Origin of the sequence: Streptomyces sp. NRRL F-5135 (assembly GCF_000719775.1) — a bacterium.
GTDB classification, from domain to species: Bacteria; Actinomycetota; Actinomycetes; order Streptomycetales; family Streptomycetaceae; genus Streptomyces; species Streptomyces hebeiensis.
Map to the genome: position 1 here is coordinate 230,687 of NZ_JOHR01000012.1, position 98,274 is coordinate 328,960.

77 protein-coding genes, 2 tRNA genes and 3 pseudogenes (1 of these 82 running past the window's edge) are annotated in these 98,274 nt (G+C 69.7%); 48 read left to right on the forward strand and 34 right to left on the reverse strand.

Annotated elements, in window-relative coordinates; all coding sequences use genetic code 11:
- A protein-coding gene (locus IG02_RS0121975) for a class I adenylate-forming enzyme family protein (protein WP_030750754.1) crosses the window boundary here: on the reverse strand, positions 1-301 show its 5' portion. The gene continues 1,145 nt to the left of window position 1, outside the view; only the first 301 of its 1,446 coding nucleotides appear in the window; its start codon is at positions 299-301; its stop codon lies off the left edge, out of view.
- A 659-nt stretch (positions 302-960) separates the two neighbouring features.
- Between IG02_RS0121975 and fabG the strand changes: the two genes are divergently transcribed.
- Genes fabG through IG02_RS0122015 form a run of 8 tightly spaced genes read left to right on the forward strand, consistent with a single transcriptional unit; the run spans position 961 to position 9,102 of the window.
- Positions 961-1,668 carry a 3-oxoacyl-ACP reductase FabG gene (gene fabG / locus IG02_RS0121980; RefSeq protein ID WP_030750757.1) on the forward strand — a complete coding sequence of 236 codons (708 nt, stop codon included), beginning with the start codon at positions 961-963 and terminating at the stop codon, positions 1,666-1,668.
- Entirely contained in the window at positions 1,665-2,468 is an 804-nt protein-coding gene (gene fabI, locus IG02_RS0121985; RefSeq protein WP_030750961.1) for an enoyl-ACP reductase FabI, read from the forward strand. Before fabG ends, fabI begins: the two co-directional genes overlap by 4 nt.
- Positions 2,465-2,923, forward strand: coding sequence for a MaoC family dehydratase (locus IG02_RS0121990; RefSeq protein ID WP_030750759.1), 459 nt, complete (start codon positions 2,465-2,467; stop codon positions 2,921-2,923). The genes fabI and IG02_RS0121990 overlap by 4 nt, the downstream gene beginning before the upstream one ends.
- 54 nt (positions 2,924-2,977) lie before the next feature.
- Positions 2,978-4,300 (forward strand): MFS transporter, encoded by a 1,323-nt coding sequence (locus IG02_RS0121995; protein WP_158712364.1) that lies wholly within the window; start codon positions 2,978-2,980, stop codon positions 4,298-4,300.
- A 13-nt stretch (positions 4,301-4,313) separates the two neighbouring features.
- Positions 4,314-4,565 carry an acyl carrier protein gene (locus tag IG02_RS0122000; protein ID WP_030750764.1) on the forward strand — a complete coding sequence of 84 codons (252 nt, stop codon included), beginning with the start codon at positions 4,314-4,316 and terminating at the stop codon, positions 4,563-4,565.
- Between the two features lie 51 nt (positions 4,566-4,616).
- Entirely contained in the window at positions 4,617-5,987 is a 1,371-nt protein-coding gene (locus IG02_RS0122005) for a lysine N(6)-hydroxylase/L-ornithine N(5)-oxygenase family protein (RefSeq protein WP_051765489.1), read from the forward strand.
- The gene (locus IG02_RS0122010; RefSeq protein ID WP_037803803.1) at positions 5,984-7,999 is read left to right on the forward strand and encodes a class I tRNA ligase family protein; all 2,016 of its coding nucleotides are present in this window, start codon (positions 5,984-5,986) and stop codon (positions 7,997-7,999) included. Before IG02_RS0122005 ends, IG02_RS0122010 begins: the two co-directional genes overlap by 4 nt.
- The gene (locus IG02_RS0122015; protein WP_030750774.1) at positions 7,996-9,102 is read left to right on the forward strand and encodes an FAD-dependent oxidoreductase; all 1,107 of its coding nucleotides are present in this window, start codon (positions 7,996-7,998) and stop codon (positions 9,100-9,102) included. Before IG02_RS0122010 ends, IG02_RS0122015 begins: the two co-directional genes overlap by 4 nt.
- A gap of 115 nt (positions 9,103-9,217) precedes the next feature.
- On the opposite strand, the gene IG02_RS0122020 is transcribed toward IG02_RS0122015, so the two are convergent.
- Together IG02_RS0122020 and IG02_RS0122025 are read right to left on the reverse strand one after the other, a co-directional pair.
- Complete coding sequence (locus IG02_RS0122020; RefSeq protein ID WP_030750778.1) at positions 9,218-9,646, reverse strand: pyridoxamine 5'-phosphate oxidase family protein; 429 nt, start codon at positions 9,644-9,646, stop codon at positions 9,218-9,220.
- A 146-nt stretch (positions 9,647-9,792) separates the two neighbouring features.
- Entirely contained in the window at positions 9,793-10,632 is an 840-nt protein-coding gene (locus IG02_RS0122025) for an NAD(P)H-binding protein (protein WP_030750781.1), read from the reverse strand.
- 82 nt (positions 10,633-10,714) lie between these two features.
- Here IG02_RS0122025 and IG02_RS0122030 point away from each other — a divergent pair, with 82 nt between their 5' ends.
- The 4 genes from IG02_RS0122030 to IG02_RS0122045 all read left to right on the forward strand — a co-directional run bounded on the left by IG02_RS0122030 (position 10,715) and on the right by IG02_RS0122045 (position 13,204).
- Positions 10,715-11,578, forward strand: coding sequence for an AraC family transcriptional regulator (locus tag IG02_RS0122030; RefSeq protein WP_030750785.1), 864 nt, complete (start codon positions 10,715-10,717; stop codon positions 11,576-11,578).
- A gap of 83 nt (positions 11,579-11,661) precedes the next feature.
- Positions 11,662-12,222 (forward strand): DinB family protein, encoded by a 561-nt coding sequence (locus IG02_RS0122035; RefSeq protein WP_078854692.1) that lies wholly within the window; start codon positions 11,662-11,664, stop codon positions 12,220-12,222.
- 23 nt (positions 12,223-12,245) lie between these two features.
- Positions 12,246-12,665 (forward strand): MarR family winged helix-turn-helix transcriptional regulator, encoded by a 420-nt coding sequence (locus tag IG02_RS0122040; protein WP_030750789.1) that lies wholly within the window; start codon positions 12,246-12,248, stop codon positions 12,663-12,665.
- Between the two features lie 206 nt (positions 12,666-12,871).
- The gene (locus IG02_RS0122045; RefSeq protein ID WP_030750792.1) at positions 12,872-13,204 is read left to right on the forward strand and encodes a rhodanese-like domain-containing protein; all 333 of its coding nucleotides are present in this window, start codon (positions 12,872-12,874) and stop codon (positions 13,202-13,204) included.
- 213 nt (positions 13,205-13,417) lie between these two features.
- On the opposite strand, the gene IG02_RS36770 is transcribed toward IG02_RS0122045, so the two are convergent.
- Entirely contained in the window at positions 13,418-13,861 is a 444-nt protein-coding gene (locus IG02_RS36770) for a hypothetical protein (protein WP_051765491.1), read from the reverse strand.
- A gap of 236 nt (positions 13,862-14,097) precedes the next feature.
- On the opposite strand from IG02_RS36770, the gene IG02_RS0122055 reads away from it, so the two are divergent.
- On the forward strand, positions 14,098-15,138 hold the full coding sequence (locus IG02_RS0122055) for a LacI family DNA-binding transcriptional regulator (protein WP_030750796.1): 1,041 nt from the start codon (positions 14,098-14,100) through the stop codon (positions 15,136-15,138).
- A 148-nt stretch (positions 15,139-15,286) separates the two neighbouring features.
- A complete protein-coding gene (locus IG02_RS37925) occupies positions 15,287-18,133 on the forward strand; it encodes a protein kinase domain-containing protein (RefSeq protein WP_158712365.1) in 2,847 nt (948 codons plus the stop codon).
- 157 nt (positions 18,134-18,290) lie between these two features.
- Here IG02_RS37925 and IG02_RS0122065 read toward each other — a convergent pair whose 3' ends face one another.
- Positions 18,291-19,742 carry an ATP-binding protein gene (locus tag IG02_RS0122065; RefSeq protein WP_199814064.1) on the reverse strand — a complete coding sequence of 484 codons (1,452 nt, stop codon included), beginning with the start codon at positions 19,740-19,742 and terminating at the stop codon, positions 18,291-18,293.
- Between the two features lie 91 nt (positions 19,743-19,833).
- Here IG02_RS0122065 and IG02_RS0122070 point away from each other — a divergent pair.
- Positions 19,834-20,238: pseudogene (locus tag IG02_RS0122070) on the forward strand (GntR family transcriptional regulator); the annotation flags it as partial.
- Between the two features lie 451 nt (positions 20,239-20,689).
- On the opposite strand, the gene IG02_RS41695 reads toward IG02_RS0122070, so the two are convergent.
- The 5 genes from IG02_RS41695 to IG02_RS0122090 form a co-directional block, all read right to left on the reverse strand.
- On the reverse strand, positions 20,690-21,445 hold the full coding sequence (locus IG02_RS41695; protein WP_158712366.1) for an HNH endonuclease: 756 nt from the start codon (positions 21,443-21,445) through the stop codon (positions 20,690-20,692).
- A 92-nt stretch (positions 21,446-21,537) separates the two neighbouring features.
- Positions 21,538-23,085 carry an AAA family ATPase gene (locus tag IG02_RS38395; RefSeq protein WP_078854694.1) on the reverse strand — a complete coding sequence of 516 codons (1,548 nt, stop codon included), beginning with the start codon at positions 23,083-23,085 and terminating at the stop codon, positions 21,538-21,540.
- Between the two features lie 123 nt (positions 23,086-23,208).
- Positions 23,209-28,656: a DEAD/DEAH box helicase gene (locus tag IG02_RS0122080; protein WP_030750809.1), complete on the reverse strand. Its 5,448-nt coding sequence runs from the start codon at positions 28,654-28,656 to the stop codon at positions 23,209-23,211.
- A gap of 23 nt (positions 28,657-28,679) precedes the next feature.
- Positions 28,680-29,660 carry a hypothetical protein gene (locus IG02_RS0122085; protein WP_030750811.1) on the reverse strand — a complete coding sequence of 327 codons (981 nt, stop codon included), beginning with the start codon at positions 29,658-29,660 and terminating at the stop codon, positions 28,680-28,682.
- Entirely contained in the window at positions 29,661-31,733 is a 2,073-nt protein-coding gene (locus IG02_RS0122090) for a hypothetical protein (RefSeq protein ID WP_158712367.1), read from the reverse strand.
- A 226-nt stretch (positions 31,734-31,959) separates the two neighbouring features.
- On the opposite strand from IG02_RS0122090, the gene IG02_RS43960 reads away from it, so the two are divergent.
- Entirely contained in the window at positions 31,960-33,162 is a 1,203-nt protein-coding gene (locus IG02_RS43960; protein ID WP_078854695.1) for a DNA cytosine methyltransferase, read from the forward strand.
- 107 nt (positions 33,163-33,269) lie between these two features.
- On the opposite strand, the gene IG02_RS0122095 is transcribed toward IG02_RS43960, so the two are convergent.
- Positions 33,270-33,809, reverse strand: a complete 540-nt coding sequence (locus tag IG02_RS0122095; protein WP_030750815.1) for a GNAT family N-acetyltransferase — start codon at positions 33,807-33,809, stop codon at positions 33,270-33,272.
- Complete coding sequence (locus IG02_RS0122100; protein WP_078854696.1) at positions 33,806-35,086, reverse strand: Tat pathway signal sequence domain protein; 1,281 nt, start codon at positions 35,084-35,086, stop codon at positions 33,806-33,808. The genes IG02_RS0122095 and IG02_RS0122100 overlap by 4 nt, the downstream gene beginning before the upstream one ends.
- Positions 35,087-35,327: 241 nt before the next feature.
- Here IG02_RS0122100 and IG02_RS0122105 point away from each other — a divergent pair, with 241 nt between their 5' ends.
- The 7 genes and pseudogenes from IG02_RS0122105 (at position 35,328) to IG02_RS0122135 (ending at position 44,326) form a co-directional block, all read left to right on the forward strand.
- Positions 35,328-35,774 carry an ATP-binding protein gene (locus IG02_RS0122105; RefSeq protein WP_030750821.1) on the forward strand — a complete coding sequence of 149 codons (447 nt, stop codon included), beginning with the start codon at positions 35,328-35,330 and terminating at the stop codon, positions 35,772-35,774.
- Positions 35,775-36,001: 227 nt separating this feature from the next.
- A complete protein-coding gene (locus IG02_RS0122110) occupies positions 36,002-36,190 on the forward strand; it encodes a hypothetical protein (protein ID WP_019759144.1) in 189 nt (62 codons plus the stop codon).
- 187 nt (positions 36,191-36,377) lie between these two features.
- Positions 36,378-36,557, forward strand: a complete 180-nt coding sequence (locus tag IG02_RS0122115) for an FxLD family lanthipeptide (RefSeq protein ID WP_030750825.1) — start codon at positions 36,378-36,380, stop codon at positions 36,555-36,557.
- A 215-nt stretch (positions 36,558-36,772) separates the two neighbouring features.
- On the forward strand, positions 36,773-39,727 hold the full coding sequence (locus tag IG02_RS0122120; RefSeq protein ID WP_030750828.1) for a lantibiotic dehydratase: 2,955 nt from the start codon (positions 36,773-36,775) through the stop codon (positions 39,725-39,727).
- Positions 39,724-40,999: pseudogene (locus IG02_RS36775) on the forward strand (lanthionine synthetase C family protein). Before IG02_RS0122120 ends, IG02_RS36775 begins: the two are co-directional and overlap by 4 nt.
- Before the next feature lie 21 nt (positions 41,000-41,020).
- Positions 41,021-43,102, forward strand: coding sequence for a methyltransferase, FxLD system (fxlM, locus tag IG02_RS0122130; protein ID WP_030750831.1), 2,082 nt, complete (start codon positions 41,021-41,023; stop codon positions 43,100-43,102).
- 87 nt (positions 43,103-43,189) lie between these two features.
- Positions 43,190-44,326, forward strand: a complete 1,137-nt coding sequence (locus IG02_RS0122135) for a hypothetical protein (RefSeq protein ID WP_030750834.1) — start codon at positions 43,190-43,192, stop codon at positions 44,324-44,326.
- A gap of 72 nt (positions 44,327-44,398) precedes the next feature.
- Here IG02_RS0122135 and IG02_RS0122140 read toward each other — a convergent pair whose 3' ends face one another.
- From IG02_RS0122140 to IG02_RS0122160, 5 genes are all read right to left on the reverse strand, one after another.
- The gene (locus tag IG02_RS0122140) at positions 44,399-46,114 is read right to left on the reverse strand and encodes a relaxase/mobilization nuclease domain-containing protein (RefSeq protein ID WP_030750836.1); all 1,716 of its coding nucleotides are present in this window, start codon (positions 46,112-46,114) and stop codon (positions 44,399-44,401) included.
- Positions 46,111-46,758, reverse strand: coding sequence for a MobC family plasmid mobilization relaxosome protein (locus IG02_RS0122145; RefSeq protein WP_030750839.1), 648 nt, complete (start codon positions 46,756-46,758; stop codon positions 46,111-46,113). The genes IG02_RS0122140 and IG02_RS0122145 overlap by 4 nt, the downstream gene beginning before the upstream one ends.
- 195 nt (positions 46,759-46,953) lie before the next feature.
- Positions 46,954-47,763, reverse strand: a complete 810-nt coding sequence (locus IG02_RS37935; RefSeq protein WP_051765497.1) for a DUF2637 domain-containing protein — start codon at positions 47,761-47,763, stop codon at positions 46,954-46,956.
- Between the two features lie 523 nt (positions 47,764-48,286).
- Entirely contained in the window at positions 48,287-49,582 is a 1,296-nt protein-coding gene (locus IG02_RS0122155; protein WP_030750843.1) for a DUF3631 domain-containing protein, read from the reverse strand.
- Positions 49,583-49,809: 227 nt separating this feature from the next.
- Positions 49,810-50,040 (reverse strand): hypothetical protein, encoded by a 231-nt coding sequence (locus tag IG02_RS0122160; protein ID WP_030750845.1) that lies wholly within the window; start codon positions 50,038-50,040, stop codon positions 49,810-49,812.
- A gap of 95 nt (positions 50,041-50,135) precedes the next feature.
- On the opposite strand from IG02_RS0122160, the gene IG02_RS0122165 reads away from it, so the two are divergent.
- Together IG02_RS0122165 and IG02_RS0122170 are read left to right on the forward strand one after the other, a co-directional pair.
- Positions 50,136-50,816: a helix-turn-helix domain-containing protein gene (locus tag IG02_RS0122165; protein WP_030750847.1), complete on the forward strand. Its 681-nt coding sequence runs from the start codon at positions 50,136-50,138 to the stop codon at positions 50,814-50,816.
- On the forward strand, positions 50,813-52,474 hold the full coding sequence (locus IG02_RS0122170) for a site-specific integrase (RefSeq protein ID WP_030750851.1): 1,662 nt from the start codon (positions 50,813-50,815) through the stop codon (positions 52,472-52,474). Before IG02_RS0122165 ends, IG02_RS0122170 begins: the two co-directional genes overlap by 4 nt.
- Positions 52,475-52,591: 117 nt before the next feature.
- Here the strand turns inward: IG02_RS0122170 and IG02_RS41705 are convergent, their stop codons facing one another.
- Positions 52,592-54,553 (reverse strand): hypothetical protein, encoded by a 1,962-nt coding sequence (locus IG02_RS41705; RefSeq protein WP_158712368.1) that lies wholly within the window; start codon positions 54,551-54,553, stop codon positions 52,592-52,594.
- Positions 54,543-54,944 (reverse strand): hypothetical protein, encoded by a 402-nt coding sequence (locus IG02_RS41710; protein ID WP_158712369.1) that lies wholly within the window; start codon positions 54,942-54,944, stop codon positions 54,543-54,545. Before IG02_RS41710 ends, IG02_RS41705 begins: the two co-directional genes overlap by 11 nt.
- Before the next feature lie 664 nt (positions 54,945-55,608).
- Here IG02_RS41710 and IG02_RS0122180 point away from each other — a divergent pair.
- Positions 55,609-55,914: a hypothetical protein gene (locus IG02_RS0122180; protein ID WP_030750858.1), complete on the forward strand. Its 306-nt coding sequence runs from the start codon at positions 55,609-55,611 to the stop codon at positions 55,912-55,914.
- Positions 55,915-55,961: 47 nt separating this feature from the next.
- Here IG02_RS0122180 and IG02_RS0122185 read toward each other — a convergent pair.
- A tRNA-Arg gene (locus IG02_RS0122185) sits at positions 55,962-56,034 on the reverse strand.
- A gap of 460 nt (positions 56,035-56,494) precedes the next feature.
- Here IG02_RS0122185 and IG02_RS42220 point away from each other — a divergent pair.
- The 4 genes from IG02_RS42220 (at position 56,495) to IG02_RS0122205 (ending at position 60,628) form a co-directional block, all read left to right on the forward strand.
- Positions 56,495-58,180: a DNA-3-methyladenine glycosylase 2 family protein gene (locus IG02_RS42220; protein WP_030750861.1), complete on the forward strand. Its 1,686-nt coding sequence runs from the start codon at positions 56,495-56,497 to the stop codon at positions 58,178-58,180.
- Between the two features lie 108 nt (positions 58,181-58,288).
- Positions 58,289-58,825 carry a methylated-DNA--[protein]-cysteine S-methyltransferase gene (locus IG02_RS0122195; protein ID WP_051765499.1) on the forward strand — a complete coding sequence of 179 codons (537 nt, stop codon included), beginning with the start codon at positions 58,289-58,291 and terminating at the stop codon, positions 58,823-58,825.
- 158 nt (positions 58,826-58,983) lie between these two features.
- On the forward strand, positions 58,984-59,742 hold the full coding sequence (locus IG02_RS0122200) for a 2OG-Fe(II) oxygenase (protein WP_051765522.1): 759 nt from the start codon (positions 58,984-58,986) through the stop codon (positions 59,740-59,742).
- Between the two features lie 214 nt (positions 59,743-59,956).
- Positions 59,957-60,628, forward strand: coding sequence for an alpha-ketoglutarate-dependent dioxygenase AlkB family protein (locus IG02_RS0122205; protein ID WP_030750870.1), 672 nt, complete (start codon positions 59,957-59,959; stop codon positions 60,626-60,628).
- Between the two features lie 3 nt (positions 60,629-60,631).
- Here IG02_RS0122205 and IG02_RS37940 read toward each other — a convergent pair whose 3' ends face one another.
- Together IG02_RS37940 and IG02_RS0122215 are read right to left on the reverse strand one after the other, a co-directional pair.
- Positions 60,632-63,277: a SpoIIE family protein phosphatase gene (locus tag IG02_RS37940; protein ID WP_051765503.1), complete on the reverse strand. Its 2,646-nt coding sequence runs from the start codon at positions 63,275-63,277 to the stop codon at positions 60,632-60,634.
- A gap of 128 nt (positions 63,278-63,405) precedes the next feature.
- Positions 63,406-64,944: a M6 family metalloprotease domain-containing protein gene (locus IG02_RS0122215; protein ID WP_234314856.1), complete on the reverse strand. Its 1,539-nt coding sequence runs from the start codon at positions 64,942-64,944 to the stop codon at positions 63,406-63,408.
- A gap of 267 nt (positions 64,945-65,211) precedes the next feature.
- On the opposite strand from IG02_RS0122215, the gene IG02_RS0122220 reads away from it, so the two are divergent.
- Both IG02_RS0122220 and IG02_RS0122225 read left to right on the forward strand, forming a co-directional pair.
- Positions 65,212-65,865: a helix-turn-helix domain-containing protein gene (locus IG02_RS0122220; protein ID WP_037803918.1), complete on the forward strand. Its 654-nt coding sequence runs from the start codon at positions 65,212-65,214 to the stop codon at positions 65,863-65,865.
- A 420-nt stretch (positions 65,866-66,285) separates the two neighbouring features.
- Positions 66,286-67,896 (forward strand): MFS transporter, encoded by a 1,611-nt coding sequence (locus tag IG02_RS0122225; RefSeq protein ID WP_078854698.1) that lies wholly within the window; start codon positions 66,286-66,288, stop codon positions 67,894-67,896.
- A gap of 234 nt (positions 67,897-68,130) precedes the next feature.
- Here IG02_RS0122225 and IG02_RS0122230 read toward each other — a convergent pair whose 3' ends face one another.
- A complete protein-coding gene (locus tag IG02_RS0122230; protein ID WP_030750884.1) occupies positions 68,131-68,655 on the reverse strand; it encodes a MarR family winged helix-turn-helix transcriptional regulator in 525 nt (174 codons plus the stop codon).
- A gap of 150 nt (positions 68,656-68,805) precedes the next feature.
- On the opposite strand from IG02_RS0122230, the gene IG02_RS0122235 reads away from it, so the two are divergent.
- The 5 genes from IG02_RS0122235 (at position 68,806) to IG02_RS0122260 (ending at position 75,472) form a co-directional block, all read left to right on the forward strand.
- Positions 68,806-69,588: a dioxygenase gene (locus tag IG02_RS0122235; RefSeq protein WP_030750887.1), complete on the forward strand. Its 783-nt coding sequence runs from the start codon at positions 68,806-68,808 to the stop codon at positions 69,586-69,588.
- A 390-nt stretch (positions 69,589-69,978) separates the two neighbouring features.
- Entirely contained in the window at positions 69,979-70,995 is a 1,017-nt protein-coding gene (locus IG02_RS0122240; protein WP_030750890.1) for a sigma-70 family RNA polymerase sigma factor, read from the forward strand.
- 383 nt (positions 70,996-71,378) lie between these two features.
- Positions 71,379-72,140 (forward strand): DeoR/GlpR family DNA-binding transcription regulator, encoded by a 762-nt coding sequence (locus IG02_RS0122245; protein WP_030750893.1) that lies wholly within the window; start codon positions 71,379-71,381, stop codon positions 72,138-72,140.
- Positions 72,141-72,150: 10 nt separating this feature from the next.
- Complete coding sequence (pfkB, locus tag IG02_RS0122250; protein WP_030750896.1) at positions 72,151-73,098, forward strand: 1-phosphofructokinase; 948 nt, start codon at positions 72,151-72,153, stop codon at positions 73,096-73,098.
- A gap of 220 nt (positions 73,099-73,318) precedes the next feature.
- On the forward strand, positions 73,319-75,472 hold the full coding sequence (locus IG02_RS0122260; RefSeq protein ID WP_030750898.1) for a PTS fructose transporter subunit IIABC: 2,154 nt from the start codon (positions 73,319-73,321) through the stop codon (positions 75,470-75,472).
- Between the two features lie 93 nt (positions 75,473-75,565).
- Here the strand turns inward: IG02_RS0122260 and IG02_RS0122265 are convergent, their stop codons facing one another.
- On the reverse strand, positions 75,566-76,399 hold the full coding sequence (locus IG02_RS0122265) for a DUF6227 family protein (protein ID WP_030750901.1): 834 nt from the start codon (positions 76,397-76,399) through the stop codon (positions 75,566-75,568).
- A 146-nt stretch (positions 76,400-76,545) separates the two neighbouring features.
- On the reverse strand, positions 76,546-77,571 hold the full coding sequence (locus IG02_RS0122270; RefSeq protein WP_030750904.1) for a P1 family peptidase: 1,026 nt from the start codon (positions 77,569-77,571) through the stop codon (positions 76,546-76,548).
- Between the two features lie 202 nt (positions 77,572-77,773).
- On the opposite strand from IG02_RS0122270, the gene IG02_RS0122275 reads away from it, so the two are divergent.
- Positions 77,774-77,971: a hypothetical protein gene (locus IG02_RS0122275; protein ID WP_030750906.1), complete on the forward strand. Its 198-nt coding sequence runs from the start codon at positions 77,774-77,776 to the stop codon at positions 77,969-77,971.
- A gap of 121 nt (positions 77,972-78,092) precedes the next feature.
- Here IG02_RS0122275 and mscL read toward each other — a convergent pair whose 3' ends face one another.
- From mscL to IG02_RS0122305, 6 genes are all read right to left on the reverse strand, one after another.
- Complete coding sequence (gene mscL / locus IG02_RS0122280) at positions 78,093-78,614, reverse strand: large conductance mechanosensitive channel protein MscL (protein ID WP_030750907.1); 522 nt, start codon at positions 78,612-78,614, stop codon at positions 78,093-78,095.
- A 159-nt stretch (positions 78,615-78,773) separates the two neighbouring features.
- Entirely contained in the window at positions 78,774-79,412 is a 639-nt protein-coding gene (locus IG02_RS0122285; protein ID WP_107055666.1) for a hypothetical protein, read from the reverse strand.
- A gap of 357 nt (positions 79,413-79,769) precedes the next feature.
- On the reverse strand, positions 79,770-80,603 hold the full coding sequence (locus tag IG02_RS0122290) for an S-methyl-5'-thioadenosine phosphorylase (protein ID WP_030750913.1): 834 nt from the start codon (positions 80,601-80,603) through the stop codon (positions 79,770-79,772).
- Positions 80,604-80,709: 106 nt separating this feature from the next.
- The gene (locus IG02_RS0122295) at positions 80,710-81,057 is read right to left on the reverse strand and encodes an FmdB family zinc ribbon protein (protein ID WP_030750915.1); all 348 of its coding nucleotides are present in this window, start codon (positions 81,055-81,057) and stop codon (positions 80,710-80,712) included.
- 66 nt (positions 81,058-81,123) lie between these two features.
- Entirely contained in the window at positions 81,124-82,470 is a 1,347-nt protein-coding gene (locus IG02_RS0122300; protein ID WP_051765526.1) for an MFS transporter, read from the reverse strand.
- Between the two features lie 503 nt (positions 82,471-82,973).
- Positions 82,974-84,671 carry a potassium/proton antiporter gene (locus tag IG02_RS0122305; RefSeq protein WP_420707782.1) on the reverse strand — a complete coding sequence of 566 codons (1,698 nt, stop codon included), beginning with the start codon at positions 84,669-84,671 and terminating at the stop codon, positions 82,974-82,976.
- Between the two features lie 399 nt (positions 84,672-85,070).
- Here IG02_RS0122305 and IG02_RS0122310 point away from each other — a divergent pair, with 399 nt between their 5' ends.
- Positions 85,071-87,926, forward strand: a complete 2,856-nt coding sequence (locus IG02_RS0122310) for a penicillin acylase family protein (RefSeq protein WP_030750924.1) — start codon at positions 85,071-85,073, stop codon at positions 87,924-87,926.
- A 104-nt stretch (positions 87,927-88,030) separates the two neighbouring features.
- Here IG02_RS0122310 and IG02_RS0122315 read toward each other — a convergent pair whose 3' ends face one another.
- On the reverse strand, positions 88,031-88,627 hold the full coding sequence (locus IG02_RS0122315; RefSeq protein ID WP_030750927.1) for a 5-formyltetrahydrofolate cyclo-ligase: 597 nt from the start codon (positions 88,625-88,627) through the stop codon (positions 88,031-88,033).
- A gap of 94 nt (positions 88,628-88,721) precedes the next feature.
- Between IG02_RS0122315 and galU the strand changes: the two genes are divergently transcribed.
- The 7 genes from galU (at position 88,722) to IG02_RS0122350 (ending at position 94,780) form a co-directional block, all read left to right on the forward strand.
- A complete protein-coding gene (gene galU / locus IG02_RS0122320; RefSeq protein ID WP_030750930.1) occupies positions 88,722-89,624 on the forward strand; it encodes a UTP--glucose-1-phosphate uridylyltransferase GalU in 903 nt (300 codons plus the stop codon).
- Between the two features lie 330 nt (positions 89,625-89,954).
- On the forward strand, positions 89,955-91,238 hold the full coding sequence (gene glp / locus IG02_RS0122325) for a gephyrin-like molybdotransferase Glp (RefSeq protein WP_030750934.1): 1,284 nt from the start codon (positions 89,955-89,957) through the stop codon (positions 91,236-91,238).
- 70 nt (positions 91,239-91,308) lie between these two features.
- A complete protein-coding gene (moaC, locus tag IG02_RS36790) occupies positions 91,309-91,923 on the forward strand; it encodes a cyclic pyranopterin monophosphate synthase MoaC (protein ID WP_051765505.1) in 615 nt (204 codons plus the stop codon).
- Complete coding sequence (locus IG02_RS39660; RefSeq protein WP_078854702.1) at positions 91,920-92,690, forward strand: MogA/MoaB family molybdenum cofactor biosynthesis protein; 771 nt, start codon at positions 91,920-91,922, stop codon at positions 92,688-92,690. Before moaC ends, IG02_RS39660 begins: the two co-directional genes overlap by 4 nt.
- A 14-nt stretch (positions 92,691-92,704) precedes the next feature.
- Positions 92,705-93,310 (forward strand): GNAT family N-acetyltransferase, encoded by a 606-nt coding sequence (locus tag IG02_RS0122340; protein WP_037803927.1) that lies wholly within the window; start codon positions 92,705-92,707, stop codon positions 93,308-93,310.
- 142 nt (positions 93,311-93,452) lie between these two features.
- Positions 93,453-94,583, forward strand: coding sequence for a gephyrin-like molybdotransferase receptor GlpR (gene glpR / locus IG02_RS0122345; protein WP_030750947.1), 1,131 nt, complete (start codon positions 93,453-93,455; stop codon positions 94,581-94,583).
- 123 nt (positions 94,584-94,706) lie between these two features.
- Positions 94,707-94,780 (forward strand) — tRNA-Ala (locus IG02_RS0122350).
- A 97-nt stretch (positions 94,781-94,877) separates the two neighbouring features.
- Here IG02_RS0122350 and IG02_RS0122355 read toward each other — a convergent pair.
- Positions 94,878-95,729 carry a family 16 glycosylhydrolase gene (locus IG02_RS0122355; RefSeq protein ID WP_037803819.1) on the reverse strand — a complete coding sequence of 284 codons (852 nt, stop codon included), beginning with the start codon at positions 95,727-95,729 and terminating at the stop codon, positions 94,878-94,880.
- A gap of 161 nt (positions 95,730-95,890) precedes the next feature.
- Positions 95,891-97,231, reverse strand: coding sequence for a cytochrome P450 (locus IG02_RS0122360; protein ID WP_078854703.1), 1,341 nt, complete (start codon positions 97,229-97,231; stop codon positions 95,891-95,893).
- A 234-nt stretch (positions 97,232-97,465) separates the two neighbouring features.
- Here IG02_RS0122360 and IG02_RS0122365 point away from each other — a divergent pair, with 234 nt between their 5' ends.
- Both IG02_RS0122365 and IG02_RS0122370 read left to right on the forward strand, forming a co-directional pair.
- On the forward strand, positions 97,466-97,972 hold the full coding sequence (locus IG02_RS0122365; RefSeq protein ID WP_030750955.1) for a DUF5949 family protein: 507 nt from the start codon (positions 97,466-97,468) through the stop codon (positions 97,970-97,972).
- Positions 97,973-98,009: 37 nt separating this feature from the next.
- A pseudogene (locus IG02_RS0122370) lies at positions 98,010-98,274 on the forward strand (hypothetical protein); the annotation flags it as partial.

Sequence of the window (98,274 nt, forward strand, 5' to 3'; positions counted from 1 at the left end):
GGGGCGGACCGGGCACTTCGGGCGCGTCGTCGTCGACCACCGCGAGCCGGGCCCTGGCCTGAGCGGCGGCCCGGCCGCTCTCCTCCGCACGCTGCAACTGGTCGAGCAGGGCGACGGACGCCCCGATGTGCATCAGGCCGAGGAGGACCGCGACGAACCCCGCGGAGTTGCCGGCCTTGAGGACGACCCGGTCGCCGGCGGAAACCCCCCGCTCCCGCAGAACATCGGCGACGCGCAGTGCCGTGCCCTGTAACTGGGACCTGGTCTGCACGGAATCCATGGACAAGAACTTTGCTGGCATGTGCTTATTGCTGTTCCTTCCCGTGTGCGTGTGCATGTGCGTGTTGAGCAGGAGCCGGCACGGCAGGGAACGGAAGGATGGGCCCGTGGGTCGTTCTCCGACCTCGCGCAGCCCGCAAGCGAATCGGACATTTGACGTGAAAATGCACGCGATAGAACGAGTATTTCCACGCGCCCCGAAGGGACGACATGTCCTTGCCCCCGATTGAACCCCCGTTGGGCAGCCTGGGCGCCTCGTGACGAGGGCTCGAACGGCTGCTCCCGGTGAGCGTACGAAGTCCAATCCGGCCGCGTCAACACAATGCGTGCCGCGAAAATCCGGAGCGTTCCCATCCGAATAATCGGCTGATTGATCATCTCGCTGCCGTCGGGCGCCGGCGTCGCTTGACACTCGCGCGTACGTCTGCCTAGGTTCAACGCTTACATCGCGACGAGGTGAACGCCGCCACTGTGCCCGGCCGAATCATTCTCGTCGCAACGGGGGCTTTACGAAGTTGAGCGCACCAGGCATGTCCTATGAGCCCTGGTCCGCGACGGGGGAATTGCAGAACCGCTCGTGACGTGTCTGTCGCTGTCTGCCGGAAAACCAATCTTCTTGGTATGGACGCGGAAACAGGTGCATCCAAAGCGAGTCGGTGAAACGGGGAGGTAACGTCTTTCATGGCAGGACGCACAACTCTGATCAGCGGAGGGAACCGAGGAATCGGTCTCTCGACCGTGCGGGCGCTGTCCGAGGCCGGTGAGACGGTGGTGGCCACGTACCGGAAGGATCCCGCGCCCGACGGTTGCCGCGCGGTGCGGTGCGACATCACCGATCCCGAGCAGGTCGAGCGGGCCTTCAAGAAGGTCGAGGAGGAGTTCGGCCCGGTCGAGGTGCTGGTCGCCAACGCGGGGATCACCCGCGACGGCCTGCTGGTCACCATGTCGGACGAGGATCTCGGCGCCGTGGTGGAGACCAACCTGCTGGGCACGGCACGCGTGGTACGCCGCGCTCTGCGGGGCATGATCAGGCGCCGCCACGGGCGCGTCGTCCTGATCTCCTCCGTCTCCGGTCTCTCCGGTGCCGCGGGACAGGCCAACTACGCCGCGGCCAAGGCCGGCCTGATCGGTCTGGGGCGCTCGCTGGCCCGCGAAGTGGCCGGCCGGGACATCACGGTGAACATCGTCGCGCCGGGCTGGATCGACACGGACATGACCACGGCTCTCCCCGAACGGACACGGCGGGAGGCCGCCGGCCAGGTCCCGATGCGCCGCTTTGGCCGGCCGGAGGAGGTGGCGGCCGCCGTCCGCTTTCTGACCAGCCGCGAAGCCGGCTACATCACCGGCGCGGTCGTCCCGGTGGACGGCGGAATCGGAATGGGGCACTGATGGGACTGCTGACCGGAAAGACGCTGCTGATCACCGGCGTCATCACCGAGTCCTCGATCGCCTTCCAGGTCGCCCGCGCGGCCCAGGAACAGGGGGCGCGGGTCGTCCTCACCGGGTTCGGCCGGGTGTCCCTGGTCGAACGCATCGCCAAACGGCTGCCGGAGCCGGCCCCGGTCACCGAGCTCGACGTCACCGACGAGGAGCAACTGAGCACTCTTCCCGACCGGGTCCGCGAGCACACCGACCGGCTGGACGGGGTGCTGCACTCGGTCGCCTACGCCCCGCCCGGGGCACTGGACGGCAAATTTCTGGACACCACCTGGGAAGAGGCGGCCACCGCGCTCCATGTCTCCACTTACTCCCTCCAGGCGCTCACCACATCGCTCTTACCGTTGATGGACCGCGGCGGCTCGGTGGTGGGTCTGGACTTCGACGCGAGCCACACCTGGTCGGGCTACGACTGGATGGGCGTGGCCAAGGCCGGCCTGGAATCATGCGCCCGCTACCTGGCCTCGCACCTCGGAGCGCGGGGGATCAGGGTGAATCTCGTCGCGGCCGGACCGCTGAGCACCCTGGCGGCCCGCAACATCTCCGCGGGCGACGGTTCCGGCACGTTCGACGGCGGCTGGTCCGAGCGGGCGCCGCTGGGGTGGGACTCCCGGAACTTCCAACCGGTGGCCAACGCCTGTGTGGCTCTGTTCTCCGACCTCTTCCCGGCCACCACCGGGGAGATCGTCCACGTCGACGGCGGAGCCCACGCGGTCGGCGACCGCCCCGCGCACACCCCGGCCGTCCGGTGACCCCGCTGCGTCCCACGCTGGACCAGCTCGCCCGGCACATCGGTCCGCTGGGGTACAGCGGCTGGCGCCGGATCAGCCAGCAGCAGGTGAATCTCTTCGCCGACGCCACCGACGACCACCAGTGGATCCACGTCGATCCGGACCGGGCCGCCGAGGGCCCGTTCGGGGGGACCGTCGCGCACGGCTTCCTGACCCTGTCGCTGCTGCCCGCGCTCACCTCCGAGGTGCTGGACGTCAGCGGTGTCGTACAAGCGGTCAACCACCGGGTCGACCGGGTACGGTTCCGGGCCCCGGTGGCGGTCGGTGCCCGGCTCCGTGCCTCGGTGGAGCTGCTCTCGGTGCGGCCTCGGCCGCGCGGATTCACCGAGGTCGTCGTCGCGGTCGCCATGGAACTGGACGACCGGCGGATTGCGTGCACCGCCGAGCAGACCACCCTTTACCTGGACGGGGCGTAGCCGACCGTGGGGAACTGGGCAGCGGCCGGGCCGGCGAACCGAACCAGGACCACCGTGGGGTCTCTGGTGCTCCTCGAAGTGGCGGCCACGGCATCCACCTGCGCGAACGGTCTGGTGACCCTGGCCCTGCCCTGGCTGGTCCTGGAGCGGACCGGCAGTCCCGCCGACGCCGGCCTGGTCTCCGCGACGGTCACCCTGCCCCTGCTGGCGGGCGCCCTCTTCGCGGGGACCGTCGTCGACCTCTTCGGCCGGCGCCGTACGGCCGTCGGCTCCGATCTGATGTCCGCAATGTCCGTGGCAGCCGTACCACTGGCGGACGCGGCCCTTGGATTCTCACTGTGGTGGCTCGCCGCGCTGGCGGTCCTGGGGTCCGTTTTCGACCTGTCGGGGGTCACCGCGCGCAAGACCATGCTCCCGACCGCGGCCGCCCGGGCCGGCTGGTCGCTGGAAAAGGCGAACGGCGTCCACGAGTCGGCCAAGGCCTTCGCGTTGATGGCCGGCCCGGGAGTGGGCGGCCTGCTGATCGGGTTCGGGGGAGCGGTGGCGCCGCTGTGGGCCGCCGCGGTCCTCTCCCTGCTCGCCACCCTCGTGCAGGCCGGCATGCGGCTGCCGTCGCCGGAGCGCCACGGCGAACCGGCACAGGGCTCGCCCTGGCGCGCCGTCAGGCGTGGTGCGGCGGAGGGCCTGGTGATGGTGTGGAACGACAGGCTCCTGCGCGTGGTGGGTCTGCTGGGCAGCGTGCTCTTCATGATCTACCTGCCGATCTCGGGGATCGTCCTGCCCGCCTACTTCCACGAGCAGGGCACTCCCCAGCGGCTCGGCCTGCTCACGGTCGCCATGACCGTCGGAGGTGTCGTCGGCGCGCTGGTCTACGGATTCCACGGGCACCGGCTGCCGCGGCGGGGCCTGTTCACCGCCACCATGCTGACCGCCTCGGCCGGACTCTTCGCCATGTCCTGGCTCCCGCCGTACCCGCTGCTGCTGACCGCCGCCGTGGTCGTCGGCGTCGCCTACGGGCCCATCAGCCCTCTGATGAACCTGGCCACACAGCTGCGTTCCACGGAACGGACCAGAGGCCGGGTCATGGGAATCATGACCTCGTGCGGATACGTGGCGGGCCCCGCCGGGTTCCTGGCCGGTGGGCCGCTGGTCGAACGCCTCGGCCCCGGGACGTCGTTCGTGCTGCTCGCCTCGGTGCTCTGCGTCCTGGTCACGGGCGCGTCGCTGCTCCCCGCCCTGCGTGAGTTCAACCATCTCTCGGACGCGCACCTCTCCGGCGTACCGCCGCGAGCCGAAGGCTCCGGCCGCGCCGTCGACGGCCCGGCGCCCGGTGGCACGCCGTCCCGTCGGCCCGACGTAAGTCCTGAAACAGATTGAAAGGTGAACTGACATGGTCCTTCAGTACGAAGAGGTTCTCGCCGGCATCGCCGAGATCGTGCATGAGATCGCCGGCATCCCGACCGCGGACGTCGAACCGGCCAAGTCCTTCGTCGACGAGCTCGACGTGGACTCCCTGTCCATGGTCGAGGTCATCGTCGCGGCCGAGGAGCGCTTCGGCGTCACCATCCCGGATGACGACGCCAGGAACCTCAAGACGGTGGGCGACGCGGTGGATTTCATCGTGCTGGCCGGTGACGCCTGACCGAGCGGTCTCCGCCCTTCTCCCGCCGTCGACCGAAAGAGAGTCCGCACAATGGGGTCCGACAACGCCCGCCCCGGCCAGGCGCACTATCGGTGCGTCGGGGCCGGGGCGGGGCCCGCGAACCTGAGTCTGGCATCGCTCCTGTACAGCCACCCCGAGACGACCAACCTCTTCCTTGACCGGAAGGCCGCCTTCAGCTGGCACGACAGCCAGCAGATACCCGGTACGACCCTCCAGGTGTCCACGTTCAAGGACCTGGTCAGTCTCGCCGACCCGACGAACCCCTTCTCCTTCCTGTCCTATCTCCACGAGCAGGGGCGGGTGTACCACTTCCTCAACGCGCAGTTCGCCGAGGTGCCGCGCCAGGAGTTCCGCAACTACCTGGAATGGGCCGGCAGACGCAACGAGAACGTCGTCTTCGGGGAGGAGGTGCGGGAGGTCGACTTCGACAGCACCGGAGACGGTCGCTACGTGGTGCGGACCGACCGGCGCCGGGTGACCGCCGACAACGTGGTGGTCGGGGTCGGCACGCGGCCGTGGGTCCCGCCGCACGCGCGGGCCGGACTGGGCAGGAGCCACTTCCACGTCAGCGAGTTCCTGGAGAAGGCCGGCGACGTGGGCGGCAAGCGGGTCGCGGTGATCGGCGGCGGTCAGTCGGGCGCGGAGGCATTCCTCGACCTGATCTCGCGTCCCGCCGCCGAGCGCCCGGACCGGGTCTCCTGGTTCTCCCGGCGGCGCAACTACCTGCCGCTCGACGACTCGCCGTTCACCAACGACTTCTACATGCCGTGCCACTCGGAGCACCACTACAACCTGCCGGCCGAGGCCCGGTCCGCCTTCAACGTCGAGCAACTCCTCAGCAGCGACGGCATCTCCGAAGTGACGCTCCGACAGATCTATCAGCAGCTCTACCTCCTGTCCTTCGTGACCGGCGCACCCGGCCTGGCCAGCCTCTATCCCCACCGCGAGGTCACCGACGTGACCGGCGGCGACAGCGAACCGCGGCACCTCACGATCCGGCACAAGGACGAGCCGGGCGCCGTCGAGCACGAAAGGGCGGACGTCGTCATCTGGGCGACCGGCTTCCGCCCCGCCCCGATGGACTTCCTCGCCCCCGTCGCCGACCGCCTGGAGCGCGAGGGCGACGAGCTGCGCGTCGACCAGGACTACGCGGTGCACTGGGACGGTCCGCTGAACCGCAGGATCTTCGTGCAGAACGCCGTGCGCGAGCAGCGCGGTCTGGCCGACCCCAACCTCAGCCTCAACGCCTGGCGGAGCCGGCGCATCGCCGACCGGCTGCGCGGTGTCCGGACGGAAGAGCAGCTCCCGTCATTCGTCGCCTGGTCGTCGAAGGCGTCGGCCGAGCAGTACCGGACCTTGAGCGGGACGGGGACGACGATGAAGAAGAGGTATCGGACGTGATCATCAGTGTCTACGACGGCAACCCCCGGTACGAAGGGTTCGGCATCGGGCTGACCGGCGTCGAAGGGCTGGGCGTGGGCGCCGACTGGGGCAGGGTCGTCCCGGGCGGCAGGTCCCTCTCGCACCGGCATGACGAGACCGAGATGTTCGTGATCGTGCGAGGACGGGGCGAGCTGGTCGTCGACGGTGTGCGCCACCCGGTCGCGCCCGGCACGCTCGCGCTGTTCGAGCCCTTCGAGTCCCACGTACTGGAGAACACCGGCGACACCGACCTGGTCTTCCTGACCCAGTACTGGAGGGACGCGGACCGGGCGCTGGTCTCGGCCCGGTCCGCGGACCGACTGGGCTTCGGCGGCCGTCCGGTCTTCGTGTGCTCGCCGCCGCCGACGCCCAACGGCGACCTGCACCTCGGGCACCTGGCGGGACCGTATATCGGGGCCGACGCCTATGTGCGCTTCCAGCGCATGAACGGCGTCGAAGCCTGGCACGTCACCGGCAGCGACGACTTCCAGAGCTACGTAGGGGCCGCCGCGCGCGGCGAGAGCCGGGAGACGGCCCCGACGGCGGCCCATTACAGCGACGAGATCGCCGCCACCCTCGCCCTGATGGACATCCGCGTGGACCAGTACACGGTGCCCCACCGGGACGAGACGTACCGCCGCGGACTGCGGTCGTTCTTCACGCGTCTGGTCGACACCGGTGCGGTGGCTCCACGGGAGGGCGAGGCGCTCTTCGACTCGGAGACCGGCGAGTATCTTTACGAGGCCGACGTCACCGGACGCTGCCCGACGTGTGCTGGTGCCACCGGCGGCAACATGTGCGAGCAGTGCGGTGAGCCGAACACCGTCGTCGATCTGGCCGAGCCCGTTTCCCTGCGGTCGGCGGCCGAGCCGCGTCGCGGTCCGGTCACCCGGTACTCGCTGCCGCTGCACGAGTTCCGCGAGACCGTCAGGGAGCACCACCGCGTCGGCCGGGTGCCGGCCCGCCTGCGGGAACTCGCGGCCCGGGTCCTCGCCCGGCCGGTCCTGGACCTGCCCGTCAGCCACCCCTCCTCATGGGGCGTGACGCCCGCCGAGGGGAACGAGGACACGGAAGGCCAGGTGATCTGGGCGTGGCCTGAGCTGTCCTACGGCTTCCTGTACGGCATCCAGGCGCTCGGCAGCCGCCTGGGCAGGGACTGGCGCGCGTCCGAGCCGGACCAGGACTGGAAGATCGTCCACTTCCTGGGCTACGACAACGGCTTTTACCACTCGGTCCTCTCTCCCGTGCTCTACGGACTGGCCTTCCCTGAGTGGGCCCCCGACATCGACTACCACGTCAACGAGTTCTACCTGCTCGAGGGCAGCAAATTCTCCACGAGCCGCCGCCACGCCATCTGGGGCAAGGAGATCCTCGGCCCGGACAGCGTCGACGCTGTCCGCTACTTCCTGTCGAGCACCCGTCCGGAAGGGCTCAGGACCAACTTCGCGGGCGCGGAGTACGACACGCTGGTGCGTGACACGCTCATCGGAACGTGGCAGGAGTGGCTGGGCGACCTCGGCGAGCGCCTCGGCAAGGACTTCGACGGCGTGGCACCGGACGCCGGGAACTGGGCGCCGGAGCATTCGGCCTTCCTGGGCTCCCTGGGCGGTCGGCTGTCCGCGCTGACCGCGGCCCTGAGCCCGGACGGCTTCTCCCTGCGGCGGGCCGCCGCCGAGCTGAACGGCATCGTGACGGACGCCGTCGGGTTCTCCCGCCGGGAGAGCCCGCTGGCCGCCACCGAGTGGTCCGACGACCACCGGACCGTCATCGCCCTGGAGCTGGCCGCGGCCCGTCTGCTGGCCCACGGGTCGGCGCCGCTCATGCCCCGCTTCTCGGCACGCCTCGGCAGGGCACTGGGCCTGGGCGTTCCCTCCCACTGGCCCAGGACGGTCGGACTGCTGCCCCCCGGCACCCGGGTCGGCCTCGTCGGCGAGGTGTTCTTCGCACCGCCGGACCCGCTGCCCGACCCGTCGTCCCCGCTCCGGTCATGAGCCGTGTCGACGTCGATGTCGTGGTGGTCGGCGCGGGGCTGGCGGGGGCGGCCACCGCCTGGCAGCTGGCCGGGCGCGGGGTGGCGGTCGCGGTGGTGGAGGCGTACCGCGCCGGGCACCGTCACGGCAGCTCGCACGGCAGCTCACGGATCTTCCGGCGCACCTACGAGGACCCGTTCTACGTTGGTCTGACGGGGCGGGCCGCGGAGTACTGGCGAGAGCTGGAGTCCGATTCCGGTACGGTCCTGCGCCGCCGCACCGGTGGCCTGGACATGGGAGCCGGGAGCGCACCGGAGAAGCTGGCCGGGGCCCTGGCGGGGGCCGGGGTGCCGTACGAACTGCTGACGTCGCGGGAGGCGGGCCTGCGCTGGCGCGGCCTGCGTTTCGAGGGGCCCGTCCTCCACCACCCGGAAGCCGGCGTTCTGGACCCCGCCGCCACCGTCGCGGCCTGTCTGCGCCGTGCCGTGGAACGGGGGGCGGAGGTGCTCACCGGGACCCGGGTCGTCCGGGCCGAGTACCCGGTGTCGGGCGGGGTCCGCCTCCGTACGGACACCGGCACCGAACTGTCCGCCCGGCGGGCGGTGGTCGCCGCCGGGGCGTGGCTGCCGGTGCTGGCCGGGGTCTTCGACATCCCCGTGCCCCCGCTGGAGGTGACCCAGCAGCAGGTGTTCCACTTCCGTCAGGACGAGCCCGACGCGGACTGGCCGGTCTTCCTGCACAGGGGCGACGTGCAGGTGTTCGGGGTGCCCTCCGGCTCCGACGCCGGTCCGGCGCCCGCGGTCAAAGTGGCGGAACTCGGCAACGGCACCCCGACCACGGCCGACCTCCGCTCCGGGGTGCCCGACGCGGCCTCGCGCGCCGCCGTCACCGAGTTCGTCAGAACACGCCTCCCCGGACTGCGCGGTGAGCCGGTGGCGGAGAGTACCTGCCTCTACACCTCCACCGCGGACGGGGACTTCGTGCTGGACCGCCACGGCCCTGTCGTGGTGGTCTCGCCCTGCTCCGGCCACGGCGCCAAGTTCGCACCGCTGATCGGAGCGATGACCGCCGACCTGACCCTGGGCCGCACAGCCCCGCACCCCCGCTTCGCTCTGCGCCGCTGACGCCGGCAACCGGGAGCCGTCGGCGGCCTGCCCTCGGCCGGCGCCGTGGATGCCCCCTGGAGCACCGGTTCGGCGAGGGCGGAGAGCGTCCGCGCGACAGATCCAGACGCGGAGGTCAATGCGTGTAGCGGCGTACGGCCTCGGGGTGGATGACGAGACGGACCTGGTCCGCGGCCAGGATCCCGGCGAGGTCGTCGGCGCGGGCCGGGTCGCCGAGGTCCCAGTAGCGGGCGGCCAGGCGGGCGCACAGGTCGTGTGCTCCGTCGGGTTCCACCGTGGTGCGGCCGGCGACCGACAGCCAGCGTTCGCGTTCGCCCACCGGGGCGGCGACGACGATCGAGGCACGGGGGTCACGGCGCAGGTGGCGCACTTTGAGCGTGTCCGGGCCCGTGAACAACTGGATCGTGCCCTCGGCGGTGGCCTCGAACCACACCGGCCGGGGCTGTGGCGGGAGCGGCCCCCCGGCCATGGACAGGAACCCGTGCAGGGGGCGTCGGAGGAACTCGAGGTCCTCGGTGGTCAGCGAACTGGCGTCGGTGCTCATCACAGTCCTTCCGGTGCTTTCCGGTGCATGAGGGGACATGGTTTCGGGCGATCGGCGTCCCGAGGGCCGTAGCCGCCCGGCGGTTGTCCCGGCCGGACGGCTCCGGCTCGGAGGTTGTCCCCGGCCGGGCGGTTCCGGCTCGGCGGTCATCCTCGCCAGGCTCCCGCCGCCGCGGCCCGTACGACGTAGTCCTCGAAGGCCCGGGGCGCCCGTCCCAGTACGGTGGCGAGGTCGTCCGTCGTCGCGGCGATCAGCCCGCGTTCCATCAGCACGAACATCTCGGCGACGTGGTGGGCGTCGTCCTCGCTCAAGCCCTGCTCGACCAGCGCCGCGGCGTACTCGGCGGGGGAGATCCGCCGGTAGGTGATGGGCCGCCCGGACGCCCGGGAGATCAGCTCGACGGCCTCCCCGAAGGTGAGCGCACGTGGTCCGGTCAGCTCGTAGATCCGTCCGGCGTGCCGGCCGGCGGTCTCCGTCAACACCGCGGCCGCGGCGTCGGCGACGTCGTCCACGTCGATGAACGGTTCGGGCACCGCGTCGGCCGGGAGCGCCAGTTCGCCGGCGACCAGCGGGGCGTGGAAGACGTCCTCGTCGAAGTTCTGAGCGAAGTTGGACGCCCGCAGGACGGTCCACTCCAGCGCCGAGCCGCGCACGGCGTCCTCGGCCGAGCGCATGTCCAGGCCGAACGTGGAGTCGCCCCAGGTGTCGGCGCCGCGCCCGGAGAGCAGGACCAGCCGCCGCACTCCGGCGGCCTCGGCCCGGGCCACGAACTCGTGCACCGGCCCCGGCACGCCCGGGGCCACCACGTAGGCGACGGCGACACCCCGCAGGGCCTCGTCCCAGCTGCCGGGGTCGGTCCAGTCGAACCGGGTCCGGCTGGACCGGGAGGCAGCTCGTACGGGCGTGCCGCGCAGTCGTAGCCGGGCGACGACCCGCCGGCCGGTCTTGCCCGTCGCGCCGAGGACGAGAGTGTTGTCGTTGCTCATGACGCCGATTGAACAGGGCCGGCTCGGACAAACCCATAGGCGAGAAGCCGGATCGCCTGCGTATTCGTCTCACCTCGCCGGGGTGGACGTGTTCAGCGACCTGATCCGTGGGGCGCGGGCCCACGGCTCGTTGTTCGGCAGCTCGACCCTGTCCCCGCCCTGGGCGCCGCACTTCGTGGACGGCGCGCCGCTGACCCTGTGCACCGCCCTCACCGGGGCGGGCTGGATCGTGCCGGAGCACGGTCCGCCCGAGCCGCTTCGCGCCCGCGAGACGGTCGTCGTACGCGGCCCCGCCACGTTCACCTTCGTCGACGAGGTCGGCACCCGGGCCGAACCGGTCGCGTGCGGCGAGTACTGCGCGACGCCCGAGCGGGGCGGGACCCGGTACCGGCGCGGCTGGCACGACAGCGGCAGCGGCGACCGCGCCGGGGACACGGACGACCCCGTGCTGGACCACCTCGCCGCCGAGGTCGCCGTCGACGCGCCGGGCCAGCAGGTGGTACTCGACCGGCTGCTGGACTGGATGCTGGTCTGCACGCTGCGCGCGTGGTTCGACCGGCCGGGCGGTCAGGCCCCGGCCTGGTGGGCCGCCCAGCGGGACCCGGTGGTCGGTGACGCGCTGCGGCTGCCGCACGCCGAACCGGCGGCACCGTGGACGGTGGGCGCGCTGGCCGAGCGGACCGGGGTGTCGCGTTCGACGCTGGCCAAGCGGTTCGCCGAGCTGGTCGGCGCACCGCCGCTGACCTACCTCACCCGCTGGCGCATGACGCTCGCGGCGGATCTGCTGGTCGAGCGGGAGGCCGCGACCATCGCGGACATCGCCCGCGCGGTGGGCTACGCCGACCCGTTCGGGGTCAGCGCGGCCTTCAAACGGGTCCGAGGTGCCAACCCGAGCGAGTTCCGGCGTACCGCGACCACCGCCCCTGCCGCGACCGCCCCTGCCTGACCGGTGGCGTCGCGTACCCGACCGGTCGTCGGGACGCGATAACCCATGGCGGGCGCGGCCCCCCGCGGACGAACATGGCCCGCATGAGTGACCAATCGGCACGATGGAGCCGGGCAACCGTCTACCCCGACATGTGGGCCGACCCGGACGACGATCCCCGCGACAACGAAGGCCCCGGTCCGGACGGCGAGCTCGCGACGCTGCGGGACTACCTGACGAACTACCGCATGACCCTTCGGATGAAGTGCGAGGGCCTGGACCCGGAGCAGCTGGCCCGCCGGTCGGTCCCGCCGTCGACGATGTCCCTGCTCGGCCTGGTCCGGCACCTCGCCGAGGTGGAACGGGACTGGCGGAACTGGATCGGCGACGGTGATCCGCTGCCGAAGCTGTACGGCGAGCGCGACGCGGACTTCGACGGAGCGGTCGCCGAGCAGGCCGAGGTCGACGCCGCGTACGCCGATCTGGCGCGCGAGCAGGAAGCGACCGACGCGGCGCTGGCCGAGCATCCGGATCCGGGTGAGCGGCTGGGAAAGGACGGGATCGCCGTGCGGGAACTGCTGGTGCACAGGATCGAGGAGTACGCCCGTCACTGCGGGCACGCCGACCTGCTGCGCGAGTGCGTCGACGGAAGGGTGGGCCAGTGACGGGAGCCGGGTAACCTGCCCCCATGTCCGAGCCGCCTCCCTTCAGCCCCACCGTCACGCTGCTGACGGTGGGCCGGGTGTGGGAGGCCGCGTTCGCCGAGGGGCTGAAGCCGCTCGGGCTGACCACCCGCAAGTACGGGCTGCTGGGGCACGTCCGCGGAACCCCGGGCATTTCGTTCAGCGAACTCGCCCGGCGCTCGCGCATCACCGTGCAGAGCGCGCACACGGCGGTGGCGGCGTTCGTCGAGGCCGGGCTCGTCGACGACGGGACCGCGCACGCCGGGGCCGCGTCGAGCCTGCGGGTCACGGCCGAGGGCGAGTCGCTGCTGGCCCGGGCCGCCGAGGTGGTGGCCCGTCTCGACGCGGAGTTCGCCGTACGCCACCCGGAGTTGACCGAGGCGCTGCGCGCTCCTATGGCGCGGGCGGTGGCGGGAAGCGACTAACCTTCAGCTAGGCTGAAGGTTATGGAGCCCCTGTTGCCGGTCCGTCCATGTCGTGGCGGGCGTCCTCTTCGCCGGGTACCACGCCGTGACCACCAGTCCGTTTCCCCGGTACGCGCCATGGCCGTCGCCCCGTCGGGTGCGGAACGGGAACGGGTGGAGAGCGGCCCTCCGGCGGGGATCGACGTACGACGGAAGGCGTGGCGGGCATGAGCTTCCGGCACTACCTGCGCCGGCCGCCGGCGGTCACCGCGGCCGAAGCGGTCCGCCTCGTCGTGGACGGCGCGCTCGTCGTGGACGTCCGGCGCGAGTTCGAGTGGAACCGGGCGCACATCCCGGGCGCCGTGCACATGCCGCTCGAGGAACTGCCCGAACGCTGCCTGGAACTCCCCGACGACCGCCTGCTCATCACCTTCTGCACCGGCGGTATCCGCTCCGCCGGCGCGGCGAACCTGCTGGTGGAGAACGGCTTCGAAGCGGTCAACATGAGCCGCGGCCTCGTCGACTGGCGTGCCTCCGGCGGACCGCTCACCACCCGCTGAACGGTCGCCGCCCCGCGAAGGTGGGGGAGACGGAAAACGTCACTCGACGCACCGCGCCGGCGCGTGGTGCCGACGTCGCCGCGACATCGGTGCTCGCCACCGCGGCGTTCCATTCCCCCGCCGCCGCCCCGGGGCGGACACCGCGTGACAGCGCGTCGACTCCGAGCGCCGGTGCTGCCCGAGGAAACCGCTTCGGCGCCGGGCGGCAGACTTTCAAGCCTCGTCAGGCGCGGCGGCCGCGCGCCGCCGCCGGTGCGCGTGGACCGGTACCGCGACTGACGTCAGCAGGAAGAGCAGGGCCGCTCCGCCCAGCATCGCTGCCAGCACGGCCGCCCCGCCGCCCCCGAGATCCGCTTCACGGACGGCCACCTGTGCGTCGTCCGCGTGGTAGCGGACGGTCATCGGGGTTCCGGCGGAGGCCTTGCCGCCACTGCTGCCCACCGGCAGGTCCGCCAGCACGGTCCGGCCGTCGGCCTCGAACTCGACCCGGCATCCGCCCAGCATGCACGAACCCTTCGTGTGCAGCGTGGCGGAAACCTGCTCGCCGTCCTGAAAGGAACGCAGATGCCGGGCGGCCGGAAGCACCACCAGCGTCGCGAGCGCGCCCGCAAGCAGCGCGAGACCCCACAGCGTCAGCACGGCGGTAAGAGGCCGCACGCTTCCCGGAGCCGCCTTCTGATACCGCGCGTCGGCAGCGCCCCCGCCTTGTATGCCGTCCAAGTCCCTCGCCGTCCGTCTCGGTTCCTCCGGAAGTGATGACCCGAGGTTACCCATCAGGCAACTCGCCGTAGCCGAACCGTCGTAGCCGAACCCGTGAACCGCGTGCGTACCGAGGCCGGTTGTCATCGTGGGGAGAATGGGGGCGGTTCAAAACGACGAGGTGGGAGACGGGCATGGCGGGCGACGGCGGTCCGGTGACACTGCGCGGGATCGCGGAACGGCTCGGGCTGCACGTCTCGACGGTCTCCCGAGTCCTCAACGGCTCGACCGGGGAGCAGGGCCGCGCGGCCTCGGGCGAGACAGCGCGACGGATCCGCGAGCTGGCCGACGAACTCGGCTACCGCCCCAACCCGCACGCCACCAGCCTGCGCACCCGCCGCAGCAATCTGGTCGGAGTGCTCTTCCCCCGGCTGTCGGAGATCGTGGTGGCCACCATCTACGAGGGCGTGGAGGAGGAGGCGACCCGGCGGGGGCTCTCCACCTTCGTCACCAACACCCACGACGACCCCGCCACCCAGCGCGAGCGGATCGCGATGGTCCTGGGCCGCCGGGTGGACGGCCTCATCATCGGCGACGCACACCTGGACGGGGCCGCGGTGGCCGACCCGGCTCTGGACGGCACGCCCTTCGTGCTCGTCAACCGCCGTACGGACACCGGCCACCAGGCGGTCACCTGCGACGACCGCCGGGGCGGCCGGCTCGTGGCCGAGCACTTCCTGGCCCTGGGGCACCGCCAGGTGGCCGTCATCGCCGGTGAACCCTTCGCCAGCACCGGCACCGACCGCACCACCGGCTTCACCGACCGCTACCGCGAGGCCGGGCTGCCCGTGCCCGCCCACCGGGTGCGGCACTGCCGCTTCGACACGGCCGGCGGGCACCGGGCCGCCGCCGAGCTGCTGAGCGGGTCCGACCGGCCGACCGCGATCTTCGCCGTCAACGACCTCGCGGCGATCGGCACCATGGGCGCCGCCCGTGACCTGGGCCTGCGGCTGGGGGAGGACCTCGCGCTGGCCGGGTTCAACGACACCCCCCTCGCCGCGGAACTGCCCGTCCCGCTCACCAGCGTCCACTCCCCGATGGCCGAGCAGGGCAGACGCGCCGTCCGGCTGCTGCTCCGCCGAATCGCGGGCGAGTCCGTCGCCTCCGAGGCGCTCACGCCCGAGCTCGTGGTCCGGGCCTCCACCGGCACACCGGTCGGGCCGAGCCTGCGGTGAGCGGGAAGGCGTAACTCCGCCTGGCCATCCGTCAGTTCAGGCCCGGGGAACCTCAGGGGCAATGTTGCCCAAACGATTGGCCCAAACGTTTGGGTGGAGCATACTGGCCACTCTGTACGTGTCCGGGGGCGGCAGTGGGGGTGGCTTGATGAGGTGGCCGGGGAGACGACGCGAGACGACGGCGGTTCCCCGTGAGCAGTTCGTCGCGGCGCTGCGGGAGGGGCGGGGGGCGGCCGAAGTGATCGGCCGTCAGGGCGACGCGGCGCAGGCCGCCGAACGCTACGCGGAACTGGTCGCGCGAGCGGAAAGCGTTCTGGGGCCGCGAGACACCGACACCTTGGCGTTGCGCCATCAACTGCCCCACTGGACGGGTGAGTCGGGCCGGGCCGAAGCCGCGGTCCAGCTGTTCGTCCGTCTGTTGACCGACCGGGAGCTGACCCAGGGGCCACGCCACCCGGACACCGAACTGGCCCGGCACCAACTCGCCCACTGGCACGGCCGGTCGGGCCGGCCCGAGGAGGCCGTACGCCGCTACGAGGCGATGCGCCGGTCGGCCGAGCGGGAGAACCGTACGGAGAAGGCGCTCACCCTGCTGTGCGAGGTGGGTTACTGGCAGCAGAAGAGCGGCGACAACGCGGCCGCCCTCCGGGCGTTCTCCCAGATGCTGCAGACCGCCCAACAGGAACTCGGCCCCGGCCACCAGCTCGTCCACATCGCCCGTCAGCGCTACGCCGAGGTCGCCGGCGTGCTGCCGTTCGGCAACGAGGGCGGCCACGAAGGGCTGCGGGACCTCCTCGCGACGGCCGCCGCGGTCGAAGCCGCCGGAGACTTCCCGCGCGCCGGCCGGATGTACGGGGAGATGGCCGTACGGTCCGAGGAGCTCTACGGCGCGGGCAGCTCCCAGGTCCTCTCCGCGCGCGTCGCGCAGGCGAAGGCGGCCGTGGCGGCGGAGGACCACGCGACGGCTGTCGACTGTTTCGGCAGGGTGCTCGCGTGCATGGAGCTTCAGGGCCAACTGCCGGGCTCGCCGGCGTACGACGCCCTGTCCCGGCAGCGCGACGAGCTCGCCCGGATGGCCGCGCGCACGGTGCTGCGCGTCGCGGAACGGACCGCGACGCTGTTGGGGGAGACGGTGCAGGCCGCGCCGGAGACGGCGTGCGCGGTGCTGGCACGGGAGCCCGGCGCGTCCCACGCGACCTGCCTCGCGGTCGTGAACGACGGCGCGGACGACACGGCATGGCGCGCGTGGACGACGGAGCAGTGGACGGCTGTGCTGCGGGACGTGACGCGGCAGGGGTACGAGGCGACGGCCCTCTGCTTCGCCCGCGGCGGCGACCTGCGGCCGGCCCCCGAAGAAGCCTCTCTGTGCGATCAGTTGGGGCTGCCCGCCGTCTACGTGTCCCGCCTGAGTGACGCGAACGTACAGATCGAGGCGTACGTCTTCACGGAGGGCGGACCGCAGACGGCACGGATCGTCGTGGTGGAGGACGAGCACGGCCGGCGGACAGCGACGGGTGAACGGGACGCGTGGAAGGAGACGCCCGAGGGGGCCACGGGTGACGGCCGGATCGCGGTGCACCCCCGGGCCGCAGCCATCGGGACCTGGCGCGAGATGGAGCGAGCGCGGCCCGCGGCCGTGGCGGACGGGGCGGACCGGCCACCGGCCTTCGGCACGTACGAGGTGCTGGAGAGCGTCGGCGAGGGCGGCTTCGGCTGGGTCTACCTGTGCCAGGATCCCGACGGGCTGATGGTCGCGGTCAAGACGCTGCACGCGCACCTCGCCGCGGCTCCCCCGATCAAGCGGGGCTTCGCCCACGAGGTACGGGCGGCCCAGCGGGTCGACGGACGGTTCACCGTGCCGGTGATCGCGGCGGACACCGACGGGCCGACCCCGTGGATGGCGGTGCCGTACGTGGCCGCCCCCTCGTTGCGGGAACTCGTCGAGCGCTGCGGACGGCTGGACGTCGGCCTGGTGCGTACGCTGGGGGCGGGCATCGCCCTCGCCCTGAGCGCCATCCACGCCGAGGGCATCGTGCACCTCGACCTCAAACCGGCCAACGTGCTGCTGACCGAGGACGGCCCACGCGTCATCGACTTCGGTATCGCCCAGATCGAACGGCTCACCGAGCCACGGCGCGGCTTCGTCGGCACCTACGCGTACGCCTCTCCCGAGCAACTGCGCGAGCAGCGCACTTTCACACCTGCCAGCGATGTGTTCTCCCTGGGCACCGTCCTGGCCCGCCTTGCTCTGGGGCGCAGCCCCTGGGGCCAGGACACGCCGTCCGTGGTCGCGGGCATCCGGGCCGGCACTCCCGACCTCGCCGGACTGCCGCAGGACTTCGCGGAGGTGGTCCGGTGGTGCCTGCGCCCCGATCCGGACCGGCGGCCGACGGCCGGTGAGGTGGCCGAGGCCCTGGTTCCCGGAGCGGGTGAGGGCAGGATCGATCCGCCGCCGCTGCCGGAGCGGGCGCGGGCTCTCGTCGCGGAGCACGCCACCGTGCCCGCGACCCGCCATTACGAGACGCTCGCCCACACCCGGGTCCATGCCGCCGACGACACCACATGGGCCGTGCCGCAGGCTTCCGACGCCGTCGACGCCGTCGACGCCGTCGACACCGCGGTCACCACGCCCTCGCGGGAGTCCGACACGCACGCCGGTACCGCTGCCCTCACGGGGACGCTCGACGAAGCGGCCGACGAGCTGGCGGCCCGGGTCCATCGCTGGGAACGCGAACAGGAGGGCATGCCCATGGCGCAGGCGCGTCGAGGATGCGGCACCTTCCTCGACGAGGCCCAAGCCCGGCTGGGCGCGCGCCACCCCCTGACCCTGCGTCTGCGGGTGTCACACGCCATGCTCGGCTGCGACCGGCCCGGCGGAGTCTCCCACGCCGAGCAGGTCGTGAACGACGCCACTGTCCACCTCGGTGAGGGACACCCCACCGTGCGGGACGCCCGTACGCTGCTGGCGGTGCTGAAGTCGGTAGGCACGGCGTGACCCCGGGCACGGTTTCTACAGGTCAGCCGCCTGACTGGCGGCCGGCTCGTTCTTGCGACTCGGCGGGCGGCGAGAGGGCGGCTGCCGGACGACGGTTCCCGGCGCGCTCCCCTCCGGAGGCCATGGGCCCCGTACCGGGGAGGTGGCTGTGACCGGGTCAGTCGCCGTGGTAGAGGCGCACCGAATCGATCAGCTGGATGGCGGGGTCGTTCTCGGCGAGGCGGCGCAGTTCAGAGGTGAAGCCGGTGCCGCTGTAGCACTGCAGCCGGGTGGCGTCGGTGGCGGTGCCGCGCGCGGTGAGGAGGGCACGGATGTGCTGGAGGCGTTCGAGGTGGCCCATTCCCATGACGTCGTTCCATTTGGCTTCACCGATGGCGAGCAGGGTTTCGCGTCCGCCGTCGGTCTCGCCATGGACGGCGACGTCGACTTCGTGGCCGGCCTTCGCGGCAGGATCGTTGACGGTGCCGCTGGCCACCCTTGTGGTGTGCCCGCCGTGTGTCGTGGGGGACGCGTGCCAGCGGGCCCATTCGCGGCAGACCTGTTCGAAGTGCGGCCCGACGATCTTGCTACGGAAGGTGGACTGGGCGCGGCGCCAGACGGTGGCGGCGCGTCCGGGGCGCTCCAGATCGCCCCAGGCGGGGCGCATGACCGAGTGGTAGAAGGCGATGAGGGGTTCGGCGATGCGGTAGGCAGAGCGGTTGCGGCGGAACGCGTCGGCCTCGTGGGTGATCAGGCCGACGTCCTGAAGGACGGTGAGCGGGTGGGCGAGGTCGGTGGACTTGCGGCCGAGGTAGTCGGCGATGCCGCCGCGCGCGGCGTTTCCGGCGGCGATGGCGGCGAGGACGGAGTGGTAGAGCGCGGTGTCGTGGAGTTCGGGTTCCTCCGCGAGCAGGTAGCGGGCCTCGCGGAAGAGCGGACGGGCTGGGTTGAGGACGGCTCGGGTGACCCAGTCGTCGAAGTCGTCGGGCCCGGCGGGGGTGTCGCCTTGGGTGAACTCGCGGCGGTAGGCGGGGGTGCCGCCGACGATGGCGTGGGTGAGCAGCGCGGTGCGCGGGTCGGTGATCTCCCAGAACTCGGCGGCGAGGCGGAAGTCCAGGGTGGGGACGACGAGTTCCAGGCCGGCGCGGCCCCGCAGTGGGGCGTTGCCGGCGAGGAGTCCGCCCATGAAGGACAGGGCGGAGCCGCACAGCAGGAGCCGTACGGGGGTGTTGGTGTGCTGGGCGGCGGGGTCGAGGGCGCGCTGGATGATCGAGGGGAGGGCGGGGGAGGCCTTGGCGAGGAAGGGGAACTCGTCGATGACCGCGACGGTGGGGCCGCCCCTGTCGGCGATGCGCATGAGCTCGGTGACCGCCTCGTCCCAGTGGGTGAAGCGGAACGGGGTGGGTTGGTCGCGGTGGCGGGCGAGGGCTTCGCCGAACTGGCGCAGGGCATCGGCCTCGGTGGTCTCGGTGGCGGTGAACATGAAGCCGCCGCTTGCCCGTGTGACGGCGTCCAGGAGGAAGGTCTTGCCCTGGCGGCGGCGGCCGGAGACCACGCCGAGGGTGGCACGCGGGCCGGGCAGGGCGGCGAAGCGGGTCAGCTCGGCCCACTCGAAGTCGCGGTCGAACATCTCGGCGGGTTTGTCCACGGCGCACCTCTTCATAGGTAGGTGCACTTATTATATCTAGACCTATTCAATGCAGCGCCTTGTGATCTTGCCGGAAGAGCGGCCCACGCCTGACGTGTCCGCCCGGCTGGGTGCCCCTCGGAAGGTGCTGGCCCGGCGGCGCCGGTATCTGCTGGACGGCCGGCCTGTCGAGTTCGCGGTGTCGTACCTGCCGCTCGACCTGGCCCGTGACACCCCGATCGCCCAGCCGAACCCGGGCCCCGGCGGCATCTACGCCCGCCTCGAGGAACTCGGCCACCAGCTCGACCACTTCGACGAGGAGATCCGCGCCCGCATGCCCTCGCCCCAGGAGGTCAAGACGCTCCGGCTCGCCTCCGGCGTGCCCGTGATCCACCTCATCCGGACCGCGTTCGACACCAAGGGCCGCGCGGTGGAGGTGTGCGACACGGTCATGGCCGCCGACGCCTACGTCCTCAACTACCACCTCCCCGCACACTGAAGGGGCCTCGGACCATCCCGGAGCGGGCTCCGAGCGGAGGTAGTGGCAGGCATGTGGCGCGGCACCCAGAACGCCTGAGGGCCGGCCCAGGAGAAAACCCCTCCTGGGCCGGCCCTTCTTGCTGTGCCCCCGGCAGGATTCGAACCTGCGACACCCGCTTTAGGAGTGGGATTGAATCCTTGCCGGGGGGTGCACCGTGTTGCCTCGGAGTACTGTTTGACCTGATCAGCGCTCCGTGACGTTGTGTGGGATCCCACTTGGGATGTGCTGTGCTGAACCGTCCGCTCACGCATCGCTCACGCATCTGAATACAGGTGTCGGCGACCTAGCCGAATGAGCGCCAGGGCCCGGTCAGGTCCTGGGGGCCTTGATTTGCGACGCGGCTGGCCGTCCAGCACTGCCTTTAGCACCCCAGACCACTTCTATCAGGGCCCACACCGGATTGAAGCCGTCAATTCATCGGCGATGTGAGTAGCTGTCGATAGCCGCCGCTACAGAATTCTTCATTTCTAGATAGGGCGCGGTAAAGTGCTGCCTTCCAGTGATTTACGCTCTTTCTTTCGGCTCCCCGAGCCAAGGCGTTAAGGGTTGATTGCAGCCCTGAATCGCCGAGCGAAGTATATGTTTCATCGTATAGATCGATTTGATCGGTTAGCTCTGCTACGGCCTCCATCTGATAGAAATCGAAAAGGCCAAGTATCTTGAACTGCTTTTCAACTCTCCCGAAGGTGAGGTCGTCAATTTCGTCGGAGCGATGCAAAGTGTATCTGATCGAGACGGTGCTGTCGACGTCTATTTCTGCGAGTAGCATTTCAGTGTCCGGGAACTCGTCGAAGTATGCGTGGAACATGAGTAATCCGTCTACCCTGTCACACTCATCTCCCTTTAGTCGATTACATCTTTCACAAACGGGGACAAGGTTGTCGGCTAGGATTGAATATTCCGGGAAGTGATTCTTTGGAAGGAAGTGATCCAGGGCGCAGACCTGGGCTCTTTCGCATAGCGGGCACCGAGAGTTGCGGGACAGAGCTGTCCGGAAGATCGAGTTTCTGAGATCTTCCAGGGGGCGACCTCTGTCCAACAGCGCGTAATTTCCCAGAAGGGCTTTGGTGAGCACATCGGAACCGTGGGCGAGCGACGTAAACCGGCGAATATCTCGTAGCACGTCTTCGTAGTTGCCATAGGCGTCGATGATTCCCGTGCGCACTCCCATGAGCACACGTCGAGAGGACGGTCGTCTCCGGCTTACAGCGAGATCAAGATCGGCCAGGCGATCCCTGTCCGGACGGGGGAGCCGAATCATCTAGCAGGCCGATCACGACTGATGCTCGCCAGGTAAGAAATGGACTGCGCGCTCATCTCGCCGTCGAACAGTTCCATGATCTCATCCAGGTGCAGGCTCTCCTGCATCGACCGGAGGGTGGAGTGATAGTCGGTCGCGCTGCTATCCAAGTTGAATACGTGGCGCGTCAGCAGTCCTACATTTTCTGCGAAAGTCTCGATCTCCGGAGTGGCAACGAGTGTGAGATCTCCGAATCGCTGCAGAACCCTGACGTAACGTCTGGGGACTTCCTGGAGGAGGACCGGGGAGTGTGTCGCCATCACAGCGTAGGAGTTGAACTGATCCAGGGATATGTTGATGCTCTTGAGCAGGGCAGCCAAGAGCGGAGGGTGCAGGTGGGATTCGGGTTCGTCGATGAGGACCAGTGACCCGGGCTCCAAGTGGGCCACAAGCTGCACAACAATGTTGAGCACGAGTTTATGTCCGGTGCTGAGACCGGAAAAGGAATCCCGCCACGAATCACTGTCGAAGGCGAAGGTGTCGGACAGCTCGACCCGTTTGAACGACGGTTCGCGGCTCAGCGGAGAGAGGGCTGCTGCCAGCCTCTGTTTACGCTCGGGTGTGCTAGCCCTAACGAGGGCAGACATGATGTCACCCTGGATCTCCTCGGCACCTTTGAGTGACCCGGTGCGGGGCGCATCGGGACTAAGACTGCGATCGTACCTACGGAGGCCGCAATAGGTGTATCCGGAGACTTCGCCGCTTGATTGCAGCCGGTCTTCTTCTTGTCGGTTCTTCCCTGGCAGGTCGAACGTATCGAAAGCACTGTAAGAGATGGCTATGACCGAGGAGAATCGTGGAGCACTGGCTCCTTCGGGGAATTCTCCGTACCGCCGGATGAAGCTCTCGTCGGCTCGGTCGGTTAGGTCCGCATGTGCGGTGTTGGCTAGGTTGGCAAGGAGCTGCGTTTTTCCGCATCCGTTGTAACCCACGACAACGTTGATGCGGCCGGGCAGGGGGTGGCGGTCCGCGAAACCGAAGTGAATGGGGAAGGGTTCTCCCCCAACACTCGTTCTGAACGTGAACGCGAGCGCACTGTCCCGTGGGGCCATCGCTCCTCCGAACAGGGCTGTGGCATCTCTCAGTGCGAGTTCGGCGTTCCCGTAGCGCAGGAGTGATGCGGCCATCGCCGGCTCGTTGGCGAAAGATTCCCTGAGTGAGGGGTCGATAGCGATATCGCGGAGCCCGAACAGAATACTGTCGCGCAATTCACCTGGAAGTCCGTGCAGTGCTTCGTAGTAGGAAAATGCCTGCCCGAGTGAGCAGTAACTGTCGTCGAGCTGGATGAAACTGTCGGGCATCTCGGTGGCGCCGCCCTGCTGGCCTCTTTTGATGATCTTGACGGATCCCAAGTCGATGGACGCTTCTGTTCGAGACGGGTACAGATAGGCATCAAACATGGTTTCGAAGCCAAAATCATCCCAGAGGTCGCGCCGGAGAACGAGTGCCGGAAGACTGGACGGCACGGTGAAGCCCGTGCTGCGAGGCACTACAAGAAAATGCATCGGCGTACTCCAGACGTGTGTCCACCAGAACCGATATAAGCGAACTGCTAGGTGCGCGAGCCCGGGGAGAGCCGGTGGCAGCGGGCAGGGGTAGAAAGGTGCCCCTGCCCGCTGCCCGATCGGTCAGTCGAAAAGGCTCTGTAGTCTCGACTCGATCCAGCCGGGCCGTCGAAGCAGTTCAAACGTATCGACGGCGACGACCGCGCGCTGTGGTGGTTCGCTGCCCAGGACCGGGTTTTCGAACTCCTCGAACACCTCGAAGCCCTCTGCTTCCAGCGAGGCCAGCGCGCGGGCCACACGCTTCGAGCGGGCGGGTCCGGTCCAGGACTCAAGAGGATGGGTGATGAGGACAGCGAGATCATCGTGCTGGATGTCTTTCAGGACTGGAAGGCCGTGGGAGGAATCGGCCTTCCAGTGCGAGAAGCTTCTGGCGAACTGCTCTACGCGCTCGAACGCATAGACCTCCTCAGCAGTGAAGTCCGGGTTCTCCCCATCGAGCAGTTCGACCATCTGTGTGGCAAGGCGCCAATCGAGCAGCGGGTGATAGGCGCTGTTGCTGTAGTCCCGCAGGCAGTCGTAGCAGGACGAGTCGCAGGGTGCGGCCACCAAGCTGCCGGAGCGGTGATGGGTGAGATCGGCCGCGACCTCACGCGCGGCGAGCAGGAAATCGGCAGGGCGCTTCCCCAGCCAGGTCGAATATCCGGCACCGTTCTCCAAGGTGTCCGAGAGGAAGACTTGTGCCTGGACACTGCCCTCCTCTTCTCCCCGGACGGGGTACAGACCCGCCGAGAGTTCTCTTCCGTCGATGTCCAATAGCCTGACAGCAGCGAGTTTGAAAACCGTACCGAGTGAGAGCCAAGCAGCCCTTGCGGCCATGCGTCTAGGGTCGAGAGCTAGATCGGCGGGCTGCTCGCGGAGACCGACCAAGAGAACGTCGGTCAGTTTTGCCGAGGCCAGTGCCAGCTTCTCCTCATTGCTGACGGAAGGCTGGGTGGGCAGGCCCAGATCTCTCGCGCGGTCGGCATCGGCCAGGAGTTGCGTGTCCAGGAGACCGTCGTGTCCCTTGACCTTGCCGAACTGGTACCCCTCACCAGTTCCCGCGTTGACCACCACGATGCGTCCCTGGCCACTCTTGAATTCAGCGGCCTTAGTGCAGCGTGGGACGAGCGCTGATGTCGTGTCGAGGGTAAGGCGCGCGGAGAATGCGCGTGGCGTGAACTCGAAGGTGCCGTCGTAATCCTGAGCGGTGTAGCTGGTACGAAAACCGAGAGGCTGACACGACGGGAGCATCCGGTAGTCGCCGGCTTCTCCTGTGGTAGCCCCACACACAGGACACGAATGCTCGGATTCACGGAGATTGACGGAGAGGCACTTGGCGCAGATGCCCACCGTCAGACGATCACTGTCCGGGGCCTTGCCGGGAAGCCACTGCCCGCCCGCGGGCTCGTACGTCACGAGGCCGACTGCTGTGTGCAACGCCTTGTCCTTGACCACTTCACCGCCGGGCGCCCACTCCGAGATGGCGATGTCGATGTCCCGGTCGATGACGTCGGTGAGTTCCGGTCCGTGCGGCCTCTGATGATGCAGATTGCGGACCCGGGTGGGGAATCCGAACATGGGGAGCACTCCACGCTCCGCGAGCGATTGACTGAGCGGCCCCGCGTCCGGCGCGTTCGTCACCACTTCCTCGATCTCGGAGTAGAGGCGGAAAGTGGCCCAGGAGACCAGATCATCCAGCGAAGGCGCGCCAGGAGACGCCCCCTGCAGGAGAACCTGGCCCGCGTGTCTCTTAGCGATGTCGTTGCCGGCCAGCCAGGTACGGACGTCATCCCGCACCAATGGCCATCCGCTGACGGTCCCGAAGGGCCCGTGGACGTTGCGTCCCGGATCCCAGTCGGACGATCCCTCGACCGACCGGAAGGCGAGAGTCAGCAGGCTTGCGGCATAGCAGCGGCGCAGGATCTCCAGGCGATCGAGATCCACGTATGGGCTCGGCGAGGGGTCGCCGGTGATGCGATAGGGGTGCTGGAAGTAGTGGTCGTCATGGGTCCTGGTGCCACGGCAGAGCGTCAGGGCGATGGACAGGTGATCGAGTCGGCGGCCAGCCCGGCCCACGCGCTGCTGGTAGTTGAAGCGCTGTGGTGGCATGTTCGCCATTACCACCGCGCGGAGTGCGCCGATGTCGACGCCGGCTTCCATCGTGGTGGTGACGCTGAGTAGGTCGATCTCATCGACCAACTCGATGTCCTTCCCGCTCAGAAAGACCGATTGGAAGAGGGCTTGCCGGGCTTGCGCGTCGTCGTTGTCGGTCTGGCCCGTCAGCTCTTCGCAGTGGAGTCTGAAGGGGATCCCGGCCTCGCGGGCCAGGAAAGTGTAGTAGTCGTCCAGGGTGACGGAATTCGGGTCGAGGGGTTGGGCAACGAGATGTGAGCTAAGGCAGAAAGCACAGACGCCTGCCGAGCCGTGCAGGTGCCTTCTGGTACAGCGTTCACAGCGCCATTCTGTCCCGCTGGCCAGGACGATCCTGATCTTCTGCCCTTCGATCCGTGGCTCCGCGTCGCTCAGACCGAGTGCATTCTTCACCTCCTGGACCAGCGCGTCCGGGAATACATCGTGACGTTGTGCGACGGCGTTGATGTATTTTCTCGCTGCCGTGTGCAGATTCGCCGGCGGCTCAGGCCGCTGCTCCTGGAACTGGCGGCGCACACCCAGCAGCCTCAGCGTGGACAGGCACACCTGGCGGAAGACCTCGTCATCCAGCAGTCGGCTCTTGAAGGTGATGTCCTGAGCGGCATGGCCGATGCCGAGCGACTCCAGGTCGCGGCCGCCTCCCGCAAAGACCGCCTGCTGGACCTGTGCCTGCACTGTCCGGTGGATTTCGGAACTCAGGACACGCAGATCGTTGGTGAGGGAGGTATCGGGCCGTTGGACCGGGACGCCACTGTTCCAATCGTAGAGATTGGTCCAGCTCCGTGACTCGGTGCTTGCGCTCAGCGAAAACGAGGGTCCACCGGGATGCACGCCGTATGTGACTGCTTGCGTGCTGACTCCGTTACCGAGTTCGACAAGTGTCGGGCCCTTCTGCTGGGCTCGGTAGTCCGCTAGCACGCGTTCGTGCTCGGGGGTGAGGCTGTCATGGGCCAAGGCGACCACTGCTGCGACCAGTTCGGGTGAACCAGTCGCAGCGAGCTGGGCTAGCGCGGCCTGGCCTGCCTGATTCCCCTTGAAGGACTCTGCTGCTAGGGCCACGAGATCCTGCGGATGGTCGAGGGCGGCGATCACGAGCTGCCTGACCAAGTCCTGATAGTGCGATCGCTCCAGGCCGGCGGAGATGCGGGCGGCGTCCTGTCGGCTATCCGAGAAGACGACGATCTTCGTCTGCAGCTGCCTTTTGAGGGCGTCAGTCAGGACCTGGTTGGACTTCTCAAAACCTGTACCCATGGTGCGGATGGGGGACCGGGACCGTGACGGGTCTTCGAACTGGCGGACGTTCTTGAAGATCTCTTTGTCTTCCCCGCAGCAGGGACAGACTGTGGGAAAGGCGCGGACCTTCCCGAGGTGGCCCTGCGGTTGGCTCTGTGCCACCAGCAGGTATCCGTTGTTCTCCTCGTTCGGGTAGCTGCCAACCTTGCCGCTCACGGGATCCAGCACGGCCGGAACAAAGGTGAACGTGTATTCCGGCCGATTCTTTGCCTTCGGTCGGCCACCCTTGTGTTTGTGCGGCGATACGTCGAGATCGGAGCGTTCTCCCGCGGTGGGCAGGAAGATGCTGTAGACATCGGCGGTGCGATCGAAGCGAGCTTTGTCCGGGAGGGATTCGAGATCGGTTGCGGTGGATACCAGGTAGCGCCTGGTGGGATCAGGGCCGATGGTCGGAGAATTGAATCCGCCGAGGAAGACCTCTCCGCACGTGTCGCAGTACAGCAATTCCAGGACGCGAGCGCCGCATTCGCAGGAATACCTGGGTCGGCTGTAGAGCTTTCCGACTAGGCGTTCCGCCGATGACTCCGCGGTGCGTGGTTGGACCTCCGAGCAGTTGCGATCCGCGCATGCCCACATGCCGGTGACGTTCCGGAAGAATAGGTGGAGCCGGAATCGCGAGCCGGCATCCGCCTCCCCGTCGAGGCGCGAGATGAGTGCGTCAGTGGCGTCCAGCGCCTTGTCGGGTGCGAGGCCAGGGAAGAGCTTGGCGGATACGTTGGTCAGCGGCTTTGCTCGGGGGGAGTCGTCCTCGTCGCTCGCTCTGAACGCGGCCTGGAGCGCCGCGTGTCGGTGAGGAAGTGGCGGCAGGGCATCTGTTCCTTGGCCAACGGTGTCTGCCCAGGGCATGAGATCGGTCCTGCCCGTGGTCCGGACGCGTTCACCGGCCAGCACGGAGAAGCGGTCGGCTGACCGTCCGAAGAAGTCGCTCAGAAACTTCCGGTCCACCGGGTTTTCCGGATCCATGGAGGCGGAGGTGGCGATCACGGACAGTTGGTCGGAATCGGTGGACAACCCGAGCCGGTCGATAAGCTTGCGCAGGAGGTAGGCGACCTCAGTGCCCTGAGTGCCCCTGTACATGTGGAGTTCGTCCACGACCAGGCTGAAGACGTGGTTCTTGGAACTCTCCAGCCAGTCACGGGTCCGATCGAAGATCGGATCCTCGTCTCGGCGCATGAGCATGATGTTGAGCATGCTGTAGTTGGTGATGAGGATGTCCGGCGGAGCGACCTGCATGTCCCAGCGAGAACGCATCTCGGCCCCGAAGGGGCGCTGGAGGAAGTAGCGGGCTTCTTCGTCCTCCACAAGGCCGTCCGCGATGCGCTGCTCCAGTTGGCGGCTTCGGTCCTCCATCGAGGCCAGAGTCCTGCGCAATTCCTTCATTTTGGAGGAGTTCGGCTTGGAAGCTAGCTCCAGCGGGCCGGCAACCGGGGTGCGGCCGGTGTAGCGTCCGAAGTGGAAGCAGTTGCCGTCACGGTGCCTGTCGAACCAGTCGCGTACGTCCGGTGCGTCCAGGCTGCGTCGCAACCTGATCAGCTGGTCCTCCACCAGCGCGTTCATTGGATAGAGGAACATGGCGCGCATGGCCGAGGGGCGACCGCTCCCGTGGCGCTGAGCTTGCCAGTGCTGTGACGTGCGCCACCAGGGCTGCTCGGCACCCTGGGGCCCTGTCGGTGCCCACTGACGGGATTCATCGGTCAGTCTGGCTAGCACCGGGACGAGGAAGGCTTCGGTCTTTCCGGAACCGGTTCCCGACGTCACCACGATGTCCCGTCCGTGGTTGTTTGCCTTCAGTGCCTCCGCCTGGTGGGTATAGAGCCTGGGGATTCCCCGGAGCAGACCGGATCCTAGAAGTCCGGCGAACTCCGGAAGTCCTATTTCCGCCGTTAGCTCTTCCAGGGTCTGGGCTGACTGCACGTATTGAGGCAAGAGTTCCAGATACGGCTCCTGAAAGAGGACCCCGGGACTGCGGAGTAGCTCTCTGAGTTCCTCGCCCACCGAAGAGTCGCGAAGGGAGTAGGCGGTGTCGTAATACCGCTGGAAGTAATCGGCAAGTCGGCCGTGGACGGCCGACGGGGAGATGCCAGACATCAAGATCCTCACGGGGGCCAGACTTAGGGGACGAGTTGAAGTTTCTGGTATAGGGATTCGGCCAATTTGCTGGCGAATGCCTCGTCGATGTTCACGTATCTGACGTAGCTCTTGTGCTCAGGGATCGACTGCCGGTCTGGCGCTATCTGCGGGTCGAGCGCGGTTAGTTGCGGCAGCAGGCCGCTGCGCAGCACGGCGGCGCGGGCGTGGAGATGCGGTAGCTGCATGCGTTTCGGGGCGTAAAGTTCCTGTCGCAGCAGGCTGTACCGCAGCACCCAGCGTTCTGCGCGAGCGAGTTCCGCGTACATCACCGTGCGCTTGTCGGCGATGAAGCCGCTCATTTCAATCCAGTAGATATAGCGGTGGGTGTTGTAGCGCTGATACCGGTAGGCGCCGTGGAGGGGTGGTTCGCCGTGGCCTTCGACATCTGTCCAGATGTCGCTGCCCCCCTCGGACATCTTCTGAGGCTCGATGCCGCCGGGCCCTCGCTGTACGCCACGCTCGGTAAGCATTTCTTGGAAGCGGGGAAGACGCAGAACGAGTTGATCCGCGGCGCGGTCCTCGAAGGCGATGCCGAGTACCTCGCAGAGGGCGCGGCATTCATCAGGGTCCGCTAATGACACCATCCGCACCGACGGGCCGTCGGCCTGTCGATATGGCGGAAGTGGTACGACGGACTGTGCGAGGGCGGCAATGTCAGGGTCAGGGTCTTCGTGCAGCCGTTCCAGCCGCTGTATGAGCCAGAGCGGCCTTTGCCCCACCAGGAGCGCGTGCCCTCCGGAATCGGGCAAGGTGGTGAGGACCGGTGGCGTCACACTCCAGATCCGGGCTTCCCAGTCCACTTCGACATGCCCGAGAACCTGCAGGTTGTACAGCGCGATGCGCCAGTCCAGCGTCGAACTGTCCTGCTTGCCCTTCCCCAGCCATGCGTACGTGTCGCGGAAGGCATCGAGGCTCCCGGCGCCGCGTTCGGAGCACCACAGGAGCAGCTCGTCGTGCACCATTCACTTCCCTGCCGTGTAGTCGGTCCAGTCTTGTGCACAAGCCACTGCGGTGGTGGTGATGTTTCCCGAGGTCAGCCTGCGCCAGTCGGCTTGGCTCAGAATCGTCCAGCTCCCTGAAGGCGCGCTGTACGAGCCGGGTTGGACGATCGGGGCTCGCCAGGCCCTGGCGTTCTGGGAACTGGTCACCTGAAGCAGCCATAGAGCTTGGAAAGGCAGAGCAGCGAGCAGCGGTTCGATGTCGATCGCGTGAGGCACGTGGTCCATGGTGGCGATCCAGGCTGGCGCTTCGGGAGCGAGCTGGGCAGCGAGGCGATTCCTGCCCAGGGCGTAGATCGAGCCGCCGAGGCGCAGGAGGCTCGTCGAAGGGAGCGGGTCGCGTTGATAGCTTCCGAAGAACGAGCCGGACAAATGGCCGGGCGGCAGCCAGGGGGCGGGCGCCGACGGACTTGCCGCGTTCGGGATCCTGCTGGGGATGGTAGCCAGCTTGTCGCTCCTCGGAGGGAGCGCTAGTAGTGGCAGGGCAACCCTCTCTCGGTAGCGCTCGACCAGGGTGAAGGTGAGCTTGCGATTCTCGACCTCGATCTCGTGCTCGCCGACGGAGTGCACTCGATCCGCTAGCCGGATCGTGATCGCGTCCGTCGACACTGGGGAAACCGGCGGCAAGGGCACCCCGTCGATTGTGACGGTGCGCGGATGGTCATCGGAAGTCGCTGGCAGAACAAGGTCGGGTGCGTACCCCAGGAGGTAGGTCTGTTTGCCACCATCGATGCGGAGGCCGCCGGACAGACGGGCCAACTGCTGGTGCAGTGGGGCCAGCGGGCCGACGATGCCTCGGACCGTCGTGGTTCGGGTCGGTGTGTAGTCCCTGAACAACGTCCAGCCGTCCGGCACTTGAACTCTGCGGGGCTGGCGTACGGCGTCTGACCCACAGGCAAGCATCACCGCCTCGGCCTGCGCTGCGAAGGCTGTTCTCACCAATACCCGATGCGGCACGCCGATTTCCGCTGTATTGACGGACGTCCACTTCCCGACCAGGTCGTTGGCCTGGAGGACGTAGAGGTCGCGAGCGGGGAGCGTAAGTGTGGCGGTGTCGGCGGCCAGTTCGAGCGCCGATCCCGGAGTGAGCTTCTGGTCCGGAGGCGTGAGAGGTAACCATTCCGCGCCCGAGGGGACCCTGACGATGTCGCCGTTCAGACTGAGCGATTCGAGACGGAGGTGGGAGGGGATGCGGGCTGCGATGCCGTAGGGGAAACCGCCGGCATCGGTCGTGAGAGACAAGGGCACATACGGCAGGCCAGCGGAGTTTCTCGGGAGCCCGTCGTAGTGGGCGAGTTCCTGCTGTAGGACGCTCGCCAGGATCGGTCGCAACTCCGGCGATGCCAGAGCGCGCTGGATTCGCGGGCTGGGCCGATTGAGCCGTACCCACTCCTGGAACCGGGCGAGGAGTTCCGCTTCGGGGACCGAATCTCCCGGCTGCGCCCCGATCGCTGACAGGAACAGCCCGACTTGCACGCGGTCCGATCCGACCAGAACGGCTTGGGACAGGGACCAGCCGATGTTGACCTGGGTCGCATGGGGAATAGCGGAGGGCAGGCCACGGCGGCCCTGTTCATGCTCGGTCAGCCACCACTTCAGGTGACCCCACAGGGTGGGCACGATCACGTCGTAGCCGTCCGGTATGCCGGAGCCTTCGTGCAGGCCGAGCAGCTCGCGGAGCGGGCCGTAGTAGGAAAACTTGCCGACTGCAGGGTTGTCGGAGCGGTGCATCCTGGAGGCCGCGAGCACTGTCGCTGCGAGGAGTGCGATGAAGGGCGGGTCGCCCGCGGCCCCGTGTCGGCGCCAGCGGCGAGCACGGGAGGCGATGCCTTCGAAGGGGTCGCGCCCGAAGACCCGGCTTCTGATGGCAGTTTGGAAGTTCTCGGCTGCGGTCGTGACCGTTGTGGCAGTCTGGGTGTGACTGGTCAGCAGTTCGGTGAGCAGGGCATCGTCTACCGACAAGTACACAGGGGCTGCTGCTTCACGGAGAGGGAAGAAGTGTTCCGTGAGAACTTTGTTCCAGCTGTCATAGTCCATGGGCAACCCCCTCATCTGCGTAGGGAGACGTTAGCCCATCGGTAGGACATTGGTCGCTTTTCGAACATCTGTCGGATACTCTTGGGGCCTGTGCCTGCTTAACTGCCCGACTGCCTTGACAACCGCGGGTTTCTCCGGTGAGCTCCCTCTGTCAAGACATTGAGCAGATCTACTTCGGGGAGTGCCTCCGTTGACCGCCGCACGATCGTCAGCGCGAACCCGGCCCATGGGGAAGGTGCTCTCTCTCTTCACAGGAGCGGGTGGCCTTGACGTGGGTCTGGAGAGGGCTGGGCTGGCTACCGTCGCTTGCATGGAAGTTGCCGCTGACGCCAGGGCCGTGCTCGCAGCCAATCGGCCGGGATGGGTCATGCCTGGCAACGGCGATGTCAACACTGCTGCCCAGTACCTGACTCCCCGAGCGCTAGGGATGAAGCGAGGGCAACTCGACCTCATTGCGGGGGGGCCGCCTTGTCAGCCGTTTTCAAAGGCTGCGCAGTGGGCTTCGACTGCCCGCAGCGGCATGGAGGACGACCGCGCCAAGTCTGTGCATGGGATGCTCGACCTGGTTGAGGGTTTCCTCCCTAGGGCATTACTTGTCGAGAACGTTGAGGGGTTCTTGAGAGGGAACGGGAACGCCTCCGAGGTCATTGACGATGGGCTCGCGGGTATCAACGATCGGCATGGCACCTCCTACAGGATGGTGGCCAAGGTCGTTGACGCAGCTGACTACGGGGTGCCTCAGCATCGACGCCGGGCTATCGGCATTGCGTACCGGGACGGTGCAGAGGTTCACCTGCCAGAGGCGACGCATGCAGGCGACCCGATGCGGGCCTGGGACGTGCTTTGGGATCTTGAAGAGGACGAGAAGCCTGCTGCTACGGGGCAATGGGCAGCGCTACTGCCTTCCATCCCGGAAGGTGGCAACTATCTCCATCTCACCGCCCGTGGCGACGGTGAGGAACTCTTCGGCTGGCGAACTCGGTACTGGTCGTTTCTGCTGAAGCTGGCCAAGGACCGACCGTCCTGGACCTTGCCGGCCTCTCCTGGGCCGAGCACTGGGCCGTTCCACTGGGATAATCGGCCCCTTTCCGTGCGTGAGCAAATGCGCTTGCAGACCTTCCCTGATGAATGGAGCATCGATCAGCCGTTTCGCGCCGGTCGGCGGATGGTGGGTAACGCGACCCCCCCGCTACTTGCAGAGGTGCTGGGGCGAACAATCGTGAGAGACCTTGAACTGGGTGGGGCTTCAGCCAGAGCTCGTCTCTTGTCGGGAGCGCCGTCTTTGCTGCCCGAGCGTCAGCCGAGGGTCCCGCGTGCCGTCGCGCCTGTCCCAATTCCTGAGGCGTACCAACCCCACGTGGGTACCAAGGAGGCTCATCCAGGCGAGGGGGTCGGACCTTCGCCTCGACGGTTGGCGACGAGAGGCTGACCTGATCTGCCCTCTTCTGCGAAATCTGTTGCTGGGCGAGCCTTCGGCCGAAGAGGGAGCGTCTGCGCCGCTGAACCCAGAAGGCGGGCTGTGACGGGTGCGGGTTTTTAGTGGCTTGACCGGATCATCACGGTTAGAACCGGCGAGGCCGGTGACGGCTGGCTCCGCCCGATGTCCTCGTACCCCCACGACCTGTAGAGCGCGTGGACCTTCCCGTCCCCGGCGGCCGGGTTCACCATGAGGGTGACGAACGGCTCGTCGCGGGTGGCGAGGAGGGCGTCGTGGATGCGGCGGGCGGTGCCGGTCTTCCGCCAGGCCGGCCGGACGCCGATCTCCTTCAGGGCCAACGCCGGGCGCTCGGTGTACTTCTCGGCCGGCGTCGGGCTGGTGCGCTGCCAGTAGCGGTCGCCGTGCTCGATGGTGTTGCCGTAGGCGTAGCCGACCGGATGCCCGTCCGCGTACGCGAGGACGGCCGTGAATCCCGGCTCGGTGCCGTGTCGGTCCAGGCGTTCGCCGAACGCGGTGACCGCGTAGTTCGGCAGGTGGAGGAGCGGGGCGCGCACGTCGGCGTACACGTCGAGGAGGTCGCCGCGGGCGGTGTCGAGGGTGGTGAAGGTGCGCAGTTCGATGGGGGGCGCCGTGGTCATGCAGCCATCCTCCAGGCGGCGGTGTGCTCGGTCCAGGTCTGCACGGTGGAGCTGCCCGGCGCGGTGGCGCGCAGTGCGGCGCCGAACTCCTGCAGCATGCGCGTGACCCGGGCGTGCTGGGTGGCGGCTTCGGCGGGGACCTTCATTGCGGTGGCCGTTGCGGCGTCGGGGGCGCCTTGGGAGAGCTGGGCGTGGGCGAGCCGGGTGGTGGTGATGGCGCGGGACCGGATCATGTGGGGTCGGAGGGCGGACAGGCAGCGGTGGGCGTGGTACTCGGCGGTCGAGTAGGCGCCGAGGGCCAAGTGTGCGGAGAGGGCCAGGGAGTCCAGTTCGGCCTGGTCGTAGAAGGCGAGCATCCACACCGGCCGGTAGTCGGCGGGGTCGGCGCGCAGCATGGCGTCCTGCGCCTGCTCGAATGCGCGGCGGGTTCCAGTGCGGTCCTGTGCTGCGCCGTGGATGGCGCCCTGGCGGGCCAGGCCGAGGGAGGCGAACAGGGGGTCACGGCGGGTGAGGTGCAGGTTGCGGGCGACGTCGTTGGCGGCGAACGCGTCCGCCGGTCGGCCCATGTGGCGGTACATGGTGCCGGCGTGGCTCCAGATGCGGAACTTGATGGCCTGGTCGCCGGACATCTCGGCGAGGGCCTGGGCCTCGCGCATGTGCGCCTTGGCGACGTCGTAGCGGCGGCCGTCGATGGCGGCCCACATCGCGGAGGAGCGGAAGGCGGCTGCTGAGGCGTAGAGGTTGCTTCGTACGCGCTGGGTGGCGCTGCCGGCGTTCTGGAGGTTGAGCGCCTCGTCGGCGAGGGCGGCGGCCCGCTGTTCGATGCCGAGTTGTCCGCCGTGGCGGTGGTCGCTGGCGATGATCTCGGCGAAGCGCTTGTTGAGGCGGTTGACGTCGCTCATGCCGATACGTCGCGGCGATGCGGTACCGGGTGCGGCTGCTGCGGCAGCCGCCGCGATGCTGCCGACGAGAGTACGGCGCTTCATGTCGGGGTCCTCCTGCTGCGGTGGGGCCGGGGTGGACGAAGGCCGGCCCCGTGGCACGAACCCTAAAGCGACGGCGGGTAGTCCGGTGACATCCTCAAGGGCCTTGCGGGCGGCTGACTTTGGCCACGAGACCCGGCCCGCTTTCCATGCCCGGACCGATGAGCCGTCGAGTCCACCAGGGTGCCCGGTCAACCGTTCAATAGCCCTGTTCACGGCCTCGGCGAGGCTGTTGGAGCTGTAACCGTGTTCGGCCATCCACGCCTCAAGAACGGTGTTGCGGGTGGTGTCCATGCGGGCACGGTAGCCCGCGCGATCCCCACCCGTCAGGTAAAGGAGAGGTCAAAACGCCCTAGGTCGGTCCGTCGGCTGAGCGCCTGAACGTCCTAACCAACCTGTTGGGAAAGGGAGTTGTCTGGGTGCTGGTCGCCCGCCGCACCCCACCGTGCGGGCGGCTGTTGACGGCCCGGCCCGCTCCTGAGGTTCCCCCGCAGGGGCGGGCTGGGCGCCGAGACGACACGAAGGCTCCACCCCAATGACGAGTCTGAGAACACCAGTTGAGGCCCGCTTCGTTGGCCACCCCACGTACAGCCAGACGTTTCCGTGCGAGCCGGCCACGGCCGAGCTCGGCCGCGAACTCGTCCGGGACATCCTCGGGGTGTGGCACCTCGACGGCCTCGCCGACCGTGCCGCGCTGATCATCACCGAGCTCATCGCGAACGCCTCCAGGCACACTCCGTGTCCCGAGATTCGCCTCAGGGTTGGGCGGCCGAGCGCGACTCGACTGCGTGTCGGGGTCGTGGACCGGGAACCATCACGTCTTCCCATACTCAGCCAGGCGACTGACGACGACGAGTCGGGCCGCGGGCTGCTCCTCGTCGACGCTGTCGCCGACCGCTGGGGCTACGACCTGCACGGCTCCGACAGACGCCCTTGGGGCAAAGAGGTCTGGGCGGAACTCCGTGCCGAGGGCGGCAAGTGAGCATCCCGGCCACGGAACCCTCGCCCCTTCCGGATCTGGCCCGACTCCGGCCCCGCCAGCAGATGGCCATGGACTGCGCCCTCTGCGCCCGGCAACTGGGAGCGAGCGGTCGACGGCTGGGCGAGATACGCCACTGGGGCCTGCTGTTCCAGCTCTGGGCCTGTGCTCCCAACTGTCAGGCCGCCAGATCGACTATCCCGACCAGCTGAGAAAGGGGACGTCCTTCCATGGAGTGGCCGTGGATCACCGGTGACTGCTGGCTCGGCTGCGGGCGTACCGGCGTCCTGGTGATCTGGCTCGGCCCGGTGCAGTGGGACGGGCAGCACGCCCCCTTCTATGCGTGCGAGCCGTGCCTCGATCGCCTCAAGGCCCAGGCGCTCGCCTACTTCATGGAGCGGCGACCGGCATCCGCTTGATCAGAATCCCGGCACACGACTTCCCGGCGTGAGGCGGGCACCCCGCGAGGACTTCCTACGCGGAGCACGTCCCCTCCTGCCGGGCAGCCAGGAGCCGTCCGGTGAGCAGCCGTCTGGCAACGCTCCCGACGGCACCTGGTGGGCACTCCAGCCCAGTAACACCACAACGATTACAAGGAGTTGAAGCATGACGCGCAGCACCGTAGTTCCCAGCCGCACCGAAGTACGCCCGCACATCCCTGGGGCATCGGACGGCTTCGACCTGGACGTCTCCCTTGTCGAGATCGCCGACCCGGCGGGCCTGGTCAACCTGACCGACGACAACTGCGGGTCCACCTGCGGCGCCTGCACCACCAACGTCGCCTGACCGGACCCCAGATCACCCCTGTCTGGTGCCGCCGCGTCTCCGCGGCGGCACCAGCCGCCCGTCCCCTCGCCTTACGGAGGTACTCGGTGGTTACTCCGCCCGCAGCGTTCCGCACCGGTTCCACTGCTCTCGTGCGTGCCGTGGCCCGGCCCTCGCTGCCGTTTCCTCCGTGCCCCGACCTCGATGACCGCTCGCCCGGTGGTTCGTCTGCCCGCGTGGCGTGGCTGCGCGCGGTCTGGGCGAACAAGGACGTCGCCGAGGCACTCCAGCACTCCAGCCCGGTCCTGGCCGCGCAGGTAGGGGCCCTGTGCACGGCTGAGCATCCCACCCTCCGGGATGTGCAGCGCGCGGCGCTGTCTGTGGCCCGCTACCTGCTGCGAGCCCAGCACCGGGCGACACCCTTCGGCCTGTTCGCCGGCGTGGCCACCGCGGAGTTCGGCCCGCAGGCACGGTCCGACTGGGGCGAAGAGCACATGGCCGTCGGCCGCGCGGGCGCACAGTGGGTGGCTGCCGTGGTCGAGCGGTTGGAGTCGTGTCCGGACCTCCTCGAACGGCTGCCCGTCGCCATCAACAACACCGTGACGTACCGGGGAGACCGGCTCGTCGTGCCGTTCCAGCCCGACGTCCAGGACGACCGGACTCGCGCGGTTGAGGCGTCTCTGGCCCTGACCGGACCGGTGCGCGCGGTCCTTGCCGCGACCCGACTGCCGATCCGGTGCAGCACCCTCGTGGACAAGCTCCAGGCGGAGTTCCCCAACGCCGGTCCCGAGAAGGTGCGTCGACTGCTGGCGGAGTTGATCCGGCAGCGGGTGCTGATCACGTGCCTGCACGCTCCGAGCACCGAGACCGACGTCCTCGGGTATCTGGTGGGCCAGCTCGACGTCGTCGACGCCGGAAGCCTCGCCCCGGTCGCGGAGACCGTGCGTGAACTCCACGCGGTCCGGGCGGGCCTGAAGGAATGTGCCACGCACGGGGGCCGGGACAGCGTCGCGGCGCGGATGCGAGACCTCGTGCCTGGCCTGCGCCGCCACCCCGTCGCGCTCGACCTCCGCCTGGACGCACAGATCGTTCTGCCGGAAGCGGTCGCCCGAGAGATCGAGCGCGCCGCTCTCATCCTGACCCGCTTGAGCAGCCGTCCGTACGGGACCGCCGCCTGGAACAAGTACCACCAGCGGTTCTACGAGCGGTACGGCATCGGCACGATGGTGCCGGTCACGGAGGTCGTGGCGGACAGCGGCACCGGCTATCCCGACGGCTACCCAGGCGCTCCGGCTGGTGCCCGCAGGCCCCGCGTCTCCGCTCGGGATGACGCCCTCGTACGGCTGGCTCAGGCCGCCGCGCTCGATGGTCGTGACGAAGTGATCCTCACGGACGAACAGATTGAGGCCCTAGACGTGGGTCCCGACGAGCTCCGGCTGCCGCCGCACCTGGAGATCGGGGTGCGGGTGCATGCGGCCAGCCTGGAGGAGTTGCAGCGCGGGCGGTTCCGGCTGGAGGTCGTGAACGTGTCCCGTGGCGCCGGCGTCTCCACGGGCCGATTCCTCAGCTTGCTGGCCCCCGCCGACCGAGAGGCCCTGGTCGCAGAGCTTGCCGATCTTCCGGCCGCAGACGGCAACACCATGCCCACGCAGCTCTCTTTCCCGCCCCTGCACCCCGAGAGCGCCCACGTCACTCGCTCCCCACAGGTTCTACCCACCGTGATCAGCCTTCAGGAGCACCGCGCCCCGCAGGGCACCGTCCTCACCCCGGAGGACTTGGCTGTGGGGTGCGACAGCCGCCGCATGTACCTCGCCGTCCCCGAGAGAGGCCACCGAGTGGAAGCCGTCGGGATGCACGCGCTGAACCTGCGCACCCACACCCCGCCACTGGTGCGGTTCCTCACCGAACTGTCCCGCGCCCAGTGCGCGCAGGTCACCGTCTTCGACTGGGGCGCCGCAGCGGCGATGCCGTTCCTGCCACGTCTGCGTTACGGCCGGACCGTGCTGGCCCCGGCGCGCTGGCGGCTGGAAGCGTCCGAACTGCCCGGCCATGCCCACCCTCGGGCCGAGTGGGACGCCGCGCTCAGCGACTGGCGTACCCGGCGGAGGCTGCCGCGCCGCGTCCATCTCGTCGAGGACGACCGGCGCCTTTTCCTCGACCTCGACGAGGCCGGCAACCGTGCGCTCCTGCGCCGGCACCTCGACCATTCGCGCCTCGCCGTGCTCGTCGAGGCCCCGGCACCGGAGGCGTACGGCTGGTGCAGTGGGCGAGCCCACGAGGTCGTGGTGCCCCTCAAAGCAACCAGGCCGTCGGCATGGCCGCCACTGCCAGCCCCCAGCCGCGCCCGTGCCCTGTCTGCGGCCCAGATGCAGACGCCTGCCGCTTCCTCGGTACTTCTGGCCGCCCTGTACGGCGACCCCCGCCGCCAAGACGTCTTGCTCTCCCGGCACTTGCCCGGCCTTGTCGAACAACTCGGCAACCCGCCGTGGTGGTTCATCCGCTTCCGCGACCCAGACCAGCACCTCCGCGTACGCATCGCCCTCCCCGACCCGGAAGCCTTCGCCGACACGGCCCGAACGGTGGGCACTTGGGCCGACGAACTACGAAGCATCGGCCTACTGGCCGACCTGCGCTATCCCACCTCCTACCGCGAGATGGGCCGCTGGGGCTCCGGCACCGCATGGGCGGCGGCCGAGGAGGTGTTCCGGGCGGACTCGCGCGCCGTCCTGGCCCAACTTGCGCAGCCACAACGTCCGGGCCAGCGCACGCTGGTGGCGGCCCACACGGTCGCCACCACCCGCGCCTTCCTCGGCACCACCGAGGCTGGGATGCAATGGCTGATCGACCATGTCTCGCCGACCGCACCCGTGCCCGTTCCACGCCCGCAGTTCACCGAGGCTGTACGGCTCGCCGACCCGAGCCACGACTGGTCGGCCCTGCGCAGCGTTCCGGGCGGAGACGCCATCGTGTCCGGATGGACTGACCGGGATACGGCGCTCGCCGCGTACCGGCCGCACCTGCCCGGCCCGGACACCCAGGGCATCGCCCTCGACGACGTCCTGACCTCCCTGCTGCACGTCCACTTCGTACGCCACGTCGCCGTGAACTTCCCGGAGGAAGAGGTATGCCTCTACCTGGCGCGCGCCGCCGCCCTGGCCTGGACCGCCCGCACCAGGGGGAGGGCCTCGTGACCGCCCACCCCACGCTCGGCCTGGTCGACGCCATCGCCACCCAGCTCGCCGACCCCGACACCGTGCCCCTCGGCTCCAGGACGCTGTCCTCGGACCGGCAGCACCTTGCCTACGGCCCGCCCGGCATCGCGCTCCTGCACATCGAGCTCGCCGCGAACGGCCTCGCACCGTGGCACCGCGCCCACGACTGGCTCGCCGCCGCCTCCCGTCAGCCGCTCACCAGCGGCCCGGACAGCCATCCGTTCTACGGAGTACCCGCCTTCGCCCACGCCCTGACCTGTGCGGCCGACCACCTTCCCGACTCCTACCAACGCGCCCTCGACGCCATGGACGGACAGATCGCCGTCGACGTCGGACGCCGTCTCGACGCCGCACACCGCCGCATCGACGCCGGACGCCTGCCGCAGCTCGCCGAGTTCGACACCATCCGGGGGCCTAACCGGATACGGCGCCTACCTACTGCGCCGAAGCCCCGGCAGCCCCACGCTGCACGCCGTCCTCGACTACTGCGTGCGCCTCACCGAACCGATCACCCACCACGGCGAGACTCTGCCGGGCTGGTGGGCGGAGACCGGGCCCTCGGGCAGCCTGGACGACCGATTCCCCGGCGGGCACGCCAACACCGGTATGGCCCACGGCATCGGCGGCGTGCTCGCGCTCCTAGCCCTCGCCGCCCGGAACGGCACCGTCACCGATGGGCACCACGCGGCACTGCGCACCATCCTTGCCTGGCTGGACCGCTGGAAGGAGAAGGCCGACGGCGGACCGGTCTGGCCGTACTGGGTCACTCAGCGAGAGCTGCGCAGGGGGAGTCTCGGCCCGTCAGCCCCCAGGCGGCCATCCTGGTGCTACGGCACCGCCGGCCTCGCCCGCGCCCAGCAACTTGCCGCGCTCGCCCTCGGCGACACCCGCCGTCAGATCGACGCGGAGAACGCACTCGTGGCCGCCCTCACCGACCCCGAACAGCTGAAGGCCACGACGGACAACGGCCTCTGCCACGGATTCGCCGGCCTCGCCCACGCTGCCGCGCGTACGGCCGACGACGCCCACCCCTCGACCGCGGGGAAGCTCCGAGCCACGATCCCGGCCCTCCTGGCTGCGGTCATCCCACCGGGCACCGACCTCGAACTCATGGCCACGGCGCTCATCCAGGACGAGGAAAGCGGCCACGGCCTCCTCGACGGCGCCGCCGGCATAGCCCTGGCCCTCCTCGCGCCCAGCACCGCCGCACCACCCCGGTCCGCCTGGGACGCATGCCTCATCATCGCTTGATCCACCGACCGAAGGAGCTCAATGCCTCCCAACCGCTGGCAGCAGCACAACATCACCTTCGTCGACCGCGAGATTGCCCAGCGCACCATCGCCGAACGCCTCGGCCCCACCCTGATCGAGGCCGAGGCCGACGGGCAGCTCACCGACTGGTGGTTCATGAACAAGCAGCCCTGGCCTCTGCGTTACCTCGCCGACAAGCCCTCACCAGCCATTGAGTCGCTCCTGAGCGATCTCATCGGCGACGGCGTGGCCGTGTCGTGCCTGCCCTACGTCTACGAGCCCGAGACCGACACGTTCGGTGGCCCGGAGGCCATGGACACAGCTCACGAACTGTTCCACAGCGACTCCCGCCACCTGCTCACCTACCAGCCGAGCCCGAGGCAACTGGGACGCCGGGAGACCGCCGTCCTGCTGACGAGCGTCATGATGCGCGGTGCTGGACTCGACTGGTTCGAACAGGGCGACGTATGGGCGAAGGTCGCGGCCCTGCGACCGGCCATCGCTCCACAACCGCCCGAACACGCCGCAGAAATGGCTTCGGCCATGCGCAAGCTCATGACCGCCGATGCCCACAGCCTCTGCCGCCCGGGTGGCCCACTCCACGCTCACGAGGGATGGGTGACCGCCTTCGAACGGGTCGGTGCCACGCTCGCAGACCTCGCAGGCCGCGGCGCCCTCATCCGCGGCCTGCGAGCCGTCATCGCCCACCACGTGATCTTCCACGCCAACCGCGCCGGTCTCCTCCAGGACGACCAGAGCGCCCTGTCCCACATCGCACGAGAGGTAGTCATGGGAACGAGTGGCCACACCGAGTCGCCCACCGAGGCAACAGCCGACATCGATAGCGTCAGCGCGGTGAACACCGACACGATCACCACCCCCACGGCGGACGCCGAGCGCCTCCGCAACGCCCTGGTCGACCAGCTTTGCGCGGACGGGCACGCCCGCACGCCCGCCGTCGAGACCGCGTTGCGGACCGTGCCCCGCCATGTGTTCGTGCCCGATGCGTCGCTCGAAGACGCCTACGCCAACGCACCGGTGCACATCAAGTACGACACCGACGGCACCTCGATCTCCTGCGCCTCCCAGCCGGGCGTCGTCGCCCTCATGCTGGACCAGCTCGATGTCCAGCCCGGCGAGCGCATCCTCGAACTCGGCGCCGGCACCGGCTACAACGCCGGACTGCTCGCCCACCTGGTCGGCGAGAGCGGACACGTGACCACCCTCGACGTCGACGACGACATCGTAGAAGGCGCCCGCACGCACCTCGCCGCCGCCGGGATTACCAACGCCGAGGCAGTGACCCGTGATGGAGCCCTCGGCTACGCCGAGGGAGCGCCGTACGACCGGATCATCGCCACCGTCGGCGCCCACGGCGTACCGCACGCCTGGCTGCAGCAACTCGCCCCCGGCGGTCGGCTCCTCGTACCCCAGCGCCTTAAGGGCACCGTCTCCCGCTCCATCGCCTACGAGCAGCGCGATGGCCGATGGGTGTCCCTCGGCAGCGAGATGAACACCTTCATGCCGCTTCGGCGGGGCATCGCCGACGACGACCGCCGCGTCATCCCGCTCAGTGGGGACGGCACTGTCCGGCTTCAGGCCCCCACTGGGCAGCACATCGACACCGACGCCCTTGCTGGTGTGCTGGAGCAGCCCCGCACCGAGGAATGGACTGGCATGACGGTCCAGGCCATGGAGTCGCCGGAGTGGATGGAACTGTTCGTGGCCTGCTCCCTTCCCTCCGGCCTGATCCGGATGCTGTTCCCTCAGAGTGCCAAGGGCACTCTGCTCACCGAGGATCCCTACCCTTCGTCGACCGCCGTCGTCGACAAGGGCACCGTCACCTACCTGGCGCGGCGGCTGTCGGAGAAGAGGACCCGCGAGGGCGGAAAACTCTGGGAGTTCGGCGTCATCGGCCACGGTCCCGGCAGCGACGAACTGGCCGCGAAGGTCGCCGACGCCATCCGCACCTGGGACCGCGAATACCGCAGCCGCGAAGCCACGTTCGAAATCCAGCCCCTCGACGCCCCCAGCATCGAGCGGTGCCCCGGCCTCTTCGCTCTCGACACCCCGCTGAACCGCATCGTCGTCGACTGGCAGTGACGCCCCACGTGTAGCGGACGGTGCCCGCCGACGTACGGCTGGCGGGCACCGTCGCCTCACCAGTTCTCACTTATGCCTGGGGGACCCATGGACCCGCACGGACCCACAGCCCAACGCTTCCCGCTCGTTGCCCGATTCCGGCCCGCCTGCCTGCCCCTGCCCGAGCGCGTACGCGCTCTCGTCGACCTGGCCGACACCGCGGTGAACAAGACCGACCAAGGGCTCGCATCAGCTGTCTACAACCAGGCCGCGCTCATAGCCTCCGATCTCGACCTTCCCGACCTCGCACGCCAGATGTGCCACCAGCACGCCGCCGCCTACCTCCACGCCTGCCCCCTGCCCGGCATGAGCGCAATCCGAGGGCTGGAACCCGTCGTCAACCTCGCCCGCCTCCAGATCCGCGCGGGCCGCGCTGATGAAGGCCGCCAGCGACTGCTCAACCTGTACGGGGCCGTCGAGGCGGGCGCGGTTGCCCGGTTCGAGGGCATCGCGGTACCGGCGTACCTCACTGCGACCGACGAGGACCGCCACGAGGTCCGTGCGTGGCTGTGGCGCGTGCTCCTCGCCGACGGCACACGCACGCTCACGACCGAGGGAGGCTGGGGCGAGGCCCTGACGCACATCGAAGCTCACCGAGGCGTAGGCAAGCGGATGCTCGACGGGCGCCAGGTCGCCGTACTCGCCGCTCTCGTTGAGGGCGACACGGCACGGGCCGCTGTCCTCCTCGCCGACACGATGCCTGGCGATCCGTGGGAGCAAGCCGTTACGGCATGCCTGACCGTCCTGTGCCGCCGCGACGCCGGGCAGACGGTCGACGGCCACCTGGCGGACTTGGCGGCCGCCTATCTTGAGCGCCGGTCTGAACCTGGGATGACTGTCTTCGATGCCCGGCTCGGCCTTACCGTCCTCGACGCGATCTGTTCCGCTGATTCGCCCGCCGCGCACCGCATCGTCGAGGACCTCCACCGCAGGACGACGGAGGCCGAAGACGGCTACGCGGCCCGCGAGAACCTGGCTCACCCTCTGTTCACCGCGATCGCCACGGACCGGCAAGTACAGGACTGCCGTGCACTGGTGCGTTCCTGCGCCCTCGAGGCAGGGACCATGCCGGACGAGTTGAAGGGCGAGCTGACGGCGGCACTCCGCGCCAGCGACAGCGTGATCCGGGTAAGCCTTGCGTGCCCCTCAGATCTCGGGCGTGCAGCCCCTATGGAGAGAGCCTGATGGACGCAACGAACCTGGGAGCTCGTCGAAGGGCTGGAGCTGCGTGCCCCCAGGTTGTCCACAAGGGCGTGATCAGCGCCGTCGTGTGCGCTGCGGTTGCGGGGCTGGGACGGCGGCTGCCGGGTGGGCCGGGGCGGTGGGGCGCTGTGTGGTGCTCCGGGCCTGTGCTGCGTGGGCCTGTGCTGCGCGGGCTTGTGCGCTGGGTGCCGGCCTTGCGCTGAGGCGTTGGATGCGCCAGGTCAGGACTCGTGCGGGGCGGCGGGCGTCGTCCAGGGCGCGCTGGTCGGCGATCTGCTGGAGGAGCTGTTCCGGGTCGTGTCCGGCTGCTTCTGCCTCGGCGAGGGCGGTGGTGAGGGCTGCGAAAGCGGGGTCTTGAATGACCTGTTCCGCGTGCTCGGGTACGACCTGGCGTAGGCGGCGGATCTGCAGCTCCACGGCCTGCTGGGGCGGCTGGCGCTGTGCGAGAGCGGCCAGGGGTGCGGCGGCTGCTTGGTCGTAGGCGGCCTGGAGGTGGAGCAGTGTCTGCTGGGCGGCGGCGACTTGCTGGTCGTGGTAGCGCAGCTCGTGCCAGCGGGCGGCGGCGATCACGACGAGGATCGCGGCGTCCAGGAACATCGACAGGATGGCACCGTCCTTGGGGGCGGGCTCGCGGACCATCGCCCGTACGGCGCCGCGCAGTGCGCGGGCATGGTGGTGTTCGGCCTGGATACGGGAGCGAGTGGCACGCTCGAACGCGGTCGCCGCCTCGCGAAGTTGGGGCCGCAGTGCCTGGGGTGCGAGAAGTGGGAGGGCGTCGAGGGCTTCGCCGAAGGCGGAGAGGTGGGCTTGGGAGGCTTCGTCGTCGGCCTGGTCAAGGTGGTCGGGGATGCGTTCGGCTGCGGCGGCGGCCTGGTGCCAGGGGTTGGGCCTGCGTCGGCCCGGCAGCCCGACGGGCTGCGGATCGCTGTTTTCCAGGCGCTTTCGGATCTTGGGGAAGGACAGGTCGGGGGCGAGTTCGGAGCCGGAGAACCACACGGGCTCCTTGCCGGCGGTGGTGGTGTCTTCGGCAGCGACCTTGTAGCCGCGCACATCACCGGAGGGGAAGTACACGACTTCCACAAGCACACCGTCGAGGTGGCTGAGCAGGTGGATGAACTCCTCCATGCTGGAGGCGGCTGCCACGGCGGTGCGCACGGTGGCGCGCAGCCGTTCGCGAGCGGGCTTGCCCTGGCCTGTGCGGCGGGCCTTCTCCTGCTCGGCACGGGTGGGCCGCTTGGCGGCGGTGCGGTCCCCGCGGACCACTTGGAGCAGGCCGTATTCCTTCTCGATGGCGGCTAGTTCACGGTCGGCGGTGTGGTAGTCGTTCCAGTGCCGCGCGGTGCGCAGATCCGCCCGGACCTTGGTGGCGGCGATGTGGATGTGGTCGGGGGCATGGCGGACGGCGACCCAGCGGCATCCGTCCGGATCGTCTTCCGGTGCTATGCCGGTGGCCGCCACGACGCGGCGGGCGATGTCGGCCCACTCCTCGTCGCTGAGGATGCGGTCTTCGGGGGCGGCACGGAGCGAGCAGTGCCACACGTGCTGCTCGGGCGCGAGGCCCAGCCGCCGGGCCTGCTTGACGTGCAGGTCGAGGTCGGCGACGAGGAGCCTCCTGGTGGCGTCGACGTCGTCACTGCGGCCGGGGTCGGGGGCGAAACCGTCCCAGGAGGCGACCAGGTGCGGGTCGGTGTGGTCCCTGGCCTTCTTCGTGTCGAACAGGTACCGGACCAATCCGGCGGTCTCCTTGCCGCTGCTGATCTTGGCGATCACCGGGGCGCCTTCGTGGCGACGGCCTGGTTCGCGGCGGACGCGATGTGGCGGACCGTGGCGCCGACTGCGGTCAGGGTGCGTTCGGCCTGGGCCAGGACGGCGGTGTCCCCAGGCTGTGAATGACCGCCGGAGTTCAGCTTCTTGGCGATCTGGTTGATGTTGTGGCCGATCTTGGCGACCTCGCCACGGAGGGCGGTCAGCTCGTCTATGTAGTCGTCGAGTTCGGTGCGCTGGCCGGGCAGGGCGAGATCACCGTGGACGTGGGCCATGACGACGGCGCCGATGTAGTGGGCGCCGGCGATGTTCAGCGAGCGAGCCTCACGGAGGATGTCGGCCTTCTCGTTGACGCTGTAGCGCACATCGACGCGTTCTTTGCGTTGCACGGCTTCGCGCTGGCGACGGCGGGCGACACGGTGCAGCGCGGCGGCGTCGGCGGCACGCGGCATCTGGGCGGCGGCGGTGCCTGCGGGCTGTTTCCTCTCGGGCGCCCCCTGGTGCCCGAGTCCCTCCGCCACCCCCGGGGCGGAGGGATCCCCGTTGAGCCGGCCCTTGGACGGTCCAGCGGGATACCTTGCTGGCGTCGTGGCTGGGGTGGTGGTCATCTTCTGGTCGCTGGTGGGGAGTTCGTGGGTCTGCTTGCGCATGGGTATTTCTCCGTGGGGTGTTGGTGGCCGCTCAGTGACTGAGCGCGCTCGTCCCATGCCTGGTCAGGGCAAGGACGGGAGGGGCGGCGATGTCAGGTGGACTCGTAGCGGCTCGGGCACTCGCCCCCGCGCTGGCCTGCGCGGGGACGAGGGGTGCGAGTCATGCGCGAAGGGTGATGGGAGCGGCTGCGTGACTCAGTAGGCGTCAGCGGGGGCCTTGTCGCGTTCGGCCTGCCGCTGAGAGGCGGCCTCGTCGAGCTCGGCCTGCAGGACGTCCTTGATCGTTTCCGCGTCAGCCCTGCTGATGGACAGGCCCTTGCCTCGGATCGTCGCTTCGATGTGGCGGCGCGAGGCGCGGCCTCCACGTCCCAGCGGCGCGGTGCGGGCGATCGCGAGGTACTCGTCGGACACAGCGGGGGGCTTCTGCGCCACCTCGGCAGGCCCCCGCGCCACGTCGCCCTGGCCGTCTGCCACGTCGAGACCGGCTGGCTCCGGCAGACCGGGGTGGTCTTCCGGAAGCGCAGCAGGCTGGGCGCCGACGGTGAGGTTGTGGCCGTGGTTGGCTGGGTGGTGGCGTTCGGTGGGCTCGGCAACGAGCTGGTGGATCTGCCGCATCAGGACACCGAAGGCCAGCAGCGCGGCACTCGGGGGAACCGCGGCGACCACGTAGTCGAGGTGGGAGACAGCGGTGGCGTTCCCTGTACGGCTGACCCCGGCGACGTTGAGCGCGATGGAGCCGACTGATCCGGTGGCCGTGAGGCCGATGGCCCACCAGTCCGGTACCCGGCGCAGGCCCGCGCGGAGCATCAGCAGCTCACCCGCGACGATGAACGCGTCCAGGGTCGCTGGCCACGCCCACTGGCGGATCGGGGAGTTCCCCAGTCCGTGCTGCCCGGCGACCTCGGCGAGGTGCGCGTACGAGAGCCAGAACCCTCCGGCGGTGAGGGCGATGATGACGACTCCCGCCGCGCCGAGTGCATACCGCTCGGCGGCGTGCTTGGTCATCACTTGCCGCCCCTGAGCGTCTCGTAGGACCGGGCGCAGCCGGTTGTGGCGAGGGTGGGGATCGCGGCGCGGTCCGCGCCAAGCGCTTGATGTGCGGTGGTGCGGTCTGTGGTTATGGCGAGGGTGGTCACGCGGGATACTCCTGCGGTGGTGGCGTGGTCCGTCTTTGCCGTCCTGGCCGTTGCAAGCGCAGGTCAGGGCCGGTACGGCAGGGGTGGCGGTGTTCCGTCTTGGCTGCGCCCTCGCGTCTTGGTGGCCCGCAGCCTCGGTGAGGCTGCGGCTCGGTGGCCGTGGACGGATCGGATCCGTCTTGCCGTCCCGGCGGCATGCGCTGTGACCTGCGGTGATACGGCGGGGACGCCCGGGACGGCACAAGACGGATCGAGGCAGCGTCCTGTTGGCGGCAGCGTGGTCTTCATGATCGCGCTGCCGTCTTGCCCCCGGTTTCCGTCCCGACCGCATGCCGTTTGACCTGCGAGATCACGGCAGGGACGGCAGGGACGGCCACCGGGGGACGCGGGGCTCAGCCCGAGGGGGAGGCGGCAGGCTCGGCGTTCACTGAGTGAACGGTCGGGCAGTAGCGGCGCCATGCGTCGAGGAACTTGTTGCGCGTGTAGCCCTTGCGCTGGGTGCCGTCGGCGAGGCGAACGTTGCCGGGCCGGATGTCGAAGTCGCGCAGCAGTGAGCCGAGCTCACGCGGGCTCAGTCCGTTGCGACCCCACTCCGCCCACGGGCCTTCCAGGTCCTGGCGCAGGTGGTGGAGGAGCTCGTCCGTGGAGAGGCTGTCGACCTCGCGCTGGGCGACGAAGACTCGGCGGATGTCGGCCAGGATCCGCGCTGAGCTGGGGTGGTCCTCCTCGGCAGCCGCTTCGGCCGTGACCATCTGCGCGCACGCCGCGCGTGCGAGGCGGGGCCAGGGCCCGGCGGCCAGGTCGGCGACGATCACCAGGGGCTCCCAGGTGTCGGCGGCGCGGTCCTCCACCGGCATCGCCGGTTCCAGGTCGGCGGCCTCATCGAGCAGGGGCCGTGTCCACGCGGCGATGCGGTTGCGCAGGTCGTGGAGGGCCGGGGTGTCGCGGCGGGACCGGAAGGGCTTGACGCTCTCGCCCTCGGCCCGGCGCCGCATGCGGATGACCACCGACCGGTCCATGATCGTGTCGGGCAGGTCACCGATCCCGGCCAGGGCAGCCATGGCGAAGGTGGCGAACCGGTGGGGCGTGTGGTCGTTGCCGACGACGCGGGTGACGTACCGGTTGCGCTGGTGGCCGGCGTTGAGCAGGCCGCGCATCTCCTCGTTCTTCTCCGCCATCTTCGGGGTGCCGAAGATGGTGTCCGCCTCGTCCACCAGCAGGGTGGGCGGTTCGTCGGTGATGGAGCGGAAGATGGCCGCGGGCGTGGTGTTGATGGTGAGCATCGGCTCGTGGACCGTCTCGGTGAGCACGTCCAGGAGCCTTGACTTGCCGCACCGCTTCGCCGGTCCGACCACGGCCAGGCGCGGGGCGTGCTGCCATGCGGGCTGCAGGTGCGTCGCCGCCACCCACAGCGTGACCGCGTCCAGCGCCTGCTGGGAGGGCCGGATCACGAACTGGGCTACCTGGGCACGCAGTTCGTTCAGCAGCTCGGAGCCGTACGTCGGCTCCGGGTCCGGTACCGCCTCCTCGGCGGGCTGATCCACCGGAACCGTATCCGGTGCCCGGCCGTCGGCCGCCGGGGTGGGTTCGGTCGCTTGGCCGGGCTTGCCGGGTCGGCGGGGCATGGCGACCGTCGGCCATACCGCTTTGCCGGGTGCGGAATGCGGCTCGGGTGTCGTAGGTTGCACAGGGCAGCTCCTTATCCGGTGGCGTCGGGCATGCAGGCCCGACTCACGCAGGTCGTTCGTTGGAATGCGGGCAGTGGAGTGTGCTGAGCCTCCGGCGTTGGCCCGCCGGGGGCTTTCTCGCTTCCTTGGCCGGGGCGAGGGAACACGGACAGTACGTCCACCCCCGGCGACAGTCCAGCATTTCTGTGTCAGCTCAGCGCAGAAGCGTCTGCTATGAGCAGGGCTGGTCATGCGGCCAGGCCGAGCAGGTTCAACAGGTCGGCGGTCACCACCCGGTACGCCTTGCCCAGGCGCAGGACCTTGCACGGGTACTGGCCGCGCTTGGCCAGCTCGTAACCCTTGCTCCGACCCAGCCCCAGCGCCCGGTTGCCGGTGTCCAGGTCAACGGCTGCGGGCAGGGCCAGCAGCTCCTCCCGCGTCATGCCCTTGGGCCGCTCGGCGGCCTCGTTGTTGCGCATGCGGTGCTCCGTCCATGAGTGAGCCCTCGGCGAACGCGGCATCACGTCCGGCTCCAGGCGATCACTAACCATCATCGGGAAGCTAATGTGTCTCCATGACACAATGCAGTTTTGATCCTGGAGATGACGAGGACGACGTCCTGGAGTGGGTGGATCAGGTGATGGCCACTGTGGCCGCCGAGGTCCGCAGACGAAGGAAGGAGCTGCGCATGAGCGCCCAGGATTTGGCCGACCGCTGCGAGGAGATCGGCCATCCGATCCCGCGCAACGTGATCGCCAACATGGAATCCGGCCGCCGCGCCCACCTGCCCCTGGTCGACGTCCTCGTCCTCGCCGAAGCCCTGCGGACCTACCCGATCTGCCTGCTCTACCCCGTCGGCTACGTCGACCGAGTCCAGCGCCTGCCCCTTCAGCACTCCGACCCGACGTGGGATGCCATGCGCTGGTTCACCGGCGACAGCGAGGACTTCGGCATGGAAGACGACATGCTCCGCTCCTTCAGAGCCCACGTCCGCCACCAGCGCGCCGCCCTGGCCGCCCTGAAGGGCGAGAAGCACGAGCGCTGGAAGGCCGAGACGGCACCCAACCAGGCCGAACGTGAGGAAGCCGTACTCGCCCAAGCCGACTACGCCGAAAGGGTGTTGGAAGCCAAGTACCGGCTCCGCAGCGCCCGCGCCTTCATCCGCGAAGACGGCGGCACACCACCAGCCCTGCCACCAGAACTCGCCGACGTCGACCCACCCGTCGGCGACGCCACCGAGGAGAATGATCTTTGAAGGGTTCCACCCACCGCCGCTGCTATTGCCGCGACCTCCACACCGGCAAGCCGCTCGGCAAGAAATGCCCCAAGCTGTCCAGCCGCAAGCACGGCTCGTACTCCATACGCCAGGAACTCCCGCCCCGCGAAGACGGCACCCGCCGCTCCTTCAGTCGCGCTGGCTACGACTCCCTCAAGGCCGCCCAGGCGGACCTCGACCACGTGCGCGCGCTCGTCGGCCTCGCCGACGCCGACGACGCCGAGGGCCTGGCCCAGATAGCCGAGTTGCTGGAGAAGGTGGCCGACGAGAAGGCCCCGTTGCCGAACGTCGCGGCGACGCGCAGGCGCCTCAGCCACGGTCTGGACCTGACGAACCGACTCACGGTCGGCGAGTGGCTTGACATATGGCTGGCGGGCAAGAAGGGGTGGCAGAGTGCCATCAGCCGCGACGAGAGCAACATCAGGGTGCACCTCAAACCCAGGATCGGGCACTACCGGCTCGACCGCCTTCGGGTCGCCCACCTGTCCGAGATGTTCGAGGCCATCGCCGAGGCCAACGTCGAGATCGCCGAAGGCAACGCGGCCCGCCGCAAGGCGTTCGAGGATCTCGCCCAGATCCCCTGGAAGGGCCGCGAGCCCCGTGCCCGACGTAAGGCGATGAAGGTAGCCATCGCCGAGATGGAGCCCTATCGCCGCATTGTCGGTCCGGCCACACGCCAGCGCGTCCGCTCCACGCTGCGGGCCGCGCTCAACGCCGCGATCGCCCAGCAGCTCATCACCTTCAACCCGGCCGCCTACGTCGAGTTGGAGGCGGGTAAGCGGCCCAAGGCCCTCGTATGGACCGAGGAACGCATCCTCCACTGGAAGCGCACCGGCGAGAAGCCGTCGTCAGTGATGGTCTGGACGCCGGAGCACACCGGGCTCTTCCTCGACCACGTCGCGGAGGACCGCCTGTACGCGCTGTTCCACCTGATCGCGTTCCGCGGGCTGCGACGGGGCGAGGCATGCGGGCAGAAGTGGACCGACACCAACCTGGACGCCGGTCTCATCACCGTCGCCAAACAACTCGTCGTAGACGGCTGGGAGGTGTACGAGGACGACCCCAAGACCGACGCCGGCGCACGGACCATCGCGCTCGACTCCGACACGGTCCAGGCCCTCAAGCGGCACCGCGCCCAGCAGGACAAGGACCGTAAGGAGTGGGAGAACGCCTGGGTGGAGACGGGGCGCGTCTTCACCAAGGAGAACGGCGAGTTGCTCCACCCCGCCAACGTCACACGGCACTTCATCGAGCTGTACGAGGAGATCGGCCTCCCACCGGTCCGGCTCCACGACCTCCGCCACGGTGCCGCGACCCTCGCCCACGCGGCCGGGGCCGACCTGAAGGACATCCAGGAGATGCTTGGCCACTCCTCGATCACCATCACGGCCGACACGTACACGAGCCTCCTCCCGGAGGCGGACTTGGCGATCGCCGAGGCCGCAGCACGGCTCGTACCTCGTGCCCGCCCCGACTTCAAAGAGGCCGCCCTCGAAGCGGAGCCCGAGCCCGGCAAGTCGAAAAAGCCCAGCCCGGAACTAGTGCCGGATGGCGCTGAGCGACCCGGAGAAAGACCTGGGCAAAGCGGTCCGGCTCACGCACCGCTCACACAAACAGCCCCGAACGAGGAGTCCTAGGCCGAATGAAACCCCTCTCCGGAGCAATGTATTATTACTTCTACCCCTGGCGTCAGTTGAATATACGGATTCCTTCAAGATTGGAGAGGGGGCTGGCCTCGCGCAGTCATCCGTTGACTAGGCGTGTTCCTCGGACTCCTGAGTGCCGGACTCGTCCAGGTCGTCATACCGGTCGGCCCAATTGGCCAGGGTGCGGTCGATACGGTCGAGCCTCTGGCGAAGGGACGAGATCTGGACTGAATCCCATCCGTCCCGCTCCACGAGGCTGGCCCCGCCCGCGTGGATGGGGACCATCGTCATGCTGGCAACGGCCTTTTTGAGGGCCTCGACAGTCGTGGTCACGTCGGCCCAGCACAGACTTGCAGCCTTGAACCCGCTCGCGACTTCTGCCAGTGGCTCGCCGTTGTATGTGTGGCGCACTAGCGAGTCGGTCAGCTCGCGGGCCTCGCCTCCGACTGTGAGCATCAGCTTCCCGGCTTCGTCGACCTCGTACAGCTTCTGGCCAAGTCGGCCTGCTCGGACGATTTCGTATGCCTGGAATACACCCCGACGGCGCGAGAGCATGGCGCGTATCACGACAGGCAGAGTGCGATCGTCCTCGTCACCGGATCCACCAAAAACTTCCCGCTGCAAAGCCATGGGTTCCGCAATCGCCATGTAGTAAGCCGCTTTGACCGCGAGTTCTGTCTGGGCAACGCCTAGACGCCCGCTGTCGCCGAGGCCATGCTCCACCTCTTCTAGGGCTTCATCACGCAGATCCTCAAGCGATCGTGGGTCCTCTGCAGTCCCTTCCAGGGGCGAGTCGGAAGGAAGTGCCTCGATCTCGGGCATTCGGTAGGCGCGTTGCAGCACCGCGCGGCGCGGCCGAACGAACTGGAGCGCATCACTCTTCTCGGTGCGAACCGGGCGAAGAATCAGCTCAACTGCAATATCTACACGATCTTCTCGTTTTGGTCGCTGCTTCGCTGTCAACGAGCGAATCCCGTCGTTGACGCGACGGGCTGTGCCGATTCCCCCGCCCAGAACAGCTCGGACGATCTCTGCAGCCCGGACATCACGGTGTCGGCTGAATCCCTCGCCCAAGGCGTCATGTTCAGTGATCACTCCAGCGAACCACTGTTTCTCTGATACAGAGATACGAGCAGGCCGCGTGGTTGTGGGTTGTGCTAGGGCGTCGAGAACAGCGTCTGCCTTGGCCTCGTTCTCCACGGCAGGGCCATACGGCTTAGGCGGCCGGATATGCGTCAAGCCGATGAAGTTGCGTACAGCCGTATGGAATAGTTGGTTTGCGCGAGCATCAGGACGGAACCCGACGACAACACGCGCGGGGATGGTGAGGGCGCGCGCCTTTGCCTGCTCCTCCTCGCTAAGGTTGTCCCAACCCTGCTTCTGGATTAGCCGGATCCAACGGTTTACTTCCTGGCGGAATTTACGGTCGTCTCCACCCCACTCGTATGCGACTTTCGACGGGGCAAATCCGAGTAGATCGTGCACCGCACTGATGCGGCTAGAGCCGTCGGCGGCAATCAAGAGCGAGGCAGCTGGATGACCATTGTGGTGATTCACAGTCAGTGGCACGACAGTAAGCGGTTGGAGTACCCCCTCCACCGCAATGTCCTCGCTGAGGGGGTTCTCCTTCGTCAAGCGGCCCTTGGCATCCTCCAGCCGCTGCGCGAGTGCGCTCGGATCCTCCACATGGATCTCCAGCTCCGCGCCTTTGCTCGGTGCCGACCTTGGCTCGGGCAATGCTGTCCCGGCTCCACCCAGTGCGTAGGTCCGGCGCCCGTACTCCCGTGGGTTAGCCGGATGCGGCACGACTGATGCGGACCACAACCTGGTCTCGACAATCAACAAAGTGGCACCCTGCACACGCAGTTCGACCGACTCGGTCAGTTTCCGGCGCATTTCATCGGGACGTACTGCAGCGCGTGAGAGAACCCGGACCACTCCATCGGTAAAACCTTGCCCGATCAGCGAGGAGGCGAGGTTGTCGATGGCGGCGCCGCGGGGAAGCGTCCACTGCGTTGGCTGCCAACCTTCGCCCGTGTCGAAGGGATGGCCGACGGACTCATCGGTCACTGCTTGCTCCAGTAATGCGATCCACAAGGAGGAGTGCTTTGCGCGCCTGCTTTCGATCCTCACGACCTGCTGGCGTGTCTACGGGAGTCAGTGAAAGCCGCGCGGCGCGCTCGCTGAGTGCCGCACGAACCTGGTACCACCCTTCAGAAGACAGGGTGACCATATACAACCGCTCGCCATGCAGGTTGACGATGCCGCAGTTCAGTTCTTGCTCTGCGATCCCGGCCCAGTGCGATGCCAGGCGGCCGAGCGTGATCTCGGAGCCCTGATCACTTGGGGATTCGGGTGAGGGAGTGGCGCGGCACTCGTCGGCCGCCCGTTGAAGAACAGCTGCGACGAGGCCAACTTCGCCCTGGTCCAGGGGGATGGAGAAAGTGATGATGTCGGACACGGAACAGCTCTCCGTGAAGGTCGGCCGATGCAGGCACCGGCATGTCGGCGTCGTGCTGCCAAGTCGCGGGTGCGCCCGGCAGAGCGAGAGCGCGGACATGTCGACCGCCGACCTCCACCCGTGTCGGTCCGCGGAACAGTTGCCACCGGGACCTCTGGTGCCGTCCGAGCCACGCACCATCCGGCCCGAGGGGGGAGGTGGACATGAACCTCATACCCGAGGGGACACAGTAAGACGGTTCCGCTGCTCGACCCGGTCTAGCACAAGCCGAGGAAGCTGATCCGTCATAGCGCGGAGTCATCGAACAAGTCGCTCGGCGCCAAGGGTAGCGAGGCGGCTACATTGTGTGCAACGAGTTGATGCTGTAACTAATGTGACTCTCTATCAGTCGGACTGCCGCTGAGAGCATAGGCGACTGCCGGAACCGCCGATGGCGGCGAAGGGCTGGCGTTCGTGACGTGACGCGGTGCCGCCGTCTGGTCGGCGATGCGGCCGAGGGTTCATGCTCGAGTTGAGGGTGGGCAGCCGGTGGCCGGCTCGCAACGGCGCCGCGAGACAGACGAACGTGTTTGGTCAGCAGGGGCTGGTTCTGGGAAGGGGGCTGGCGCTGGCTTCGCCGCGTCGGTAAGGATCACCGCCCTGTCGGGCTCTGCGACATGGTGCCGTGGCGCTGGCGCACCTGGCCGAGGCCGGCCTGGAAGGCATCATGACGGACACCTATACGCGCCTGTTGACGGAGACTGGTCTGGCGATCGCCGAGGCCGCAGCCCGGCTCGTCCCGCGCGCCCGGGCCGCCTCCGAAAACGCCGCTCCCGAAGCGGAGGCCGAGCCCGACGACGCGGAGCATCCCGGCCCCGAGTCCGTGCCGAACGGTGCTGATCCGTTGGGAGAAATTCCGGAGATCAACTCTCCGTCCGCTCACGCACCGCTCACGCAAACGGCCTCGGACGACGAGTCCGAGGCCGAGTAGAACCCCTCCCTGGAGGATAAACCCCAGGTCAGAGCGGTACTGCGTTGTGCCCCCGGCAGGATTCGAACCTGCGACACCCGCTTTAGGAGAGCGGTGCTCTATCCCCTGAGCTACGGAGGCGGGGATCTGTAGGGGCGCGCTTCCCGATTCAACCGGTGACGGATGAACCCGCTCAGCGTGGACCCAACAGCGCTGTGGTGGTACGGCCGGTTGGGGCTGTGCCACCGCCGACAGTGTAGCGGGTGGTGGCCTTGCGATCATCGGGCCTGGGAGGGGTTCTGCGCGGCCAGGTCAGCGGGGGGATCGCGGCCCGGGCCGCCGGGGCTCGGTGTCGCTGGGCCCGGGGCGGCCGATGCTCTGTCCCGTCCTGGCAGTCGTCTGGGAGCGGTGTTCCTGGTCCGGCCGGCGGCGTCAGGTCTGTGGCGGCACAGGCTTTGGGCTTGCTGCTCCCGGTGTCCTGCGGTCCGGGACGGTACCGGTGCGCGAGCCTCGCTTTCGGCGACCGGGCCGACTCGGCGCCGCCTAGTGTCATGTCCGTTTTCCGCCAGCTTCGTGCCGGGAGGCGCCGCATGCTGGAAGGGTGACGAGCGACGACGACAGCAGGTACGAGGCGGTGTGCAGCCGCGACGCACGCTTCGACGGCGAGTTCTTCTTCGCCGTCGCCACGACCGGGATCTACTGCCGCCCCAGTTGCCCGGCCACCACTCCCAAGCGGCGGAACGTGCGTTTCTTCCCCACCGCTGCCGCCGCCCAGGGCGCCGGGTTCCGGGCGTGCCGTCGCTGCCGGCCGGACGCGGTGCCCGGGTCCGCCGGGTGGAACGTGCGGGCGGACGTGGTCGGCCGGGCGATGCGGCTGATCGGTGACGGTGTCGTCGACCGCGAGGGCGTGGCCGGACTTGCCGATCGGCTGGGCTACAGCGCACGGCAGGTGCAGCGGCAGCTGAACGCCGAGGTCGGCGCCGGGCCGATCGCGCTGGCGCGGGCGCAGCGGGCGCACACCGCGCGGATACTGCTGCAGACCACCTCCATGCAGGCCGCGGAGATCGCGTTCGCGGCCGGGTTCGCGAGCGTGCGGCAGTTCAACGACACCGTCCGCGCGATCTACGCGGTCACCCCGAGCGCGCTGCGCGCTGCCAAACCGGGCCGCACCTCCCGGCACGGGGCCGGGGCCTCCCGGCACGGATCGGCGGGCTCGGGCCGGCTCGCCGCACCGGGCTCGGCCGGGGCGGAGTCCGGCGCCGTGGATACGGCGCCCGGTGAAGCGGGCCGGGTGCCCGGAGAAGCAGGCCCGGCCGGCCCGGTGTTCGGGCCCACGGACGCGGCGCCCGGAAGAGCGGGCAGGGCGCCCGGAAAAGCACGCCCGGAGCCCGGCGCGGCCCCGGCCGGAGTGCCGTTGCGGCTGGCCCACCGTGGTCCCTACGCCGTTCGCGAGGTCTTCGACCACCTCGCCGCCCGCGCCGTCACCGGTGTCGAGGAGGTCACCGGCGCACCGGGCGGGCGTACCTACCGGCGCACCCTGCGGCTGCCGCACGGAAGCGGTGTCGCCGAGGTCGCCGAGCGGCTCGGCGCGGGCTGGCTGGAGTGCCGACTCCACCTGACGGACCTGCGCGACCTGACGACCGCCACCCACCGGATACGGCGCCTGTTCGACCTGGACGCCGACCCCTACGCCGTCGCCGAACGCCTCGGTGCCGACCGGGCCCTGGCCCCGTTGGTCGCCCTGCGGCCCGGGCTCCGTGCGCCGGGCGCCGCGGACCCCCACGAACTGGCCGTCCGTGCGGTGCTGGGCCAGCAGGTCTCCGTCGCCGCCGGGCGGAAACTCGGCAGCGCGCTGGTGGCCGCCTACGGCCTGCCCCTGCCCGCGGCCGACGGCGGCCTCACCCACCTCTTCCCCACGCCCGACGACCTGGCCGACGCGTCCCTGGCCGAGCTCGGCATGCCCGACTCCCGCAAAGGCACCCTGCGCGGGGTCGCCGGCGCGCTGGCCGCCGGTACGGTCCTCCTCGACGCGGGCGCCGACCGGGACGAGGCCGAGAAAGCCCTGCTGGCCCTGCCCGGCATCGGCCCCTGGACGGCCGGCTACGTCCGGATGCGCGCGCTGGGCGACCCGGACGTCCTGCTGACGGGCGATGTCGCGGCCCGTGCCGGAATGCGCCTGGCGGGCGCCGAGCCGGTCGACGCCGAAGCCTGGCGGCCGTGGCGTACGTACGCCATGCACCATTTCTGGAACGCCGCGGCAGACCGGCGCCGCGCCCCCGCGGTGTGATGTCCGAAATCCGCCAGCACGCGTGGCCGCCGCGCTCCAGGATCGCAAGGAGAACGACATGACAGGAATGGCCGAAAGAGCCGGAAGAGCAGGAAGAAGGCACGACCCATGACCCTCTGCACGACGACCCCCAGCCCCCTGGGCGACCTGCTGCTGGTGGGCGAGGAATCGGCCACCGCGCGCGGCGGCACCGCGCTCGTCTCGCTGTCCGTACCCGATCAGAAACGCGGTGCCGTCGTCCAGGACGACTGGATCGAGAAGCCGGAGGCCTTCAGCGAGATCGCCTCCCAGCTCCGCGCGTACTTCGAGGGCGGACTCACCCGCTTCGACATCGAGTACGTCACCGGTGGCAGCGACTTCCAGCGGCGCGTGTGGACGGCGCTGGAGGCCATCCCGTACGGGACCACCCTCAGTTACGGCGAGATCGCCGCGCGGATCGGCGCCCCGAGGGCCGCGGTCCGCGCCGTGGGCACCGCGATCGGCGCCAACCCGCTGCTGGTCGTCCGGCCCTGCCACCGTGTGATCGGCGCGAGCGGCGCGCTCACCGGCTACGCGGGCGGTCTCGCGCGCAAGCGGCAGCTGCTGGACCTGGAGAGCGCCCACCGGACCACCAGGCCATCGGAAACGGCGCCCGAAACGCCGTAGCGCCGTAGCGCCGTAACACTGCGGCGCCGCAGCACCATAGCGCCGTGGCTTCGCCAGGAGTGACATCACCACGGATCAGAGGACCCTCGATCATGACCGACACCGACACCGACACCGACGCCGACACCCTCACGGACACCGACGCCGACGCCGACACCATGACCGTCCCGACCGGTCCTGGCGCCGACCGCGTCGCCGGCCACCCCGCCGGCCGCCTCGCCGACCGCGTCGGCCGACAGGACTGGGACGCCCTCGCACGCGAACTCGACGCGTACGGCCACGCCCTGACCGGTCCGCTCCTCACTCCCGACGAGTGCCACGACATCGCCGCGCTGTACGAGAAGACCGAGCACTTCCGTACGACGGTCGACATGGCCCGGCACCGCTTCGGCTCCGGTCAGTACCGTTACTTCACCCACGACCTCCCCGCCGCCGTACGGGAGTTGCGCGAAGCCTTCTACCCGAGGCTGCTGCCCATCGCCCGGGACTGGGCGGCCAGGCTCGGACACCCCGCTCCGTGGCCGGACGCGCTGGGCGAGTGGATCGCGATGTGCCACGAGGCCGGCCAGGCCAGGTCCGCCCAGATCCTGCTGCGGTACGGAGCGGGCGACTGGAACGCCCTGCACCGCGACGTGTTCGGCGAGATGCTCTTCCCGCTCCAGGTCGTCGTCGGCCTCGACGTGCCGGGAGCCGACTTCACCGGCGGCGAGTTCATCATGACCGAACAGCGTCCGCGGGCGCAGTCGAGGGGATCGGCCACCACCCTGCCGCAGGGACACGGGCTGGTCTTCACCACCCGCGACCGGCCCGTGGCGAGCAGGCGCGGCTGGTCGACCGGACCGATGCGACACGGCGTGAGCACCGTGCGCTCCGGGCGGCGGCACACGCTGGGCCTCGTCTTCCACGACGCGGCATGACTCCTCCCGCGACGCCTCCCGCGACTCCTCCCGCGACTCCTCCCGCGACTCCTCCCGCGACGCCTCTCGTGCCGGCTGCCGTCGCCGACGAGGCCATCGCGACGGCGGCCGGCCACCGGCCCCGCGCGGTGTACCCGTACGACACGTACGCTCGTCGAATGCGGAGGAACGACCGGCGTCGAGTGCGGAACGACCTGCCCGCCGGGGTGGCCCGATGAGCGCGCTGATCCCACGGCCGGCCATGGAGATCGCCCCGGGCGCGGTGCACGTACCCGGCTGGCTCGGCCTCGACCAGCAGCGCGAGCTCGTGGCGGCGTGCCGTGCGTGGGCCACCGGCCCGGTCCCCATCCGGCACACGGCGCTGCCGCGCGGCGGCGTCATGTCGGTCAGGACGGTGTGCATCGGCTGGCACTGGCGGCCCTACCGGTACACGCGCATCGCCGACGACGTGAACGGACGGCGGGTCTCCGCGTTCCCCGACTGGATGGTCCGGCTGGGCCGCCGCGCCGTCCTGCGGGCGTACGGCGACGAGGCGGCCGCGGCCGCCTACACACCCGACACCGCGCTGATCAACTTCTACGACGGCCGGGCCAGGCTCGGTATGCACCAGGACAAGGACGAGAAGTCCTCCGACCCGGTGGTCTCCCTGTCCATCGGCGACACATGCGTCTTCCGTGTCGGCAACACCGAGACCCGGACCAAGCCCTACACCGACATCGAACTCGCCTCGGGTGATCTGTTCGTCTTCGGAGGCCCGTCCCGGTACGTCTACCACGGCGTGCCCAAGGTCCACGAAGGCAGCGCCGACCCCGCCACGGGGCTCAGGACCGGGCGGCTGAACATCACCATGCGGGTCACCGGCCTCCAAGGTCGCTACACCGAGTAGGCGCTACACCGATGAGGACGGCGACGGAAGGGGCTGCTCCGTCCAGATGGTCTTGCCGTGCTGTGTGTGCCTGGTACCCCAGCGTTCGGTGAGCTGGGCCACCAGGAGCAGCCCGCGGCCCCCCTCGTCGAAGACCCGGGCCCGGCGCAGGTGCGGGGCCGTGTTGCTGGCGTCGGAGACCTCGCAGATCAGGGCGGTGTCGTGGATGAGGCGGAGTTGGATGGGCGGGACGCCGTAGCGGATGGCGTTGGTGATCAGTTCGCTGACCACGAGTTCCGTGATGAACGAGACCTCGTCCAGCCCCCAGACCGACAGCTGCGCCGCGGTCATCTTCCGCGCCTGGGCCACCACTTCCGCGTCCGCGGGCAGGCCCCAGGTGGCGACCTGGGAGGCGTTCAGGCCGCGGGTCCGGGCCAGCAGCAGCGCGACATCGTCCGAGGGCGGGCCGGAGAGCAGCGCGTTCACCACCTTGTCGCAGGTCAGCTCCAGGGAGGGCGGGGCGGCGGCCAGTACGCGGGACAGCCGGGACAGGCCCATGTCCAGGTCGCGGGCCTCGGTCTGGATGAGGCCGTTGGTGAACAGGGCGATCAGGGTGCCGTCGGCCAGTTCCAGCTCGGCGGATTCGAAGGGCAGCCCGCCGAGGCCCAGCGGCGGCCCGGCCGGTACGTCGGGGAAGTGGACGGTGCCGTCCGGCCGCACGAGGGCGGGGGCCGGATGTCCGGCGCGGGCCATGGTGCAGCGGCGGGAGACCGGGTCGTACACGGCGTAGAGGCAGGTGGCGCCGGTCCCGCCCGCGCCGACCGGCTCGGCCTCGGCGGCGCCTTCGGCACTTCGCGTACCCCGGCTGCCACCCATACTCCTCATACGCCCCATGCCCCCCGCGCCCCCCGTGCCTCTCATGTCCCTCACGTCTCTCATGGCCGTGCCCCGTACGCCGTCCTCGTCCGCGGCGGGGCCCTCCTCCCGTTCGAGGCGCAGGACGAGATCGTCGAGGTGGGTGAGCAGTTCGTCGGGCGGCATGTCCACGTCGGCGAGGGTGCGAACCGCCGTACGCAGCCGCCCCATGGTCGCCGACGCCTGGATGCCGTGCCCCACCACGTCCCCCACCACCAGCGCCACTCTCGCGCCCGAGAGCGGGATGACGTCGAACCAGTCGCCGCCCACCCCCGCGCCCGATCCCGCAGGCAGATAGCGGGAAGCCACCTCCACCGCCGCCTGCCGGGGTGTCCGCCGGGGCAGCATGCTGCGCTGCAGGGCCAGCGCGGTCTCGTGCTCGCGCGCGTAGCGGCGGGCGTTGTCGACGCACAGGGCCGCCCTGGCGGCGAGTTCCTCGGCGAGGAGCAGGTCGTCGGCGTCGAACGGGTCCGGGCTGCGGTGCCGTACGAACTGGGCCAGCCCCAGCAGCACGCCCCGCGCCAGCAGTGGTACGAGGAGGAACGAGTGGATGCCGTGCGCAGCCACCTTCCCCGAGCGGGCCGGATCGCGCGCCAGCCAGGCCCGCGTGTCCGGGCTGTCGACCGGATACAGCGCCGACTTCCCGGTGGCCAGTGTCCGGGCCATGGGGGAGTCCTCGGGGTAGCGCTCGGCCTCACCCGTCGGGATCGCGGCCTCCGGGCAGCCGGGCAGTACCGAGTGCTGCGCGGTCCGGCACAGGACCACCGGCTCGGCGGTCCCCACCGGTCCCAGGGGCTCGACGGGTTCCGAAGGTCCCACCGGTCCATGGGGCCCCACCGGCCACGGAGACTCCGTCGATGCCGGGGGCTCCGTCGGCTCCGGGAATTCATCCGGTCCCGGGTGCTCCAGGTGCTCCATCGGCTTCGGGGGCGGCGGCGACGCGTGCCCAGGTCGCCCCGGTGGCTCCGGCTGTCCTGGCGGTCCCGGCCGGCAACGCGGCCCCGGACGGCCCGGTGTTCCCGGACGGCCCGGTGGTGCCGGACGGCCCGGTGGTGCCGGCGGTGTCGTTCCTCGGACGTTGTTCGGACCGTACGAGACGACAGGTTCCAGCAGGTCCACCGCGACGAAGTCGGCGAACTGCTCGGTCGCCACCTCCGCCAGCTCCTGGGCCGTCCGCGCCACGTCCAAGGTGGTGCCGATACGGACACCGGCCGCGTTCACGACGGTCAGCCGCTGCCGGGCCCGGTACCGCGCCGTGGTGTCGAGCGCGGCCAGCGCCACGCCCCGTACCGTCCCCGCGGGATCCTTCAGCGGGTAGACGATGGACGACCAGGCATGCGCCCGGCCTTCGCCCGGGGCCTCGGTGAACATCTCCGCGGTCATCTGTTCCCCGGTACGGAGCACCTGGCTCATCATCTCCTCGAGCTGCTCGGCGGCGGGGCCCGGGTAGATCTCCGTCGGGCGAAGGCCGTCGAGGCGGCCCACCTGGGAGTTCATGACGCGCCGCCCCTCGGCGCTGCCGCCCGTCAGGCGGCCCTCGTCGTCGTAGATGCCGATGAGGATGGGCATCTGGTCCAGCGCCCACTCCCGGAGCGCAGCGGCCGGGGCGCCGCGCTCGCGCTCCTGGTCTTCGCCCTGAGCCCGGCCCCGGCCTTCGTCCCGGCCCCGGCCCTGGTCCTCCCGGCCCCGGCCCTGGTCCTGGCCTTCCGAGGGTGGTTCCGTACCGTTCGGGGGCGCTGGTCGCTCGTCGCTCATCACTCGTCCCGGCAAGTAGGGGCCCCGGCCTCGCCCGCTCCCGGGCCGGTGCTCTCACCGTTACCACCACCTGGGGCGCCCCGCGATTCGGCGGCGGCCAGGTGGTACGCCCGTCCGGACGCGAGCCGTCAGGACCGCTTCACCTGGATGGCGAAAGTCCCGTCCGCCTCCTCCGAGACGACCGTGATCTCGACGCCGTTGTCGTCGTCCACGAACGTCTCGCCCGGCCGGTACGGCGCGTCCGACAGCTCCGCGTGCACGTTCGGGCGTCGCGTACAGCCCCCGCTGTCGCGTTTGGCGTCCGACACGGTGACCGGTCCGCGCCCGGTGTCGACGTCGGAGTCCACGCGGTAGATCAGAACGCCCGGTTCGCACACGGCCTCGTCGTTGCCCGCACGCGTCCGTACCTCCACCGCGTAACCCGACTCCTCCGACACCGGTACGAAGGCCAGCTTCGGGCCGCCCGCGACCGCCAGCGGCCCCAGGACGTGCTCGCTGACGCCCGGCTCCGCGGCGCAGGCGACCTGCTCGTCGTCGAGCCAGCCGAGCTTCCACTTGTGCCAGCCCAGCAGGTCGTTGTTCGCCCCCCAGTCCTCGGACATGATGTCCCAGTGCCCCACGGCGCCGCCGCCGTCCGACGTATAGAGGTCGGGGAGGCCGAAGACATGGCCGTTCTCGTGCGGCAGCACCCGGTAGCCGGTCCTGCCGTACGATCCCGAGCCGTCGTCCTGGCGGCCGTAGACGAAGGACGTGTTCGCGAGCGGCACGCCGTCGGCCTGCGGGGCGTCCGCGTTGCCGGAGAAGGTGACGGACAGGACGGTGTCCAGCGCCGAGGGGCCGGCGTTCGGCGTGACCAGGACGTTGACCAGGTCGTACGCGCTGAAGTCCACCTTCGGGTCCGCCATGGCGACGATGTCCTCCACCAGCCGCCGGTAACCGGGCTCGTACGGTGCTCCGCGCTCTATCCCGTACTGCTTGAAGGGCAGCGGCATCCGCAGCCAGTCCTTCAGCGGGGCCTCGGGACGGTAGTCGAGCCGGCCGTACGAACTGGTCCTGAACCACTCCGACGTCTGCGGGAAGAACTCCGCGAGCCGGTCGAGCGCCTTGCCCCGGCCCTTGGCGTCCGGGAAGTCGATCATGAGGTTGAGGGCCCGGACCCGGCCGGTGGAGCGGACGTAACCCGGTGGTGTGGGCAGCCCCTCCGACATCTGGACGACCGCGGTGGAGGAGATACGGCACGGGTCGAGCGGGGCGTCGTCGGTGCCCGCCACGGGGCCGGCCGAGGCGCGGGTGGGGGCGGAGAGCGAGGAACTGCCCGTGGTGAGGGCGGCGAGGGTGAGCGCCGCGAGGCCGGCGAGCGCGCCGATACGGCGGGGGCCGCGGCAGTTGCCGGAAGGGGCGGGGGCGCTGTGGTCGGCATGGCCGCCGCGCTGGTCGTGCTGGTCGTGCTGGTCGTGCTGGTCGTGTTCAGTGTGTTCGGCGTGCTTGCCAGGCCTGTCGCGCCCGGCGTTTCTGTCAGGTCTGTCAGGTCCGCCGGGGCTGTCGTGCCTGTCGGCGCGGGTGGCGCCGGGCCGCGTGGGGCTCGCCCGGCCGGAGCCCTGGCCACCGCTTCCGGCTATCTCGCCGGTGCTCTGTATCCGACGCCTGTGCCGCATCCTGTGCTGCATGTGGTCGCCTTCGGGTCCACCGGCAGTCGGCCGTCCGGACTGCCCTCTGTCCGATCAACCTCCCTCGCGCGGCGCGTCGGCGCTCGCTGGGTGCGCCGATCGTGGGTTCTTTCGTCGGCCAGGCATATGTGTCCCGGGTCACAGCGGCCCGCTGAAATAACCGGGGATCGCTTCCCCGTTTACCTGTGCGTCCTGTCGAAACGGGGAACGAATCCCCGATTCGTCAGGCCGGACGACGAACGACACGGAGTGAAAGGCCGGACCGACGTGACCATCACCGCCGCAACCGAAGCGCGCCGGCCCCACCGCCCTCGCGCGGACGCGCTGCGCAACCGGGAACGGATCGTGACGGCCGCCCGGGAGATCTTCGTGGAGTACGGCCCCGACGCTCCGCTGGACGAGATCGCCCGGCGCGCCGGCATCGGTAACGCCACGCTCTACCGGCACTTCACCGACCGGAGTGCCCTGGTGCACGCCGTCGTGCTGTACGTCGTGGGTCGTGTCGGGGACATGGCGGAGCGGAGTGTCACCGAGGAGGGCGACCCGTTCGCCGCGCTGCGCCGTTTCGCGCATGCGGCGATCGACGAACGCATCGGCGCGCTCTGTCCCATGCTCTCCAGCGCGTTCGACCGGACCGACCCCATCCTGGAGGCAGGCCGCACCCGCCTCGAGGGCGCGGTGGAGGGGCTGATGGAGCGGGCGCGGCGGGCCGGACGGCTCCGTACGGACGTCGCCGTGGGGGACCTGATGGTCGCGCTGTCGCAGCTCACCCGTCCGCTGCCCGGCACCTGCTGCCTGGACATGGACAGGTTCGCCCACCGGCACCTCCAGCTCTACCTGGACGGCTTGGAGGCGCCCGCCCGGTCCGAACTGCCCGGCTCCGCCGCGACCTTGGAGGACTTGCGCGGCGCGGTCGGCTGATGCGCGCAGACCCTGCCGACGTCGCCAGCTGAGCGCCCCGATCCCCGCCGGTTCCCGCCCGACCCTCGCCGGTTCCTGCCCGATCCCCGCCGGTTCCCGCCCGACCCTCGCCGGTTCCTACCCGATTCCCTCCGGTTCCTGCCCGATCCCCGCCCGTTTCTGCCCGACCTTCGCCCGGCTCTCGGCTGGCCCCGTCGGCCCGTCATCTCCCCCGTTCTCGCCACCACCGCCCTGCCTGTCCCTTGCCTACCGCCACCGCCTGCCCATCTCCTGCCTACCTTCCATCTCCTGCCTACCTTCCATCGCCTGGTCATCGACTGCTCCCGGCGACTCCATGACTTCGTAAGACAGGCAGCGTCGCCTGCTCTTACGTCCGTACGTCCGTTTTTCATACATACGCATCGCTAGGTGGACACCTCCATGTCTCAATCACCCGGAATCCGATCTTCCGAATCGGGCTCCGCATCCGTCGACGGCCCCGCCCGCCCTGCCGGCTCCGTCGGCCTCTCAGGCCGTACCGGCCTCCCTGACCCCAGTCGCTGGAGGGCCCTGGTCTTCATCGCGCTCGCGCAGCTGATGGTCGTCCTCGACGCGACGATCGTGAACATCGCGCTCCCCTCCGCGCAGCAGGACCTGGGCATATCGGAGGCCAACAAGCAGTGGGTCATCACGGCCTACGCCCTGGCCTTCGGCGGTCTGCTGCTCTTCGGGGGCCGCGTCGCCGACCTGTGGGGACGTAAGCGCGCCTTCGTGGTCGGTCTGCTCGGCTTCGCCGCCGCCTCGGCCATCGGCGGTGCCGCCGGCAACGAGGCGATGCTGCTGGGCGCCCGCGCGCTCCAGGGCGTCTTCGGCGCGCTGCTCGCGCCCGCCGCGCTGTCACTGCTCGCGGTGATGTTCACCGACGCGAAGGAGCGGGCGAAGGCGTTCGGGATCTATGGCGCGATCGCCGGTGGCGGCGGCGCCGTCGGCCTGATCCTGGGCGGTTTCCTGACCGAATACCTGGACTGGCGCTGGACCTTCTTCGTCAACATCCCGTTTGCGATCGTGGCCGCGCTCGGCGCGTACTTCGTGATCCGCGAGCCCTCCGGCGACCGTAATCGTTCCCCGCTGGACGTCCCCGGCGTGGTGCTGTCCACGCTCGGCCTGGTGTCGCTGGTGTACGGCTTCACGCGCGCCGAGTCCGACGGCTGGACCGATGCCGTGACGATCCTCCTCTTCGTCGCGTCCGTGGTCCTGCTGGCCGTGTTCGCGGCCGTCGAGTCGCGGGTCGAACACCCGCTGCTGCCCCTGCGTGTTGTCGCCAACCGCAACCGCGGTGGCGTCTACCTCTCGCTCGGCCTCGCCGTGATCGGAATGTTCGGGCTCTTCCTCTTCCTGACGTACTACCTCCAGATCGTGCGCGGGTACTCGCCGGTCAAGACCGGTTTCGCCTTCCTGCCGATGATCGTCGGCATGATCACGGGCTCGACGCAGATCGGCGCACGGCTGATGACGCGCGTTCCGGCGCGGCTGCTGATGGGGCCGGGCTTCCTGCTCGCCGCCGTCGGCATGCTGCTGCTGACACAGCTGGACATCGACACCTCGTATCTGGGCCTCATCCTGCCCGCGCAGCTGATGCTCGGCCTCGGGATGGGTACGGCGTTCATGCCGGCCATGTCCCTCGCCACGCACGGCATCGAACCGCGTGACGCGGGTGTCGCCTCGGCGATGGTCAACACGTCGCAGCAGGTGGGCGGCGCGATCGGCACGGCGCTGCTGAACACCATCGCGGCCTCCGCGACGACGGCTTACATCACGGCGCACGCGGCGGCCGCCGGTGATGCGAAGCTGCTGGAGCTGCGGGCCATGGTCGACGGCTTCACCAGCGCCATCTGGTGGGCGGTCGGCATCCTGGCCGTCGCCGCGGCGATCGCGCTGACCTTCGTCAACGCCGGCCGCCCGGGAGCCGCGTCCGCGAAGCCGGGCGCCGGTGACCTCCAGGGTGCCGGGGCCGCCGAGGACGAGGCGCGGCTGCCGGTCGTGATGCACTGACCGTACGGCTCATGCCTCGTGCCGCGGGCCTGGCCTGAGGGACGTACGGCCCGGAGCGCTCCCCCTTTCGGGGACCACTCCGGGCCGTACGCGATGCTCGTTGCTCGGCCGGCCACCGGACCATCGGCACCGGGCCACCGGCACCGGACCATCGGCACCGGACCACTGGACCACCGGACCACTGGCACCGGACCACCGGCACCGGACCACCTGCACCGGACCACCTGCACCGACTCAGCGGCGCCACGGCAGGTCCGCGCCCGTGCCCTCCGGCTGGAGCCCCTCCGCCATCACCCGCGTGATCTCCCCGAGCTGCTTCACCTGATCCGGGGTGAGCCGGTCGAAGATGGCCTGCCGTACGGCGGCCACGTGGCCGGGCGCGGAACGCTCCAGCACCTCGTACCCGAGGTCCGTCAGGAACGCGTTCTGTCCCCGCTTGTCGGAGTCGCACTCCTCACGTCGTACCCAGCCGTGCTGCTCCAGCCGGGCGATCGCGTGCGAGAGGCGGGAACGCGTGATCTTGGCGTCTTTCGCCAGCTGTGTCATCCGCATCCGGCGCCGGGGAGCCTGCGAGAGGAGCACGAGCAGCCCGTAGTAGATGTGCGGCATCCCGGCATCACGCTGGAGCTGCCGGTCGAGATGGTCCTCCAACAACCTGGTGGCGTGCAGATACGACCGCCACACGCACTGTTCCTCGTCGCCGAGCCAGCGCGGCTCCCCGCCCGTTCCGGCGTCGCTGCCGGTGGATGCCGTGTTCATGTATCCACTGTACCCATTCTTGAAAGTTAAACTATGTGAGCGTATTCTTGTGTTTCGTGAACGCTTGAGCTTTCAAGCAGTAGGGGCCGGGCGGTGCGGGTCTGGATCCGCCCGCCCGCCCCGCACCAGGTCCACGAACCGGGAGCCGTCATGACCGCCGTCGCAGAACGCATGCCCGCCCTCTACCTCTCCCATGGCGCCCCGCCACTGGCCGACGATCCGGTCTGGCCCGGTGAGCTGGCGGCTTGGTCCGCGACACTGCCGCGCCCCAAGGCGATCCTGATGGTCTCCGCGCACTGGGAAGAAGCGCCGCTCGCGCTGGGGGCCACGGAGCCGGTGCCGCTCACCTACGACTTCTGGGGCTTCCCCGAGCACTACTACCGGGTGCGGTACGACGCCCCTGGCGCGCCGGAACTGGCCGCTTCCGTGCGGAAGTTGTTGCGTGCCCCGGGAACGCCCGTGCAGGACATCCCGGACCGGGGTCTGGACCACGGCGCGTATGTGCCGCTGGTCGAGATGTTCCCCGAGGCGGACGTCCCCGTGCTCCAGATCTCCATGCCGACGCTGGACCCGCGTGAACTTCTGAAGATCGGCCGCAAGCTGGCTCCGCTGCGCGACGAGGGAGTGCTGATCATCGGCAGTGGCTTCTTCACGCACAACCTGGCCGCACTGCGCCACCAGGGCGGGGGAGTGCCCGCTTGGTCGTCGGAGTTCGACGACTGGGGCGCGCGGGCGCTGCTCGCCCAGGACGTCGACGCCCTGCTCGACTTCGAGAACAAGGCCCCCTCCGGCCGGCTGGCGCACCCGCGCACCGAGCACTTCGCCCCGCTGTTCGTGACGCTGGGGGCGTCGGAGGGTGACCTGGGCGAGGGGCGCAGCGTGATCGACGGCTTCTGGATGGGAATGGCGAAGCGGTCGGTGCAGTTCGGCTGAGTCTCCAAGCCGATCGGCCGCGTCTCCCGGGTTGATCGGCTGAGACTCTCAGACCGATCGGCCGCGTCTCCGGGCCGAGGTCGGAGGGGTGTACCCGTCAATCGGGGGCACGGCAACCAAATGGTGGTGGGGGTCGTCTACTGGGGCAGGTCTGCAAGGGTGGTGAAGATGTCCTCGAGCGCGCCGGGGAGCACCTCCATTGCCGCCCTGACCTGCGCATCCGTGTGCTCATGCGGTGTCGGCCCGACCGGTGGGCGGCACAGGATACTGCATGATCAGAAAATCGATGTACGGCATGGGAATTCTGTCCGGATTCCAGTCGTTGTTTCCAACGGATGCAGGGCACCCGGGAGGGTGTCGCGACCTACTCAGTTCAGCAAGGGAGCTCGCATGGCAACCCGTGCCGTCGCCCGTCGTACCGCCCCCGGCGCCTCGGACGCCTCCGGCGGGACGAAAGCGGCAAACAGCGTTCGCGCCGTAGGCGGGGAGATCGCCGACCGCGACCTGGTCGGCATGTACCTCGACGAGATCGCGCGTACGCCTCTGCTCGACGCCGCCAAGGAGGTCGAGCTGTCCCAGACCATCGAGGCCGGTGTGTACGCGCGGCGGATCCTCGACGGGGAGGTGGAGAGCGAGGCGGCGGAGGACGCTTCGCGCGAAGAGCTCGAAGCGCTGGCCAGGGCGGCCGAGCGCGCCAAGGACGTCTTCATCCGCTCGAACCTCCGCCTGGTGGTGGCCGTGGCGCGCCGCTACCCGCGCAGTGGTCTGCCCCTCCTGGACCTGATCCAGGAAGGCAACGCGGGCCTGGTGCGCGCGGTGGAGAAGTTCGACTACGCCAAGGGATTCAAGTTCTCCACCTATGCCACGTGGTGGATCCGCCAGGCCATCACGCGCTCCATAGCGGACCAGTCCCGGACGATCCGGCTGCCCGTCCACCTCGTGGAGGAGCTCGGCAGGATCCGGCGTGTGCAGCGCGAGTTCAACCGTGAGCACGGCCGGGACCCGGAGCCCGCCGAGGTGGCCGCCGAGCTCGGGTCGAACCCGGAGCGGGTGAATGACGTCCTGGACTGGGCCCGCGACCCGGTCAGCCTGAACATGTCGGTGGACGACGACGGCGACACCCAGTTCGGTGATCTTCTGGAGGACACCTCTGCCGTCTCACCCGAGCAGTCCGTCCTCACCCTGCTGCGCAGCGAGGAGCTGGAAGACCTGATCGGCAAGCTCGACCAGCGCACGGCCTCGATCATCCGGATGCGGTACGGCATCGAGGACGGCCGTGAGCGGACGCTCACCGAGGTCGGCAAGGAGCACGGCCTGACGCGGGAGCGCATCAGGCAGATCGAGAAGCACGCGCTGTTGGAGCTGAAGAAGATGGCCCGCGATACGGGTTTTGACGCGGCGGCGTGAGGGGGCCGCGAAGCCGGAAAGGCGGCGTCCCCACGCCGCTGTCCGGCGTGAGCCGGTGAGCCCCGGCACTGAGTCCCCGCACTGAGCCCACGCACTGAGCCCCGGCACTCTTGGGGGGACTCGACAGATCCGTCGAGTCCCCCCAAGAGCGCCGGGGCTTTTCGTGGCCGCCGGCTGTCGCCGGCCACTGGTCGCCGACCGCTTGCTGATGCCCCGGTCAGGATGTTCCGGTTTCGATTCCGGTTTCGGTTCCGGTGCCCCGGGGGCAATTTCGATGCCCGGTCGTGTCCGCCTTGCTGCCCGGATCTGTTTACTTTCCGGAAAACTGGGCGTAGCGTGTCGCCGAAACCACAGGTTCGGGCACGGAACGGACGCAAAGCCACATGTACGCACCGGAGCGTCAGCAGGAGATCCTGCGGCTCGCCCGCGAGAGCGGTCGGGTCGATGTGCTCTCGCTGGCAGAGGAGTTCCAGGTCACCGCCGAGACCGTACGGCGTGACCTCAAGGCCCTGGACCGGGCCGGGCTCGTACGGCGGGTGCACGGCGGCGCCATTCCGGCCGGGCGGCTCGACTTCGAGCCCGATCTCGCCGAGCGCGAGTCGACGGCCGCCGACGAGAAGGACCGCATCGCCCGCGCGGCGCTCGCGGAACTGCCCGCGGACGGGAGCGTGATCCTCGACGCCGGCTCGACCGTCGCGCGGCTGGCGGCCGAGCTGCCGCTGGAGTGCGAGCTGACCGTCGTCACGCACGCGCTGCCCGTCGCCGCCCGCCTCGCGGACCACCCCGGCATCGACCTCCACCTGGTCGGCGGCCGGGTACGGCACCGTACGCGCGCGGCCGTCGACGCCTGGGCCCTGCGGGCATACGGGGAGATCCGCGCGGACATCGCCTTCCTGGGCACCAACGGCTTCTCGCCGGACGCCGGGCTCACCACGCCGGATCTGGCCGAGGCCGCCGTCAAACAGGCCGTCGCCACGGCAGCCCGGCGGGTCGTCCTGCTCGCCGACTCGGCCAAGCACGGGCAGGAGCACTTCGCACGCTTCGGCTCGCTGGCCGACGTGGACCTGCTCATCACCGACAGCGGGCTCAGCCCTTCGGACGTCGCGGCGGTCCAGGCCGCGGGCACCGAAGTGCTGTGTGTTTAGGAGCCTCCCCATGCTGCTTACCGTCACTCCGAACCCCAGTCTGGACCGCACCTACGAGATCCCCGCGATCGAGCGAGGGGAGGTGCTCCGGGCCACCGCCGAGCGCATGGACCCCGGAGGCAAGGGCGTCAACGTCTCCCGGGCCGTCGCCGCGGCCGGTCACCCTACCGTCGCCGTACTCCCGCTGGGCGGCGCTCCCGGCGCGCTCGTCGCCGACCTGCTCGCGGGGCAGGGCATCGAGGTCGCGCGGGTACCGGTCGCCGGAGCGACCCGTTCCAACATCGCCCTCGCCGAGCCCGACGGAACCCTGACGAAGATCAACGCGCCGGGACCCGAGCTGACCGCCGCCGAGTCGGAGTCGCTGCTCTCCACGATCCGCTCCCACGCCGGCTCCGCCGCCTGGATCGCCTGCTGTGGCAGCCTGCCGCGCGGTCTCGGCGCGGACTGGTACGCGGAGCTGGTCGCCCGCGCGCACCGCGCCGGGACCCGGATCGCCCTCGACACCTCGGGGCCTTCCCTGCTGGCCGCTCTCCGCGAGCGGCCCGATGTCGTCAAGCCGAACGCCGAGGAACTCGGCCAGGCGGTCGGCCGCCCCCTGGCGACCGTGGGAGACGCCGTCAAGGCGGCGGAGGAGCTGCGCGGCCAGGGCGCCGGAGCCGTCCTCGCCAGCCTGGGTGCGGACGGGCAACTGCTGGTCTCGGCGGCGGGGACGTACTTCGGCTTCGCCCGGGTCGCCGCCGTACGCAGTAACGTCGGTGCGGGCGACGCGTCGCTGGCCGGCTTCCTGGCGGCGGGCGGGGACGGGGCCGCCGCCCTGGCCGCCGCCGTCGCCCACGGCGCGGCCGCCGTGCAGCTCCCGGGCAGTGTGATGCCGTCCCCGGCGGATCTGGAGCCCTCGGCGGTGACGGTGACCACGGACGTGCCGCTGGACCGTCCGCTCACGGAGCCCGTGCCATGAGCCCGAGCCGCGAGCGCCGCTCCACAAGCCCCACGACCACCACCGTCCCCACAGCCACAGCCACAGCCACAGCCACAGCCATGGCCCCACTGAGCCCTGTGAGCCACATGAACCCCATGGGCTGTACGAGTCCCCCGAGCTTCACAAGACCCCTGAGCGCTACGAGTCCTCTCACCTCCCCGAACCTGACCCGCGCGATATGCGAGCAAAGGAGCCCGCGATGAGCGAAATGATCACCGCGGACCTGGTCGACCTCGACCTGGCCGCCGAGACGAAGGAAGCCGCGGCCCGCTCGCTGGCGGAACGGATGGTGGCGCTCGGCCGCGTCACCGACCTGGACGGCTTCCTCGCCGACGTGGCCGCCCGCGAGGCGCAGATGCCGACCGGACTGGACGGCGGCATCGGGATCCCGCACTGCCGCAGCGCGCATGTCAGCGAACCGACGCTGGCCTTCGGCCGCTCGTCGCGGGGCATCGATTTCGGTGCCCCGGACGGTCCGGCGGACCTGATCTTCCTGATCGCGGCCCCGGCCGGCGCGGACGACGCCCATCTGACGATCCTGTCTTCCTTGGCCCGCCGGCTGATGAACGAGGACTTCACGACGGCCCTGCGCTCGGCGTCGGACCCGACGGCGGCAGCCGCGCTGATACGGGGCGAGGAGGCCACGGCCCCGGGTACGGACACCGCCCCGGATGCCGACGCCCCGCAGAGCCCCGCGCCCGCCCCGGCCGCGGCGGCCCCGGCGCCGGCCGAGGAGCGCTCGGCCGGGGACGCGCCGGTTTCCCGGGCGGAGCCGTCACCCGCGACGGCGGCTGCCTCCGAGGCCCCCTCGGCCGAGACGGCCTCATCCGCCGCGTCCGACGCCGAGAACGGCCGGAACAGAGTCTTCCGTATCGTTGCCGTCACCTCGTGCCCCACCGGCATCGCGCACACCTACATGGCCGCCGAGGCCCTGGAGCAGGCAGGCCAGAACGCCGGCGTCGAGCTGACCGTCGAGCCGCAGGGCTCCGCCGGCTTCAAGCGGCTCGACCCCGCCGTCATCGCCGCCGCCGACGGCGTGATCTTCGCGCACGACGTACCGGTACGGGAGAAGGAACGCTTCGCCGGCAAGCCCACCGTCGACGTCGGCGTCAAGGCGGGCATCAACCGGCCCGCGGAGCTGATCGACGAGGTCCGCGGCAAGGCCGAACGCGGCGAGATCACCACCACCGCCCACGCCGCGCCCCTGGACGACGCGGGAGAACCCGGCGAGGGCTACGGCACCAAGCTCCGCAAGTGGCTGATGTCCGGTGTCTCGTACATGGTCCCCTTCGTGGCGGCCGGTGGGCTGCTCATCGCCCTCGGCTTCGCCATCGGCGGCTACACCGTCGACAAGGCTCCTTCCGTCGCCGAGCACTTCGTCTGGACCGACCACACCAGCTGGGCAGCACTGCTGTTCCAGATCGGCGGACTGGCGTTCAGCTTCCTCGTTCCCGTCCTCGCCGGTTACATCGCCTACGGCATGGCCGATCGCCCCGGTCTCGTACCCGGCTTCGTCGGGGGCTCCATCGCCCTCACGATCAACGCGGGCTTCCTCGGCGGTCTGGCCGCCGGCCTGATCGCCGGTGCCACGGTGATGGCCATCCAGCGGGTGAACGTGCCCGCCGCCCTGCGCGGGATCATGCCCGTCGTGGTGATCCCGCTGGTCTCCTCGGCCGTCGTCGGCTTCCTGATGTTCCTGGTGGTCGGCAAGCCGATCGCGGAACTCCAGAAGGCCCTCACCGACTGGCTGTCCGGCCTCTCCGGGGCCAATGCGATCATCCTCGGTGTCATCCTCGGGCTGATGATGTGCTTCGACCTCGGCGGCCCGCTGAACAAGGTCGCCTACGCCTTCGCGGTCGGCGGTCTCGCCAATCCCAACGACGGCAGCCTCAAGGTCATGGCCGCCGTGATGGCCGCCGGCATGGTCCCGCCGCTCGCCATGGCCCTGGCCACGACCGTACGGGGCAAGCTGTTCACGCGCACCGAGCGGGAGAACGGCAAGGCCGCCTGGGTGCTCGGCGCCTCGTTCATCACCGAGGGCGCCATCCCCTTCGCCGCCGCCGACCCGTTGCGGGTGATCCCTTCGGCGATGGCGGGCGGCGCGGTCACCGGCGCGCTGTCAATGCTGTTCGAGTGCACACTCCGGGCGCCGCACGGAGGTGTCTTCGTGATCCCGCTGATCGGCAACCCGTTCCTCTACCTGATCGCGATCGTGGCCGGCACCTGTGTCAGCGCCGGGCTCGTCATCGTGCTCAAGAGGGCCCGGAAGACGGGCCGCCCGGAGCAGTCCGGGACGGCGGACCGCCCCGACGACAGCGCCGGGAACGAGGCCAAGGTGCCGGTGGCCGCCTGATCCCACGCCTCACCCTCCGGCCCTACGCCCGCCCACCCCTGACCGGCCGTACGTGCCACCCGCACACCGCCCCACCGTCGTACCCGGCGGACGTCACCGCACCCGCGCGCGGAGCTCCATGGCTTCGCGCGCGGCGCGTTCCGTCAGATACACCTCGCACATGTGGCGGCCGTCCGGCGTCGCGGTGTGCTCCACTTCCCAGAGGCTGGTCTCACTACCGTCAATCAACAGGAACGCGTGCTCGTAGAGGGTGAAGCCCGCGTCCTTGCCCTCTATCTCGTACTGACGGCCGAAGACCTGCGTGATGTGGTGCGCGAACGCCGTGCGCAGCAGCGTCGCGGTGTCCTCGCCCGGCCGGTCGGCGTTCTCCGCCCTGCGCAGTACCCGCCGGGCGTGGTCCGCGGAGTTGTCCGGCGAGTACATCCGGCTCCGTGGAGTCGGCGGCAGTGCCCGCAGTCCCCTCAGCAGGGCGAGATGGGCGTCGATCTCCGCCGTGCGCTCGGACTCCAGTTCCGACAGCAACTCGGCCGCGACGTCGTCCATGGGCGGTTCCTCCCCGGAGGCCGGCGCCTCCGGGTCGGCGAAGGAGAGCCGAGGCGCCTCCGGACTGCCGGGACGGCAGAGCCGGGCGGCGGCGAGCCGCACCTCGGATTCGTCACCGTACAGCTCATGCAGCCGCGCGCCGTCCCGACCGGTGTTGTGCACCAGCTCCCACAGGGTCAGCGTGCCGCCGTCGTCGAGCAGATAGGTGTGCCGGTACGTCTCGCGGTGCAGCCCCGCACTGTGGTGCGCGGAACACAGCGAACTGGCGTGCGCCAGCGCACGGTCGAGCCGCTCGACCAGTGCGTCGGGCAGGTCGAAGGAGTTGAGTGCCCGACCCAGGAGTCGCGAGAGGTGCGTCTCGGTTGTCTCGTAGGGATCGTTCAAGATGGGTCTCCAGGCCGTTGCCACATGTCACTTGGTGATTGCATAACGTAGCGCCTAGGGCTGACATCGCGTCCCACGTTTGGGAAAACGAAGGGGGCGTATGGGAAGTTCCTGCACGCCCCCCTTCAACTAAGTGACTACGCCCCTCAGTCGACCCTGTACAGCTCACGGTACGAGGGGAATTCCCCGCCAGGCCCCTGAATACTCTCCGCAGCCTCCACCGCTCGCACGATTGCGCTGGTCACGACCGAGGCACCGGCCCCCAGGACCTCGTTCAACGCGAGAGGATCGCCCTCCGTGAGCGGCCGCCGACCTGTAGCCAGCGCGAAGACCGTGTCTCCGTCGTTGAGCAGATGCACGGGCTGGACAGCGCGTGCGATACCGTCGTGCGCCGTCCCCGCGAGCTTCTGCGCCTGTGCGCGGGACAGTTCGGCGTCGGTGGCGACGACGGCGAGGGTGGTGTTGAGCGGTGCCGGTCCGTTCCGCTCCCGCAACTCGGCCAACCGCCGCCGTGCCGCGTCATGTACGTCGGGCGACGGGTACGGCGGACGCCCACTGACGTACCGTCCGTACAACACACCCGTCAGCGGATCCACTGCGGATCCCGCCGCATTGGCGACGACCAGGGCGGCCACGGTCGTCCCGGAGTCCAGGACCACACTCGCCGTGCCGACCCCGCCCTTGAGCTGTCCGACGAGTGCGCCCGTACCGGCGCCCACCCCGCCTTCCTCGACCGGCGCTCCGTACTCCGTCGCGGCGGCGGCCTCCACCGCGGCGCGTCCGGTCGCCGCGTCCGGCCGGATGCTCCAGTCGCCACCACGCCCGAGGTCGAATATCCCCGCCGCGGGAACCACCGGCACCACCTGCGCCGGATCGGCCCCGACCCGTATGCCACGGCCCCGCTCCTCCAACCAGGCCATGACACCCGACGCCGCGTCGAGTCCGTAAGCGCTGCCGCCCGTGAGAACCACGGCCTCGATGCGCTGGACGATGTTGCGGGGATCCAGGGCATCGGTCTCCCGAGTGGCCGGACCGCCACCTCGCACGTCCACGGCCGCCACCACTCCGCCCTCCGGAGCGAGCACCACGGTGGCCCCGGTGAGCGCGTGGTCGCCGGCGACCCGCGCGTGCCCCACTCGCAGTCCCATCACATCGGTCAGCGCGTCATTCATCGGCAGCCGTAACCCCCATCGGTCGCACCCGGACGCTCCCAGCCAACACCCCCGCCACCGGCCCCGTCCACCGGCCCACGCCTGTCTTTCCCGGCGCGTCGGACCCCGGTCCGCCCCGCTGCCCGACGCGTCCCCCTCGCCCGGCCGGCGAACGGACGCCCGGTTCCGGACCACCCGTCGAACACCCCCGTACCCTGGAGGTATGAGTACCGTTCCCGACCCCGAGTCGCACAGCGAGGAGCGCCCTCGTCCACCTGTGGCGCTGATCTTCGACGATCCGCTGGACCAGCGTTCCTCCGACGACACGGACCGAGGCTGGGGCGAGCGGCCCGCCGGCAGCGGTGACGCCGCCGCCGACCTCGCCCGCTTCCTGGACGAGAAGCCGCCCCACCACATCTGAGCCCCTTCCGGGGCGGGGACGGCGGGCAACGGAGCGCCGCGCCGCCGGGAGACCGGCACAGCGACCGATCCCTCCAGGCACCCCCGGACCGTCCCCGGCCCGGCCGCGGGCACGTTCCGTGCTACCGGGTGCCGGAACCGGGGGTCTGGTCCGGAACCGTGCCGGGACCGGAGTTCCGGCCGGCTCCCTGACCCTGCTGAGCGAGCAGGGCGTCCCTGATCTCCTTCAACACCTCCAGCTCGCTGACCTCGATGACCTCCTGGACCTCTTCCTTCGCCGCCTGATGCCTGGCCCGCCGGGCGAGGTACTTGGCCATGGGCAGCACCATCAGGAAGTACACGACCGCTGCGGTGATCAAAAAGGTCAGGACCGCGCTCAGTACCGACCCCCACATGATGAGGATGCCCTTGGAGGCATCTCCCGCCGCGTTGACCTCGCACGGTGACTTCAGACACGAGCTGTACTGGTTCAGGTCCTGTGTGCCGAACGCGCCGACGACCGGGTTGATGAAGCCCTTCACGACCGAGTTCACCACGTTGGTGAAAGCGGCACCGATCACGACGGCGACCGCCAGGTCGATCACGTTGCCGCGCATCAGGAAGGCCTTGAAGCCCGCCAGCACGCTCTCCTTGTCCTCGCTCACGGGTGAGCCTCTCCTCGCATGGGCCGTACGGATGACGAATCGCTCCGCAACCTACGACAGTGCGTGCCCGTGCTGTCCAATCCGCACACGAGGTGAGACGGCTCCGCAGGACGCGGCTCAGCAGCACGCCGACGCGACGCAGAGGTTCGGCCGCGCGGCTCAGCACACCGTCACCGCGAGCCGGGACGTCGCACTCGCCCCCGCCAGCTGAGCGGCTGTCTTACGCGGCACACTCAGCACCACCAGCGCCCCACCGTCCGTCCCGTTCTCGGCCGCCCGGGGAATCTCGGACACTCGGGCGCCACGGGCCACGACCCGTGCCTCGGACTCCCGCTCCGGTGAACCGAGCGAGCCGGGCGAGAGCGGAGGCGCCGCGATCACATCGACCCGGTCTCCCCGCCGTAGCAGCCGGACCGTCGCCGCGTCGGCGATACGGACCGGAGCCGACACCAGATCCACCTCCCCGCGCGCGGGATCACGGCCGGACCGGGCCGTCGCCGCCGCGTCCGGCGACGCCCCCGCTCCCGTGTCGGTCGAGGAACCCGCCCCGGCCGCTCCCACCGCGCCGCCGGCACCCGCCGCGGCCAAGGCGGCGGCCGTCACGGCCAGCCCGGCAGCGGTGGCCCGCCGCTGCCTCAGCACGGCCCGGCGCAGCCGCAGCCGCGAGCCCCGCGAGCGCAGGGGATCGAACGCCGGCACACCGCGCGGCTCGGGCACGGGCGAGCCCGTGGTGGGCGCCGGGACCCGAGTGCGTGGCCGACGAGAAGGAGAAGGGACGTGGGGGAACGAGTGGGACATGGCTACCACCGCCTGCCGTGAGGAACTTTCGCGATCGCTCCTCACGATCCACCACCGGCCGTGATCTCGCCGGGGCCTGTGGATGAGCGGGCGATTGTGGACAACTCCGCCACCCGCCCGAGTGGTTCAGGCTCGAGCCAGGACTTTTCCTCGATCGCCGGGCATGACCGTCGCGGCGGCTGGGCAGCTCAGGATCGGGCAGCTCGTCACGGACCGTGAGTACCACCGAGCGGGCGGCGACGAGCGAGGAGCCGTCCGCGGGCGGTCCGTCACGAACCGCCCGCGCGTGCGGCCCGGGGGCCGGCCGAGCGACAGGATCGCGGTGCGGCGGGGAAGACCCCGCCGACCACTCGGTGGTTACGGCAGCTCCAGCCCGGTGTCCAACCCGTCCAGCGCGTGCGAGCAGAGACAGTCACGCGCGTCGTTCGTCTGAAGCCCGCCCACCGCGTCGAACAACACAGTGCGGAGCCGATCCACATTGGAGGAGAAGACCTTGAGGACTTCGTCATGAGAAACGCCCTCGCCCGTCTCCGCGCCCGCGTCCAGATCGGTCACGAGCGTCAGGGACGTGTAGCAAAGACCCAGCTCGCGCGCCAGCGCGGCTTCGGGGTGCCCGGTCATCCCGACCACCGACCATCCCATCGCCGCATGCCACCGGGATTCCGCCCGCGTCGAGAACCGGGGCCCCTCGACGACGACCAGCGTCCCACCGTCCACGGGCTCCCAGCCCCGCCCGCGGGCCGCGGTGAGTGCCGCCTCGCGCCCCTTCGGGCAGTAGGGGTCGGCGAGCGAGATGTGTATGACATTCGACGCGCTGCCGTCCGGCAGTGGCACTCCGTCGTAATACGTCTGTGCGCGTGCCTTCGTGCGGTCCACCAACTGATCGGGCACGAGCAGGGTGCCGGGTCCGTACTCCGGCCGCAGGCCACCCACCGCGCAGGGGCCCAGCACCTGCCGAACCCCCACGGAGCGCAGCGCCCACAGGTTGGCCCGGTAGTTGATGCGGTGCGGTGCGACACCGTGCGAGCGTCCGTGCCGGGGCAGGAACGCCACCTGGCGGCCCGCGAGTTCACCGAGGAAAAGCGCGTCACTGGGAGGCCCGTACGGGGTCTCCACATGGAACTCGGTCACATCCTCCAGAAAGGAGTAGAAGCCCGAGCCGCCGATCACACCGATCTCCGCGTTAGCCATCCGGCCACAGTAGCCGCACGGCAACGGGCCCCGTCCGAGGCCCCTGAATCATGCCGAGGACCCCGGCCGCGGCACGGGGTCCCGGATGATGAGCGTCGGGCCCTGCTCAGGCGGCCGAGGAACTGCTGGAGCCCGTCGACGAGCCGGAAGAGCTGGAGCTCGCGGCGGATCCGGAGTCCGACGAGGAGGCCGTGGCCGCCGCCGTCGTCTTCGACTCGGACGACGGCTTCGCCCCCGAACCGTTGCCGGTCGAGGCCGGTGCGCTGCCCGAGGACGAGCCACGGCTGTCGTTGCGGTAGAAACCGGAGCCCTTGAAGACAATGCCGACCGCCGAGAAGACCTTCTTCAGCCGTCCCTGACATTGGGGGCACACGGTCAGGGCGTCATCGGTGAACTTCTGCACCGCCTCGAGGCCCTCGCCGCACTCGGTGCACTGGTACTGATAGGTCGGCACTTGCTCCTCCTGGCACTCTCACTCGATGAGTGCTAACGACGCTCCATAGTGACGTATTCCGCGCGATCAGTCCACTGTCACCGGCGCGCGGTGACCCAGCCCACGCGCGGAGACCCGGCCTACGGACTTCGGGAGCAGTCGGGAACGCAGTGCGAACAGCGTGATCAGGGCGAGGATCGTGCCCACGAGCGGCACGGTGAATCCGGCACTGGCGCCGTAGGCGTCCGCCAGCCCTCCGGCAGCCGTGACCGCCGCGGCCTGCCCGAGTGCGACCGAACCGGTCAGCCAGGTGAAGGCCTCGGTACGAGCCGTAACGGGGGCCAGTGACTCGACGAGGGTGTAGCCCGAGATCAGAGCCGGCGCGATGCAGAGCCCGACCAGAAGTCCCAGTGCGGCGACCAGCGGCACCGAGTGCAACGCCCACAGAACGGAGGAAGTCAGTGCCAGACCCGTGTATCCGGCCAGCAGCCTGCGGCGCGGCCCGGTCTTCCAGGCCACGGCCCCGCACACGATCCCGGCGAGCATGTTGCCGCCCGCGAATATGCCGTACAACACCCCGTTGACGCCGGGGGAGCCGATCTCCGCGGCGAACGCGGTGAGGGACACCTGCATCCCGCCGAAGACCGAACCGATCCCGAGGAAGGCCACGGCCAGTACGCGCACGCCCGGCACCGCCAGGGCGGATACGCGACGACCGGCCGGGGCGTCGGCCCCAGCGCCGGCAGCGCCCGTGGTGGGGCGCCCGGGGGCGGGCTGGGTGGCCCGCTGGGCGGCGAAGAGCAGGCCGCCGACCAGCGTGAGCGCGGCCTCGGCGACCAGCCCGGCCGCCGGGTGCACGCCGGTGCACAGGGCGGTCACGAGCACGGGCCCGATGACGAAGGTGAACTCGTCGGTCACGGACTCGAAGGCGGCCGCCGTGGGCAGCAGCGCGCGGGCCGAAGCGTCTCGGCCCCGGGCGTCGGGCCCCGGGCCGGTCCTGGCCAGGGGGCCCGGGCCAGGAGCACGCTCGGCCGCCGGGGCCCGTCCGGAGCCGGTCAGCAGGGCGACCCAGCGCGACCGGACCATGGGGCCGATCTGAGGGGTGGAGGCACCGGTGGGTACCGCCGCGGCGAACAGTGCCCACAGGGGCGCCTCCGCCAGAGCCAGGATGATCAGCGTCGCCACGGAGACCGCGTGCAGCAGGACGCCCGGGACCAGGACGGCGCGTTGTCCGAAACGGTCCGCGAGCTTGCCGCCCTGCGGCGCGAACAGGGCCATCGAGACGCCGGTGACAGCGGCGACGGTCCCCGCGCTGCCGTAGGAGCCGGTGGTGTGCTGGACCAGCAGGACGATGCCGATCGTCAGCATCGCGAACGGCTGACGGGCGGCGAAGCCGGGCAGCAGGAAAGTCCAGGCCCGGGGTGTCCGCAGCAGCCGCCCGTAGCCGGGCCTGGGTGCCGCGGTGTCGTCGGCCTCCGGGGAACCGCCGGCGTTCCGGGTGGTGGTGTCGACCGTGTTGTCGGACACGGCCCTCGCCTTTCCGCCGCCTGGTAGCGCGCCCCGAGAGTCACGGGGACGGCCGAGAGCTGTCCTCTTGCGCGGAACTGCGGTAGATACCAGGGCCCACTACGGGAAGCGCCACGGCCGCCATACGGTCGCGCCAGCACTGCGTCAGGCGGAGTCGGTCGATCAGTTGCGGCTTCATCGTACAGGCCCGCCTCGCCCACCACCTGGGAACGCCCAGGTGGTGGCCGCGTGCACCTTCGATTGCGAACGGCTCTCAGGAGAGGAGCGCTGTGCCGGAGACAAAGGCAACCTGTGCGGACAAGCCCCGCCGCATCGGGATGATCTACGCAGGGACGACCCATGCGGAGACAGCTCGTGCCGGGACGGCTGGTGCCGGGACGGGCCGTATGCCTGGGGGAGCGGGAGGTGATTCAGCCGGACCGCCCGCCCGCCTTCGCGCCGGGGTCCCGGTCGTTGTCGGTGTCCAGGACTGGGCCGTCCGCCCGGCCCCTGTCACCTCCGGGACTGCTCCGGCCCGCGGGGTTCCGGCCGCTCCCATGGCCCTTGGCCGGGCGGGGGTTCTTCGCGGCAGAGGGGCCGCTCTCGCCGGTGCCCAGCCAGCCGGCCAGCTTGCCGCCCTGTCCGACGGCCCGCAGGCGGCGTTCCACCGCGTCCCGTACCGGATCGGTCGCCACCACCAACAGCTCGTCGCCCCGCCGCAGCATGGTCGCCGGCTGCGGCACGAAGCTCTTCCCGTCGCGTACGACGAGCGTCACGGCCGCACCCGCGGGCAGCCGCAGCTCCGCGATCTCCACGCCGTGCATCTTCGACTCCTCGGGGATCGCCACGGAGAGGAGGTGGCCGCGCAGCCGCTCCAGCGGTGCCGACTCGATGCCGAGATCGGCGGCCTCGGCCCGGTCACCGAGCTGGAGCGCCTTCGCCAGCCAGGGCAGCGTCGGCCCCTGCACCAGTGTGTAGACGACGACCAGGATGAAGACGATGTTGAAGATCCGGAGGCTGCCCTGTACGTGCGTCACCATCGGGATGGTGGCCAGGATGATGGGCACCGCGCCGCGCAGCCCCGCCCAGGACATCAGGGCCTGCTCCTGCCACGGGATACGGAACGGCAGCAGGCTGATCAGCACGGACAAGGGCCGTGCCACCACGGTCAGCACCAGTCCCACGATCAGCGCGGGGAGTACGTCGTCGCCCAGTTCGTGCGGCGTCACCAGCAGTCCGAGCAGGACGAACATGCCGATCTGCGCGATCCAGCCCAGCCCCTCGGCGAAGCCGCGGTTCGCGGGCGCGTGCGGCAGTTTGGAGTTGCCGAGGACCATCGAGGCCAGGTAGACCGCGAGGAAGCCGCTGCCGTGTGCCGTGGCGCCGATCGCGTACGCGCACACGGCGATGGCCATCACGGCGATCGGGTACAGCCCGGAAGCGGGCAGGGCCACACGCCGCAGCCCGTAGGCGCCCGCCCATCCGACCGCCAGCCCGACGCAGGCACCGATGGCCAGTTCGAGCAGGATCGTGCCGATCAGTACGTACCAGTGGTCCACGGGGCCCGCCGCGGAGAGGGCGACCACCATGATCACCACAGGAGCGTCGTTGAAGCCCGACTCGGCCTCCAGCGCACCGGTCACCCTCGACGGGAGCGGCACCCTGCGCAGCACGGAGAAGACGGCCGCGGCGTCCGTGGAGGAGACGACCGCGCCGATGATCAACGCCTGGCGCCATTCCAGGCCGACCAGATAGTGCGCGGCGGTCGCCGTCACCCCCACGCTGACGCCGACGCCGACGGTCGACAGCGCGGCGGCCGCGGGCAGCGCGGGCTTGACCTCCTTCCATTTCGTACCGAGACCGCCCTCGGCAAGAATGACCACCAGGGCGGCATAGCCGATCACCTGGGTCAGGGCGGCACTGTCGAACTTGACGTGGAAGAGGCCGTCCTGGCCTATGACGACGCCGATTCCCAGATAGAGCAGCAGACTGGGGAGCCCGCTCCGGGAGGAGATCCGTACGGCCGCGACCGCGATCAGCAGCACGAGTGAGCTGATGAGCAGGAGTTGATTGAGCTCGTGGACAGTCAGCGGCCGGTCCTTCCCCTCGCGTGTGCCGACTTCTGGCAAGCGCCGGATCGTTCCTCCGACAATCGGCACGTCGTTTCGCCGTTACTTCGTTACCTTACCTAATCTTTAACGTTTTCTTGATGTCTTCGATCGCCAGTGCGAGAAAGGATGTGACGCTTTGTCTGGATAGAGAATTAAATCCCCTGCGCAGTCCTCGAATTCACCCGTGGCCACCCGGGCTCACCCGGGACAATGGCGGCGAAATGACCGCCGGAAGCCTGCGGCGACCGCCCGATCGGCGGCGAACCCCGCCGCGAGCATCCGGGTGAATCCCCGTATGACCCGTCGTGTGACCGTTCGATCAGTCGCACTAGATGACACCGCGTCGGGAGCGGGGAGGCGCTGCGCCTATGGTTGCTCCAGCATTCCCAGGACCACCCTGCCCCTCGAAGGACAGCGATGCCCGCCAATACAGCCCCCCCTTCCGGCAAAAAGAAGGGGCGACGCGCCCGTCTGATCGTGATCGTCCTGGTGCTGGCGCTCGTCGCGGGTGTCGGCTACGGCACGTACTGGAGTGTGAGCACGGTCCGTGCCTCATTCCCCCAGACCACGGGCTCGGTCGAGCTCAAGGGCCTCTCGGGGCCGGTGGACATCAGACGTGACAGCTACGGCGTCCCGCAGATCTACGCGAACAGTGACGAGGACCTCTTCCGCGCCCAGGGCTTCGTCCAGGCTCAGGACCGCTTCTACGAGATGGACGTCCGGCGTCACATGACCGCCGGTCGGCTCTCCGAGATGTTCGGCGCGGGCCAGGTCAAGACCGACACCTTCCTGCGCACGCTGGACTGGCGAGGCGTGGCGCAGAAGGAATACGACACTCAGCTGTCGGCGGAGACCAAGAAGAACCTCCAGGCGTACGCGGACGGCGTCAACGCCTACCTCGAGGGACGGAACAGCGCGGACATCTCGGTGGAGTACGCCGCGCTGAACCTCACCAACGGCTACAAGCCCGCGAAGTGGAGCCCCGTCGACTCGGTGGCCTGGCTCAAGGCGATGGCGTGGGACCTGCGCGGCAACATGCAGGACGAGATAGACCGCTCCCTGCTGACCAGTCGGCTCAGCGAGAAGCAGATCGACTCCCTTTACCCGTCGTACCCGTACGACCGCAACAAGCCGATCGTCGCGGAGGGCGGGATAGACCCCGTCACCGGCAAGTACGACCCCGAGGCCGAGCCCGGTGACGTGACGGGCGGCAACAGCACGGGCGGCACGGGCAGCGGCAGCGGTACGGGCACCGGGGTCGGCAGCGGCGCGGGCACGGGCACCGGACTCGGCAGCGGCACGGGCACGGGTATCGGTACGGGGAGCAACGCCTCCGACGGCGTGTCCGGCGCCACACAGGGCTTCAACACCCAGCTCGGTGCCCTCTCCAGCACCCTCGACGAGATTCCCGCGCTCCTGGGGCCGAGCGGCAGCGGCATCGGCTCCAACTCCTGGGTCGTCTCCGGCGACTACACGACCACCGGCAAACCGCTGCTGGCCAACGATCCGCACCTCGCGCCGCAGCTGCCCTCGCTCTGGTACCAGATGGGTCTGCACTGCCGCAGCGTCTCGGAGCAGTGCCAGTACGACGTGGCCGGCTACACCTTCTCCGGGACGCCCGGCGTGATCATCGGTCACAACAAGGACATCGCCTGGGGCTTCACCAACCTCGGCGCCGACGTCACCGACCTGTACCTGGAGAAGGTCGACGGCGACTCGTACCTGTACGGGGACGAGAAGAAGCGCTTCAAGACCCGCGAGGAGACCATCAAGGTCGCGGGCGGCGCCAGCAGGAAGATCACCGTGCGCTCCACCGACCACGGTCCCGTGGTCTCCGACCGCAACGCGGAGCTGGCCAAGGTCGGCGAGAAGGCTCCCGTGGGGGACGTGGCCCCCGACCGCGGCGACGGTTACGCCGTCTCCCTGCAGTGGACGGCGCTCCAGCCGGGCAAGTCCATGGAGGCGATCTTCGATCTCAACAAGGCCAAGGACTTCGAGCAGTTCCGCCAGGCGGCCCGGAACTTCGAGGTCCCCTCGCAGAACCTGATCTACGCCGACACCAAGGGCCACATCGGCTACCAGGCACCCGGCAGGATCCCGGTCCGTTCCGAAGGCTTCGACGGCAGGACACCGGCCCCCGGCTGGGACCCGAAGTACAAGTGGAACGGTTACATCCCCTTTGACGAGCTGCCGTACGAGTACGACCCGGAGCGCGGCTACATCGTCACAGCCAACCAGGCGGTGGTCGACTCCGAGAAGTACCCGTACCCGCTCACCGAGGACTGGGGCTACGGCGCCCGCAGCCAGCGCATCAACGACCTCATCGAGTCGAAGATCAAGGACGGCGGAAAGATCTCGACCGACGACATGCAGACCATGCAGATGGACAACAGCAGCGAGATCGCCAAGCTGCTGATGCCCTACCTGCTCAAGATCGATGTCTCGGACCCCTCGGTCCGCGAGGCGCAGAAGCTCCTCGAAGGCTGGGACTACACCCAGGAACCGGACTCGGGAGCGGCCGCCTACTTCAACGCCGTCTGGCGCAACGTCCTCAAGCTCGCCTTCGGTGACAAGCTCCCCAAGGAAGTGCGGGTCAAGGGCGAGTGCGTCAATGTCCCGCCGCCGACGGGAGCGGGCCCGGTGGACGATCCCGGCAAGCTGGTGCGCGAGTGCGGCCAGCGCGTGCCGTCCCAGGCGCAGCCGGACGGTGGGGACCGCTGGTACGAGGTCGTGCGCGGCATCGTCAAGGACCAGGACAACGACTGGTGGAGCTCCCCGGCCAAGCGCAACGAGCCCGAGACCAAGACCCGTGACGAGCTGTTCGCGCGCGCCATGGAGGACGCTCGCTGGGAGCTGACCGCCAAGCTCGGCAAGGACGTCTCCACCTGGAGCTGGGGCCGGCTGCACCAGATGACCCTGAAGAGCCCGACCCTCGGCACCAGCGGCCCCGAGATCCTCCGGCGGATACTCAACCGCGGCCCGTGGAACCTGGGCGGTGGCGAGGCCGCAGTCAACGCGACGGGCTGGAACGCGGCGGGCGGATACCACGTCGTCTGGGTCCCGTCCATGCGGATGGTCGTCAACGTCGGGGACTGGGACAAGTCCCGCTGGATCAATCTGACCGGCGCGTCGGGACACGTGTTCAGCGCGCACTACACCGATCAGACGGACAAGTGGGCCAAGGGCGAGCTGCTGGACTGGTCGTACTCCGTGACGGCGGTGGAGCGCCGTACGACCGACAAGCTGACCCTGAAGCCCCAGGCGGGTACGTGACCCCCGCCAGAGGCGAGAGGGGCGCCCCAGGGCGCCCGCCCCGGACCGCGTCGCCCCTCGGGCCGGCGCGGTCCGCCCCGTCGTGGGCCGTCGCGGAGGCGGCGTCAGACGGGGCGGAAACGTCTGATGCCCGCCGGGGTGATCACCGCGTGTACGGGACGGTCGTGCGGCTCGTCCGGGACGCGCGGGACCACCTCGTTCCCGTACAGCAGGACGGCCAGCGCGGGCTCGGTGCCGGCCGTCGCCAGCCGGCCGAGGACCCGGTCGTACGAGCCGCCGCCGCGCCCCAGCCGCATCCCGCGCCGGTCCACGGCGAGCCCCGGCAGCAGCACGGCCTCCGCCGCCAGGACGGCGTCCGGGCCGAGCCGGGGGCCGGCCGGCTCCAACAGGCCGCGGCCCGCGCGGACCAGGCGCCCGGCCCCTTCGTACGGTGCCCAGTCGAGGTCGTTGTCCGCCATCAGGACGGGCAGCAGGACTCGCGTGTCCCGTGCGAGCAGGACATCGAGCAGTACGCGCGTGCCGGGCTCGCGGCCCACCGAGACATACGCGGCGACGGTGCGGGCGCGCGCCAGTTCCGGCAGTTCCAGCGCGCGGCGCGCCAGAACCTCCGCGGTCTTCCGTACGTCTTCGTCCGAGAGCAGGCCGCGCGCCGCGAGAAGTTCACGGCGCAGCCCGGCCTTTCCGGTCATGTCTTGACCCATCAGGTCATCACAAACCCCTCTATAGCGGTTGTATGAGGAGAAAGTTAACCGGATCATCATCTTCCGCCCATACGCACCGGTTAGGCTCCTTCACATGACTCACTCGCCCTTCAGGATCAGCAAGGCTGTCATCCCCGCCGCCGGCCTCGGCACCCGGTTCCTGCCCGCCACCAAGGCCACTCCCAAAGAGATGCTGCCGGTCGTGGACAAGCCCGCGATCCAGTACGTGGTCGAGGAGGCGGTGGCCGCGGGACTCTCCGACGTCCTCATGGTCACCGGCCGCAACAAGCGCCCTCTCGAGGACCACTTCGACCGGAACTACGAGCTGGAAGAGGCCCTCACGCGCAAGGGGGACACCGAGCGCCTCGCGAAGGTCCAGGAGTCCAGCGACCTCGCCACCATGCACTACGTGCGCCAGGGCGACCCCAGGGGCCTCGGCCACGCCGTGCTGTGCGCCGCTCCGCACGTGGGTGACCAGCCTTTCGCCGTCCTGCTCGGCGACGACCTGATCGACCCGCGGGATCCGCTGCTGTCCCGCATGGTCGAGGTCCAGGAGCGCGAGGGGGGCAGCGTCGTCGCCCTGATGGAGGTCGACCCGGCGCAGATCCACCTCTACGGCTGTGCCGCCGTGGAGCCCACGCGCGACGCCGACGTGGTCAAGGTGCGCGACCTGGTCGAGAAGCCGGATTCCGCCGACGCCCCCAGCAGTTACGCGATCATCGGACGGTATGTCCTCGACCCGGCCGTCTTCGGGATACTGCGTGAGACCGCTCCCGGGCGCGGCGGTGAGATCCAGCTCACCGACGCTCTCCAGCAGCTCTCCGCGAACGAGGACATCGGCGGCCCGGTCCACGGCGTCGTCTTCAAGGGGCGCCGCTATGACACCGGTGACCGGGGCGACTACCTGCGTGCCATTGTCAGACTGGCATGCGAACGTGAAGACCTGGGCCCGGACTTCCGGACCTGGCTGCGCTCGTACGTCAGCGAGGAGATGTAGCACTTGAACGACAGGGCGGAATCGGCACCGGGACCGGACCCGGAGCAGGCCGGACGCGGGCCGACGGGTTACGGCTCGGGGAGCTTCGGTCCGACGGGGGCCGGCCCGGTGCGCTCGGGCCCGGCGGGCTCGGCGGGAACCGGTCCGACGGAACCGGAGCCGTCGGCCGGACCGGAACCGTCGGCGGGACCGGAGTCGGACGGGTCAGGAGCGACCGGCTCACAGCCCGCCGCGGGAGCGGTGCCGGACAGTGATTCCGGGGCGGGAGCCGACACGGCGGCCGCCACGGCACAGGGTGCGGGCCCGGCCGGGCCCGGGCGGCTCTGGTCCGTGGACGAGCACCTCGCCGACATCCTCGCCTCCGTCCACCCGCTCGAACCCATCGAGCTGCAACTGCCCGACGCCCAGGGCTGCGTGCTCGTCGAGGACGTCACCGTGCCGGTCGCCCTCCCGCCGTTCGACAACAGCTCCATGGACGGCTACGCGGTCCGTACGGCCGATGTCTCCGGAGCCACGGCGGAGTTCCCGGCCGTGCTGACCGTCATCGGGGACGTCGCGGCCGGCAGCGGTGCCCTGCCCGAGGTCGGCCCGGGTGAGGCCGCCCGCATCATGACCGGCGCCCCGCTGCCTCCCGGGGCCGAGGCCGTCGTCCCGGTGGAGTGGACCGACGGCGGCTCGGGCGGCGGCGCGGCCACCATGATGCACCCGGCCGCGGCCACGGGCCGGGACGGCGCGAGCGGCGAGGTCCGGGTCTTCCGCTCGGCCGAGGCCCGCGCCCATGTCCGCCCCCGCGGCAGCGACGTACAGGCCGGCGACCTCGCCCTGAAGGCGGGTACGGTCCTGGGGCCGCCCCAGATCGGCCTGCTGGCCGCCATCGGGCGCGGCAGGGTCCGGGTCCGCCCCCGCCCGCGCGTGGTCGTGCTCTCCACCGGCAGCGAACTGGTCCAGCCGGACGAGCAACTGAACGAGGGACAGATCTACGACTCGAACAGCTTCGCGCTCACGGCGGCGGCCCGTGAGGCGGGCGCCATCGCCTACCGCGTGGGAGCCGTCACCGACGACGCCGAGACGCTGCGCGCCACCATCGAGGACCAGCTGATCCGCGCCGACATGGTCGTCACCACGGGCGGTGTCAGCGTCGGAGCGTACGATGTCGTCAAGGAAGCCCTTTCGTCCGTCGGCGACGAGGACGAGCCGGGTAGCGGTATCGACTTCCGTACGCTCGCGATGCAGCCGGGAAAGCCGCAGGGCTTCGGTTCGATCGGGCCGGAGCACACCCCGTTGCTGGCGCTGCCCGGCAATCCGGTCTCTTCGTACGTCTCCTTCGAACTGTTCGTCCGGCCGGCCATCCGGGCCCTGATGGGCCGTACGGACCTGCACCGGCCGACCGTCCGCGCCAGGATCGAGGCGGAGCGGCCGCTCTCCTCGCCGGCCGGCCGCCGTCAGTTCCTGCGGGCCACCTACGACGAGGAGACGGGCACCGCCGCCCCGGTGGGCGGCGCCGGCTCCCACCTGGTCGCCGCCCTCGCCCAGGCCGACGCGCTGATCGTCGTCCCCGAAAACACCGTCTCGGTCGAGCCCGGCGCGGAGGTGGACGTGATCCTGATCGGCTGATCACTGTTCGGTGGCGGTACGGTGGCTCCCCAACAGGCCCCGTAGGGCCCGGACCGGGAGTACCGCGGCAATGACTGTGTTTTCCCGGGGGGACAGCACCCCCGGCCCCTCTGAGCAGGACAGCCGACAGGATCGGCAGGACAGCCGGCAGGCCGGCCTGACGCATCTCGACGAGTCGGGTGCGGCCCGGATGGTCGACGTCTCCGCCAAGGAGGTCACGGCCCGCACCGCCCGTGCCAGTGGGCGGGTGCTGGTCTCCTCGCGGGTGGTGGAGCTGCTCCGGGGCGGGGGAGTGCCCAAGGGCGACGCCCTCGCCACGGCCCGGATCGCCGGCATCATGGGCGCCAAGCGGACCCCGGAACTGATCCCGCTGTGCCATCCGCTCGCGCTCTCCGGCGTGACCGTCGACCTCACGGTCACGGACGACGCGGTGGAGATCACCGCGACGGTACGGACCACGGACCGTACGGGGGTCGAGATGGAGGCCATGACCGCCGTCTCGGTGGCCGCGCTGACCGTCGTGGACATGGTCAAGGCGGTCGACAAGGGTGCCGTGATCGCGGACGTACGGGTGGAGGAGAAGGCGGGCGGCAAGTCAGGCCACTGGACCCGGCCCGGGGCCGCCGGGCCTCCCGGCACAGCCCACTCTCCCGGTGCCGCCCCCGCGGACGGGGGCGCGGCATGAGCACCCCGGCAAGACATGGGCAGGAGGGCGCCTCCTCGGACAGCGGCGCCGCCGGCGCCCCGGAGCGTGGCGCCCCCGAGCACGGAGCTTCGACGGCCCACGGCCCCGCTTCCCACGGCCCCGCTCCTCGTGGCGTCGCGGCGGCCGGGGCCGCCCCGTCCCCGTACCGCGCACTGGTGGTCACCGCCTCGAACCGCGCCGCCGCCGGCGTGTATCCCGACAAAGGCGGTCCGATTCTCGCCGACGGGCTGACGGCGCTCGGCTTCCAGGTCGACGGCCCACGCGTGGTCCCCGACGGAGATCCGGTCGCGCGCGCCCTTCGCGAAGGCGTGGCCGCCGCGTACGACGTGATCGTGACCACCGGCGGTACGGGCCTCTCACCGACGGACCGCACCCCGGAGGCCACCCGGCCCCTGCTCGACCGGGAGGTTCCGGGCATCGCCGAGGCGATCCGCGCCGAAGGCGGGCCGAAGGTCCCCACCGCCGCGCTCTCCCGGGGCCTCGCCGGCATCGCGGACCGGACCCTGATCGTGAACCTGCCGGGTTCCACCGGCGGGGTACGCGACGGTCTCGCCGTACTGGGCCGGCTGCTGGTCCACGCGGTGGACCAGATCCACGGAGGCGACCACCCCCGCCCCGCGGAGCCCTCGAAGGCGCCGGCCGAGAGCCAGGACCCGCCCGGTGGATCCCGTCCACCTCGTACGGCGCTCTCGTCCGCCCCCGCCGCCTCCCTTTCCGTCTCTCCGTCTCCCCGTACCTCCGGATGAACCCGGCCTGGCCCGTGACCCTGACGGACGGCGATGTCGTCCTCCGTCCCATAAGGCTGCGCGACCAGCGGGCCTGGCGTGAGGTGAACCGCCGCAACCGCGACTGGCTGCGCCCCTGGGAGGCGACCATTCCGCCGCCGCCCCCCGGTGGCCCGGCCGCCCAGCGCCCCACCTACCGCCAGATGGTCCGCCACTTGCGCGCCGAGGCCAACGCGGGCCGGATGCTGCCCTTCGTCGTCGAATACCAGGGACGGCTGGTCGGCCAGCTGACCGTCGCGGGGATCACCTGGGGGTCGATGTGCTCGGGGCACGTCGGCTACTGGGTGGACCGCGGGGTGGCGGGCCGCGGTGTGATGCCCACCGCGGTCGCGATGGCCGTCGACCACTGCTTCCGGATGGTCGGGCTGCACCGGGTCGAGGTCTGCATCCGCCCGGAGAACGCCCCCAGCCTGCGGGTGGTGGAGAAACTGGGCTTCCGTGAGGAGGGGTTGCGTCCGCGCTATCTGCATATCGACGGAGCGTGGCGGGATCATCGCGTTTTCGTGCTCACGGCCGAGGAGGTACCGGACGGGCTCCTCAACCGCTGGCGCCGCGCACGACCAGGAACAACCAGAAAATAAAATGCGTGTTCGATATTGGCCACAGTATGAGCATCATCTGATCTGAACAATCACAAAAAAGGTCCGTGATATCAGCCAGATCGTGCGACACACCGGTCCAATTGGCGGATGCCCTCGTGCAAACCCCTCTACGGTGTGAACTGTGAGCAGCAGCGGCCTCATCTACGCAGTCATCGTCGGGGCCTGGGCCGCCTACTTGGTGCCGATGTGGCTCCGCAGGCAGGACGAACTCAACGAGGCGCGTCCGACGGAACGCTTCAGCACCGCCATCCGGCTGCTGTCCGGACGGGCGGGCATGGAGCGTCGTTACGCCAAGGAGCTTCAGGACCGCACCGCCGGAGAGGCGGGGCCCGACGGGGTGCCGGACGGTCACACGGAGTCCATGAGCTCCGTCGACGTCCGGGCCTTCGCCGCGCCTCCGGCCCTCACGGAAGCCCGGATGGAGATCCGCGCGGACGTTCCGGCCCCGCCCAGGCCCCTGGCATCCCGCCCCGCCCCGGCGCAGCACGTACCGGCGCCCCAGCGGCACGCGCCCTCGGTGGAACGCCCCGCGCCGCCGTCCGCGAGACCCGCGGCCGAACGCGCCCGGCGCGCGCAGCGCTCCCAGGTCCTGGCCCGCCGCAGACGTACCACCGTGATGCTCTTCGTCGCGTTCACGCTCGGCGCGGTCGTCGCGGCCGTCGGCGGACTCGCCTTCCTCTGGGCACCGGCGGTCCCGGCCGTTCTCCTCAGTACGTACATCGTTCATCTGCGCCGCCAGGAGCGCCGCCGTTTCGCCTTCACCATGGACCGGCGCCGAGCCGAGGCGGCCGCCCGACGGCTGCGTGAGAGCCGTCCCCGTCGGTCGCACCCCCCGGCCGCCGGGACGGCCGCCGAACTCGATGAGGAGCCCGAGCCCCGCCCCGGTCCGGAACCCGCACCCGCGCTCTCCCCGCAGGAAGCCGGCCGCCGTGCCCTGGTCGAACAGACCGACCACGCGGAGTGGGTGGACCAGCAGCGCGAGCGCGGCCCCGTCCAGGGCGACAGCTGGGAGCCGGTCCCCGTCCCGCTGCCCACCTACGTCACCGCCCCGGTCGCCCCACGCGCGAGCAGCGGCGTGGAGGTCGGTGACCCGGAGACCTGGAGCGCGGCCCGCTCCTCTCCGGCGGAACCGGTCGCGGACACCCCGTCACCTCCCCCGGCCCCCGCCCCGCGCCGCCCCCGCGACCGAGGCAGGACGCCGCTGTTCGACCAGTACGACGAAGACGATCGCCCCCGAGCCGCCAACGAGTGACCCTGGCCCCTCCCGACTCGGCCTCCTTCCGAGGCCCCGCTCCTGCCGAGCCCGGCCGGTGACCAGCCCGCCAACCGATTTCCGAGCACGGCTTCCGGGGTGCTAGAGTTTCACTCGTTGCAAGGGCCTGTGGCGCAGACTGGTAGCGCACCTCGTTCGCATCGAGGGGGTCAGGGGTTCAAATCCCCTCAGGTCCACCTCTTGCACGCGACGTCCCGTCCGATCCTTGAGATCGGGCGGGATTTTCGTGTGTCGTCCTCATGAGCGACGGCTGGTGCCGCGACCGGACAGCCCTTAGGCGCGGCTTCGGCCTACGTATACGTTCCGGGCGTGGTAGAGGGTGTCGCCCGTCGGGCCCGAGGAGCCCGACGAGCCTTCCATCTGGAGATTGATGATGAGCCAGAGGGGCTTGCCTACGAAGCCGGTGCCTCGGTGGACCGCTTTCCAGGTGTCGTCGAGGTAGTAGTGGATGTCCACGTCCGTGCTGTTCACCTTGGTGATCCAGGCGCGGTAGGCGTGCCAGGAGCCCGGGGACGGGACGCCGACGATCGTGGACGAGACGTCCGAGGACGTCCGGAAGGTGTTGAACCAGTTGTTGCCGTTCCCTTTGAACTCGAGGATGTCGCTCTCCGGTGGCCAGCTGTTGACTCCGGTGAGCCAGAACGCGGGCCAGGTGCCGCCCGCGCTCGGTGCCTGGAACTCGCCCTTGACCTCGTAGTTGGGGAACTGGTCGGTCACCACGATCTGGTGCTTGGCGTGCACCGCGCCGGAGTGGTAGCGAATGGGGAGGTGCGGGGTCGAGCCGCTCGTGCCCTCGTCCCATGTGATCCGGGTCGCCTTGAGGGTCAGTACCCCCGAGTTCAGGTAGATGTGGTTGTGGTCGGTGGCGCTTCCGTACATGCGGGCGCTGCCGTTGTGATCGCTTCCCCAGGGGTAGAGGTAGCCCCAGTGGGCCTCCAGGGCGCTGTAGCTGCCGAAGGAGCCGTTGATCACGTCCTCCCAGGCCGCCTCCCGGGCCGGGGCGCCAGGGGCGGCGTACGCTCCGTGCGGCCAGGCGCTCAGGGCGGCGGCCCCTGTGAGCGCCATGGCCCCGCCGAGGAATCTCCTGCGGCCGTACGACTCGTCCCGTGCCGGTAAGCCGTGCATGGTGCCTCCCGAGAATCGGACAGAAACCATCAGGACTCACCACATTCCCAAGGGGATCATGGAGCGTCAACCGCCGTGGGCTGTCGTGGGCTGTCGTGGGCCGTCGTGGGCCGTCGCGGGGCGCCGCGCGGCCGTCGCGTGGCTCTTGCGGCCGGCGCGGGTCAGCCGGGGACCGGGACACCCGCGCAGGGCATCGAGCGGACCCGGTTGTCGAAGTTCGACGGGACCAGCACCGGGTCGCCGGCCGACCGCAACTGAGGCACGCGCGTGAGCAGTTCCCCGAAGAGCGCCTTCATCTCCAGCTTGGCCAGGTAGGTGCCCAGGCAGTAGTGCGGGCCCCCGCCGCCGTATCCGACATGGGGGTTGGGGCTACGGGTGATGTCGAAGGCGTCCGGATCGGGGAAGACCGACTCGTCGCGGTTGGCCGAGGCGTAGAAGAGGACGACCTTGTCGCCGCGCCGGAAGTCGTGCCCGTTCATCCGGTGGTCCTGGGTCACCGTCCGGCGGAACTGGATGATCGGCGTCGAGTACCGCACGATCTCCTCGACCGCGCCGTCCGCATACCGTTCGAAGTCGCTCAGCAGCAGCTCGCGTTGCTCGGGGTGCCGGCTGAGCAGATCGAGGCCGTGGGCGATCGCGTTCCGCGTGGTCTCCACCCCGGCGACCATCAGCAGCGAGAAGAACGCACCCAGCTGACGCCCGGTCAGCGCCTGACCGTCGATGTCGGCCCGTACGAGCGCGGAGATGAGGTCGTCGGTGGGCGCCCTGCGCCGCTCGCGGCCGAGGTTCGCGATCATCCCCTGCATCCGGGCCAGGGCCAGCAGGCCCTGGCCCGGCATCCGCAGCCGGGCGCGGGCGTCGCGGGCCACGCCGATGTCGCCGGAGGCGCGGTTCACCTGGTCCAGGATCCCCGGCCGCTCGTGCTCCGGGATGCCCATCAGATTGCAGATGACCTCGAACGGCATACGGGAGGCCACCGCGGTGACGAAGTCGTCCGGCCGGCTCGCGAGGAGGTCGTCCACGATGCGGGTGGCCACCGCGTGGATGTCCTCCTCCGTACGGTTCAGGATCCGCGGGGTGAAGGCACGGGAGACGATACGGCGCAGCTGCGTGTGGCGCGGGGCGTCGAGATTGACCATGGAGTCGCCGAACAAGGCCCTGACCCAGCGCGCCGGCTCGGGGGTCGTCGCACCGGGCGCGCTCGCGAAGACCTGTGCGTTACGGCTCGCCTCCACCACGTCCGCGTGTGTGACGAGAGCGTGGAATCCCCGCTCGGAACGCCAACGGCTCCCCGGACGCTCCACGAAATACTGCGGCTCGTCGAACTGCCGGAGCCGGGCGAACGCCTCCGCCCGGGCCACGTGCGGGAGTTGCCAGAAGGACGGGTCCGTGAGGTTCGGTCTCTCCCGGTGCTCCTTCCGGGCCGGAACCGGCCGAACAGGGGCCGTCGTGGAGTGGGCGGAGGAGGGAAACGGGCGTGGGGAGCGCGGGGAAAGCGTCATGTCGATTCCTCTCGGTGGGCGCGGAACGGTATTTCCATATGCCTGCACGACATACATGTGTTCGGGAATGCTTCCCATCACACGTGCTCACGGAGCTTGCCACGGAAAGGCGTTTCATATCCGGGACTGGCCAGGAGTGGAGAGAAACGACTGGCCGGAAGTAGTCATGGTATTCCCCCACTCGGGTGACACCGGCTCACAGATATTCCTCATGGGCCACTACTGTCACCGGACATGAGCTCTTCCCACACCGCGACGGACAACGCCCAGTACGCCCCTCGAATGGGCACGCTTTCCGTGCTTCCCTGGACCCGTGACCCGGACGCCGAGGAACGCGGGGCGCCTTTCCTGCTCGCCTATTCACTCGGGGACGGCAGGGACGGCCCGGAAGCCGGCGAGCAGGCGATGCGCGCGGTCCTCACGGAGATCGGACTGACGCCCGGCGGCGACCTGGTGGACATCGCGCACATGCCCAACGTGGCGATCAAACTGCTGGTGCAGGCGGGCCGGGCCGTCCTGACGATGCCGTACCTGAACGCGCAGTGTCCCGTACCGCCGGAGTGGGAGCAGGACGCGCACCGGAGCGGCCAGGTGCACTTCATCGTCGCCACCCGGCCCTGGGCCGACGGAGTGCCCGGACAGCCGGTCACGGAGGAGCGCCTGCGCTCCTTCGCCGGCGACGTCGAGGTCCTGTCCACCGCCGCGCACTGCCTGGTGCCGGTCCGCACCCTGACCGCCTGAGCGGGGAACCGGGAACGGCGGAGTGGACGGACACCAGATGCCGTCACTGGACGGGACCGAGACCGAGTCCGAGACCGAGACCGATACCGAGAACGAGACCGCGGTCGCTGTGGAGACCGCTCCTGAAGTCGCACCCGAAACCGGGCCCGTGACCGCGACAGGAACCCCGGACACGGTCGGTGGGAGCCGGGCGTTGGCGCTGTTGTTGGTGGTCACGGGGGCGGCGGGGTTGCTGGCCGCGTGGGTGATCACGATCGACAAGTTCAAGCTGCTGGTGGATCCGGGGTTCACGCCGGGGTGCA

Coding starts and splice junctions, on each gene's coding strand:
- IG02_RS0122240 (WP_030750890.1), top strand. CDS start 69,979: ATGGCAACCCGTGCCGTCGCCCGTCGTACCGCCCCCGGCGCCTCGGAC.
- IG02_RS0122115 (WP_030750825.1), top strand. CDS start 36,378: ATGACGCGCAGCACCGTAGTTCCCAGCCGCACCGAAGTACGCCCGCAC.
- IG02_RS37925 (WP_158712365.1), top strand. CDS start 15,287: ATGAGGTGGCCGGGGAGACGACGCGAGACGACGGCGGTTCCCCGTGAG.
- IG02_RS0122020 (WP_030750778.1), bottom strand. CDS start 9,646: ATGAGCACCGACGCCAGTTCGCTGACCACCGAGGACCTCGAGTTCCTC.
- IG02_RS0122090 (WP_158712367.1), bottom strand. CDS start 31,733: ATGGACTATGACAGCTGGAACAAAGTTCTCACGGAACACTTCTTCCCT.
- galU (WP_030750930.1), top strand. CDS start 88,722: ATGACTCACTCGCCCTTCAGGATCAGCAAGGCTGTCATCCCCGCCGCC.
- IG02_RS0122085 (WP_030750811.1), bottom strand. CDS start 29,660: ATGGTGCACGACGAGCTGCTCCTGTGGTGCTCCGAACGCGGCGCCGGG.
- IG02_RS0122040 (WP_030750789.1), top strand. CDS start 12,246: ATGTCCGAGCCGCCTCCCTTCAGCCCCACCGTCACGCTGCTGACGGTG.
- IG02_RS37935 (WP_051765497.1), bottom strand. CDS start 47,763: ATGACCAAGCACGCCGCCGAGCGGTATGCACTCGGCGCGGCGGGAGTC.
- pfkB (WP_030750896.1), top strand. CDS start 72,151: ATGCTGCTTACCGTCACTCCGAACCCCAGTCTGGACCGCACCTACGAG.
- IG02_RS0122355 (WP_037803819.1), bottom strand. CDS start 95,729: ATGCACGGCTTACCGGCACGGGACGAGTCGTACGGCCGCAGGAGATTC.
- IG02_RS0122235 (WP_030750887.1), top strand. CDS start 68,806: ATGACCGCCGTCGCAGAACGCATGCCCGCCCTCTACCTCTCCCATGGC.
- IG02_RS0122215 (WP_234314856.1), bottom strand. CDS start 64,944: ATGCAGCACAGGATGCGGCACAGGCGTCGGATACAGAGCACCGGCGAG.
- IG02_RS0122095 (WP_030750815.1), bottom strand. CDS start 33,809: ATGACCACGGCGCCCCCCATCGAACTGCGCACCTTCACCACCCTCGAC.
- IG02_RS0122290 (WP_030750913.1), bottom strand. CDS start 80,603: ATGGCTAACGCGGAGATCGGTGTGATCGGCGGCTCGGGCTTCTACTCC.
- IG02_RS0122195 (WP_051765499.1), top strand. CDS start 58,289: ATGACCCTCTGCACGACGACCCCCAGCCCCCTGGGCGACCTGCTGCTG.
- IG02_RS0122230 (WP_030750884.1), bottom strand. CDS start 68,655: ATGAACACGGCATCCACCGGCAGCGACGCCGGAACGGGCGGGGAGCCG.
- IG02_RS0122365 (WP_030750955.1), top strand. CDS start 97,466: ATGAGCTCTTCCCACACCGCGACGGACAACGCCCAGTACGCCCCTCGA.
- IG02_RS0122065 (WP_199814064.1), bottom strand. CDS start 19,742: ATGTTCGACCGCGACTTCGAGTGGGCCGAGCTGACCCGCTTCGCCGCC.
- IG02_RS0122360 (WP_078854703.1), bottom strand. CDS start 97,231: ATGACGCTTTCCCCGCGCTCCCCACGCCCGTTTCCCTCCTCCGCCCAC.
- IG02_RS0122205 (WP_030750870.1), top strand. CDS start 59,957: ATGAGCGCGCTGATCCCACGGCCGGCCATGGAGATCGCCCCGGGCGCG.
- IG02_RS0122080 (WP_030750809.1), bottom strand. CDS start 28,656: ATGTCTGGCATCTCCCCGTCGGCCGTCCACGGCCGACTTGCCGATTAC.
- IG02_RS39660 (WP_078854702.1), top strand. CDS start 91,920: ATGAGCACCCCGGCAAGACATGGGCAGGAGGGCGCCTCCTCGGACAGC.
- IG02_RS0122310 (WP_030750924.1), top strand. CDS start 85,071: ATGCCCGCCAATACAGCCCCCCCTTCCGGCAAAAAGAAGGGGCGACGC.
- IG02_RS0122245 (WP_030750893.1), top strand. CDS start 71,379: ATGTACGCACCGGAGCGTCAGCAGGAGATCCTGCGGCTCGCCCGCGAG.
- IG02_RS0122260 (WP_030750898.1), top strand. CDS start 73,319: ATGAGCGAAATGATCACCGCGGACCTGGTCGACCTCGACCTGGCCGCC.
- IG02_RS0122055 (WP_030750796.1), top strand. CDS start 14,098: ATGGCGGGCGACGGCGGTCCGGTGACACTGCGCGGGATCGCGGAACGG.
- IG02_RS0122015 (WP_030750774.1), top strand. CDS start 7,996: ATGAGCCGTGTCGACGTCGATGTCGTGGTGGTCGGCGCGGGGCTGGCG.
- IG02_RS0122105 (WP_030750821.1), top strand. CDS start 35,328: ATGACGAGTCTGAGAACACCAGTTGAGGCCCGCTTCGTTGGCCACCCC.
- IG02_RS0122315 (WP_030750927.1), bottom strand. CDS start 88,627: ATGGGTCAAGACATGACCGGAAAGGCCGGGCTGCGCCGTGAACTTCTC.
- IG02_RS0122160 (WP_030750845.1), bottom strand. CDS start 50,040: ATGCGCAACAACGAGGCCGCCGAGCGGCCCAAGGGCATGACGCGGGAG.
- IG02_RS0122275 (WP_030750906.1), top strand. CDS start 77,774: ATGAGTACCGTTCCCGACCCCGAGTCGCACAGCGAGGAGCGCCCTCGT.
- IG02_RS0122165 (WP_030750847.1), top strand. CDS start 50,136: ATGACACAATGCAGTTTTGATCCTGGAGATGACGAGGACGACGTCCTG.
- IG02_RS0122285 (WP_107055666.1), bottom strand. CDS start 79,412: ATGTCCCACTCGTTCCCCCACGTCCCTTCTCCTTCTCGTCGGCCACGC.
- IG02_RS0122145 (WP_030750839.1), bottom strand. CDS start 46,758: ATGCGCAAGCAGACCCACGAACTCCCCACCAGCGACCAGAAGATGACC.
- moaC (WP_051765505.1), top strand. CDS start 91,309: ATGACTGTGTTTTCCCGGGGGGACAGCACCCCCGGCCCCTCTGAGCAG.
- fxlM (WP_030750831.1), top strand. CDS start 41,021: ATGCCTCCCAACCGCTGGCAGCAGCACAACATCACCTTCGTCGACCGC.
- IG02_RS0122035 (WP_078854692.1), top strand. CDS start 11,662: ATGAGTGACCAATCGGCACGATGGAGCCGGGCAACCGTCTACCCCGAC.
- IG02_RS0122110 (WP_019759144.1), top strand. CDS start 36,002: ATGGAGTGGCCGTGGATCACCGGTGACTGCTGGCTCGGCTGCGGGCGT.
- fabG (WP_030750757.1), top strand. CDS start 961: ATGGCAGGACGCACAACTCTGATCAGCGGAGGGAACCGAGGAATCGGT.
- IG02_RS37940 (WP_051765503.1), bottom strand. CDS start 63,277: ATGAGCGACGAGCGACCAGCGCCCCCGAACGGTACGGAACCACCCTCG.
- IG02_RS0122005 (WP_051765489.1), top strand. CDS start 4,617: ATGGGGTCCGACAACGCCCGCCCCGGCCAGGCGCACTATCGGTGCGTC.
- IG02_RS0122270 (WP_030750904.1), bottom strand. CDS start 77,571: ATGAATGACGCGCTGACCGATGTGATGGGACTGCGAGTGGGGCACGCG.
- IG02_RS43960 (WP_078854695.1), top strand. CDS start 31,960: ATGGGGAAGGTGCTCTCTCTCTTCACAGGAGCGGGTGGCCTTGACGTG.
- IG02_RS0122100 (WP_078854696.1), bottom strand. CDS start 35,086: ATGGACACCACCCGCAACACCGTTCTTGAGGCGTGGATGGCCGAACAC.
- IG02_RS0122135 (WP_030750834.1), top strand. CDS start 43,190: ATGGACCCGCACGGACCCACAGCCCAACGCTTCCCGCTCGTTGCCCGA.
- IG02_RS38395 (WP_078854694.1), bottom strand. CDS start 23,085: ATGCATTTTCTTGTAGTGCCTCGCAGCACGGGCTTCACCGTGCCGTCC.
- IG02_RS0122225 (WP_078854698.1), top strand. CDS start 66,286: ATGTCTCAATCACCCGGAATCCGATCTTCCGAATCGGGCTCCGCATCC.
- IG02_RS0122025 (WP_030750781.1), bottom strand. CDS start 10,632: ATGAGCAACGACAACACTCTCGTCCTCGGCGCGACGGGCAAGACCGGC.
- IG02_RS0122045 (WP_030750792.1), top strand. CDS start 12,872: ATGAGCTTCCGGCACTACCTGCGCCGGCCGCCGGCGGTCACCGCGGCC.
- IG02_RS0122200 (WP_051765522.1), top strand. CDS start 58,984: ATGACCGTCCCGACCGGTCCTGGCGCCGACCGCGTCGCCGGCCACCCC.
- IG02_RS0122000 (WP_030750764.1), top strand. CDS start 4,314: ATGGTCCTTCAGTACGAAGAGGTTCTCGCCGGCATCGCCGAGATCGTG.